Origin of the sequence: Acidovorax sp. 93, assembly GCF_003633835.1 — a bacterium.
GTDB lineage: Bacteria > Pseudomonadota > Gammaproteobacteria > Burkholderiales > Burkholderiaceae_C > Acidovorax > Acidovorax facilis.
In genome coordinates this window covers 4,822,501-4,934,541 of the sequence record NZ_RBIT01000001.1, presented here as the reverse complement: position 1 = coordinate 4,934,541, position 112,041 = coordinate 4,822,501, and the positions used below count along the sequence as shown (strand labels likewise).

At 65.6% G+C, this 112,041-nt stretch carries 107 protein-coding genes and 2 rRNA genes (2 of these 109 cut by a window edge); 48 read left to right on the top strand and 61 right to left on the bottom strand.

The window, feature by feature from the left end:
* The 11 genes from rpsN to C8C93_RS22465 form a co-directional block, all read right to left on the bottom strand.
* Positions 1–259 carry the 5' portion of a 30S ribosomal protein S14 gene (gene rpsN, locus C8C93_RS22515; RefSeq protein WP_007861712.1) on the bottom strand. Its footprint begins 47 nt before the window's first position, so only the first 259 of its 306 coding nucleotides appear in the window; the start codon lies at positions 257–259; its stop codon lies beyond the left edge, outside the window.
* 8 nt (positions 260–267) lie between these two features.
* Positions 268–807 carry a 50S ribosomal protein L5 gene (gene rplE, locus C8C93_RS22510; protein ID WP_055395671.1) on the bottom strand — a complete coding sequence of 180 codons (540 nt, stop codon included), beginning with the start codon at positions 805–807 and terminating at the stop codon, positions 268–270.
* A 9-nt stretch (positions 808–816) separates the two neighbouring features.
* Positions 817–1,137 carry a 50S ribosomal protein L24 gene (rplX, locus tag C8C93_RS22505; protein ID WP_055395669.1) on the bottom strand — a complete coding sequence of 107 codons (321 nt, stop codon included), beginning with the start codon at positions 1,135–1,137 and terminating at the stop codon, positions 817–819.
* Between the two features lie 9 nt (positions 1,138–1,146).
* Positions 1,147–1,515 carry a 50S ribosomal protein L14 gene (gene rplN / locus C8C93_RS22500; RefSeq protein ID WP_007861702.1) on the bottom strand — a complete coding sequence of 123 codons (369 nt, stop codon included), beginning with the start codon at positions 1,513–1,515 and terminating at the stop codon, positions 1,147–1,149.
* Positions 1,516–1,710: 195 nt separating this feature from the next.
* Entirely contained in the window at positions 1,711–3,303 is a 1,593-nt protein-coding gene (locus tag C8C93_RS22495; protein WP_121508938.1) for a glycerol-3-phosphate dehydrogenase/oxidase, read from the bottom strand.
* A 191-nt stretch (positions 3,304–3,494) separates the two neighbouring features.
* The gene (locus C8C93_RS22490; protein ID WP_121508363.1) at positions 3,495–5,228 is read right to left on the bottom strand and encodes an ABC transporter substrate-binding protein; all 1,734 of its coding nucleotides are present in this window, start codon (positions 5,226–5,228) and stop codon (positions 3,495–3,497) included.
* A gap of 135 nt (positions 5,229–5,363) precedes the next feature.
* Positions 5,364–5,672, bottom strand: coding sequence for a DUF2160 domain-containing protein (locus C8C93_RS22485; protein ID WP_055395664.1), 309 nt, complete (start codon positions 5,670–5,672; stop codon positions 5,364–5,366).
* Positions 5,673–5,684: 12 nt separating this feature from the next.
* A complete protein-coding gene (locus C8C93_RS22480) occupies positions 5,685–6,497 on the bottom strand; it encodes a carbohydrate ABC transporter permease (RefSeq protein WP_055395662.1) in 813 nt (270 codons plus the stop codon).
* Complete coding sequence (locus C8C93_RS22475; protein WP_100408926.1) at positions 6,490–7,386, bottom strand: carbohydrate ABC transporter permease; 897 nt, start codon at positions 7,384–7,386, stop codon at positions 6,490–6,492. The genes C8C93_RS22480 and C8C93_RS22475 overlap by 8 nt, the downstream gene beginning before the upstream one ends.
* Positions 7,383–8,459 carry an ABC transporter ATP-binding protein gene (locus C8C93_RS22470; RefSeq protein WP_055395747.1) on the bottom strand — a complete coding sequence of 359 codons (1,077 nt, stop codon included), beginning with the start codon at positions 8,457–8,459 and terminating at the stop codon, positions 7,383–7,385. Before C8C93_RS22470 ends, C8C93_RS22475 begins: the two co-directional genes overlap by 4 nt.
* 1 nt (position 8,460) lies before the next feature.
* Positions 8,461–9,552 (bottom strand): ABC transporter ATP-binding protein, encoded by a 1,092-nt coding sequence (locus tag C8C93_RS22465; RefSeq protein ID WP_121508362.1) that lies wholly within the window; start codon positions 9,550–9,552, stop codon positions 8,461–8,463.
* A gap of 190 nt (positions 9,553–9,742) precedes the next feature.
* Here C8C93_RS22465 and C8C93_RS22460 point away from each other — a divergent pair, with 190 nt between their 5' ends.
* The 4 genes from C8C93_RS22460 to C8C93_RS22445 all read left to right on the top strand — a co-directional run bounded on the left by C8C93_RS22460 (position 9,743) and on the right by C8C93_RS22445 (position 13,876).
* Positions 9,743–10,507 (top strand): DeoR/GlpR family DNA-binding transcription regulator, encoded by a 765-nt coding sequence (locus tag C8C93_RS22460; RefSeq protein WP_121422908.1) that lies wholly within the window; start codon positions 9,743–9,745, stop codon positions 10,505–10,507.
* Between the two features lie 160 nt (positions 10,508–10,667).
* A complete protein-coding gene (gene glpK, locus C8C93_RS22455) occupies positions 10,668–12,161 on the top strand; it encodes a glycerol kinase GlpK (RefSeq protein ID WP_121508361.1) in 1,494 nt (497 codons plus the stop codon).
* Positions 12,162–12,352: 191 nt separating this feature from the next.
* Positions 12,353–13,198, top strand: a complete 846-nt coding sequence (proC, locus tag C8C93_RS22450; RefSeq protein ID WP_121508360.1) for a pyrroline-5-carboxylate reductase — start codon at positions 12,353–12,355, stop codon at positions 13,196–13,198.
* A gap of 30 nt (positions 13,199–13,228) precedes the next feature.
* Complete coding sequence (locus C8C93_RS22445) at positions 13,229–13,876, top strand: helix-turn-helix domain-containing protein (protein WP_147433796.1); 648 nt, start codon at positions 13,229–13,231, stop codon at positions 13,874–13,876.
* On the opposite strand, the gene C8C93_RS22440 is transcribed toward C8C93_RS22445, so the two are convergent.
* Entirely contained in the window at positions 13,851–14,219 is a 369-nt protein-coding gene (locus C8C93_RS22440) for a DUF1801 domain-containing protein (RefSeq protein WP_121508358.1), read from the bottom strand. The genes C8C93_RS22445 and C8C93_RS22440 overlap by 26 nt on opposite strands.
* A gap of 140 nt (positions 14,220–14,359) precedes the next feature.
* The gene (gene ubiA / locus C8C93_RS22435) at positions 14,360–15,256 is read right to left on the bottom strand and encodes a 4-hydroxybenzoate octaprenyltransferase (RefSeq protein WP_121508357.1); all 897 of its coding nucleotides are present in this window, start codon (positions 15,254–15,256) and stop codon (positions 14,360–14,362) included.
* A gap of 195 nt (positions 15,257–15,451) precedes the next feature.
* On the opposite strand from ubiA, the gene C8C93_RS22430 reads away from it, so the two are divergent.
* Genes C8C93_RS22430 through C8C93_RS22415 form a run of 4 tightly spaced genes read left to right on the top strand, consistent with a single transcriptional unit; the run spans position 15,452 to position 21,537 of the window.
* Positions 15,452–18,895 (top strand): response regulator, encoded by a 3,444-nt coding sequence (locus C8C93_RS22430; RefSeq protein ID WP_121508356.1) that lies wholly within the window; start codon positions 15,452–15,454, stop codon positions 18,893–18,895.
* Positions 18,896–18,903: 8 nt separating this feature from the next.
* Complete coding sequence (locus C8C93_RS22425; protein WP_121508937.1) at positions 18,904–19,740, top strand: protein-glutamate O-methyltransferase CheR; 837 nt, start codon at positions 18,904–18,906, stop codon at positions 19,738–19,740.
* Positions 19,737–20,360 (top strand): chemotaxis protein CheB, encoded by a 624-nt coding sequence (locus tag C8C93_RS22420; protein ID WP_121508355.1) that lies wholly within the window; start codon positions 19,737–19,739, stop codon positions 20,358–20,360. Before C8C93_RS22425 ends, C8C93_RS22420 begins: the two co-directional genes overlap by 4 nt.
* 52 nt (positions 20,361–20,412) lie before the next feature.
* The gene (locus C8C93_RS22415) at positions 20,413–21,537 is read left to right on the top strand and encodes a hybrid sensor histidine kinase/response regulator (protein WP_121508354.1); all 1,125 of its coding nucleotides are present in this window, start codon (positions 20,413–20,415) and stop codon (positions 21,535–21,537) included.
* Between the two features lie 97 nt (positions 21,538–21,634).
* Here C8C93_RS22415 and C8C93_RS22410 read toward each other — a convergent pair whose 3' ends face one another.
* From C8C93_RS22410 to recG, 4 genes are all read right to left on the bottom strand, one after another.
* The gene (locus tag C8C93_RS22410; protein ID WP_121508353.1) at positions 21,635–22,003 is read right to left on the bottom strand and encodes a response regulator; all 369 of its coding nucleotides are present in this window, start codon (positions 22,001–22,003) and stop codon (positions 21,635–21,637) included.
* Positions 22,004–22,173: 170 nt separating this feature from the next.
* The gene (locus C8C93_RS22405; RefSeq protein ID WP_055395640.1) at positions 22,174–22,674 is read right to left on the bottom strand and encodes a Dps family protein; all 501 of its coding nucleotides are present in this window, start codon (positions 22,672–22,674) and stop codon (positions 22,174–22,176) included.
* 179 nt (positions 22,675–22,853) lie between these two features.
* Positions 22,854–23,819, bottom strand: a complete 966-nt coding sequence (locus C8C93_RS22400) for a LysR substrate-binding domain-containing protein (protein ID WP_121421399.1) — start codon at positions 23,817–23,819, stop codon at positions 22,854–22,856.
* Between the two features lie 21 nt (positions 23,820–23,840).
* Positions 23,841–25,997, bottom strand: coding sequence for an ATP-dependent DNA helicase RecG (gene recG, locus C8C93_RS22395; protein WP_121508352.1), 2,157 nt, complete (start codon positions 25,995–25,997; stop codon positions 23,841–23,843).
* Positions 25,998–26,100: 103 nt separating this feature from the next.
* Here recG and C8C93_RS22390 point away from each other — a divergent pair, with 103 nt between their 5' ends.
* The 4 genes from C8C93_RS22390 to C8C93_RS22375 all read left to right on the top strand — a co-directional run bounded on the left by C8C93_RS22390 (position 26,101) and on the right by C8C93_RS22375 (position 30,480).
* Positions 26,101–27,381 carry an HD-GYP domain-containing protein gene (locus tag C8C93_RS22390; RefSeq protein ID WP_121508351.1) on the top strand — a complete coding sequence of 427 codons (1,281 nt, stop codon included), beginning with the start codon at positions 26,101–26,103 and terminating at the stop codon, positions 27,379–27,381.
* Between the two features lie 4 nt (positions 27,382–27,385).
* Positions 27,386–28,342, top strand: a complete 957-nt coding sequence (locus C8C93_RS22385) for a 1-phosphofructokinase family hexose kinase (RefSeq protein ID WP_121508350.1) — start codon at positions 27,386–27,388, stop codon at positions 28,340–28,342.
* Between the two features lie 90 nt (positions 28,343–28,432).
* Positions 28,433–29,578, top strand: coding sequence for a tRNA preQ1(34) S-adenosylmethionine ribosyltransferase-isomerase QueA (gene queA, locus C8C93_RS22380; RefSeq protein WP_121508349.1), 1,146 nt, complete (start codon positions 28,433–28,435; stop codon positions 29,576–29,578).
* Positions 29,575–30,480, top strand: coding sequence for a DMT family transporter (locus C8C93_RS22375; protein WP_121508348.1), 906 nt, complete (start codon positions 29,575–29,577; stop codon positions 30,478–30,480). Before queA ends, C8C93_RS22375 begins: the two co-directional genes overlap by 4 nt.
* A gap of 27 nt (positions 30,481–30,507) precedes the next feature.
* On the opposite strand, the gene C8C93_RS25490 is transcribed toward C8C93_RS22375, so the two are convergent.
* From C8C93_RS25490 to C8C93_RS22360, 3 genes are all read right to left on the bottom strand, one after another.
* Entirely contained in the window at positions 30,508–31,122 is a 615-nt protein-coding gene (locus tag C8C93_RS25490) for a hypothetical protein (RefSeq protein ID WP_233559539.1), read from the bottom strand.
* Between the two features lie 85 nt (positions 31,123–31,207).
* The gene (locus tag C8C93_RS22365; RefSeq protein WP_121421406.1) at positions 31,208–31,477 is read right to left on the bottom strand and encodes a helix-turn-helix transcriptional regulator; all 270 of its coding nucleotides are present in this window, start codon (positions 31,475–31,477) and stop codon (positions 31,208–31,210) included.
* A gap of 24 nt (positions 31,478–31,501) precedes the next feature.
* The gene (locus C8C93_RS22360; protein WP_121508346.1) at positions 31,502–32,101 is read right to left on the bottom strand and encodes a DUF2975 domain-containing protein; all 600 of its coding nucleotides are present in this window, start codon (positions 32,099–32,101) and stop codon (positions 31,502–31,504) included.
* 59 nt (positions 32,102–32,160) lie between these two features.
* Between C8C93_RS22360 and C8C93_RS22355 the strand changes: the two genes are divergently transcribed.
* On the top strand, positions 32,161–32,799 hold the full coding sequence (locus tag C8C93_RS22355; protein WP_121508345.1) for a hypothetical protein: 639 nt from the start codon (positions 32,161–32,163) through the stop codon (positions 32,797–32,799).
* A gap of 29 nt (positions 32,800–32,828) precedes the next feature.
* Here the strand turns inward: C8C93_RS22355 and C8C93_RS22350 are convergent, their stop codons facing one another.
* Together C8C93_RS22350 and C8C93_RS22345 are read right to left on the bottom strand one after the other, a co-directional pair.
* Positions 32,829–34,430 carry a gamma-glutamyltransferase family protein gene (locus C8C93_RS22350; RefSeq protein WP_056065309.1) on the bottom strand — a complete coding sequence of 534 codons (1,602 nt, stop codon included), beginning with the start codon at positions 34,428–34,430 and terminating at the stop codon, positions 32,829–32,831.
* Positions 34,431–34,573: 143 nt separating this feature from the next.
* The gene (locus C8C93_RS22345) at positions 34,574–35,557 is read right to left on the bottom strand and encodes a tripartite tricarboxylate transporter substrate binding protein (RefSeq protein WP_056065307.1); all 984 of its coding nucleotides are present in this window, start codon (positions 35,555–35,557) and stop codon (positions 34,574–34,576) included.
* Positions 35,558–35,709: 152 nt separating this feature from the next.
* Between C8C93_RS22345 and C8C93_RS22340 the strand changes: the two genes are divergently transcribed.
* Positions 35,710–36,621, top strand: coding sequence for a LysR substrate-binding domain-containing protein (locus C8C93_RS22340; protein ID WP_056065304.1), 912 nt, complete (start codon positions 35,710–35,712; stop codon positions 36,619–36,621).
* Between the two features lie 131 nt (positions 36,622–36,752).
* Here the strand turns inward: C8C93_RS22340 and C8C93_RS22335 are convergent, their stop codons facing one another.
* The 9 genes from C8C93_RS22335 to trpE form a co-directional block, all read right to left on the bottom strand.
* Complete coding sequence (locus C8C93_RS22335; protein WP_056065302.1) at positions 36,753–37,469, bottom strand: uracil-DNA glycosylase; 717 nt, start codon at positions 37,467–37,469, stop codon at positions 36,753–36,755.
* Positions 37,470–37,539: 70 nt separating this feature from the next.
* Positions 37,540–38,343 (bottom strand): indole-3-glycerol phosphate synthase TrpC, encoded by an 804-nt coding sequence (gene trpC / locus C8C93_RS22330; protein WP_056065300.1) that lies wholly within the window; start codon positions 38,341–38,343, stop codon positions 37,540–37,542.
* Complete coding sequence (locus tag C8C93_RS25280; RefSeq protein ID WP_174240343.1) at positions 38,333–38,497, bottom strand: hypothetical protein; 165 nt, start codon at positions 38,495–38,497, stop codon at positions 38,333–38,335. The genes trpC and C8C93_RS25280 overlap by 11 nt, the downstream gene beginning before the upstream one ends.
* 7 nt (positions 38,498–38,504) lie before the next feature.
* On the bottom strand, positions 38,505–39,542 hold the full coding sequence (trpD, locus tag C8C93_RS22325; protein WP_121508344.1) for an anthranilate phosphoribosyltransferase: 1,038 nt from the start codon (positions 39,540–39,542) through the stop codon (positions 38,505–38,507).
* A gap of 23 nt (positions 39,543–39,565) precedes the next feature.
* A complete protein-coding gene (locus C8C93_RS22320; RefSeq protein ID WP_121508343.1) occupies positions 39,566–40,231 on the bottom strand; it encodes a LysE family translocator in 666 nt (221 codons plus the stop codon).
* An 8-nt stretch (positions 40,232–40,239) separates the two neighbouring features.
* The gene (locus tag C8C93_RS22315) at positions 40,240–40,746 is read right to left on the bottom strand and encodes a DinB family protein (protein ID WP_121508342.1); all 507 of its coding nucleotides are present in this window, start codon (positions 40,744–40,746) and stop codon (positions 40,240–40,242) included.
* Positions 40,743–41,327, bottom strand: coding sequence for an aminodeoxychorismate/anthranilate synthase component II (locus tag C8C93_RS22310; protein ID WP_121421413.1), 585 nt, complete (start codon positions 41,325–41,327; stop codon positions 40,743–40,745). Before C8C93_RS22310 ends, C8C93_RS22315 begins: the two co-directional genes overlap by 4 nt.
* Positions 41,324–41,659 (bottom strand): chorismate mutase, encoded by a 336-nt coding sequence (locus C8C93_RS22305; RefSeq protein ID WP_121508341.1) that lies wholly within the window; start codon positions 41,657–41,659, stop codon positions 41,324–41,326. Before C8C93_RS22305 ends, C8C93_RS22310 begins: the two co-directional genes overlap by 4 nt.
* Positions 41,656–43,155: an anthranilate synthase component I gene (gene trpE / locus C8C93_RS22300; protein ID WP_121508340.1), complete on the bottom strand. Its 1,500-nt coding sequence runs from the start codon at positions 43,153–43,155 to the stop codon at positions 41,656–41,658. The genes C8C93_RS22305 and trpE overlap by 4 nt, the downstream gene beginning before the upstream one ends.
* A gap of 361 nt (positions 43,156–43,516) precedes the next feature.
* Here trpE and C8C93_RS22295 point away from each other — a divergent pair, with 361 nt between their 5' ends.
* Complete coding sequence (locus C8C93_RS22295; protein ID WP_055395601.1) at positions 43,517–44,104, top strand: chalcone isomerase family protein; 588 nt, start codon at positions 43,517–43,519, stop codon at positions 44,102–44,104.
* Positions 44,105–44,366: 262 nt separating this feature from the next.
* Positions 44,367–46,016 (top strand): methyl-accepting chemotaxis protein, encoded by a 1,650-nt coding sequence (locus C8C93_RS22290; RefSeq protein WP_121508339.1) that lies wholly within the window; start codon positions 44,367–44,369, stop codon positions 46,014–46,016.
* A 7-nt stretch (positions 46,017–46,023) separates the two neighbouring features.
* Here C8C93_RS22290 and gph read toward each other — a convergent pair whose 3' ends face one another.
* From gph to C8C93_RS22275, 3 genes are all read right to left on the bottom strand, one after another.
* Positions 46,024–46,713, bottom strand: a complete 690-nt coding sequence (gene gph / locus C8C93_RS22285) for a phosphoglycolate phosphatase (RefSeq protein WP_233559538.1) — start codon at positions 46,711–46,713, stop codon at positions 46,024–46,026.
* Between the two features lie 101 nt (positions 46,714–46,814).
* The gene (locus C8C93_RS22280) at positions 46,815–48,350 is read right to left on the bottom strand and encodes a hypothetical protein (protein ID WP_233559537.1); all 1,536 of its coding nucleotides are present in this window, start codon (positions 48,348–48,350) and stop codon (positions 46,815–46,817) included.
* A 2-nt stretch (positions 48,351–48,352) separates the two neighbouring features.
* Positions 48,353–49,591 (bottom strand): SPFH domain-containing protein, encoded by a 1,239-nt coding sequence (locus C8C93_RS22275; protein WP_370110888.1) that lies wholly within the window; start codon positions 49,589–49,591, stop codon positions 48,353–48,355.
* Positions 49,592–49,939: 348 nt separating this feature from the next.
* On the opposite strand from C8C93_RS22275, the gene C8C93_RS22270 reads away from it, so the two are divergent.
* The 3 genes from C8C93_RS22270 (at position 49,940) to C8C93_RS22260 (ending at position 53,285) form a co-directional block, all read left to right on the top strand.
* On the top strand, positions 49,940–50,638 hold the full coding sequence (locus C8C93_RS22270) for a response regulator transcription factor (protein WP_121508336.1): 699 nt from the start codon (positions 49,940–49,942) through the stop codon (positions 50,636–50,638).
* A gap of 29 nt (positions 50,639–50,667) precedes the next feature.
* On the top strand, positions 50,668–52,764 hold the full coding sequence (locus C8C93_RS22265; protein ID WP_121508935.1) for a HAMP domain-containing sensor histidine kinase: 2,097 nt from the start codon (positions 50,668–50,670) through the stop codon (positions 52,762–52,764).
* A 128-nt stretch (positions 52,765–52,892) separates the two neighbouring features.
* The gene (locus C8C93_RS22260) at positions 52,893–53,285 is read left to right on the top strand and encodes a hypothetical protein (protein ID WP_121508335.1); all 393 of its coding nucleotides are present in this window, start codon (positions 52,893–52,895) and stop codon (positions 53,283–53,285) included.
* A 68-nt stretch (positions 53,286–53,353) separates the two neighbouring features.
* On the opposite strand, the gene rpe is transcribed toward C8C93_RS22260, so the two are convergent.
* Positions 53,354–54,034 carry a ribulose-phosphate 3-epimerase gene (rpe, locus tag C8C93_RS22255; protein WP_121508334.1) on the bottom strand — a complete coding sequence of 227 codons (681 nt, stop codon included), beginning with the start codon at positions 54,032–54,034 and terminating at the stop codon, positions 53,354–53,356.
* Between the two features lie 88 nt (positions 54,035–54,122).
* On the opposite strand from rpe, the gene apaG reads away from it, so the two are divergent.
* The 4 genes from apaG to C8C93_RS22235 all read left to right on the top strand — a co-directional run bounded on the left by apaG (position 54,123) and on the right by C8C93_RS22235 (position 59,163).
* Positions 54,123–54,530: a Co2+/Mg2+ efflux protein ApaG gene (gene apaG / locus C8C93_RS22250; protein ID WP_121421421.1), complete on the top strand. Its 408-nt coding sequence runs from the start codon at positions 54,123–54,125 to the stop codon at positions 54,528–54,530.
* An 82-nt stretch (positions 54,531–54,612) separates the two neighbouring features.
* The gene (locus C8C93_RS22245; protein WP_121508333.1) at positions 54,613–56,628 is read left to right on the top strand and encodes a site-specific recombinase; all 2,016 of its coding nucleotides are present in this window, start codon (positions 54,613–54,615) and stop codon (positions 56,626–56,628) included.
* A gap of 161 nt (positions 56,629–56,789) precedes the next feature.
* Positions 56,790–58,049 carry a cation:proton antiporter gene (locus C8C93_RS22240; protein WP_121508332.1) on the top strand — a complete coding sequence of 420 codons (1,260 nt, stop codon included), beginning with the start codon at positions 56,790–56,792 and terminating at the stop codon, positions 58,047–58,049.
* Positions 58,039–59,163, top strand: coding sequence for a YbdK family carboxylate-amine ligase (locus tag C8C93_RS22235; RefSeq protein ID WP_055395579.1), 1,125 nt, complete (start codon positions 58,039–58,041; stop codon positions 59,161–59,163). The genes C8C93_RS22240 and C8C93_RS22235 overlap by 11 nt, the downstream gene beginning before the upstream one ends.
* 21 nt (positions 59,164–59,184) lie before the next feature.
* Here the strand turns inward: C8C93_RS22235 and C8C93_RS22230 are convergent, their stop codons facing one another.
* Both C8C93_RS22230 and C8C93_RS22225 read right to left on the bottom strand, forming a co-directional pair.
* Positions 59,185–59,583, bottom strand: coding sequence for a tautomerase family protein (locus C8C93_RS22230; protein ID WP_121508331.1), 399 nt, complete (start codon positions 59,581–59,583; stop codon positions 59,185–59,187).
* A complete protein-coding gene (locus C8C93_RS22225) occupies positions 59,565–59,789 on the bottom strand; it encodes a hypothetical protein (RefSeq protein WP_147433269.1) in 225 nt (74 codons plus the stop codon). The genes C8C93_RS22230 and C8C93_RS22225 overlap by 19 nt, the downstream gene beginning before the upstream one ends.
* 163 nt (positions 59,790–59,952) lie before the next feature.
* Between C8C93_RS22225 and C8C93_RS22220 the strand changes: the two genes are divergently transcribed.
* The 6 genes from C8C93_RS22220 to C8C93_RS25175 all read left to right on the top strand — a co-directional run bounded on the left by C8C93_RS22220 (position 59,953) and on the right by C8C93_RS25175 (position 63,708).
* Positions 59,953–60,861 carry a LysR family transcriptional regulator gene (locus tag C8C93_RS22220; RefSeq protein WP_121508330.1) on the top strand — a complete coding sequence of 303 codons (909 nt, stop codon included), beginning with the start codon at positions 59,953–59,955 and terminating at the stop codon, positions 60,859–60,861.
* A 45-nt stretch (positions 60,862–60,906) separates the two neighbouring features.
* Positions 60,907–61,890, top strand: a complete 984-nt coding sequence (gene thiL / locus C8C93_RS22215; protein ID WP_121508329.1) for a thiamine-phosphate kinase — start codon at positions 60,907–60,909, stop codon at positions 61,888–61,890.
* A 126-nt stretch (positions 61,891–62,016) separates the two neighbouring features.
* A complete protein-coding gene (locus C8C93_RS22210) occupies positions 62,017–62,220 on the top strand; it encodes a DUF2892 domain-containing protein (RefSeq protein ID WP_010466405.1) in 204 nt (67 codons plus the stop codon).
* Between the two features lie 174 nt (positions 62,221–62,394).
* Positions 62,395–62,931 carry an RNA polymerase sigma factor gene (locus C8C93_RS22205; RefSeq protein WP_121508328.1) on the top strand — a complete coding sequence of 179 codons (537 nt, stop codon included), beginning with the start codon at positions 62,395–62,397 and terminating at the stop codon, positions 62,929–62,931.
* Between the two features lie 99 nt (positions 62,932–63,030).
* Positions 63,031–63,384, top strand: coding sequence for a hypothetical protein (locus C8C93_RS22200; RefSeq protein ID WP_121508327.1), 354 nt, complete (start codon positions 63,031–63,033; stop codon positions 63,382–63,384).
* A 147-nt stretch (positions 63,385–63,531) separates the two neighbouring features.
* Positions 63,532–63,708, top strand: coding sequence for a hypothetical protein (locus C8C93_RS25175; RefSeq protein ID WP_158603288.1), 177 nt, complete (start codon positions 63,532–63,534; stop codon positions 63,706–63,708).
* Between the two features lie 135 nt (positions 63,709–63,843).
* Here C8C93_RS25175 and C8C93_RS22195 read toward each other — a convergent pair whose 3' ends face one another.
* The 3 genes from C8C93_RS22195 to C8C93_RS22185 all read right to left on the bottom strand — a co-directional run bounded on the left by C8C93_RS22195 (position 63,844) and on the right by C8C93_RS22185 (position 67,567).
* Entirely contained in the window at positions 63,844–65,184 is a 1,341-nt protein-coding gene (locus C8C93_RS22195; RefSeq protein ID WP_233559536.1) for a ferric reductase-like transmembrane domain-containing protein, read from the bottom strand.
* 128 nt (positions 65,185–65,312) lie between these two features.
* The gene (locus C8C93_RS22190; RefSeq protein WP_121508326.1) at positions 65,313–66,494 is read right to left on the bottom strand and encodes a twin-arginine translocation pathway signal protein; all 1,182 of its coding nucleotides are present in this window, start codon (positions 66,492–66,494) and stop codon (positions 65,313–65,315) included.
* 32 nt (positions 66,495–66,526) lie between these two features.
* Positions 66,527–67,567, bottom strand: a complete 1,041-nt coding sequence (locus C8C93_RS22185) for an NAD-dependent epimerase/dehydratase family protein (RefSeq protein WP_055395563.1) — start codon at positions 67,565–67,567, stop codon at positions 66,527–66,529.
* A gap of 142 nt (positions 67,568–67,709) precedes the next feature.
* Between C8C93_RS22185 and C8C93_RS22180 the strand changes: the two genes are divergently transcribed.
* From C8C93_RS22180 to C8C93_RS22145, 8 genes are all read left to right on the top strand, one after another.
* Entirely contained in the window at positions 67,710–68,594 is an 885-nt protein-coding gene (locus tag C8C93_RS22180) for a LysR family transcriptional regulator (protein WP_121508325.1), read from the top strand.
* A gap of 131 nt (positions 68,595–68,725) precedes the next feature.
* A complete protein-coding gene (locus C8C93_RS22175) occupies positions 68,726–70,339 on the top strand; it encodes a DUF4139 domain-containing protein (protein WP_121508324.1) in 1,614 nt (537 codons plus the stop codon).
* 89 nt (positions 70,340–70,428) lie between these two features.
* Positions 70,429–70,905, top strand: coding sequence for a universal stress protein (locus C8C93_RS22170; RefSeq protein WP_121508323.1), 477 nt, complete (start codon positions 70,429–70,431; stop codon positions 70,903–70,905).
* Positions 70,906–70,923: 18 nt separating this feature from the next.
* Positions 70,924–71,451 (top strand): phosphatidylglycerophosphatase A, encoded by a 528-nt coding sequence (locus C8C93_RS22165; RefSeq protein WP_121508322.1) that lies wholly within the window; start codon positions 70,924–70,926, stop codon positions 71,449–71,451.
* The gene (locus C8C93_RS22160; RefSeq protein WP_121508321.1) at positions 71,448–71,975 is read left to right on the top strand and encodes a CinA family protein; all 528 of its coding nucleotides are present in this window, start codon (positions 71,448–71,450) and stop codon (positions 71,973–71,975) included. Before C8C93_RS22165 ends, C8C93_RS22160 begins: the two co-directional genes overlap by 4 nt.
* An 80-nt stretch (positions 71,976–72,055) precedes the next feature.
* A complete protein-coding gene (locus C8C93_RS22155; RefSeq protein WP_121508320.1) occupies positions 72,056–72,958 on the top strand; it encodes an alpha/beta fold hydrolase in 903 nt (300 codons plus the stop codon).
* A gap of 220 nt (positions 72,959–73,178) precedes the next feature.
* On the top strand, positions 73,179–75,068 hold the full coding sequence (locus C8C93_RS22150; protein WP_121508319.1) for a cyclic nucleotide-binding and patatin-like phospholipase domain-containing protein: 1,890 nt from the start codon (positions 73,179–73,181) through the stop codon (positions 75,066–75,068).
* An 85-nt stretch (positions 75,069–75,153) separates the two neighbouring features.
* Positions 75,154–75,642 carry a nuclear transport factor 2 family protein gene (locus C8C93_RS22145; RefSeq protein WP_121508318.1) on the top strand — a complete coding sequence of 163 codons (489 nt, stop codon included), beginning with the start codon at positions 75,154–75,156 and terminating at the stop codon, positions 75,640–75,642.
* A gap of 1,185 nt (positions 75,643–76,827) precedes the next feature.
* Here C8C93_RS22145 and C8C93_RS22140 read toward each other — a convergent pair.
* From C8C93_RS22140 to C8C93_RS22125, 4 genes are all read right to left on the bottom strand, one after another.
* Positions 76,828–77,097: a hypothetical protein gene (locus C8C93_RS22140; protein ID WP_099730604.1), complete on the bottom strand. Its 270-nt coding sequence runs from the start codon at positions 77,095–77,097 to the stop codon at positions 76,828–76,830.
* Between the two features lie 343 nt (positions 77,098–77,440).
* Positions 77,441–77,524 (bottom strand): SEC-C metal-binding domain-containing protein, encoded by an 84-nt coding sequence (locus C8C93_RS25690; protein ID WP_121508317.1) that lies wholly within the window; start codon positions 77,522–77,524, stop codon positions 77,441–77,443.
* A 110-nt stretch (positions 77,525–77,634) separates the two neighbouring features.
* Positions 77,635–79,188, bottom strand: coding sequence for a SulP family inorganic anion transporter (locus tag C8C93_RS22130; RefSeq protein ID WP_121508316.1), 1,554 nt, complete (start codon positions 79,186–79,188; stop codon positions 77,635–77,637).
* A 130-nt stretch (positions 79,189–79,318) separates the two neighbouring features.
* Complete coding sequence (locus tag C8C93_RS22125) at positions 79,319–80,176, bottom strand: YecA family protein (RefSeq protein ID WP_121508315.1); 858 nt, start codon at positions 80,174–80,176, stop codon at positions 79,319–79,321.
* A 215-nt stretch (positions 80,177–80,391) separates the two neighbouring features.
* On the opposite strand from C8C93_RS22125, the gene C8C93_RS22120 reads away from it, so the two are divergent.
* The 4 genes from C8C93_RS22120 (at position 80,392) to C8C93_RS22105 (ending at position 85,448) form a co-directional block, all read left to right on the top strand.
* Positions 80,392–82,134 (top strand): FMN-binding glutamate synthase family protein, encoded by a 1,743-nt coding sequence (locus C8C93_RS22120; protein ID WP_121508314.1) that lies wholly within the window; start codon positions 80,392–80,394, stop codon positions 82,132–82,134.
* Positions 82,135–82,142: 8 nt separating this feature from the next.
* Positions 82,143–82,964, top strand: a complete 822-nt coding sequence (locus C8C93_RS22115) for a hypothetical protein (protein ID WP_199727062.1) — start codon at positions 82,143–82,145, stop codon at positions 82,962–82,964.
* 102 nt (positions 82,965–83,066) lie between these two features.
* The gene (locus C8C93_RS22110) at positions 83,067–84,929 is read left to right on the top strand and encodes an ABC transporter ATP-binding protein/permease (RefSeq protein WP_121508312.1); all 1,863 of its coding nucleotides are present in this window, start codon (positions 83,067–83,069) and stop codon (positions 84,927–84,929) included.
* Positions 84,930–85,019: 90 nt separating this feature from the next.
* On the top strand, positions 85,020–85,448 hold the full coding sequence (locus C8C93_RS22105; protein ID WP_121508311.1) for an N-acetyltransferase: 429 nt from the start codon (positions 85,020–85,022) through the stop codon (positions 85,446–85,448).
* Positions 85,449–85,514: 66 nt separating this feature from the next.
* On the opposite strand, the gene C8C93_RS22100 is transcribed toward C8C93_RS22105, so the two are convergent.
* The 10 genes from C8C93_RS22100 to argS form a co-directional block, all read right to left on the bottom strand.
* The gene (locus C8C93_RS22100; protein WP_147433794.1) at positions 85,515–85,745 is read right to left on the bottom strand and encodes a hypothetical protein; all 231 of its coding nucleotides are present in this window, start codon (positions 85,743–85,745) and stop codon (positions 85,515–85,517) included.
* Positions 85,746–86,052: 307 nt separating this feature from the next.
* The gene (locus tag C8C93_RS22095) at positions 86,053–86,538 is read right to left on the bottom strand and encodes a putative toxin-antitoxin system toxin component, PIN family (RefSeq protein ID WP_121508309.1); all 486 of its coding nucleotides are present in this window, start codon (positions 86,536–86,538) and stop codon (positions 86,053–86,055) included.
* Positions 86,528–87,820 carry a class I SAM-dependent RNA methyltransferase gene (locus tag C8C93_RS22090; RefSeq protein ID WP_055402486.1) on the bottom strand — a complete coding sequence of 431 codons (1,293 nt, stop codon included), beginning with the start codon at positions 87,818–87,820 and terminating at the stop codon, positions 86,528–86,530. The genes C8C93_RS22095 and C8C93_RS22090 overlap by 11 nt, the downstream gene beginning before the upstream one ends.
* Complete coding sequence (locus C8C93_RS22085; RefSeq protein WP_121508308.1) at positions 87,817–88,299, bottom strand: thioesterase family protein; 483 nt, start codon at positions 88,297–88,299, stop codon at positions 87,817–87,819. Before C8C93_RS22085 ends, C8C93_RS22090 begins: the two co-directional genes overlap by 4 nt.
* Before the next feature lie 67 nt (positions 88,300–88,366).
* On the bottom strand, positions 88,367–89,956 hold the full coding sequence (locus C8C93_RS22080) for an RNA polymerase factor sigma-54 (RefSeq protein WP_121508307.1): 1,590 nt from the start codon (positions 89,954–89,956) through the stop codon (positions 88,367–88,369).
* Positions 89,956–90,753, bottom strand: a complete 798-nt coding sequence (gene lptB, locus C8C93_RS22075) for an LPS export ABC transporter ATP-binding protein (protein WP_055402495.1) — start codon at positions 90,751–90,753, stop codon at positions 89,956–89,958. Before lptB ends, C8C93_RS22080 begins: the two co-directional genes overlap by 1 nt.
* A gap of 11 nt (positions 90,754–90,764) precedes the next feature.
* Entirely contained in the window at positions 90,765–91,418 is a 654-nt protein-coding gene (lptA, locus tag C8C93_RS22070) for a lipopolysaccharide transport periplasmic protein LptA (protein ID WP_055402492.1), read from the bottom strand.
* A gap of 108 nt (positions 91,419–91,526) precedes the next feature.
* Positions 91,527–92,183, bottom strand: a complete 657-nt coding sequence (locus C8C93_RS22065) for a thiol:disulfide interchange protein DsbA/DsbL (RefSeq protein ID WP_121508306.1) — start codon at positions 92,181–92,183, stop codon at positions 91,527–91,529.
* Between the two features lie 80 nt (positions 92,184–92,263).
* Complete coding sequence (locus C8C93_RS22060; RefSeq protein ID WP_055397987.1) at positions 92,264–92,908, bottom strand: SPOR domain-containing protein; 645 nt, start codon at positions 92,906–92,908, stop codon at positions 92,264–92,266.
* A 9-nt stretch (positions 92,909–92,917) separates the two neighbouring features.
* Positions 92,918–94,627 carry an arginine--tRNA ligase gene (gene argS, locus C8C93_RS22055; protein ID WP_121508305.1) on the bottom strand — a complete coding sequence of 570 codons (1,710 nt, stop codon included), beginning with the start codon at positions 94,625–94,627 and terminating at the stop codon, positions 92,918–92,920.
* Between the two features lie 204 nt (positions 94,628–94,831).
* Between argS and C8C93_RS22050 the strand changes: the two genes are divergently transcribed.
* Positions 94,832–95,200, top strand: coding sequence for a PsiF family protein (locus C8C93_RS22050; protein WP_055397983.1), 369 nt, complete (start codon positions 94,832–94,834; stop codon positions 95,198–95,200).
* Positions 95,201–95,278: 78 nt separating this feature from the next.
* Here C8C93_RS22050 and C8C93_RS22045 read toward each other — a convergent pair whose 3' ends face one another.
* Together C8C93_RS22045 and C8C93_RS22040 are read right to left on the bottom strand one after the other, a co-directional pair.
* Positions 95,279–95,725, bottom strand: coding sequence for a DUF2214 family protein (locus C8C93_RS22045; protein WP_055397981.1), 447 nt, complete (start codon positions 95,723–95,725; stop codon positions 95,279–95,281).
* 204 nt (positions 95,726–95,929) lie between these two features.
* The gene (locus C8C93_RS22040) at positions 95,930–97,297 is read right to left on the bottom strand and encodes a dicarboxylate/amino acid:cation symporter (protein WP_121421454.1); all 1,368 of its coding nucleotides are present in this window, start codon (positions 97,295–97,297) and stop codon (positions 95,930–95,932) included.
* 230 nt (positions 97,298–97,527) lie between these two features.
* Here C8C93_RS22040 and C8C93_RS22035 point away from each other — a divergent pair, with 230 nt between their 5' ends.
* Positions 97,528–100,188: a PAS-domain containing protein gene (locus C8C93_RS22035; protein ID WP_121508304.1), complete on the top strand. Its 2,661-nt coding sequence runs from the start codon at positions 97,528–97,530 to the stop codon at positions 100,186–100,188.
* 128 nt (positions 100,189–100,316) lie between these two features.
* Here the strand turns inward: C8C93_RS22035 and C8C93_RS22030 are convergent, their stop codons facing one another.
* The 3 genes from C8C93_RS22030 to C8C93_RS22020 form a co-directional block, all read right to left on the bottom strand.
* Positions 100,317–100,964 (bottom strand): response regulator transcription factor, encoded by a 648-nt coding sequence (locus C8C93_RS22030; RefSeq protein WP_121508303.1) that lies wholly within the window; start codon positions 100,962–100,964, stop codon positions 100,317–100,319.
* A 165-nt stretch (positions 100,965–101,129) separates the two neighbouring features.
* Positions 101,130–102,053, bottom strand: coding sequence for a LysR family transcriptional regulator (locus C8C93_RS22025; RefSeq protein WP_094290427.1), 924 nt, complete (start codon positions 102,051–102,053; stop codon positions 101,130–101,132).
* A 143-nt stretch (positions 102,054–102,196) separates the two neighbouring features.
* Positions 102,197–104,122: an acyl CoA:acetate/3-ketoacid CoA transferase gene (locus C8C93_RS22020; protein WP_121508302.1), complete on the bottom strand. Its 1,926-nt coding sequence runs from the start codon at positions 104,120–104,122 to the stop codon at positions 102,197–102,199.
* Between the two features lie 283 nt (positions 104,123–104,405).
* Here C8C93_RS22020 and C8C93_RS22015 point away from each other — a divergent pair, with 283 nt between their 5' ends.
* The 5 genes from C8C93_RS22015 to C8C93_RS21995 all read left to right on the top strand — a co-directional run bounded on the left by C8C93_RS22015 (position 104,406) and on the right by C8C93_RS21995 (position 109,825).
* Entirely contained in the window at positions 104,406–106,616 is a 2,211-nt protein-coding gene (locus tag C8C93_RS22015; protein WP_121508301.1) for a malate synthase G, read from the top strand.
* A gap of 317 nt (positions 106,617–106,933) precedes the next feature.
* Positions 106,934–107,197 carry a cysteine-rich CWC family protein gene (locus tag C8C93_RS22010; protein ID WP_121508300.1) on the top strand — a complete coding sequence of 88 codons (264 nt, stop codon included), beginning with the start codon at positions 106,934–106,936 and terminating at the stop codon, positions 107,195–107,197.
* A gap of 70 nt (positions 107,198–107,267) precedes the next feature.
* A complete protein-coding gene (locus C8C93_RS22005) occupies positions 107,268–107,456 on the top strand; it encodes a 4-oxalocrotonate tautomerase (RefSeq protein WP_121508299.1) in 189 nt (62 codons plus the stop codon).
* Between the two features lie 57 nt (positions 107,457–107,513).
* Positions 107,514–108,968 (top strand): DHA2 family efflux MFS transporter permease subunit, encoded by a 1,455-nt coding sequence (locus C8C93_RS22000; RefSeq protein WP_121508298.1) that lies wholly within the window; start codon positions 107,514–107,516, stop codon positions 108,966–108,968.
* An 89-nt stretch (positions 108,969–109,057) separates the two neighbouring features.
* Positions 109,058–109,825, top strand: a complete 768-nt coding sequence (locus C8C93_RS21995; RefSeq protein ID WP_055397964.1) for a class II glutamine amidotransferase — start codon at positions 109,058–109,060, stop codon at positions 109,823–109,825.
* A 185-nt stretch (positions 109,826–110,010) separates the two neighbouring features.
* Here the strand turns inward: C8C93_RS21995 and rrf are convergent.
* Positions 110,011–110,123: ribosomal RNA gene (rrf, locus tag C8C93_RS21990) — 5S ribosomal RNA — on the bottom strand.
* Positions 110,124–110,277: 154 nt separating this feature from the next.
* Positions 110,278–112,041: ribosomal RNA gene (locus tag C8C93_RS21985) — 23S ribosomal RNA — on the bottom strand; it runs 1,115 nt beyond the window's last position.

Below are 112,041 nucleotides of genomic sequence, written 5' to 3'. Positions count from 1 at the left end.
GTTCGCGGATCTTGGCGCGAGCCAGACCGAATTGACGGAAGGTGCCACGTGGACGACCAGTGATTTCGCAACGGTTGCGCTGACGCGTCGGGTTGGCGTTGCGAGGGAGCTTTTGCAGGCCCAGGCGGGCTGCATCGCGCTCTTCGTCGCTGCGCTTGGCATCGCCAGCGATTGCCTTCAGTTCCGCATATTTGGTTGCGTACTTGGCTGCCAGTTTTTCGCGCTTCAGTTCGCGCTGGATCAAAGCTACTTTAGCCATGCTTCGCCTCAGTTCTTGAACGGGAAACGGAAACCAGCGAGAAGCGCCTTGGCTTCTTCGTCGGACTTGGCCGTCGTGGTGATACTGATGTTGAGACCGCGCAAGGCATCGACCTTGTCGTACTCAATTTCAGGGAAGATGATCTGTTCTTTGACGCCGATGTTGTAGTTGCCACGACCATCGAACGCGCGACCAGAGATACCACGAAAGTCACGAACGCGAGGCAGAGCCACGGTCACGAAACGGTCCAGGAACTCATACATCTGCACGCCACGCAGCGTGACCATGCAACCAATGGCCTGGCCTTCGCGGATCTTGAAACCAGCGATAGCCTTCTTGGCCTTGGTCACCACAGGCTTTTGACCAGCAATCTTGGTCAGGTCAGCCACAGCGTTGTCCATCACCTTCTTGTCCGAGACTGCCTCGCTCACGCCCATGTTCAGCGTGATCTTGGTCAGACGGGGAACCTGCATCGGCGAGGTGTAGCCGAACTGTTTGGCCAGTTCGGGAGCGATCTTGTCGCGGTAAATTTCTTGGAGTCGTGCCATGTTTACCCCTTAGGCCGCCTTGATTTCAGCACCGCTGGACTTGAACACGCGAATGCGCGAACCGTCAGCCTGCACCTTGATGCCCACGCGATCAGCCTTGCCCGTAGCGGCATTGAAGATGGCCACGTTGGACTGATGAATTGGCATGGACTTTTCAACGATGCCGCCCGTCGTACCCTTCATGGGGTTTGGCTTGGCGTGCTTCTTGACTAGGTTGATGCCATCGATGACCACGTAGGAGTCATCCTTGCGCAGCGACACCGTGCCGCGCTTGCCCTTGTCACGGCCGGTCAGCACGATGACTTCGTCGCCCTTGCGAATCTTGTTCATGGCGCGTCCTTAGAGAACTTCAGGAGCCAGAGACACGATCTTCATGAACTTCTCGGTACGCAGTTCACGCGTCACGGGTCCAAAGATACGGGTGCCGATAGGCTCCAACTTTGCATTCAGCAACACTGCGGCGTTGCCATCGAATTTGACGAGCGAACCATCGCCGCGACGAATACCCTTCGCCGTGCGAACCACCACTGCACTGTAAACCTCGCCTTTTTTGACGCGGCCACGTGGAGCGGCTTCTTTGATGCTCACCTTGATGATGTCGCCAACGCTTGCATAGCGACGCTTCGAGCCACCCAGCACCTTGATGCAAAGGACGGACTTGGCGCCGGTATTGTCGGCAACCTCTAACCGAGATTCTGTCTGGATCATTTCAATATTCCCAACTTGCACCAGAAGACAACAGCCCCAGAGAACTTCTCAAGGGCTGCAAATCAGCCAGTCAGTCTTGGGCCCGTCGTCCGCACCGCAAACCATTTGCAGCACTTCCCGCTGGGCAGAAACTTCACGTAGGAAACGCGAAGCCCTCGATTATTGCAAAAGACTTTTACGAAGTCAAGCGCCCCATCAGGCCGGAACCTGCAAATACTGTTGCGCCAGCTCCAAAAAGGCATCCAGGTGGGGGTCGGCACCCAGCTCCGCACGCAGGATGTCAGCGACCGCTGGGGCTAGCTCGATGGCCTTGCGGGCATCGAGGAACAATAACCGGGAGCGACGGGCCAACACATCCTCTACCGTGCAGGCGTATTCGTAGCGGGCGGCAAAGCGCACCATGGCTTCTGTCAGCCCCCCACCAAGATCGGTCTGCGCACCGGCAATGTCCCGGACAACCGCCGCCTCGCTCCCGTAGGAGTGCAGTCCCTGGGCATCACTGATGCGATGTTGAACAGCCCCTTCAGGGGTTCCCACCAAAGGCAAATGATTGGTCACACCCGACGGTTTTTCCGGCAGCAGGCCCGTGGTGAAGCATTTTTGCAACACATCTTCAGCCATAGCGCGGTAGGTGGTCCATTTGCCTCCCGTCACGGTGATCAGGCCACTGCGACTGGCGAGCACGGTGTGCTCGCGGCTGATTTTCTTGGTGTTGTCACCATCGTCATCCTGCGGCTTCACCAGCGGGCGCAGGCCCACCCAGATACTCCGGATGTCTTCCACCTTGGGCGCACGGATGAGGTAGCGCGCCGATTCGTCCAGGATGAACCGGACCTCTTCCCGGAAAGGCTGCGGCTCACGCACGATGTCCTGGCGCGGACTGTCGGTGGTCCCGAGAATGAGCTTTCCCAGCCACGGCACGGCAAAAAGGACCCGGCCATCGGCCGTCTTGGGAACCATCAACGCATGGTCGGACGGAAGAAACTCCCGATCCACCACGATATGCACCCCCTGGCTGGGCGCCACAATGGGCTTGACGGGGCGGCCTATGGCCTCTCCGTCCATCTGGCGCAGGGCATCCACCCATACGCCGGTGGCATTCACAACCGTACGCGCGCGCACGGTGAACTGCTGGCCACTGTCTGCGTCTTCACACACAAAGCCTGCAACCTTGCCAGCTTCGTGAATCAACGACCGCGCAGGGCAGTAGTTGACCACCAGGGCGCCCAGGCTGGCGGCCGTGCGCGCCAAGGCCAAAGCCAGACGGGCGTCATCAAACTGTCCGTCCCAGTACTTGACGCCACCCTTGAGGCCTTCGGGGCGGGCCGTGGGCAGGCACTCCAATGTGCGTGCGCGCCCCATGAATTCGGTGGCGCCCAAGCCCGCCTTCCCTGCTAAAGCGTCGTACATCTTGAGGCCGATACCGTAAAACGGCGTCTCCCAATAGTGGTATGACGGCATCACAAACGGCAGGGGTTGCGCCAAGTGGGGCGCGTTGTGAAGCAAGGTCGTGCGCTCATGCAACGCCTCGCGCACCAGTGCGATGTTGCCTTGCGCCAGGTAACGAACACCGCCGTGTACCAATTTGGTCGCCCGGGACGAGGTTCCCTTGGCGAAGTCATGCGAGTCCACCAAGACCACGCTGAACCCTCGGGCCGCCGCATCCAGCGCCACCCCCAGGCCTGTAGCCCCACCGCCAATCACCGCCAGGTCATAGTGGTGGGGCTGGGCCAAACGCGCCAAAAGGTCGGCACGCCGTGTGGGGAGGGGAGCAGAGGCAGTAGTCATGGGGTGATTGTCCATGGGCGAAGCAAAAAATAAGGGTTTACCCTTGAATTTTTGTCACTTCGGGGGGAGATCCGGCCCCAGGCCTCCAAAGGCACTGGGGACGGTCTTTAATGAAAAGGCAGCCAGAGACCTTGTGAGCCACGGCTGCCTGAAGCATCGTCACAGTAAGCAGGACGGCGGGTTAAACAGGCTTACCGCGCCTTGCCATCCTTCCAGGCCTGCAACAAGGTGCCGTACGCAATCGTCTGGCCCTTTGGCTTCTCATTGGCCAACTTGGCCCACGGCGCTTGCTTGTCGCTCAGCCACTTGGCGGTGTCGCTCTTGGGGTTGAGCTTGGGAGCGCAATGGGCCATCCCAGCGCGTTCCAGACGGGCCATCACCTGGTCCATTTCGTCGGCCAGCGTGTCCATGGCGCCTTGGGGCGTCTTTTCACCCGTCACGGCCTGGGCTACGTTCTTCCACCAGAGCTGGGCCAGCTTGGGGTAGTCAGGCACATTGGTGCCAGTGGGCGACCACGCCACACGGGCAGGGCTGCGGTAGAACTCCACCAGACCACCCAGCTTGGGCGCCATGTCGGTCATGGCCTTGGACTGGATGTCGGATTCGCGGATCGGGGTCAGGCCGACCATGGTCTTCTTCAGCGACGTGGTCTTGGCCGTCACGAACTGTGCGTAGAGCCAGGCGGCAGCCGTCTTGTTGGCATCGTGGTCCTTGAAGAAGGTCCAGCTGCCCACGTCCTGGTAGCCGTTTTGCATGCCTTGCTTCCAGTAGGGGCCGTTGGGGCCAGGGGCCATGCGCCATTTGGGCGTGCCGTCGGCATTCACCACGGGCAGGCCGGGCTTGGTCATGTCGGCCGTGAAGGCGGTGTACCAGAAGATCTGCTGCGCGATCTGGCCCTGGGCGGGCACGGGGCCGGCCTCGCCAAAGGTCATGCCCGTGGCTTCCTTAGGCGCGTATTTCTTCATCCAGTCCACGTACTTGGTGAGGGCGTAGACGGCTGCGGGCGAGTTGGTCGCACCGCCACGGGCCACGCTGGCGCCCACGGGCGTGCACTTGTCGTCGGCCACGCGGATGCCCCATTCGTCGATCGGCAGGCCATTGGGCGCACCGATGTCGGCCGTACCCGCCATGGACAGCCAGGCATCGGTGAAGCGCCAGCCCAGGGATGGGTCCTTCTTGCCGTAATCCATGTGGCCGTAGATGGGCTTGCCGTCGATGTTCTTCACGTCGTTGGTGAAGAACTCAGCGATGTCTTCGTAGGCGCTCCAGTTGAGCGGCACGCCCAGGTCGTAGCCGTACTTGGCCTTGAACTTGTCCTTGATGTCCTTGCGGTCGAACAAATCGGCACGGAACCAGTACAGGTTGGCAAACTGCTGGTCAGGCAGCTGGTACATCTTTCCATCGGGGCCGGTCGTGAACTTGGTACCGATGTAGTCCTTGAGGTCGATGCCGGGGTTGGTCCATTCCTTGCCCGCAGCGCCCATGTAGTCGGTCAGGTTCAGGATCTTGCCGTAGCGGTAGTGCGTGCCGATCAGGTCCGAGTCCGAGATCCAGCCGTCATAGATGGACTTGCCCGACTGCATGGAGGTCTGCAGCTTCTCGACCACGTCGCCTTCCTGGATCAGGTCGTGCTTGACCTTGATGCCGGTGATTTCCTCGAACGCCTTGGCCAGCGTCTTGGATTCGTATTCGTGCGTGGTGATGGTTTCGGACACCACCGAAATTTCCTTCACGCCCTTGGCCTGGAGTTTTTTGGCTGCGTCGATGAACCACTTCATCTCGGCCATCTGCTGGTCTTTATTCAGCGTGGATGGCTGGAATTCGCTGTCGATCCACTTCTTGGCCTCGGCCTCGCCGGCCCAGGCAGCCTGCCCCATCGCCAGAGCCGCGGCGGCGAAAGCGATCGCCTTGAACTGCATCTTCATTGCTGTCTCCTCTCAGATTGAGACCCCCATTGGTAGACCGGCACCAACCCGGGGGGGAACCAGGCCAGGCCTTCGACACTACAAAAACAATAGCTACAAATGCTTACCCATCAAGCGCAAACGGCCATTTTTTCCTTAACCCTTGCGCATGATCAGCGCCAGCAGCGCCATCGACACCACAAAGCTGATCCAGATCGACGGGTCGCCCTGCAGGCTGAACCACTGGGCCAGCTTGCCGCTGATGCCCACAAAGATCAGGTTCACGTAGGCGGCCGACAGCAGCCCGATAAAAAGCCGGTCGCCGCGCGTGGTCTCCAGGGGCAGGAAACCCTTGCGCATGGTCGTGGGCGACTTGAGCTCCCACACCGTCATGCCCACCAGCATCAGCACGATGCACGTAAAGAACACCGCCACCGGCAGCGTCCAGGCCATCCAGTCAAACATGTCGCTGCCTCCTCAAACCCGGCCCATCGCGAAACCCTTCGCGATGTAGTGCCGCACAAACCAGATCACGATGGCACCCGGCACGATGGTCAGCACACCCGCCGCCGCCAGCGTCGCCCAGTCCATGCCCGAGGCACTCACGGTGCGTGTCATGGTGGCCACGATGGGCTTGGCGTTCACGCTGGTCAGCGTGCGGGCCAGCAGCAGCTCCACCCAGCTGAACATGAAGCAGAAGAACGCCGCCACGCCCACACCAGCCTTGATCAGCGGCAGGAAGATGGTCATGAAAAAGCGCGGGAAGCTGTAGCCATCGATGTAGGCCGTCTCGTCGATCTCGCGCGGGATGCCACTCATGAAGCCTTCCAGAATCCACACCGCCAGCGGCACGTTGAACAACAGGTGGGCCAGCGCCACGGCAATGTGCGTGTCCATCAGCCCCACGGTGGTGTAGAGCTGGAAGAACGGCAGCAAGAACACGGCCGGGGGTGTCATGCGGTTGGTCAGCAGCCAGAAGAACACATGCTTGTCGCCCATGAATTGGTAGCGGCTGAAAGCATAGGCTGCGGGCAGCGCCACGGTGAGCGAGATCACCGTGTTGATCGCCACATAGATCAGGCTGTTGATGTAGCCCGAGTACCAGGACGCATCGGTGAAGATGGTCTTGTAGTTGGCCCAGGTGAAGTTCTGCGGGAAGAACGAGAAGCTCGACAGGATCTCCTCATTCGTCTTGAAGCTCATGTTGACCATCCAGTAGATGGGCAACAGCGCGAACAGCAGGTACGCAATCAGGAACAGCGTGCGCTTCTGGAAACGTTTTTCATTCATGGCCGGCTCCTTCGTCGCTGACGGTGCCCACGCGCTGCATCCAGTTGTAGAGGATGAAACACAGCAGCAGGATGATGAAGAAATAGATCAGCGAGAAGGCGGCCGCAGGGCCCAGGTCGAACTGGCCGACCGCCTTGGTCGTGAGGTACTGGCTCAGGAAGGTGGTGGCATTGCCCGGCCCGCCCCCCGTGAGCACGAAGGGCTCGGTGTAGATCATGAAACTGTCCATGAAGCGCAGCAGCACCGCAATCATCAGCACGCCGCGCATCTTGGGCAGCTGGATGTAGCGGAACACCGCGAACTTGCTCGCACCGTCGATGCGGGCTGCCTGGTAGTACGCGTCGGGGATGGAACGCAACCCGGCAAAGGCCAGCAGCGCGACCAGCGGCGTCCAGTGCCACACATCCATCAGCAGCACCGTGAGCCACGCCTGCGTGGCGTTGCCGGTGTAGCTGTATTCAATGCCCATCTCCTGCAACATCCGGCCCATCAGGCCAATATCGGCACGGCCATAGATCTGCCAGATGGTGCCCACCACGTTCCAGGGGATCAACAGCGACAGCGCCACCACCACCAGCACGGCGGACGACTTCCAGCCCTGCGCGGGCATGGACAGCGCCAGCAGGATGCCCAGCGGAATCTCCACCGCCAACACAGCCAGCGAGAAGGTGATCTGCCGCCACAAGGCCGCGTGCAGCTCCTCATCGCGCATCACAGCGGCAAACCATTCGGTGCCCACAAACACGCGGCGCTCGGGCGAGATGATGTCCTGCACCGAGTAATTCACCACTGTCATCAGCGGCAGGATGGCCGAGAAGGCCACGCAGATGATGACCGGCAGGATCAGGAACCAGGCCTTCTGGTTCACGGGCTTGGTCGTCGTGCTCATGCCAAAAGCTCCTCATTCTGGTAGTAGCAGGTGTGCTCACCCAGCACCTGCAGCCACACCGTGTCGCCCGCCGAGGGCAGTCGCGTCTCGGGGCTGAAGCGGGCCTTGAGCGTGTGCTCGCCCACCTTCGCGGTCAACATCAGGTAGGTGCCGATGTCCTGCACTTGCGCCACCGTGCAGGCAATGGCGCCGGGTTGCTCTGCCGATGCCAGCGCCAAATATTCGGGCCGAATACCCACCTGCACCGGGCCCGTTGGCAAAGTACGTCCCACAGGGGCGTGCAGGCGGTGGCCGACGATGCTGAGCTGGCCTGCGTCCACCTGCGCGGGCAAAAAGTTCATGCCTGGGGAGCCAATGAAATGCCCCACAAACACATGCTGGGGCCGCTCGAACAGCGCATCGGCCGAGCCCACCTGCACGGCGCGGCCACGCGTCATGACCACCACCTGGTCCGCAAAGGTCAATGCCTCGACCTGGTCGTGCGTCACGTAGATCAGTGTGAGCTTGAGCTCGTGGTGGATCTGCTTGAGCTTGCGCCGCAGTTGCCACTTGAGGTGCGGGTCGATCACCGTGAGCGGCTCGTCGAACAGCACCGCCGCCACATCGGCGCGCACCAGGCCACGGCCCAGTGAAATCTTCTGTTTCTGGTCTGCCGACAGCCCTGCGGCCCGCAGGTTCAGCTGATGGCTCATCTCCAGCATCTCGGCAATCACGCCCACGCGCTGCTTGATCTGCGCCTCGGGCACCTTGCGGTTCTTCAGCGGAAACGCCAGATTCTCGGCCACCGTCATGGTGTCGTAGATCACCGGGAACTGGAACACCTGTGCAATGTTGCGCTCCTGCGGGCTGGCACGGGTCACGTCGCGGCCATCAAACAGCACCTTGCCGTGCGAAGGCACGAGCAGACCCGACATGATGTTGAGCATGGTGGTCTTGCCGCAGCCCGAAGGACCCAGCAGCGCATAGGCACCGCCATCCTCGAACTCCATCTTGAGGGGCAGCAGCGCGTAGTCGCTGTCCTGCTGCGGGTTCGGCTTGTACGAATGTGCCAAGTCCAGACTGATGCGGGCCATCTCAACGCCCTCCTTGTACAGCGTTCGGGCGCACGGGCGCCCATGCCAGTCGGCCGTCGGCACCAAACACATAGGCCTGAGCCGGGTCCAGGTGCAGCGTGATGGGCGTGCCCAGTTCAAAGTAATGCACCCCGGTCAACTGCGCCACCAAATCGCCCCAGGGCGTGGCCGCGTGCACAAAGGTGTCCGAGCCCGAAATTTCGGCCAGCTCGACCACTCCGCCCACGCTGATGTCGCCCGGGCGAGCCACCACGCGCAGCGCACTGGCGCGCACACCCACCGTGAGCCCTGCCGCCGTGGCCACACCTTGGGACAGGGGCACGGCCAGTTCTGCGCCGCCCTCCAAGCGCACACCCCCTGGGACCGCCGATGCGGCAATGAGATTCATGGGCGGGTCGCTGAAGGCACGCGCCACACGCAGCGAGTTGGGCGCATGGAACACCTCGGCCGTGGGGCCGTACTGCAGCAACTGACCTTCGTCGAGCACAGCGGTGTAGCCGCCGAGCAGCAGGGCCTCGCCCGGCTCGGTGGTGGCATACACCACGGTGGACTGGCCTGCAGCAAACAGCTGGGTCAGTTCTTCGCGCAACTCTTCACGCAGCTTGTAGTCCAGGTTCACCAGCGGTTCGTCCAGCAGCATCAGCGGCGCACCCTTGGCCAAGGCGCGGGCCAGCGCCACGCGCTGCTGCTGCCCACCCGACAGCTCGGCAGGGTAGCGGTCGAGGAACATGTCGATGTGCAGGCGGCTCGCAATTTCGCGCACGCGGGCGTCGATGTTCTTTTCGCCGCGCAGCTTCAGGGGCGACGCAATGTTGGCCGCCACCTTCATGGAGGGATAGTTGATGAACTGCTGGTACACCATGGCCACGTTGCGGTCGCGCACGGGCATGCCGGTCACGTCCACGCCATCCACCATCACGCGCCCGGCCGTGGGCGTATCGAGCCCCGCCATGATGCGCATCAGGCTGGTCTTGCCCGCCTGCGTGGCGCCCAGCAGCACCGTGACGGCGCCGCTGTGCAGCGCCAGGCTCATGTCGTGGAGCCAAGTCTGCGGCCCTACCTTCTTGCTGATGCTGTCCAGTGCCAGCTGCATCACGCAACCTTTCTAATGGCCCCTGGGGGCTGTGTGGATCTGGCTTTCTGCTGCGCACGCAGCAAAGTGCCTCGTTTTCGATTGCGTTCATTTTTGTTCTTTTTTGATCGTATCGAATCAAGGTTTACCCTTAATGAGTTCCTTTTTGTTCGATTTAAAGTATCTCCACCCCATAAGCCGATTGATTCGCGTGAATACGAACCCCCGACAACTGCTGCTTCTCGAAGAAGTCCGCGCGCGCAAATCCGCCACGGTGGAACAACTGGCAGACACCCTGGGCGTGACCCTGCAGACCGTGCGACGTGACGTGCAGCGCCTGGCCGAGTCCGGCCTGCTCACGCGCTTTCATGGTGGCGTGCGCGTGCCCAGCTCCACGGTGGAAAACCTGGCCCACACCCAGCGCGAGACACTGCACGCCGAAGGCAAGGCCCGCATCGCGCGCGCCGTGGCCGAACAAGTGCCCAACGACTGCTCGCTGATCCTGAACATCGGCACCACTACCGAGGCCATCGCCAAAGCCCTGCTGCACCACCGCGGCCTGCGCGTGATCACCAACAACCTGAACGTGGCCGCCATCCTGAGCGGCAACCCCGAGTGCGAGGTCATCGTGGCCGGCGGCGTGGTGCGCGCCCGCGACCGGGGCATCGTCGGCGAAGCGGCGGTGGACTTCATCCGCCAGTTCAAGGTGGACATTGCGCTCATCGGCATCTCGGGCATCGAGCCCGATGGCTCCCTGCGCGACTTCGACTACCGCGAAGTGAAGGTGGCGCAAACCATCATCGAACACGCACGCGAGGTCTGGCTGGCGGCCGACTTCAGCAAGTTCAACCGCCCAGCCATGGTGCAACTGGCCACACTGGCGCAAATCGACCGCCTGTTCACCGACGCGCCGCCGCCTGAGCCCTTCCCGGCCCTGCTGCAAGATGCTGAAGTCATCTGCACGGTAGCTGCATGACAGAAGGCCCTCCCGAGTCGCCTGCGGCGCCTTCCCCCGGTGGGGGACGATGCCCTCGCTGCGGGGAGGCCCTTGCTCGGCGTCCGCTGATCGGGGCCGCGCGCTGATCGACCGCCGTGGACACTACGTGGATTCATACATTTCGGAGCCCCTCGTCACCATGACCTACCTGCTCGCCCTCGACCAAGGTACCTCCAGCTCCCGCAGCATCGTTTTCGACGAAGGCGGCCACATCGTGGCGCAAGCCCAGCTGGAGCTGCCGCAAATCTACCCCCAGCCCGGCTGGGTGGAGCACGACCCGCTGGAGATCTGGCGCACCCAGCTCGCCACCGCACGCGATGCTCTGGCCAAGGCGGGCATTGCCGCGAGCGCCGTGCGCGCCGTGGGCATCACCAACCAGCGCGAAACCACGGTGCTATGGAACCGCCAAACCGGCCAGCCCGTGCACCACGCCATCGTGTGGCAAGACCGGCGTGCCGAGCCCGCCTGCGCCCAGTTGCGCGAGCAAGGCCATGCCGCCACCATCCAGGCCAAGACGGGCCTGCTGGTGGATGCCTACTTCTCCGGCACCAAGCTGCAGTGGCTGCTGGACCATGTGCCCGGCGCCCGTGAAGCCGCAGAGCGCGGTGAGCTGGCCTTTGGCACGGTGGACAGCTGGCTGATGTGGAAGCTGACCCACGGCAAGGTGCATGTGACGGATGTAAGCAACGCCTCGCGCACCATGCTGTTCAATGTGCACACCAACCAGTGGGACGACGAGCTGCTGGCGCTGCTGCGCATTCCCAAGGCGCTGATGCCCGAGGTGCTGCCGTCCAGCGCCCACTTTGGCGACATCGCGGCCGACCTGCTGGGCCACAGCATCCGCATCGGCGGCGTGGCGGGCGACCAGCAAAGCGCGCTGTTCGGCCAGGCCTGCTTCACCGCCGGCATGGCCAAGAACACCTACGGCACGGGCTGCTTCATGCTCATGCACACAGGCGGCACGTTCCAGACATCGCAAAACGGCTTGCTCACCACCAGTGCCGCACAGGCCACGGTGCAGCCGGAGTTCGCCATGGAAGGCAGCGTTTTTGTGGGTGGCGCCGTGGTGCAGTGGCTGCGCGACGGACTGCGGGCCATCTCCACTAGCAACGAAGTCGAATCGCTGGCGCAGAGCGTGCCGGATTCGGGCGGCGTGATGATGGTGCCCGCCTTCACCGGCCTGGGCGCTCCGTACTGGAAACCCGACTCGCGCGGCACCATCACTGGCCTCACACGCGGCACCACGCTGGGCCACATCGCCCGCGCGGCGCTGGAAAGCATCGCCTACCAGAGCGCCGCCCTGCTGCTGGCCATGAGCCGCGACGCCGTGGCTGCCGGCGGCGCGCCCGTGAGCGAACTGCGCGTGGACGGCGGCGCCTGCATCAACGACCTGCTGATGCAGTTCCAGGCCGACCTGCTGGGCATTCCGGTGGTACGGCCTGCCGTCATCGAGACCACGGCGCTCGGGGCCGCGTACCTGGCCGGGCTGTCGAGCGGCGTGTACCGCAGCACGGATGAACTCTCGCAGCTCTGGCGCGCCGACCGGCGCTTTGTGCCCACGCTCAGCAGCGCCCGCGCGCAGGAGCTGATGGCGAACTGGGAACACGCCGTTCGCCAAACAGTAGCTGAGTAGCTCCCCCTGAGGCGCTGCGCGCCTTCCCCCTCTCTGCTTCGCTTTGCTCGCGGAGGGAGACGCTCCCAGCGCGGCGGGGCGGCCCTTGCGCGGGAGCACCGGCTTTGGCCACGCCGGTTGCACGAGTCTTCGAGCAACTCATAGGTCTAGCGGCGCTACCATCGGCTCTCCCTTTCCAGCCTGCCCGCAAAATGACCTCCCCCGCTCCAGCCACAGCAAACTCATCCCTTCCCACCATCGCCTTCATCGGCGGCGGCAACATGGCCAGCGCCATCATCGGCGGGCTGATCCGCCAGGGCCACCCGGCCAGCCAGATCGATGTGGTCGAACCCTGGGCCGATGCGCGCGCTGCGCTGCAAAAGAACTACGGGATCGAAGCCCAGCCTGAAGCGGGCCCTGCCCTGCAGCGCGCCCGCATCGTGGTGTGGGCCGTCAAGCCCCAGACCTTCCAAGATGCCGCTGCGCAGGCAAAAGCCCACACGCAACAGGCCTTGCACCTGAGCGTGGCCGCCGGCATCCGTTCGGACAGCATCGCCCAGTGGCTGGGCACCGAGCGCGTGGTGCGCACCATGCCCAACACCCCCGCGCTGGTGGGCAAGGGCATGAGCGCGCTGTATGCCCGCCCCGCCGTGGACACCGCCGAGCGTGCGCAGGTCGAGGCCATCATGGCGTCTACGGGCGAGTTCCTGTGGGTCGATACGGAAAAGCAACTCGACGCCGTGACCGCCCTGTCGGGCTCTGGCCCCGCCTACGTTTTCTACTTCCTGGAAGCCATGACACGCGCGGGCACCGACATGGGCCTGACCGAGCAGCAGGCGCACCAGTTGGCCGTGGGCACATTTGTCGGCGCATCAGAACTGGCGCGCCGTTCCGACGAAGCGCCCGCCGTACTGCGCCAGCGGGTCACGTCCAAGGGCGGCACGACCTATGCTGCCTTGCAATCCATGGAATCGGCCGGCGTCGCTGCTGCCTTTGAACGCGCCATGGAGGCCGCACGCCAGCGCGCCGATGAACTGGGGAATGAATTCGGGGGGTAGTGCACTGAGTCAGTGCAATCGGTGCTCTCCATGCCCCAGCTCCTGCAGCCCTTTGAAGCCTGGCACCACACATCGGCCTCGGCCGACAGCACGGTGGTGGTTCCTGATGGGTGCCGTGACCTGATCCTGCATGCCCTCCCCCACCAGCCGCCCACCTGGTTTGTGACCGACCTGGCAGACACCACCTACACCGTGCCGGGCATGGTGGGCGAGCGCTACTGGGGATTTCGCATGCAGCCGGGCGCGCAGGTGGATGCCAAGCGCCTGCTGGCCTTGTTGCACAAGCGCTCCATGAACGACGCCCACGATGCCCTGCCCCTGCTGCACGACTGCATGGTGCTGGATGCGCGGGTTGCCGATGCGCTACAAAGCCTGGCGCGCCACAGCCAGGTGGCCCAGGCAGCGCGGCAACTGGGCGTGTCGGAGCGCACCCTGCAGCGGCTGGTGCAGGTCGCCACCGGGCGCCCCCCGGCTTATTGGAAGTGCCTGGCCCGCGTGCGCCGTGCTGCGCAGGCGCTGCCGGAGGCACCCTCGCTCGCGGAGTGCGCAGCGGACCATGGCTACACCGACCAGGCCCACATGACCCGCGAATTTGGGCGCTGGTTGGGCCGCACGCCCGCAGCAGTGGTGGCTTCGCCCCAGTGGCAGGCGGCTATTGGCGCTTCGGGCTATTGCTGAGGGAGCACGCCAATCCCAGGTAGTGGGCCACCTGCTTGGCAGCCAGGTCTTCTGGCGTGTGCAGTTTGATGTGCCTGCGCTGTTTGCCAGCGCCCTCCAGCACCTTGAATTCGTCCGCCAGCTGGGCGCCATCACCGAACTCCAGCGACACATGCTGGGTGTACGCAAACAGGCCGCAAAAAGACGCTGGTGCCGAAAAGAGGATGCCGCCATATTTGACCTCCTCGCGCACATCCGGCCCCAGGGCAAGAACAAGGGCGCGGGCGCCCTGCAGCACGCTGTATTGATCTGGATGACGCTGCCGGATGTCCTGCAGCAGTTTATGGATGCGGTCTTCAGCCATGGATGAAGGGGAGCGAAAATGGGTTTGAATGAAAGCTGCAGGCGGGCTCGCGGCTTCCAATCAATGTAGCGAATGGCGTGGAAACCGGCTTGTAAAAACCCGCCACAACCATCACAGACAATCCCGGCCGCGCGCCGTAGTCAGCCCGTCAGCCCCAGCCACCGCAGCAGATAGCTGCCCGCAATGCCGGCAAACACCGTGGCGCCCAGCCAGTGGTTGACGCGGAACGCCTTGAAACACCCTTCGCGCGAGCGGGTCCGGATCAGCGTAAAGTGCCACAGCACCTGCGCCAGCGCAACGGCAATTGCTATATAAAATATAGCATTCAGTGCATATGGATAAAGCGCTAGGGCCCAAATAGACAAAAAAAGCAGATAGAACGCCACGATGGCCGGCACATCCCAGCGCCCCAGCGTGATGGCCGAGGTCTTGATGCCGATCTTGAGGTCGTCATCCCGATCCACCATGGCGTATTCGGTGTCGTAGGCCAGCACCCAGAACAGGTTGCCCAGCCACATCCACCAGGCCACGGCGGGCACGCTGCCCTGCACGGCGGCAAAGGCGATGACGATGCCGAAATTGAACGCAATGCCCAGCACCGCCTGGGGCATGGAAATGATGCGTTTAGTGAACGGGTAGGCAATGGCCACCAGCACGGCGGGCACCGACCAGGCGATGGCGGCCTGGTTGGTGGTGAGCACCAGGCCAAACGACACCAGCGCCAGCACCGCGCCCAGGCTCAGCGCCTCTTTCACCGACACCGCACCGGTCGTGACGGGCCGCTGCGCCGTGCGTTTGACGTGTTTGTCAAAGTCGCGGTCGGCCACGTCGTTCACGCAGCAGCCTGCGCTGCGCATGAGGAAGGTGCCCAGCACAAACACCACCAGCAGGTGCCAGCCCGGAAAGCCGTCGGCTGCAATCCACAGCGCGCTCAGCGTCGGCCACAGGCACACCAGCCAGCCGGCGGGGCGGTCCCAGCGGATCAGGTCGAGATAGAGCGAAAAACGGCTGCGGGGGGAAACAGGGGACGACGACATGATGGGACCATTACAAGAACAGGCTCAGCAGCAAGACGCTGCGGCGGGTGGCGGGCCACGGGCGCACAGAATGTAGCAGCAGCGCCGCGACCGGGACACGCATCACGAGGCCAGGTAACCGCCCCAGCGCGCGCAAAAAACCCGTTAAAGTCTCCGCTCGTTCCCCCAACGTACCGCCCTCTGGGGCACCAACGCATGCCCCATACATCGACCTCCCAGGCCGCCACGCGTTTTGCTGTCCCCCGCGGAATGCTGGTGGGATTTGTGATTGCTGCCCTCGCCACGGTGCTGATCGCGCTGGTGAACTTCCGCACCGCCCAGGTGCGCTCGCACGCTGTGGAAGCCATGGACGAGACCACGGTGACCATGCGCCACCTCAACCTGTTCGTGTCTTCGCTGAAAGACGCCGAGACCGGGCAACGCGGCTATCTGCTGACGGGGGACGACACCTATCTGCAGCCCTACAACCTGTCCCTGGGCGCCATGGAGCGCAACATGGCGCGCCTCAAGGAGCTGACGGACGACAGCGCCGTGCAGCGCCGCCTGGTGCTGCAGATCGACGACCTGCGCCACGAAAAACTGCGCGAGCTGGGCGAGACCATTGAACTGCGCCGCTCGAAGGGCCAGGAAGCCGCCGTGGCCGTGACCCGCAGTGATGCCGGCCGGGTGCTGATGGACCGCATCCGCGACCTGGCGTCGGACCTGTCCACACTGCTGAACCAGCAGCTGGAAAACGAACGCAAGCAATGGGTGGAGGCGGCGGCCATGTCCACCTACTACTCCTGGGGCGGATCGTTCGTGCTGCTGGTGCTCATCTGCCTGTCGGCCGCCGCCAATGCGCGGGAGTACCGCCTCAAGGCCCAGCAGTCGTGGGTGGCGGCCGGCCTCAACGGGCTGAGCCAGCGCATCCAGGGCGACCACCGGCTGGAGGACCTGGGCCAGCTCACGCTCGAATACCTGGCGCAATACCTGCGCGCGGCCGTGGGGGCGGGCTATGTAGCCGACTGCAACGGCGCGCTCACCCTGTTTGGCGGCTACGCCCTGCCGCGCGAGCGGCTGGAGCAGCGCCTGCTGCCCGGCGAGGGCCTGGTCGGCCAAGTGGCGCGCTCGCGCCAGATGCTTCATGTGCGCGATGTGCCAGCCGGGCACCTGATGGTGTCGTCCAGCACGGGCCAGTCCGCACCGACCGAACTGCTGCTGGCGCCTGCCATCGAGAACGGCGAAGTCTTTGCCGTGATCGAGCTGGGCTTTCATCGCCCGCTGACCGAGCCTGAGCGCACCCTGATGGAACGCGCCTCGGGCATTCTGGCGGTGGCGATCCGCGCTGGGATTGACCGCAACCGCCTGGAAGCCTTGCTGGAAGAAACCCAGCGCCAGTCCGAAGAGCTGCAGACCCAGCAGGAAGAGCTGCGTGTGAGCAACGAGGAGCTGGAGCAGCAAAGCCGCATCCTGCAAGAGTCGCAGGCCCAGATGGAGGTGCAGCAGACCGAGCTGGAGCAGACCAACGCCCACCTGGAGGCGCAGACCCAGCAGCTGGAATACCAACGCGAACAACTGCTGCGCGCCCAAAGCGCCATGACGGACAAGGCCCGCGAACTGGAGCTGGCCAGCCAGTACAAGAGCGAGTTCCTGGCCAACATGAGCCACGAGCTGCGCACACCGCTCAACTCCACCCTGATCCTCGCCAAACTGCTGTCCGACAACAAGCCAGGCAACCTGAGCGCCGAGCAGGTGAAGTACGCGCAGACCATCTACGCGGCGGGCAACGACCTGCTGGCACTCATCAACGACATCCTCGACCTGTCCAAGATCGAAGCCGGCCAGGCCACCGTGTCGGTGGAAACGGTGACGCTGTCCAAGGCCCTGCAAACACTCATCGACCCGCTGCGCCCGCTGGCGCAAGAAAAGGGCCTGACACTCACGGCCACCGTCGCGCCCGACGCACCCGCCACGCTGGACACCGACCTGCAGCGCCTGGGGCAGGTGCTCAAGAACTTGCTGTCCAACGCGCTCAAGTTCACCGAGAAAGGCTCGGTGGCGCTGCATGTGTCGCGCAACCCGGACGACACGCTGTCGTTTGCCGTCAAGGACACCGGCATCGGCATTCCGGCGCACCAGCAGGAGCTGATTTTCGAAGCCTTCCGCCAGGCCGATGGCAGCACCCACCGCAAGTACGGCGGCACAGGCCTGGGCCTGTCGATCTCGCGCGATCTGGCGCAGCTGCTGGGTGGGTCCATCCACGTGCACAGCACGCCGGGCGAGGGCAGCGTGTTCACCCTGGTCCTGCCCCAGAAGCTGCTGCCTTCGTCGCCTGAAGCTGCGCCGGCAACGCCGCTGGCGGCGCCTGCGCCAGCCCACACGGCGGCACCGGTCGTCGCACCGGTTCCTTCGGCCCCCGCGTTGCCACCCGCAGCGGCCCCTACCGCACCCGTAGCCCCGCGCCGCGCGAGCGCGCGCAGCATTCTGGTGATTGAGGACGACGTGCGCTTTGCGCAGATCCTGAGCGACCTGGCCGGTGAGATGGACTTTGACTGCCACCTGGCCCACAACGCGGCGGATGGCCTGGCCTACGCCGTACACAGCCAGCCTAGCGCCATCGTGCTGGACGTGAACCTCCCCGACTTCTCGGGCCTGGGCGTGCTCGACCAGCTCAAGCGCAACCCGGCCACGCGCCACATCCCGGTGCATGTGGTCTCGGTGGCCGACTACTCGCAAGAGGCCTTGGGCCGGGGCGCCGTGGGCTACGCCCTCAAGCCCGTCAAGCGCGACGAACTGGTGCATGCCCTGCAGCGGCTGGAAGCCAAGTTCACCCAGAACCTGCGGCGCGTGCTGGTGGTGGAAGACGACGAACGCCAGCGCGAGAGCGTGCGCCACCTGCTGACCAACGACGACGTGGAGATCGTGGGCGCGGGCACGGCAGCCGAGGCGCTGGCGCACCTGCGCGGCTCCACCTTCGACTGCATGGTGATGGACCTGAACCTGCCCGACCTGAGCGGCTACGAATTGCTGCAGCAGATGACGGAGCAGGATGGCGTCTCCTTCCCGCCCGTCATCGTGTACACAGGCCGCGCCCTGTCGCGCGACGAGGAGCAGCAGCTGCGCCGGTTCTCCAAATCCATCATCATCAAGGACGCCCGCTCCCCCGAGCGGCTGCTCGACGAGGTCACGCTGTTCCTGCACCAGGTGGAGTCGGAGCTGTCGGCAGAGCACCGCCAGATGCTGCAGGTGGCCCGCAACCGCGAGACTGCCCTGGAAGGCCGCAACGTGCTGGTGGTGGAAGACGATGTACGCAACGTGTTTGCACTCTCCAGCATCCTGGAGCCCACCGGCATCCGCGTGGAGATCGCGCGCAACGGCCTGGAGGCCCTGCAGGCGCTGGAACTCGCCGGCAGCGGCGGCCACCCTGCGATTGACCTGGTGCTGATGGACATCATGATGCCGGAGATGGACGGCTACACCGCTATGCGCGAGATCCGCAACCGCCCCGAGTGGCGCCGCCTGCCCATCATCGCGTTGACCGCCAAGGCCATGAAGGACGATCAGGAAAAATGCCTGGCCGCCGGGGCCAATGACTACATCGCCAAACCGCTGGACGTGGAGAAGCTGCTGTCCCTGGTGCGGGTGTGGATGCCCAAGTAGGCCCCGCCATGCCCCATCGCAAGGCCCGCACCGCAGACATCGAGCAGCGCCTGCTTATCGATGCCATCTACCACCGCTACCACTACGACTTCAGGGGCTACGCGCAGGCGTCGCTCAAGCGGCGGCTGGCGTCGGCGCTGGTGCAGTTCGACTGCAAGACGCTGTCGCAGCTGCAGGACCGCGTGCTGCACGAACCCGCCGTGTTCCCTGCGCTGCTCGAATACCTCACCGTGCAGGTGAGCGACATGTTCCGCGACCCCAGCTACTTTCAGGCGCTGCGCCAGGAGGTGGTGCCGCTGCTGCGCACCTACCCGTCGCTCAAGGTCTGGGTGGCCGGGTGCAGCGCGGGAGAAGAGGTGTATTCGCTGGCCATCCTGCTGCAGGAAGAAGGCCTGCTGGACCGCACGCTGATCTACGCCACGGACATCAACCCGCACGCGTTGCGCGCGGCAGAGTCTGGAGTGTTCGACGTGTCGCGGGTGGCGGCTTTTACCGAGAACCATGCGCGCTCCGGCGCCCGCAGCTCGTTGTCGGACTACTACGCTGCCGGCTATGGCCGCGTGGTGTTCGACAAGGGCTTGCGCGAGCACATGGTGTTCTCTGACCACAGCCTGGCCACCGACAGCGTGTTTGCCGAGGTCCATCTGGTGTCCTGCCGCAATGTGCTCATTTACTTCGAGCGCGACCTGCAGAACCGTGCACTCGGGCTGTTCCGCGAGTCGCTGTGCCACCGGGGCTTCCTGGGCCTGGGCTCCAAGGAGTCATTGCGGTTTTCTGGGCACACCGATGCCTTCGAGGACTTCGTGCTGGAGGACCGCATCTACCGAAAAAAGGCCGGACTATGACCAGCCCCGCCCTGGCGCCAAGGCCATCGCCACCGGGGGGCTACCACGCCGTCGTGGTGGGTGGCTCTTCGGGCGGTATTGATGCCCTCTTGCAGCTGCTGCCCGCGCTGCCCGCCACACTGCAGGCTGCGGTTCTGGTCGTGCTGCACCTGCCCCGGGACCGGCGCAGCCTGCTGGTGGACATCTTCCAGCCCCGCTGCGCCCTGGCGCTGCGCGAGGCGCAGGACAAGGACGCCATCACGCCAGGCTCGGTCAGCTTCGCGCCACCCGACTATCACCTGCTGGTCGATGCCGGGCCCAGGGGTCCGCATGTGGGGCTGTCGCTGGACGCCCCTCTGCTTTTTTCCCGCCCCTCCATCGACGTGCTGTTCGAATCGGCGGCAGACCACTACGGCCCCCGGCTGGTGGGCGTCCTGCTGTCGGGCGCCAACGAAGACGGCGTGCACGGCCTGCAGGCCATTCAGGCGGCGGGCGGCCTCACCATCGTGCAAGACCCCGCCAGCGCCAGCATGCCCACCATGCCGCAGGCGGCCATCGCGGCCTTGGCGGTTGACCACATCCTGCCCCCTGAAGGCATTGCAAGGCTGCTGGCAGACCTGCACCAGCGCCAGCAGCTTTGATACGGGCGCATGCGTCCCTCTTTGAGAACCCCACCCACCCTCCCCACCGCCCATGCCCCAGACCGACCGCACCAAATGCCTGCTCGTTGACGATGTCGAGGAAAACCTCATCGCCCTGGAGGCGCTGCTGCAACGCGACGGGCTGGACATCCTCAAGGCCCAGTCGGGCCCCGAGGCCCTGGAACTGCTGCTGGCGCATGACGACGTGGCCCTGGCCTTGCTGGACGTGCAAATGCCCGAGATGAACGGCTTCGAGCTGGCGGAATTGATCCGGGGCAGCGAGCGCACCCGGCACATTCCGCTCATCTTCATGACGGCGGGCTCACGCGAGCAGAACTGGCAGTTCCGGGGGTACGAAAGCGGGGCGGTGGACTTTCTCTACAAGCCCATCGACCCGCACATGCTCACCAACAAGGCGAGCGTGTTCTTTGAACTGCACCGGCGCAAGCAGGCGCTGGCGCACGAGCTGCGCGCACGCACCGAGGCCTTGCGCATCAACGAAATGTTCATGGCCGTGCTGAGCCACGACCTGCGCACACCGCTGCAGTCCATCGTCGCGGCGGCCACCGTGCTCAAGCGCCAGCCGCCCCCCGACAAGGCGGTGCTGATGGCCGACCGGGTGCTGGGCGCCAGCCAGCGCATGGGCCACATGATCGAAGACCTGCTGGACGTGACCCGCATTCGCCAGGCGGGCGGGCTGGCGCTGCAGCTGGGCTCCACCCACATGCACGCGCTAGTGCAGCGCACGCTGGATGAGGTGGCCACCAGCCACCCGGAACGCTATATCGGGTCCACCCTGCAAGGCGACCTGGCCGGCACCTGGGATGCCGAACGCCTATGTCAGGTGATCACCAACCTGGTTGGCAACGCCCTGCACCATGGCAGAGTCGACCACCCTGTGCAGATTGCAGTGGACGGTACCAGCCCTGAGGAGGTGAGCATCACGGTGTCCAACGGCGGCACCATTCCCCCTGCGCTGCTGCCGCATTTGTTCGACCCGTTCCGGGGTGGAGAGCGTGAGCCCGGCCGCCACCAAGGGCTGGGGCTGGGGCTCTTCATTGCGCACCAGATCGTGCGGGCCCACCATGGAACCATCGAGGCCCAGTCACGGGACGATGTCACGACCTTTCGGGTGAGGCTGCCGCGCCACTCGCCAGTACGTAGCCCCCGCAATTGACTGCGCGCAGCCCAGCACAACAGCGCAGGTCGCCACGACCAGGCGGGTGGCGTGATGAAGTAAAGGATGAACAGCGAGCGATCGGCGCTAGCAAGCCTCAGCCGGCGGCTGAAGCCAGCGCTGCCTGGATGGACTCGAGCAGCTGCTCCAACTCTTCCAGCTCAAAAGGTTTGAGCAATACGCGAACGTTGGGCCCCCAACTGCGCGGGTGGCTACCCAGCTCGTAGCCGGAGCACAGCACCACCCACCGCTGCGGATCATCCGCCAGCAGCTGGCGGGCCAGTTCCGTGCCCGAAAGGCCGGGCAGGCTGACATCGGTCACCACCACATCAAAGACGTCCCCAGCATCCAGAGCCAGCGCCTCCTCGGCAGTGGCGCAGGGAGTGACCGTCCGGCCTTCACCTTCCATAAGCATGCCGATGGTCTCGCGCAGCTCCGGGTTGTCTTCAACGTACAGGATTCGCATACATCAGAGAGGATTGATACGCCATGCCGCCCTGCGAAGAAGGGAGCATGACCAAAACCCGCATCATGCGCAGGCGATGGAACGGCGCCATGTAGGACAAGGCGCTCTTCTTCGCTGTGCTGCACTGTTCTGCGCCCCTCGGGTAATGCGCGTAGAAGCTGCGAACCCTTTTACTCTTCGAGCAGCGAGCGCAGCATCCACGCCGTCTGCTCGTGCACCGTGAGGCGCTGCGTCAGCAGGTCGGCCGTGGGCTCGTCGCTGGCCTTGTCGGCCAGGGGGAACAGGCTGCGCGCGGTGCGGGCCACGGCCTCATGGCCTTCGACCAGCACGCGCACCATCTCCAGTGCCTTGGGCGGCTTGGCGGGCGCATCGGGCACCGTGGCCAGCTTGCCGAATTCGGCATAGGAGCCCGGCGCCACATGGCCCAGCGAGCGGATGCGCTCGGCAATCGGGTCCACGGCATTCCACAGCTCGGTGTACTGCGCCATGAACATGGTGTGCAGCGTGTTGAACATGGGGCCCGTCACGTTCCAGTGGAAGTTGTGGGTGGTGAGGTACAGCGTGTAGGTGTCGGCCAGCAGGCGCGACAGGCCCTGGGCGATGGCAGCGCGGTCCTTGTCGCTGATGCCGATGTTGATGGTGGGGGCGGTGGTCTTGGAGGCCTTGGCCATGTCATTGCTCCTGAAGTGAAGATGGATTCGACAGCAGATGCCCGCCGACCCGTCGGACCTGGAGGCATCGCACCAAAAACACTGTAGCGCAAGGCCATGACCAGCGAGCCTGACCTGCGTCAGAGCCACACCACGGCAGCAGGACATCGCCCGCCAGCGCGGCACAGGCCAGGCCTGCCTTACGACAGCCGCTTGACCCCCGGCAGCTCGCAGGCATACACCGCGTTGCGCAATGACGCAATCGCTTCATACCGGGTAAAGCTGCGCCGCCATGCCAGCACCACGCGGCGCATGGGTGGCGGGCCGCCGTCCTCTTCGCGGATGGGCAGGTAGCGGATATAGCTTTCGTCGCTCTTACGGCGGCGTGACACGGTGAGCAGCGCATCGCGCGGCACCGAAAGGCGCGGCACCAGCGTCACGCCCATGCCTGCGGCCACCATGTGCTTGATGGTTTCGAGCGAAGAGCCTTCAAACGACTTGCGGATGCCCTCGGCATTGCTCGCAAAGCGCGCAAATTCGGGGCAGACCTCCAGCACATGGTCGCGAAAACAATGGCCCGCACCCAGCAGCAGCATGGTCTCGCTCTTGAGTTCGGCCGCCGTCACAGACTTCTTCGCCGCCAGCGGGTGCGTGCTGGGCACGGCCGCCATGAAGGGCTCGTCATACAGCGGCGCCATGGCCAGGCCCGTGTCGGGGAAAGGTTCGGCCAGGATGGCGCAGTCGATCTCGCCGGTACGCAGCATCTCCAGAAGCTTGACGGTGAAGTTCTCCTGCAGCATCAGCGGCATCTGAGGTGTGCGCGTGATGGACTGGCGCACCAGCTCGGGCAGCAGATAGGGCCCGATGGTGTAGATGACCCCCAGGGTGAGCGGCCCCGCCAGCGGGTCCTTGCCGCGCTTGGCAATCTCCTTGATGGCCGCCGCCTGCTCCAGCACGCTCTGAGCCTGGCGCACGATCTCTTCGCCCAGCGGCGTCACCGAAACCTCGCCCGCGCTGCGCTCGAAGAGCTTCACATCCAGCTCTTCTTCCAGCTTCTTGATGGCCACCGACAGTGTGGGCTGCGACACGTAGCAGGCATCGGCCGCATGACCGAAGTGCTTCTCCCGCGCTACGGCAACGATGTACTTGAGTTCGGTGAGGGTCATGGTGTGTTCCAGCAGGCCGTGTCATGCCTTGAGATAGTCGGATTTTCCACCCAACCAGCGCGCGACGTGCTTTGCGACCAATTCCGGATACCGGTCCAGCATCTGCGGCGCCAGTTCGCGCGCCCATTCGAGCAGGTGGGTGTCGGTCGCCAGGTCGGCAAAGCGCAGCAGCGCATCCCCCGACTGGCGCGCGCCCAGAAACTCGCCGGGGCCGCGAATCTCCAGATCGCGCCGGGCGATCTCGAAGCCGTCGTTGGTTTCGGCCATGGCGCGCAGACGCTCCTTGGCGGTTTCGCCCACGCGGCCGCTGTCGTTGGTGGCATACAGCAGCACGCAGGCCGAGGCCGCCGCACCCCGCCCCACCCGGCCGCGCAGCTGGTGCAGCTGGCTCAGGCCAAAACGTTCGGCATGTTCGATGACCATGAGGGACGCGTTGGGCACGTCCACGCCCACTTCGATCACCGTAGTGCTGACCAGCACGCCCATCTGGCCACTGGTGAAGAGCGCCATCACGGCCTTCTTCTCGGCCGTGGGCATGCGCGAGTGCAGCAGACCGACCATGCAGCCAGGCAAGGCCTCGCTCAGATCGGCGTGGGTGGCGGTGGCGTTGGAGAGGTCCAGCGCCTCGCTTTCTTCGATCAGCGGGCACACCCAGTACACCTGCCGCCCGGCCTCCACCTGCGCGCCGATGCGCTCAATCACTTCGTCCTTGCGGCTGTCGGCAATGAGTTTGGTAACGATGGGCGTGCGGCCTGGCGGTAGCTCGTCGATGACGGACACGTCCAGGTCGGCGTAGTAGCTCATGGCCAGCGTGCGCGGGATGGGCGTGGCGCTCATCATCAGCATGTGGGGCTCCATGCCATGGGCTGCGAGTTTCTGCCGCAATGCAAGCCGCTGCGCCACGCCAAAACGGTGCTGCTCGTCGATGATGGCCAGCGCCAGGTTTTTGAACTGCACCTGCTCCTGGATCACGGCGTGGGTGCCCACCACCAGCGCGGCCTCGCCGCTGGCCACCAGCGCGAGCATGGCGGTGCGATCCTTCTTTTTCTGCCCGCCCACCAGCCAGGCGACCCTGCGGCCGCGCTCGGCCAGCAGGGGTTCGAGCCAGCCGATCATCTTGGCGAAATGCTGCTCGGCCAGGATTTCGGTGGGCGCCATCAGCGCGCACTGCCAGCCCGCATCCATCGCCAGACAGGCGGCCAGGGCCGAGACCACGGTTTTGCCCGAGCCCACATCACCCTGCAGCAGCCGGTGCATGGGCACCTGGCGGGCCAGGTCGGCGGCAATTTCTTCGCCCACGCGGCGCTGGGCGGCCGTGAGGCTGAAGGGCAGCACGGCCAGCAACTGCTCATGCAGCGGCAAGGCACCGTCGGCGGCTTTTTGGGCGCGCAACACGGGCGCACGCAGCATGTCGCGTGCGCGGCGCGACTGCTGCTGCGATAGCTGCTGGGCCAGCAACTCCTCGGCCTTGAGGCGCTGCCACGCGGGGTGGCTGTGGTCCTCCAGCGTGGACAGCGCCACATCGGGCGTGGGGTGGTGCAAAAAAGTGAGCGCCTCGCGCAGGCTGAATAAGCGCTGGAGGCCATTTTGGCCATAAACCCGAGTCACCGGCGGCTCGGCACCGGGTGGCAGGGTGTCTGACAAGTCCACCCGCGTCAGCGCGCCCACCACCGCACGGCGCAGGTAGGGCTGGGGCAAACCGGCGGTGGTGGGGTAGACGGGCGTCAACGCCGCAGGCAGCTCGCCGCCCGCCACGCGGAACGCCGGGTGCATCATCTGCCGCCCCCAGAAGCCGCCCTTGATCTCACCCCGGATGCGCAGGCGCGCACCCACGGCCAGGGTTTTCTGGTGCGAGGGGTAGAAGCTGAAGAAGCGCAGCTCGCACGAGCCGGTGTCGTCCTCCACCTGCACCAGCAGCTGGCGGCGCGGGCGTAGCTGAATCTCGCTCGCAGTCACCGTGGCTTCGATCTGCACCATCTGCCCGTCGCGCGCATTGGCCAGCGGGGTGATGCGGGTTTCATCCTCGTAGCGCAGGGGCAGGTGCAGGGCGAGGTCGATGTCACGCTGGAGCCCCAGCTTTTGCAGCGCCTTTTGCGCTACCGACGCGCCGCCTTTGGCGGCAGCAGGGGCTGCCGAAGCCTTGGCGCTAAGGGAAACTCTGGGGGCTGCGGCGGGCATGTAGCGGGTTCTGCGAACGACAAGGGTGGGGCAAAAAGGCTACCATGGTTACCGTTGATTACGCCTAAAGACGGGCGTTTATTCAGAGTCCAGGTCCCCTACCATGCTCAAGCGCATTCACATTCAGCATCTCACCCTGGGCATGTATCTGCACGAGTTCTGTGGCTCGTGGATGGACCACCCCTTCTGGCGGGCCAAATTCCTGCTTAAGGACCCCAAGGACCTGGCCCAGATACAAGCCACCGCCATCCAGGAAATCTGGATTGACACCGACAAGGGGCTGGACGTGGCGGCGGGCACCGCGTCGGTCTCGCGCGAGGAGGCCGACGCGCAGATTGACACCGACTTCAGCCGCCTGGAGGAACTGCCACCCATCAAGGTGAAGTTGCCGTCCCCACCCCCACCGCCCAAGCGGGACCGCAAACCTGCAGACATGAGCAGCGAACTGAAGATGGCCGCCGCCATCTGCGTGAAATCCAAAGAGGCCGTGGTCTCGATGTTCAACGAGGCCCGAATGGGCCGCGCGGTGGACTCAGCGGGAGCCCAAAGCCTCGTGGAAGAAATTTCGGACTCCGTCACCCGCAACCCCGGGGCGCTCATCAGCCTGGCGCGCCTGAAAACCGCCGACGACTACACCTACATGCACTCGGTGGCGGTGTGCGCGCTCATGGTGGCGCTGGCCAAGCAGCTCAAGCTCAAGGACGACCAGCAGCGGCTGGCGGGCATGGCAGGCCTGCTGCACGATCTGGGCAAGGCGGCCATCCCGCTGGCCGTGCTCAACAAGCCCGGCAAGCTCACTGACCAGGAATTCACCGTGGTGCGCAGCCACCCGGTGGAGGGCTACCACATGCTCAAGGAGGGCGGCAACGTGCCCGACGCCGTGCTGGACGCCTGTCTGCACCACCATGAAAAAGTCGATGGCTCCGGCTACCCCGACAAGCTGCAGGGCGAAGGCATCAGCGTGATCGCGCGCATGACGGCCATTTGCGACGTGTACGACGCCATCACCTCCGACCGGCCCTACAAGCGTGGATGGGACCCCGCCGAGTCACTGCGCCGCATGGCCGAGTGGACCAAGGACCATTTCGACGCCCGCATCTTCCAGGCCTTTGTCAAAAGTATCGGCATCTACCCTGTGGGCTCGCTCGTGCGCCTGACCTCGGGCCGCATCGGCGTGGTCACCGAGCAATCGGCCGCCGCACTCACCGCCCCCATGGTCAAGGTGTTCTTCTCGACCAAGTCCGACCTGCGCATCCCCCCCGAAATGGTGGACCTGTCTGCCCCGGGCTGCACCGAGAAGATCGTGGCGCGCGAAGACCCCGACAAGTGGCGCTTTCCGGACCTGAACGAGCTATGGTCAGGCTTTGCCGAAAAGGTCTGGTAGCCCGATGCCCGCACTGATCACCCTCACGCTGAACCCCGCCCTCGACCTGGCCACCACCACCGACCACGTTGCACCCACCCACAAGCTGCGCTGCGGCCCGGTGCAGCGCTTTGCGGGTGGCGGCGGCATCAACGTGGCGCGGGTGCTGCACCGCCTGGGCGCAGATGTGTGCGCCTGGGCGCTGGCGGGCGGTGCGGCGGGCACACAGGTGCGGCAGTTGCTGGCCGCAGAGGGCGTGCCCACGCTGCTGCAACCAATTTCGGGCGATACGCGCGAGAACTTCTCGGTGGTCGAGACCACCACAAGCCAGGAGTTTCGGTTTGTGCTGCCCGGCCCCACGCTGCAGGCAGCCGAATGGCAGGCCTGCCTGGATGCGCTGGCCGCCTTGCCCACGCCGCCCCGCTGGCTCATTGCCAGCGGCAGCCTGCCACCCGGCACGCCAGACGACTTCTATGCCCGGCTGGCCCCGGCTCTGTCTGGCCGGGGCGTGCGGGTGGTCGTCGATACCTCGGGCCCGCCGCTGGCCGCTGCGCTGCAGGCGGGCGTGGCCCTGGTCAAGCCCAGCCTGCGGGAGCTGCGCGAGCTGGTGCAGCTGCCGCTGGAGCAGGCCGCCGACTGGTGCGCCGCCGCCCAATCGCTGGTGCACAGCGGCGCGACCGAGACCGTGGCCCTGTCGCTGGGCGAACAGGGCGCCGTGCTGGCGACCCGCGCGGGTGTGTGGCAGGCCCCGGCGCTGAACGTGCCCGCCACCACCGGCACCACGGGCGCGGGCGACTGCTTTCTGGCGGCGCTGGTCTGGGCACTGGACCGGGGCGACGCCCCTGCCGAAGCACTGCGCTGGGGCGTGGCGGCAGGGGCTGCGGCCTTGCTGCACCCGGGCACCACCCTGGCCCAGGTGAGCGACGTGCAGCGGCTGGTGCACAGCGTGCCTGCGCCCGTGGCCGTCACCACACAGCCATAGCCCGGCCCCGGCGAGCGGCACAGGCGCGTGGGACAATCGCGCCCTTCGCAATTTTTACCTTGGCACGGGCCTGTTCGGCCCTCAAGCACGATGACTGATTTTTCCCCCGGCGCAGCCAGCGCGCCCCACGCTTCCCGCGTGTTCACCCTCAGCGACTTCGACTTCTCGCTGCCCCCCGAACTCATTGCCCAGCACCCCGCGCCCGAACGCAGCGCATCGCGCCTGCTCGACGGCCGCGCCATGCAGCCGGTGGACCGCATCTTTCGCGAGCTGCCCGGCCTGCTACGCGCGGGCGACCTGCTCGTCTTCAACGACACGCGCGTGGTCAAGGCGCGCATCTTTGGCGAGAAGGCCAGCGGCGGCAAGCTGGAGCTGCTGATCGAACGCGTGCTGCCCGCCGAGGCTGGCAACCCGGGTAACGAAGTCGTGGCCCACATGAAGGTCAGCAAGAAGCCCCTGCCCGGCAGCGTGGTGCACATGGCCGGTGGCCGCAAGGCGGGCGGCTTTGATGCGCAGCTGCTGGGCCGCTGGCCCACCGAGGACGGCCCGCTGTTCCGCTTTGCGCTGCACGGCCCCGCAGGCGAGTCACCCTGGGAGCTGATGGACCGCCACGGCCACCTGCCGCTGCCGCCCTACATCGAGCGCCAGCAAAACACCGACCACGACCCGGACGAGGCCGAGGACAGCCAGCGCTACCAGACCGTGTTTGCGCGCAACCCCGGCGCCGTGGCCGCGCCCACGGCCGCGCTGCACTTTGACGAAGGCGTGCTGGCCGACATGGCCGCACGCGGCATCGAGCGCGCCAGCGTCACGTTGCACGTGGGCGCAGGCACCTTCCAACCTTGCAAGACCGAGAACCTGGCCGAGCACCAGATGCACAGCGAGTGGTACGAGATTCCCCTGGCCACGCTGGCCGCGCTGGAGCGCTGCCGCCAGCGCGGCGGCCGCGTGGTGGCCGTGGGCACCACCACCGTGCGCACACTCGAATCCTGGGCGAAGACGGGCCAGGCCTCTGGCGACACCAACATCTTCATCACACCGGGCTTTGCATTCCAGGTGGTGGATGTGCTGGTCACCAACTTCCACCTGCCCAAGAGCACGCTGATGATGCTGGTGAGCGCGTTTGCGGGCTACGCCCACATCATGGGCCTGTACCGGCACGCCATTGCGCAGCAGTACCGCTTCTTCAGCTATGGCGACGCGATGCTGCTGGAGCGTGCACGCAGCACGCCGTGAGTTCCTCAGGCCCTGCGACGTCGACCAGCCCCGCAGCCCGCCGGCGTGCGGCGCTGGCGGGCATCGCGCTTGCCGTCACGGCCTGCGCGTTCTTTGCGCTGCTGGACACCGCGAGCAAGCTGGTCAGCGTGGGCGTACCCATCGTCATGGCGCTGTGGATGCGCTATGTGTTCCAGTCGCTGCTGACCACGGCCTTCGTGCTGCAACGGGCGGGGCGCCCTGCCCTGCGCACCACACAGCCCCGCTTCCAGGCCTTGCGCGGTGCGCTGTTCGCCATGACCAGCCTGTTCGGCTTCATCAGCCTCACGGCCCTGCCACTGGCGGAGTTCACGGCCATCGTGGCCACGGTGCCGCTGTGTGTGACGGTGGTGGCGGCCCTGTGGCTGCACCAGCCCGTGAGCGCGGTGCGCTGGCTGCTGGTGGTCACCGGCCTGGCGGGTACGCTGGCCATCATCCGGCCCGGTGGCGAGGCCTTCACCTGGGCGCTGCTGTGGCCGCTGTGCATGCTGGCTGCGGGCACGGGCTACCAGGTGTTGAGCAGCAAGATGGCAGGCCAGGAGAGCCCCGCCACCACGCAGCTCTACACCAGCTGGATCGCCACCGCGCTGGTGTCGCTGGGCGTGCCGTTCTTCTGGCAGCCGGTGAGCGACCCGTGGCTATGGGCGGGCATGTTCACCATGGGCCTGTCGAGCGCGGTGGGCCACATGCTGCTGCTCCATGCCTATGCGCGCACCACGCCGGTGACGATCGCGCCGTTCCTGTATTCGCAGATCGGGTTTGCCATGCTGGCGGGCTGGCTGGTGTACCGCCATGTGCCCGATAGCTGGTCGATGGCCGGGATCGCCGCCATCGTGCTCAGTGGCGCGGCCAGCACCTGGCTGACCGTGCGGGAAACGCGCTGACGGCACTGCCCAGCGCCGCCCCAGCATTCAGCGGCAGGTGCTGGTTGGCGCAACGCGGGGCGCAGCCCCCATGGACGGAGGCTGGTTGGCCGAAGGCAACTCCACACAGTAGGTGCCCCAGGGGCCCGCAGCCTGAACCATGCGCTGGCCCTCTGCGCCGCGCAGGTCGCGCTCGGCAATGCCAGATCCCAAGGCACCCGCTGGAGCGACTTCCCAGCGCTGATGCGGCGGCTGTGGTTGCTGCGCCCCTTGCTGGCGCTGCCAGGCCCGCTCGCGCTGGAGCGCCCGTGCCACATCGTCCATGCTGGGAGCAGCCCGTGGGGCATCACCCGGCCCGGATGCCGGCGCCCGCGGCGCGGGCGCAACTGGCAGTGCGGCGGTCAAGCCCTCCACGCTGCCATCAGGCGCAGCAGGCTCCACAGCGATCGGCCGCCCGCTGCGGGTAACGGCCTGCTTTGGGCCCTGCCCGCTGGCAACGGGTGTAGTGCTCCGGGCTGGGGCGGCAGGCTGGGGCATGGCAGCTGGCAACGGCTCGCTGGGTGTCGTGGACGCGGGCAGCGGCGCCAGCGTCACCCATACCATGGCAGGTGCATCGCTGCGCTCGGGCGAAGTTCGCAGAGCACCATCGCTCCTGCTCAGCATCGCCAGAACCAATCCATGCAGCAACAGCGCCCCACCTACTGCCCAGGCCAGTCGCGGGCCGGAGCCGCGCGTGCCTTGCACTGCCCTAGTCGCCCTGGGCCAAGCCACCAGCCTCGCCACGCGAAAGCGCCTCGCTATCCTTCGTGTCCGCATCGGGCACCCAGGCCAGCAGGTCTGCCGGCTGGCACTGCAGATAACTGCAAATGGCGGACAGGGTCTCGAAACGCACGCCCTTGACCTTTCCGCTCTTGAGCAGGGACAGGTTGGCCTCGGTGATGCCCACATGGGCCGCCAGATCGCGCGACTTGACCTTGCGGCGCGCGAGCATTTCATCCAGGGTCACGACAATCGCCATGGGAATTCCTTCGCTGGCGAGTTGCTAAACAAACGCATCCGCTTCGGCTTGCAGGCGGTGGCCCTCGGCCAGCACGTGCCCCAGGAGCAACATCATCAGTCCCACGACCAATACGCTCATTTCAAACGGTCCCACGCCCAGCGCCACCAGGCCGTTCTGCTGGCCGGAAGCCAGCCAGGACAGCAGCGCCGTCACCCCCGCCTGGTAGACGAGTGAAGTCACGAACATCGCCAAAAAGCCCCAGCCCACGCCACGGAACCCGTGCACCACCACTGGCCCGAACACGGCCCCGGCCAGAAAGGACCGGCAGATGCGATGCACGCACAGCACCGCATACAGCATGGCTGCAGCGGGAATGCACTCCAGCGCCACGCCCACCCAGCGCCAATGGGTCTCCATGGAGGGCGGCGGTGTGAGGCCGACCAACAAGGCCTGCGAGGGCACCACCGAAAGCGGCATCCAGCCACCCCAACCCGTTTCATGCCCGATGGCCGCCCAGCGCGCCATCGACAACACCAGCGATACCAGGGCACACGCCCAGCTGGCCGCGAGAAGGCCCCAGGCCAGGCGGCGAAACGAGGGGCTGTGAACAGAAGATACCGATGGGGGTAGATGTTGCGTCATGGTCGGTAAATTTTTCTGTAAAACAATAATAATATACCGTAAAACAGAAATTTACTACCATGCTTTTTTTCCTAACGCCCCTGCGCCCTTTGGCTTTTCTCCGTGCTTTCTCGTGTTTTTTGGCCCTGGTGCTGCTGTCGGCCTGTGGCAGTGTGCCGGTGTCATCACTGTGGAAGCTGCGGCAGCTCCAGCTGGAGACGCTGGCCCCCGCCGCGCTGCGCGCCGCCGTGGTACACAGCCCGGGCCTGCAGCTTCAAGGCAACGCACTGGAGCTCACGGTGAGCGTTTCGCGCACGCTGCGCAAGCCCGGGGGAGCCATCGCCACCGAGCGCCTGGAAGAAAAATTGCCCCTTCAGGAGCTGCGCAGCACGGCCGATCGCAGCGTGCTCGCGGAATATGAAACGTCCCGGACCCATGTGCAGGTCTGGCGGATCGACCCAGCCGCCCTGCCGCGCCTGCAGGCTCTGCGAGAGCGGGCCATGGGCTGGAAAGGCACGGACGATGGTTCCCGTCAGTTGGGCCTGGGGCTGGAACTGTCGGGCTGTCAACAAGGCGGCTCCGGCAGCCGCGTCGTGACCACCCTCTTGCGATTCACCGACACAGGGGAATACATCCCGCTGGTGCGCAACCTCGACCTTGCGGAGACGATGCCAGCGCACGAGCTCGCCAAGCGGTTTCCGGCCTGCACAACGCGCTGAGCCGCCTCAGTGCGCTGCGCGCAAGGCCGTCAGAACGCTACCGCGTGCCCGTCCTTGCGCGGGTCGGAGCCTGCGATGTAGCTGTTGCCGTTCTTCAGCACCAGCTGGGCGCCGCCAAAGGCGAACACGCCGTTGCCCTCTTCCACCGTCACTTCGTGCCCGCGCGCGCGCAGCGCGGCGACCACGGCAGGGTCAAAGCCTGGCTCCACGGCCACACCCTTGCCGCCCGTCACGCGCCAGCGGGGCGCATCAGCCGCCGCCTGCGGGTTCTGGCCGTAGCGCAGCACGCGCAGTGCCATCTGGGTGTGGCCCTGGCTCTGCATCGGCCCGCCCATCACGCCAAACGCCATTTGGGGCGTGCCGTCGGCATGCGTGGCAAAGGCCGGGATGATGGTGTGCGAGGGGCGCTTGCGCGGCGCCACCTGGTTGGCGTGGCCCGGGATCAGGTTGAAGCCGTGGCCGCGGTTCTGCAGGCTGATGCCCGTGCCCGGCACCACTACGCCCGAGCCAAAGCCCATGTAGTTGGACTGGATGAACGAGACCATCATGCCGGACGCGTCGGCCGCCGCCAAGTACACCGTGCCGCCGGGGCGCGGAGCGCCGTAGCCAGGGTCGCCAGCGCGCGTGGTGTCGATCAGTGTGGCGCGGCCGCGCAGGTAGTCGGGGTTCAGCAGCGCATCGGGCTTGACGTGCATGGCGTCGATGTCGGCGTTGTACTGGTGCAGGTCGGCAAAAGCGAGCTTCATGGCCTCGATGCTGGCGTGCACGGTCTCCACATCGTCCACCGGGTGAGCGCCGATGCCATGCGCGTCGAGCATGCCCAGCGCCATCAGTGCGGCAATGCCTTGGCCATTGGGCGGGATTTCATGAACCACGGAATCACCAAAGCGCTGCTGAATGGTGCCAACCCAGTCGGCCTGGTGCGCGGCCAGGTCGGCCAGCGCCATGGCGCCGCCATTCGCCTGCGCATGGGCCACGATGCGCTCGGCGATCACGCCCCGGTAAAAGGCTTCGCCTTCGGTTTCGGCGATCAGCTCCAGCGTGCGGGCATGGGCTTCGCTGCGGAAGATTTCACCCGCCAGCGGCACCCTGCCGTTCGGCATGAAGCACTCGGCAAACCCGGGCTGCGTGCCCAGCTTGGCCGCGCCCAGCGCCCAGAGGCGGGCGATGGTGGGCGACACCGGAAACCCGTTGCGCGCGTAGTCGATGGCGGGCTGCGCCAGCTGCGCAAACGGCAGCTTGCCCAGACGCTTGGAGAGCGCCACCCAGGCCGACACGGCGCCTGGCACGGTGACGGCGTTCCAGCCGGTTTCAGGGATGCCCCCCAGCTTCTCGAAGTACTCCGGCGTCCACGCAGCAGGCGAGCGGCCCGAAGCATTCAAACCGTGCAACTCCTTGCCATCCCACACGATGGCAAACCCGTCGCTGCCCAGGCCGCAGCCCGTGGGCTCCACCACCGTGAGGGCCATGGCGGCGGCAATGGCGGCATCCACCGCGTTGCCGCCCGCCAGCAGCATGCGCAGGCCCGCCTGCGCCGCCAGCGGCTGCGAGGTGGAGACCACATTGCGGCCCATCACCGCGCTGCGGTGGGAGCTGTAGGGAAGTGACCAGTCGAGGGATTGGGTATTCATAGCGTTCTGACTCCATACCTTGCGAGGCGGCTCGCAGGCGAAAACTGGCGCGGCCTCAAGCGAGGGACGCCCAGGAAGGGCCGCCCCGCACAGAGAGCGTCGCCCCCCTTCAAGGGGGAAGGCGCCGAAGGCGACTCAGGGGGTTACTCCACCGTGATCTTGTGTTGGCGAATCACCGTCGCCCAGCGGTTGCTGTCCGCCTGCACCATGGCACCAAACTGCGCGGGTGTGCGCGGCGCGGCGGGCTCCACGCCCAGCTTGGCCAGGCTCTCGGCCACCTCGGGCGCCTGCACGGCCTTGGCAAAAGCCTTGTGCACGCGGTCCACCAAGGCGGGGGGAGCCCCGGCGGGCAGGTACACGCCAAACCAGGTCACCGACGAATAGCCGGGCAGGCCAGATTCGGCCAGCGTGGGCAGCTCGGGCGCCAGGGTGCTGCGCTTTTCGCTGGTCACGGCCAGTGCGCGCAGGCGGCCGGCCTTGGCGTGCGGCATGCCGGTGGGCAGGGAATCGAACAGCACATGCGTCTGCCCAGCAATCAGGTCAGGGATGGCCAGGGCCGTGCCCTTGTAGGGGATGTGCGTCATCTCCGCACCCGCCTGGGCGCTGAAGGCGGCCGTGTTCAGGTGCACGATGGTGCCGTTGCCGCTGGTGGCGTAGTTGAGCTTGCCGGGGTGGGCCTTGGCGTAGGCAATCAGTTCGCCCACGGTCTTGACCGGCAGGCTGTTGGTGACCAGCAGCACGCTGGGTGCGTCGGCCACATGGGCCACCGGCGTGAAGTCCTTGCGCGGGTCATAAGCCAGCTTGGGCATGAGGTGGGGCGAGATCGCGTGGGTGCTGCTCGTGGTCAGCAGCAGGGTGTAGCCATCGGGTGCGGCCTTGGCCGCCTCGGCCGTGCCCAGGGTGCCGCCCGCGCCGGGCTTGTTGTCCACCACCAGCTGCTGCCCCAGGTCGGCCGCGACGCGCTGGGTGACCACGCGGGCCACCAGGTCGGTCGCGCCGCTGGCTGGGAAGGGCACGATCACCCGCACGGGGCGATCCGGCCAATTGGCTTGTGCCTGCGCGGCAGATGCCAGCACCAGCAGGCCGGCCAGGCCCCAGACACCACGGCCCCAGGAAAGTAGACGCATACAGAGCACTCCCGCAAAGAAATCGGACACAACAGAGGATGGGACCATCTTAGGAAGCCGCGCCTTGCTTTACTACCAGCATTTCAGCAAGCTGCTTTGCTGCCACGGCAAACCGGCGCATACTGCCAGCCTCACTCCCGGTTCGGTCACCCATGCGCCCCCACCTGCTGCAAGACACCACCCTGCGCTACTTTCTGGCCGTGGCGCAGAGTGGATCGCTCACCGAAGCATCGGCCCGGCTGCATGTGGCCGCCTCGGCGCTGAGCCGCCAGATCGCGGGGCTGGAGGCCCAGCTGGGCACGCCCCTCTTTGAGCGCCACCCGCGCGGCATGGTGCTGACAGCGGCAGGCGAGATCCTGGCCGTGCACGCCCGCCGCACGGTGCTGGACGCCGAGCGCGCACTGGGCGAGATCGGCGCGCTGCAGGGCCTGCGCGCGGGGCAGGTGCGCCTGGCCACCTCCGACGCATTTGCCAACGAGCTGGTGCCGCGCCTGTGCGTGGAGTTCCAGCGCACCTATGCCGGGGTGCAGTTCAGCGTGATCGCCCTGCCCACGGCCCAGGTGCCCGACGCCGTGCGCAGCGGCACGGCCGACATCGGCCTGTGCTTCAGCCGCGCGCCGCACAAGGACATCGACGTGGCCTACCGCCAGAGCGCCCCGGTGCTGGCCCTGCTGCCGCCTGGCCACACGCTGGCCAGCGCGGGCAGTGTGACCCTGGCGCAGATGGCCGAATACCCCTTGGCGCTACCCCCGCCCGAGACCACGGTGCGCCAGATGATCGACATCGTCTGCAGCCGCCAGGGCTTGCAGCTCGACGCCGTGCTCATCAGCAACCACGCCAAGACGGTGGTCAACTTTGTACAGCTGGGCGGCGGCCTGTCCGTGGCCAGCGAGATTGCCGTGCGCCACCTGGTGGCCGAAGGCGCCATCGTGGCCCTGCCCATCAGCGACCCTGGCATGGACCTGCGCGACATCGAGATCCAGACCCTGGCCGGGCGCAGCCTGCCAGTGGCGGCGCAGGCGTTTCTGGAGCTGCTCAAGGAACGGCTACCGCAGCAGTGGTAGCCCTTGGCGTCGGTTATCCGGCGTGCTGGTCATCACCCGGCAGCCCCAGGCGAATCGCCCCCCCCCCCGGCACTGTGGCATCCACCGGCACCCCGCCGCGCGTGACGCGAAGGCGGTGCTGCAAACCCTGCTCAGTAACCGTGCAGCGCGCGAAAATCCCGCGCCTTGCCAAAGTGCCCGTTGCCAATAAAAGGGACAGGCGGGCGCAGTGCCGACAGGGGCGAGGGGTGGTTGGACGTGAGCACCAGGTGCCCGCGGTCTGCGGGAATCCACGCGCGCTTGGACTGGGCGTGCGAGCCCCAGAGCATGAACACCACCGGGCGCGGGCCTTCAGCCACATGGCGGATGACGGTGTCGGTCAGTTCCTCCCAGCCCTTGCCTGCATGGCTGGCGGCCTGGCCCTCTTCCACCGTGAGGCAGGTGTTGAGCAGCAGCACACCGTTCTTCGCCCACTTGACCAGGCTGCCGCCGGGGTTCGGGAACGGGGGGAAGGCCACCCCCAGGTCGCGCTGCATTTCCTTGAAGATATTCTGCAGCGAGGGCGGCAGGCGCACGCCCGGCGCCACCGAAAACGCCAACCCCTCGGCCTGGCCCCGGCCGTGGTACGGGTCCTGCCCCAGGATGACCACGCGCACGTCCTCAGGCGGCGTCAGCTCCAGCGCCCGCAGCGGCTGGGGCGGAAAGATCGCCGCACCCGCCTGCAGCCGCGCCTGCAAGAACGCGAGCAACGCCTGCCCGCGTGCGCCAGCAAAAAAGGCGTCCGCCAACGGCTGCCAGCCGGGCGCCACGGGCCAGTCGGCGGGGTTGGCGCTTTGGAGTTGGGCCGGGGTCTGGGGAGTTGAATTCATGGTCAAAATAGGCTGTAGCGCTTTACCATCAAGCGCAAGCAGCTATCAAATCAGGAGTTTTCACCCTCTCTCACCCAAAGAGCTTGGCCAGGGCCAGGCCCGGATCGTCCGCCCGCATGAAGGCTTCACCCACCAAGAAGGCGTGCACACCAGCGTCGCGCATGGCCTTCACATCGGCTGGCTTCAAGATGCCCGACTCGGTGACGAGAAGCCGGTCTGCAGGCACGTCCTTGAGCATGGAGAGCGTGGTGTCCAGCGTGACCTCGAATGTGCGCAAGTTGCGGTTGTTGATGCCGACCAGCGGAGTCTTGAGCTTTAGAGCCCGCTCCAGTTCGGGCCGGTCATGCACCTCCACCAGCACCGCCATGTCCAGGCTGCGGGCAATGGCCTCGAAGTCGGCCATCTGGGCGTCGTCCAGGCTGGCCGCAATCAGCAGGATGGCGTCGGCGCCCATGGCGCGCGATTCGTAGATCTGGTACGCATCCACCATGAAATCCTTGCGCAGCACAGGAAGCAACGTGCTGGCGCGGGCTTGTTTCAGGTAGTCGGGCTGGCCCTGAAAGAACTGCCGGTCGGTCAGTACCGACAGGCAGGCCGCGCTCACCTTGCCATCGCCTTCCATGTAGCTCTGGGCAATGTCAGCGGGCTCGAAGTCGGCGCGCAGCACCCCCTTGCTGGGGCTGGCCTTCTTGATCTCGGCAATCACCGCCGCCTGGCCCTTGGCGATCTTGGCGCGCAGCGCGCCTTCAAAGTCGCGGGTGAGCACACGGCTCTCGGCGTCGGCGCGCATGGCTTCAAAGGACAGGCGCTTTTTGGCTGCCGCTACTTCTTCGTGCTTGACGGCGACGATTTTGTTGAGGATGTCACTGCTCATGGTGCGCGGCCTTTGGGTTGTCGGTTTCGGTGTCGTCGGGCTCAGGGGAGCCCTGTTTCAGAATTTTGGTGAACACGCGGTGCATCACGAACCCGGCCACGATGAAAAGGGCAGAGATGCCCAGTGCAATCCAGGTGCCAGGGTCGCGCCACATGGCCGTGTCAGGCCGCCGTGGCCAGCGCGTGCGTGCGCGTGACCACCTGCTCCAGCTTGGCCAGCGCGGCGCCCGACGCAATCACGGCCCGGGCCTTGGCCAAGCCTGCGGGCACCGAATCGACCACATTGGCGGCATACAGTGCCACGCCTGCGTTCAGACACACGATGTCTTGCGCGGCGCCAGGCTCACCCTTGAGCACGCCGATCAGCATCTCCCGCGACTGCTCGGGCGTCTCAACCTTGAGCGCGCGATTGCTCGCCATCGGCAGGCCAAAGTCCTCAGGGTGGATTTCGTACTCGGTGATCTGGCCGTTTTTCAACTCACCCACCAAAGTGGCAGCGCCCAAGCTGACTTCGTCCATGCCATCACGGCCGTACACCACCAGCGCGTGCTCGGCGCCCAGGCGCTGCAGCGCGCGTACTTGGATGCCGACGAGGTCGGGGTGGAACACGCCCATCAGGATGTTGGGCGCACCTGCCGGGTTGGTCAGCGGGCCCAGGATGTTGAAGATGGTGCGCACGCCTAGTTCCTTGCGCACCGGGGCCACGTTCTTCATGGCGGGGTGGTGGTTGGGCGCAAACATGAAGCCGATGCCGACTTCAGCGATGCACTGGGCGATCTGCTCGGGTTTGAGGTTGATGTGGATGCCCAGGGCCTCCATCACATCGGCGCTGCCGCTTTTGCTGGATACGCCGCGCCCGCCATGTTTGCTGACCTTGGCACCCGCTGCGGCGGCCACGAACATCGAGCAGGTGGAGATGTTGAAGGTGTTGGCGCCGTCGCCGCCCGTGCCCACGATGTCCACCATATGGGTCGCGTCCGTGACGTGCACCTTGGTACTGAACTCGCGCATCACCTGCGCAGCGGCGGTGATCTCGCCGATGGTTTCCTTCTTCACGCGCAAGCCGGTGATGATGGCTGCGGTCATGACGGGCGACAGCTCGCCATTCATGATGAGGCGCATCAGATGCAGCATTTCGTCATGGAAGATTTCGCGGTGCTCGATGGTGCGCTGTAGCGCTTCCTGGGGGGTGATGGGCATGACGGTGTCTCCTGGGGTGGCGGTCAAGCCGCCGGTTGATCTGTAAAGGCCAGCTTGAGTCCGAAGCCGATGAACATGGCGCCCGCCACGCGGTCCAGCCAGTGCATGCCGCGCTGGATGGCTGTGGCGCGTCGCGCCATCCATGATGCCGCCAGCGCCCACCCCACGTTGATGGGAATGGCGTTCACGTTGAACAGCACGCCCAGCAGCACGAAGGCCAGCGCCTTGTTGTCGGTGCCCGGCGCGATGAACTGCGGCACAAAGGCCAGGAAGAAGATGGCGACCTTGGGGTTGAGCACATTGGTCCAGAAGCCGCCGAGGAACACCTTGCGAAGCGGCATGTGCGGCGCAGGGGCCGCCTGCGCAGCCGCCAGCGCTGCGCTGTTGCCACCATCAGCACCGGGCTTGGACAGCAGCATGCGCACGCCCATCCACATCAGGTAAGCCGCGCCGATCCACTTGAGCACCGTGAACGCCGTGGCCGAGGTGGCCAGCAGCGCGCCCACGCCCACCGCCGCCGCGAAGATGTGCACAAAACAACCGGCCGTGATACCCAGCCCCGCCACGATGCCCGCGCGGGTACCGGAACGCAGCGCGTTGGTCACGATGTAGAGCACATCGGGCCCGGGCGTGAGATTGAGCAGCCAGCCGGCCGCAATGAACATGAGCAGTTGATGAAGTTCGGGCATGGGGGTGTCTACCAGCGTCGGTCAGGTTCCAGGCGGTGCAGGAAGGTCGTCAGCGAATCGCGCGGAGGCTGCACCGCATGCGCGGCCAGGATGCGCCCCGCCGCCCCCCGGTGGTACGTGCCATGCACGACGAGGTGGTTCAGGATCTCGCTGCGCGACATGCGCCCCGTTTCGCCGTCGGTGAAGCGGAACGCCACCGGTTCGGCCAGCTGCGCATCATCCAGCCCGCCCACGTACTGCACATACCAGTCGTCCGACGCGCGCACAGCATCGCTCAGGGTGGCCAGCTCCGGCGTCTCCTCGGTGTTGGTGGCCCGGTAGGTGGTCTGGGGCAGACCCTGCAGGTGGCTGGCAAAGATGCGGTCCACCACGTAAGTGTGGTTCAGGATGCGCACAAACAGCCGGTAGTCGTCGGCAGGCAATGCGCCCTGCGATGCCGCGCCCAGTGCCAGCAGTTCCTGGTTGGCCCACCGCTTGTACTGAAAGAGCTGGGCCAGGCCCTGAGAGGCCGTCATGCGCGCTGCTCCAGAAAGTTCTTGAGCATGGCGTGGCCGTGTTCGGTGAGGATGCTTTCGGGATGGAACTGCACGCCTTCGATCGGCAGCGTCTTGTGGCGCACGCCCATGATTTCGCCGTCGTCGGTCCAGGCGGTCACTTCGAGCACATCCGGGCAGGTGGCACGCTCGATGGCCAGCGAGTGGTAACGGTTGACGGTGAATTGCTCCGGCAGGCCCGCAAACACGCCCTTTTGCGTGGTGGTGATCACGCTGGTCTTGCCATGCATGAGCTCCTGCGCACGGATGATGGTGCCGCCAAAGGCTGCACCAATGGCTTGATGACCCAGGCACACGCCCAGGATGGGCAGCTTGCCGGCAAAGTGCTGGATTGCTGCCACCGAGATACCGGCCTCTGCAGGTGAGCAAGGCCCGGGCGAGATGACCAGGCGGTCAAGCTGGCCCGCGTTCAGGCGCGCCTCGATCTCGGCCACGGTGATCTCGTCGTTGCGGAACACCTCGACCTCGGCGCCCAGTTCACCAAAGTACTGGACGATGTTGTAGGTAAAGCTGTCGTAGTTATCGACCATCAAGAGTTTCATGCGGCGCTCCCGGCAGTGGCGGGCTCGCGCAGACGGGCGAACTCGCGGTGTTCATAGGCAATGCAGGCTTCCATGAGGCTGCGGTAGATGGCTTCGATCACGTCGGCGTCGCCGCCTTCGGCCTGGGCACGTTCGCGCACACGGTCCACGATGGCCTGGATGCGCGCTTCGTCGCGCACCTGTTCCACGCCTTGCTTGATGCGGGCGGCCTGGGTCATGTAGCCCACGCGCTCCACCAGCAGAGGCACCAGCACGTCGTCCAGCGCGTTCACTTCGCGGCGCACGTCCTGCATGGTGGTGCAGGGTTTGACTCGGGTGATAGCGAGGGTCATTCCAGGCCCTCCTCGACGAGTTCGGCGGCGCGCAGCAGCGCGCGGGCCTTGTGCTCGGTTTCTTTCCATTCCAGCTCGGGCACCGAATCGGCCACCACACCGGCAGCCGCCTGCACGTAGAGCGTGCCGTTCTTGACGATGCCGGTGCGGATGGCAATGGCCACATCCATGTCGCCCGCATAGCTCAGGTAGCCGCAGGCGCCGCCATACAGGCCGCGTTTGGTGGGTTCCAGCTGGTCGATGAGTTCCATGGCGTGCACCTTGGGCGCGCCGGTGAGCGTGCCTGCGGGGAAGGTGGCCTTGAGCACGTCCATGCTGGTCATGCCCTCGTGCAGAATGCCTTCCACGTTGCTCACGATGTGCATCACGTGGCTGTAGCGCTCCACCGCAAAGGCTTCGGTCACCTTCACGGTGCCGGTCTTGGCGATGCGGCCGATGTCGTTGCGCGCCAGGTCGATCAGCATCACGTGTTCGGCACGCTCCTTGGGGTCGTTGATGAGCTCGACCTCGGTGGCCTTGTCCTTCTCGGGCGTGGCGCCACGCGGGCGGGTGCCCGCCAGGGGGCGGATGGTGACCTTGGTGCCCTCGTCGGTCTTCTCCTGGCGCACCAGGATCTCGGGGCTGGCACCCACCACATGGAAGTCGCCAAAGTCGTAGAAGTACATGTACGGCGACGGGTTCAGCGAACGCAGCGCGCGGTACAGGCTCAGGGGGCTTTCGGTGTAGCGCTTGTGGATGCGCTGGCCCACCTGCACCTGCATGAAGTCGCCCGCAGCAATCAGCTCCTTGGCGCGGTGCACTGCGGCCAGGTAGTCGGCCTTGGCAAAGTCGCGCTGGGCGGGGTGGCTTTCGGTGGCCTTCACAACCGGGGCGCTCACCGAATACTTGAGCTGCTCTTTCAGCTCGCGCAGGCGCTTCTTGGCGCGGGTGTAGGCCTCAGGCTGGGCCGGGTCGGCGTAGACGATGAGGTAGAGCTTGCCCGAAAGGTTGTCGATGACCGCCAGTTCTTCGCACTGCAGCAACAGGATGTCGGGGCAGCCCAGGGTGTCGGGCGGGCAGGTGGTCTCCAGCTTCTTTTCGATGTAGCGCACCGCGTCGTAACCAAAGTAGCCGGCCAAGCCGCCACAAAAGCGCGGCAGGCCGGGGCGCAGCGCCACCTTGAACCGCTTTTGGTATGCCTCAATGAAGTCGAGCGGATTGCCCTGGGCGGTTTCGACCACCTGGCCGTCCGTCACGACCTCGGTTTTGGCCTGCGCCCCAAAGCCACTGGCCCGCAACAGCGTGCGCGCGGGCAAGCCAATGAAGCTGTAACGCCCGAAGCGCTCGCCGCCGACCACGGATTCGAGCAAGAAGCTGTGCTTGCCGCCGTCCTTGGTGTGCGCCAGCTTCAGGTAGAGCGAGAGGGGGGTTTCCAGGTCCGCAAAGGCCTCGACCATGAGCGGAATGCGGTTGTAGCCTTCGCTGGCCAGGCTTTTGAATTCAAGTTCTGTGATCACGGGGAGGGCTCCCAGCTGTCGCAGCGCGTGTCCCTGTCAATGAAAAAGGGGCGCTGCGGTCCATTCAATCGGCCTCACCGCATCGGGGTGGAGGCCACGGGTGCACGCTGGGGCTGCTGCCCAGGTGCCATCAGGCGTTCAAAGCGACAGGCTGACGCCAGGGCCAGGCTCCCCGGTCGCTGCAACCTGTGATGAACACGTGGTGAATGAACATGGGCCAAAGTGTAGCAAAGCTTTTTTCAGGGCCTGAGTTGACGACTCTCAAGGCGAGATCGCACAACCACTCGAAAACCCTGTTGCGGCCCGGCAGGAGCACTGCAACAATTTGAAACGAACGACCGTTCTTTTTTAGGAGTTGCGCATGAAGTTTCTCCAGCGATGTGCCGCAGCAGCCGTGGCCTGCCTGTTGGCGGCCGGTGCTATTGCCCAGCCCATCACCGTGGCCGACGTCAAGTATGAAGAGACGAGCAGCCTGAGTGGCAGCAGCCTTCAGCTCAATGGCGCAGGGGTTCGCTACAAGGCCGTGTTCAAGGTGTACACCGCAGGCCTGTACCTTGAAAAGAAGGCCTCGACTCCCGCTGAAATCATGGCCCTGAAGGGCCCCAAGCGCATGAGCATCACCATGCTGCGCGAGATCGACTCCACCGAGCTGGGCAAGCTGTTCTCGCGCGGCATGGAGGACAACATGGACCGCGCAGCGTTCTCCAAGCTCATCCCGGGCGTGCTGCGCATGAGCCAGATCTTCTCGGACCACAAGAAGCTGCAGGCGGGCGACCAGTTCATGATCGACTGGATACCAGGTACCGGCACGGTGATCACGGTCAAGGGCAAGCCCCAGGGCGAACCTTTCAAGGAGCCGGAGTTCTTCAACGCGCTGCTGGGCATCTGGCTGGGCAATGTGCCCGCCGACTGGAAGCTCAAGGACGCCCTTCTGGGCAAGCCTGCGTAACCCCCTGGGACAAACCCCGAGGCACTTCCGCCCGGGGCTGTCCCGCGCCCGACAGACGCGCTCCCTACTCGGGAGTAGCCTTTGGACCAACGAGCACACCCGCCCCTCACCGACGAAACAACGGCCTCTTGCTGCGCGCACCCCGCAGTCACTGATGCCACGGCCTGAACCGAGATTTTCGCGCTACCCGCGCCCCGCAACGAGCCGTCTGTAACGCCCCCAATTTTCTGCCCCCAGATACCTTTTTGCGCCAGACCCCACCATGAAACTCAGCAACCTTTCCGTCGGCCTGCGCCTGGGCGCGTCGTTCGGTGCCATCCTGCTCATCACCGCGTTGATTGCCGCCACCGGCATGTGGCGCATCGCGAGCCTGCAAGGCGCCAGCGAACGCGTGGCCACCCAGGAGATCGAGCAGCAGACCCTGGTGGAGAACTGGGCGTCAGACATCCGCCTGAACTGGGTGCGCACCGAGGCCTTCCTCAAGGCCATTGACCGCGACTACATGGAAAAGCTCACGGCCGACACGCAGGCCACAGCCAAAGGCATCGAGGGCAAGGTCCAGCGCATCGAAGGCCTGGTACAGGGAGACAAGAACCGTGCGCAACTGGCCACCATTGCCGCCGCCAGCAAGGCCTACAACGACAAACTCGCCGAGATCCGCGAACTGCACCGTGGCGGCGAGCCCAATGTGCCCACGCTGGTGGACAAGGACTTGCGCCCTCTGGCAGACAAGTACCTCCAATCCCTCGACGACCTGCGCACTGCCATGGCCGCGCAGCTGGCCGACAGCCAGGGCGACACCAGCACGCTGGCCAAGGCCAGCCAGGTGTTGCTGGGCGTGGGCACACTGATAGCCGTGGCACTAGGGGCGCTATTGGCCTTCACCGTCACACGCTCCATCGTGCAACCTGTGCAGCGGGGCAAGCAGGCGGCAGAGAGCATTGCCGATGGCGACCTGACCCACCCCATCGAAGCCAGCGGCAATGACGAAACCGGCCAACTGCTGCAGGCGCTGGCCACCATGCAATCGCGCCTGGCCACCATCGTCGGCAATGTGCGCCACAACGCAGAAGGCGTGGCCACCGCCAGCGTCGAAATTGCATCCGGCAACAACGACCTCTCGGCACGCACGGAACAGCAAGCCTCAGCCTTGCAGCAGACCGCCGCATCCATGGAAGAACTTGGCTCCACGGTGCGCCAGAACGCCGACAACGCGCGCACGGCCAATCAGCTCGCCATGAGCGCATCCACCGTGGCCCAACAGGGAGGCGATGTGGTGGCCGAAGTGGTCGAGACCATGAAGGGCATCAACGACAGCAGCCGCAAGATCGCCGACATCATCAGCGTCATCGACGGCATCGCCTTCCAGACCAACATCCTGGCCCTGAATGCTGCCGTGGAGGCCGCGCGCGCGGGCGAACAGGGGCGCGGCTTTGCCGTGGTGGCCGGGGAAGTGCGCAGCCTCGCTGGACGCAGCGCTGAAGCCGCCAAGGAGATCAAGGGCCTGATCGGCACCAGCGTGGAGCGCGTGGAGCGCGGCACAGCCCTGGTGGACAAGGCCGGCGCCACCATGAGCGAAGTGGTTGCATCGATCCGCCGCGTGACGGAGATCATGGGCGAGATCAGCGCAGCCAGCAGCGAACAGAGTCAGGGTGTCTCGCAGGTGGGCGAAGCCATCACGCAGATGGACCAGGCCACGCAGCAGAACGCGGCCCTGGTAGAGCAAAGCGCAGCAGCGGCCGACAGCCTCAAGACACAGGCGGGGCAGCTGGTGGATGCGGTGGCGGTCTTCCGCCTCTCAGCCAACGCCACCCGTCACGGCGATGCAACGCCCGCCCCCTTGCGCGGCAGCAGCATCAGCGCATCGCGGCTCGACTACCGCGCCGTGGCGCCACGCCAGTTACCCGCCTGAGAGCGGCTCAGGTCAGCTGCGCCAGCGAATCCACAAAACCGTCGGCATCCACGGCCCGAACGGGCGCGCCGTGGTTGTAGCCGTAGGTGACCAGCACCACGGGGCACCCGGCAGCGCGGGCAGCCTGCGCGTCGTTGCTGGAATCGCCCAGCATCAGCGTGCGCGCGGGGGCAGTGCCCAGCGCTTCGCAGGTCTTGAGGAGGGGCAGAGGATCGGGCTTCTTGCGCTCGAAGGCGTCACCGCCAAACACTTTCTCGAAATACCCGTCGAGGCCCTTGGACTTCAGAAGCGGCAGCGCAAAGTCCGTGGGTTTGTTGGTCAGGCAGGCCAGGCGCAGCCCCCGGGCATGCAGCGCCTTCAGACCGTCCTCCACACCCCGGTAAACCCCTGCAAACTGGCCATTGATCGCCAGGTAGTGGCGCTGGTAGCTGGCCCAGGCTGCGGGATAGTATGCTTCGCTTTTTATAGCATCTTGCGCAATCCCATCAAGCGCTAGCACGTGTTTTAGCACTGATCGCAGCAAATGCTCCGAGCCTTTGCCCACCATGTGTTCGATGTGCAGGGCCTCGATGCTCGGCAGGGCCAGCTCACGGAGCATGCGATTGATCGCCTCGTTGAAATCCCCCATGGTGTCCACCATGGTGCCGTCCAGGTCCACGATGACGGCATCTACACGGGACAGCAGAGAAGACAACATGGGGTCGGCGGCGTGGGACATAAGGCAGAAAGACGGAAGAGGAAAAAGTTGCCCAAGTTTAAGGAGCCGATGAAGCCTTCTTCTTCCCGCCCACCCTGCACTCAGCGCAAGCTCAGCGTCTGCCGCTTCCACGCAGGGTCTTGCCAGCGCTGGAACAAAGGCAGCGCTGCCACATCGCCCGTGACCCGCTCAGTGGTCAGGCCGTCCAACCGCACCACCTCAAAGCTCTTGCGGTAGCGCCCCTGGCCCCGCGCCTCGCGTGCCACAAGCATCTGCTGTCCGCCGGGCACCCATCCGGCCCATTCGGCAACACCGGTTTCTGGCGTGGTGGCCGCTGGCGGCAGCACATCGGCGAGCCAGCCGCCTTCGGTCTTGCGCAGCACCCACAGCTCGCGCCAGCCTTCCAGGGGTTGCACGGCCAGGGCCACCGCCGTGCCTTCGCGGTTGGTGCTGGCCGACGCAGACCAGACCACGCCATAGGTGCAGCGGCGCAGCAGCGGGGCCTGGGCCGTGTGCTGGGCATCCACCAGCAGCACACAGGTTTCACCGGGAGCGCCGGGCTCGGTCACCAGGGTCGGGCGGGCTGCTTTGGACGGGGCCGCTGGCGCGGTAGTGGGCACCAGTGCCCAGCGCACCGCACTCACCCGCATGGCCGCATCGTTGTAGGCGCTTTGATCCTCGTCGGGCAGGTCGGCCTTGCTCACGCCGGCGAACTCGGTCAGCGCGCGCGCAGCAGCGGCAGCCACCGCTGGATCTGCAACATTCTTGCGCGCCTGCTCGAAAGCCGTGGCGCCCCACACGCTGGCGCGGCGCATCTGCACGCGGTTGCGCAGGTAGGGCGGCAAGCCGGCAACGTCCACACGCTCCAGCACATCGACCTGCCAGGCGTGCACCTTGGCGCGTTCGTGAGCTGGCAGGTCGGGGTTGATGCACTCTGGCCGCGTCAGCGCCAGGGCGGCGCGGGCGCGCTGGGCGGCATCGGCCACCGGCATGGCCAGCACGCGGCGAAAGGCTTCGCCTTCATAGCAAACCTGCATGCGGCCCTCCACCTCATAGGTGGCAAAACGCACGCCGTAGGCATTGGCCACATCCAGGTGCGCGGACAGCGTGGCCCCCGAAGCCTTGCCCGGCACGGCCACCGAGGCGCGACGTGCAAGCCGGTCGGCGAACGTGCCCAGCGCATCAAAAGCCTGCGCGCCCTCGACACCCGCCAGCAGCTGGCCGGGAGCCACCTGCAGGTACGCGGCGGTGAGGCCAATCCCCAGCGCCTCAGCACCCGGCGTGTCTTGCATGAAACGCAGCACAGCCAGCAACGCGGGGCCTTCGGCCTCGGTCAGTGCCATGCGGCGCACATCGCTGGCGCGGATGAAGCCGCCGCGCTCACGCTTGTGGTCCCACACCTGCAGGTAATCCAGGCGCTCGCCGCGCACCTCCAGCACCTCGCCCTGCCACAGGCTGGCCTGCTGCTGGGCGCCATCGCGCGGCGCGGCACGCAGGCTGGCCTGGTCCTGCACCACGATGGCACTGCCCAAGGCATTGGCCAGGGCATTGGCCGAAGCAGGAGGCACGGCGGCAGAGGCCACCGTGACTGCAGCGCTGGCGACCGCCGCGACGAAGGTCAAGGTCGTGAGATTCATGTTCATTGCTCCACAGCCTGGACGGTGGAGGCGTCGTCGGCCACGCCTGCAGCCTGCACAGCACCGGCTTGCGCATTGCGGCTACCGCCCAGCAGCGCCGCGCCGATGAAATCACCGTTGGTCGGAGGCGGCGCGATGATGACCTGGATCTTGTCGGAGAGCTTGTCAGCCAGCGTCTTCTGGATGAGCAGCGGATGCTTGGTGACCAGCGCTCCTTCGCGCGCCATCTGCTCGGCGTTCACCTTGCCGATGCGGTCCATGCGGTAGGCCTCGGCCTCAGCCAGCTTCTGGCGGGCATCCGCCTCGCCGTTGGCTTCGATGCGGCGGGCCTGGGCGCCGCCCTCAGCGGCCTTGATGCGCGATACCTTTTCGGCCTCGGCCTCCAGCTGGCGCTGCTCGATCTGGCGCTGCTTGAAGGGCAGCACATGTTTCATCGCCTCTTCCTGGGCGCGGGCGGCGATCACCTGCTCGCGGGCCGCAGCTTCAGCAGCCACCTCGCGGCGCACCTTGTCGGCATTGGCGTCGAGTTCGGTCTCCTTCACACGCTTGTCTTTCAGCTCCAGCGTGTAGCGCATCTTCTCGGAAGCCAGTTCCTCGGCCAGCAGGCTGTCCATGCCGCGGCGGTACTCGGCGGGCAGGTCCACCTTGCCGATCTGCACGTGGCGCAGCAGCACGCCATCGGCGGCCAGGCGCGTGCGCAGTTCAGTCTCGATGATTTGTGCGATCTCGGCACGCTTGGACGAGAAAATTTCACGCACGGTGTAGCGGGCAAACACCTTGTAGACCAACCCCTGCACGGCAGGTGCCACGATGTCGGCGTCCACATCATCGGGCAGGCGGCCAGCCTTGACGGTTTCGGAGGCAGGATCGAGTGCGTAGCGCACGCTCAGGTCAAGCCCGAACGACAGTCCTTCCACCGATTGCAAGGGTGCGCTGCCATTGGCCTGGCGCATGGCTTCAGGGCGGTAGCTCTGGTCCCGCAGAGAGAAGATGCGCACGCTGTGCAGGCCCGGAACCACCCACATGCTGCCATCACGCCACTGGCTCACCGAACCGGTGAACTGGTTCATGCGGACCGCCAGCTCCCCCTGGCCCAGCTGCTGCACCGGCGGGTGGCGAAGCACAAGGCCCCCTGCACCGACCACCACGGCACCGGCCACCATCCAGCGCACCGTGCTGGCCGTGGGCAGCAGGTACGCCCAGTGGATGCGCCCTGCGTCCACGTCTGCGGATGCTGGCATGGCAGCTTCCGTCTGCGAAGGTGCCGCGTCTTGCGGCCATTCGCCGCTGGCGTCCAGCGGGCGGGGGGCGGCATTGCGGCCACGCAGGGCTTGTACGATGCGGTTCCAGGCGGTTTTCATGGGGTTTCTCTCTCTCGGTAGGGTGAAGTTGTTGTCTGCTTCTGAGCCGTCCGATCGGGCTGCTCATTGGGGACTGATTCTTCGGATTCACCCCGGAAGCAACAACGCAGCGCGCACCCCAAAGCCCTCACACCCACCGCACAAACCCTCCGGACCCGGAAGAAACCTTCACACCGGGCAAGCAAGGCGCCCCGGATAATCGACGCACCCTTACTCCGCGCCCCGCCCATGACCCGCATTGCCGTGATCGAAGACGACCTGCCCACCAGCAACCAGCTGGCGGGCTGGATTGCCAGTGCGAAGAGCGGCATCGTGATTGACCAGTGGTTCACGCGCGACGACGCCGAAGCCGCCCTGGCGCGCGAGCACTACGACGCCGTGGTCCTTGACATCGAACTGGGCCGTGAGCGCCATGCGGGCGTGGCGCTCATCAACGCCATCAACAAGCGCCGCCAGGGCACACCGGTGCTGGTGGTGTCGGCCATGCCTGCGGCCATCTACCGCAGCATCATGAAGGCGCTGGACGCGTGGGACTACCTGCAAAAGACCACGTTCGAGGAGGCCGACTTCATCGAGACCTTTCTCGACATCCTGCGCACCACGCAGGCACAGACTCCGACCCGCACAGCACCCGCCCCGGTGGGCGATGCGCTGGTGCTGGACCCGCTGTGGCAGCGCTCCCCCACCTGGCGCGGCGAGCGCATCAACCTGCCGCTGACGGCCCAGCGCATCCTGGCCACGCTGCACCAGCGCAGTGGCGAGGTGGTGTCGTACGACGAACTTTTTGAGGTGGTGAAAAGCGGGCGCAACCGCGACAACGTGCGCAAGCACGTCAGCACCATCCGCGAGGCCCTGCGCGAGGTGGACCCCAGCTTTGAAGGCATTGAGAACGTGCCCATGCGCGGCTTTCGCTGGACTGGCAAGTGAAGCGTCTGCTCCGCCACCCCGCGCTGGAGATGCCCCGCCTGGGCCTGCCCGCCTTCCGGTTGCGGATTCTGGTGCGCAGCGTGTTTGTGCTGCTGGCGCTGGCCACCGTCGCGCTGAGCGTGGTGCTGCTCAAGGAAGAAAAGGAGCGTGGCTGGCAGAGCTACCAGCACGGCTTCGCGCGCAGCCAGTCCGAGGTCATGGCCCGTCTGCGCCACCCCTCTGGGCAGCTGGCCTTGCTCAATGCGGGCAACCGTGGCGCCGCCCCCGCGCCGCTGGCGCCCCTGCTGCTGCCCTATGCGGCGCTAGATTTCGACGACCAAAACAAGGCCCAACAGGCCGTGGAAATGGCGGGCTGCGCGGTGCAGTACCCCGACGGTTCGTCGGTCTGCGCGGCCATCGGCAACAACCCCTATGCCGGGGGCTTCATTTACCTGGTGGGCAGCTTCTACGCGGGCGAGCTGGTGCCCCGCGAACGTGGCGCACTGGATGTGCAGGCCGTGCACCGCGCCCGCATCACGCTGGACATGCGCGGCGCTACCTACCGCTGGGTGGCGCCTTTTGAAGCACTGCCACCCCAGGGCACGATCAGCACCCGGGGCCGCCTGACAGGATTCGTGGACAGCGGAGAAGAGTCCCTGGATGCCCGGGCGCGGCCAGTGCGGGATTTTCGCGGCTGGCTCTGGCAGAACGGCCAGTGCCGGGATCTGGCGGGCGCCGTGCCCGATTGCCTGCGCCGCACCTTCTACTCCATCCGCCTGCCGGTGGAGCTGTTCCGCGAAGCGCTGTTTGACAAGCAGCGCCTGGTCTGGCCGCCACAGGATCTTGGCAACATGCGCGTGCGGGTGGAAATGCTGGCGCCTGGCACGGGCGCGGCGCTGTTCGACAGCAATGCCCCCGGTGCCCAGGCTGCGGCTTCGCTGGCGGAGGTGGCGCGCACCCTGCTGCCCGGCGAACAGGTGCAGATCCGCAAGCTGGGCACGAGCGACAGCGAAGCGATCACGCTCAAGGGTTCCGAAGTGCAGGCAGACCCTTCGGCGCCCTGGCTGCTGCGCCTTATCAGCTGGCTGCCGCTGGAGTGGCAAGCCGCTGGCGATCATCAGGCGCAGCCGGTACCGGCCGGCCTCGACATTCTGGACACCCCGGCGGGCAACTATGCCGTCACCTTTACCGGCAACCTGCGCGGCGTGGAGCAGGGCCTTGCCGCCGTGGCCACCCGCATGTCGTGGTACCTGGGCGCCATGCTCGCGGCTATCGCGCTGGCCTGGCTGGTGGTGGAGGTGGGCCTCATCCGCCGAGTGACCGCCCTCACCCGCCGCGCGGCAGCAGTTTCGTACAACGTGCAGGACGGGCACATCGGCCCCCGCCTGGGCGACCTGGACGTGTCGGACCTGCGCGGATCGGACGAGCTGGGTATTCTGGCTGGCGGCCTGGCCGACCTGCTCCAGCGTGTGAAGGACGATATCCAGCGCGAACAGTTGCGCGCCCAGCAGGAGCGCGACATGTGGCATGCCGTGGGGCACGAGATCATGTCCCCTTTGCAATCGCTCATGGTGCTGCACGGCAGCGCCGACGACCCGGGCCACCGCTACATCCAGCGCATGCAGCAGGCCGTGCATGTGCTGTATGGCACGGCCTCCCCTGCGGAGGCGTTGCAGGCGGCCGACGTGCCGCAGGGTCGACTGGACCTGAATGCCTTCCTGCACCACGTGGCCAACAACGCGCACTTTGCAGGCATCGACAACGTGGTCTATGAAGGAGGGGCGGGCCCGGTCATCGTTCGGGCGGACGAATTTGCATTGGAAGACGTGGTGACCCACATCCTGCGCAATGCCGACCGCTACCGCCCGCCGGGCACGGCCATCACGCTGACGCTGGCGGCCTCCGAGTCGACTGCCAGCGCCACGCTGCGCAACCAGGGCGCCACCATTGCCGAGGATCTGCTGGGGCGCATCTTTGAGCTGGGGGTGTCCGACCCCAGCCTTCCCATGCCCGACGGCGAGAGCGGGCACCGGGGCCAGGGCCTGTTCGTGGCCAAGACCTACATGGCCAAGATGGGCGGCACGATCAACGCGCGCAATACGGCCGATGGCGTGGCCTTCGTCCTGACTTTTCAGCGCCTGGGCTGACCATGCCCGAAACACGCGCCCCGCGCACGGCAGGGGGCGGCACTGTCCGACAGGGACGCGCAGCAGGAGGGCCTACCCTGCAGGCATACGTTCAGACCACCGTCTGCGATTGCCCCAGGAGCCCTTTCATGAAACGCATTCCCTTTGCCACCCCCCTCTTCACCGCCGCCTTGTTGCTGGCATGCGCGGGTGTATCCGCACAAACGCCGCCTCAGGACGCGCGGGCACGCTATGAGCAGGAGCGGGAAAAGTGCATGACCAACAACACCCAGGACAGTCTGGCCACCTGTCTGCGCGAGGCCAACAACGCGCTGGATGCTTCGCGCAAGGGCGATCTGAGCAACCCTGGAGCCGCCGCAAACGACAACGCCACACAGCGTTGTGCTGCGTTCCAGACGGCTGCCGACCAGGCTGATTGCATGCGCCGTGTGCAAAGCAGCCCGGCGAGTGGCTCGGTGTCCGGCGGCGGCGTGTTGCGTGAATCGACCACCACGACGATCACCGTCCCTGCGCAACAATAACCAAGCTCCAGGAAGGCGTGGTCTGTGAAAACGGCCACCGCGCAAAGTCTGCGCAGCGGCTCAGGAGATCACGCCAGTTCTGCGCGCATCGCGTCGATGACGCCTTGGTAGTCGGGCTTGCCAAAGATGGCGCTGCCCGCCACAAAGGTGTCAGCACCCGCATCGGCCACGCGGCGGATGTTGTCGGTCTTGATGCCGCCATCCACTTCCAGGCGGATGTCCTTGCCCGAGGCGTCGATGCGCTTGCGCACAGCTTCGATCTTGCGCAGGGCCGAGTCGATGAAGCTCTGGCCGCCAAAGCCGGGGTTCACGCTCATGATGAGGATGAGGTCGATGTCGTCGATTACCCAGTCGAGAACGTCCAGCGGCTCCGCCGGATTGAACACCAGGCCGGGCTTGACGCCCTTGGAACGGATGGCCTGGATGCTGCGGTGCACATGGCCCGAGGCGTCGGGGTGAAAGCTGATGTAGTCCGCCCCCGCGTCGGCAAACGCGGCGGCCAGGGCGTCCACCGGCTGGATCATCAGGTGCACATCGATCGGTACGGCCACACCGGCGGCGGTCTTGGCATGGGGCTTGAGCGCCTGGCACACCATGGGGCCGAAGGTGAGGTTGGGCACGTAATGGTTGTCCATCACGTCGAAGTGGATCCAGTCTGCGCCAGCGGCAATGACATTGCGCACCTCTTCACCCAGGCGGGCGAAGTCGGCGGAGAGGATGGAGGGGGCGATTCGGAATGTGCGGCTCATCCTCCGATTGTCGCAAAGCGCAGAAGCCCTGGGGTTTTACCCCACGGGCATGCACTTTTTACGAATCTCCACGGTTACCATTCGCCCCATGCCAAAGTACCAGTTTGACGTGGAAGTGCTGCCCGAATACCTGCCCGAGCAGTCTGCGCCGGACACGGGGGTGTTCAGCTTCGCTTACACCATCACCATCACCAATTCCGGGGAAACGCCTGCGCAGCTGATTTCGCGCCACTGGATCATCAGTGACTCCCGGGGCCACACCGAAGAGGTCAAGGGCCTGGGCGTGGTGGGCCACCAGCCGCTGCTCAAGCCGGGCGAATCGTTCCAGTACACCAGCGGTTGCCGGCTTCGCACCTCCAGCGGGACCATGCACGGCACCTTTCACTGCGTGGCCGAAGATGGCGAGCCCTTCAACAGCCCGGTGCCGTTGTTCGTGCTGGAGGCGATCAGCCACGGCCCTTCGGGCGAACCTTTGAGCGGCCGGGTGCTGCATTGAAGCGCTATTGCCCCCACGCTCCCCACTTCGTGTGGTCGCTGCCCCCCAAGGGGGCCGCTTTTCATCTTGGGGCGGCCCGGCGATGAAAAACACCCCCCATTCCGACCTGGCCAGCATTCTGGCGGCTCTCGACCCGGCCGCTGACCTGGCCCATCGCCATCTGTGGCTCATCCACCTGCTGGACTGGGTGCGCGGCAAGCGCGATTCGGTGCCTGCCGCTGTGGGCCGGGTGCAGCTTTTCATCGATGCGGTCGCGGCACGGCCCGATCTCCAGCAGCGGCTGCAAGCCTGGTGGGCCACCTTGGTGGGCCAGGTCGATATCACCACCTTGCTGGCCGATTTTGGCTTTGCGCCCCGCACTGCGCTGGTCAGCGAGATGGCGGAACGCCTGCGCACCAAGCTGCTGCCGGGCAGCCCAGAGACCATCGACGCGTCCGAGCTTTTCATGCTGGCGCTGCCCAGCGCTTTTGACGCCCAGTGGCTCGCGGCGCTCGACGAAGCCCAGCTGAACCGGCTGGTGGAGTTGCTGGCTTCCCCGGGTGGCAACAACAGCCCCGGTGGCGCCACGCGCTGGCACCGCGCCCTGCTCGACGCCATCACCTACTGCGCGGGGCAGATTCTCTCGACCGGCTTTGCCCCCGAACTCCGGTTGCGCATGAGCGAATCCGCGCGCGAGGCGCAGCCTTTTCATGCACTGATCCGCGATGTGGAGAGCCTGCGCGTGGAGGTGCTGCATGCGCTGCGCACGCCTGACCGGCTCAACGAGTCGGCCCAGCGCCTGCGCGAGCGCCTGGAGGCCTGCCGCGCGGCGGCAGCCACCGTGTACACGCATTTCGAAGACAACGGCATTTCAGTGGGCCTGGTCTTTCGCCTGCGGCAGCTGCGCGAGCGCATCCTGCGCGTGCGCGAATTGCTCGACTGCCTGCTGTCGGCCCAACCAGCCGTCACGGCGGCGCAGCTCATGGCTCACCTGGTGATGGTGGGACAGGAGCGGCGCAGCCTGCGCGCGTTGCTGGCGTCCAACTCCTCGCTGCTGGCGGCCAAGGTGGCCGAGCGCAGCGCCGAGACGGGCGAGCACTACATCACCCGCACGGGCACCGAATACCGCGCCATGCTGCGCAAGGCGGCGGGCGGCGGCGCCCTGATGGCGTTCACCACACTGACCAAGTTCGGCCTCCATGCGCTGGCGCTGTCGGCGTTCTGGGGCGGGTTCATGGCGGGGGTCAACTACGCCGTGAGCTTTGTGCTGATCCAGCTGTTGCACTTCACGGTGGCCACCAAACAACCGGCCATGACGGCGCCGGCCATGGCAGCCAAGCTCAAAGAGCTGGGCCCGGGCGGCGCGATCGAGGCGTTTGTGGATGAGATCACGCACCTGGTGCGCTCCCAGGTGGCAGCCGTGCTGGGCAATGTGCTGGTGGTCTTCCCCGCCGTGCTGGCGCTGGCCACGATGATTGCCCTGGCCACGGGCGGCCCCGCCATCAGCGTGAAGGAGGCAGAGCATGTGCTCGCATCCTTGCACCTGCTCGGGCCTTCGCTGTTTTTTGCGGCCTTTACCGGGGTGCTGCTGTTTGCATCCAGCATCATTGCGGGCTGGACGGAGAACTGGTTTGTGCTCCACCGCATGGACTCAGCTTTGCACTACAACCCGCGCATCACCGGGCTGCTGGGCGCCGAGCGCGCCGCGCGCTGGGCCCGCTTCCTGCGCGAAAACCTCTCGGGCCTTGCGGCCAATGTCTCACTGGGTTTCATGCTCGGCCTGGTGCCCGCGTTTGCCGCGTTTTTTGGGCTGGGGCTCGATGTGCGCCACGTCACGCTGTCCACCGGCCAGGTGGCTGCCGCCAGCGCCGCACTGGGCCCGCAGGTGCTGCATTTGCCCGCATTCTGGTGGGCCGTGGCCTCGCTGCCCTTTCTGGGTGCGCTGAATGTGTCAGTAAGTTTTTATCTGGCCTTCAGCCTGGCGCTGCGCGCGCAAAACGTGAGCGGTGTAGACCGCTCGCGCATCTACGCCGCAATTCGCGCCCGCCTGCGCAGCGCGCCCCTGAGCTTTTTTGTGCCAGCGCGGCAAGCCAGCGTTGGTGTATCGTCGCAGGCCTGACGGCGGGCAACCGCCGCATCTGTCCTACATGGCCGGAATGTTTCCGCCTGTAAATTCGGGGCACCAACGCCCAAGCGCACCCCCTCCCATCTGCGGAGGGCCTGTGCGCGGGCCCTTTCACACCAACGGGCACCGCCCGTCTGACGCAGAGGTTCCATGACATGAACGAAATCCTGACCTTCTGGGCGCAGTGGCTGCGCCCCTCGGCCGGGTTGCCCACGGTGCAATGGTCGCTGCTGCTGGCCGTGGCCGCCATGGCGGGCTATCTCACGCAGCGCCACACCGGCCTGCCCAAGGTGCTCGGCTATTCGCTGGTAGGCACCGCCGCCGGGCTGGCGGGCTTCAGCGGTGCCGTGTGGCCGCTGCAGGGCATTGGCCTGTTCCTGCTGGAGCTGGGCATTGCCCTGGTGCTCTTTGAATGTGGTGGCCGCATTCCGCTGCGCTGGTTCCGCCACAACCCGATGGTGCTGGTGCAGAGCATTGCCGAATCGGTGCTGACCTATTTCGCCGTGTACTGGGTGCTGGTGTGGCTGAACCTGCCCACGCAGGTGGCCGGGCCGCTGGCCCTGGTGGCGCTCGCGGCTTCACCCGCCGTGCTCACGCGCGTGGTGGCCGACACCCGCGCCGCCGGGCCCGTGACGGAACGCGCCATCGTGCTCACCACGCTGTCCACGCTGTACGCGCTCACCCTCGGCAGCGCCAAGGCGGAGCTGCTCAACCGACAGAGCGTGACCGTGCTCGAAACGATCTCGCCCGTGGTGGTGGTGCTGGGGGTTTCGATCATCGTGGCGGCGGTGCTGGCGCTGGTGCTGCGCATGGCGCTGCGGGTGATGAGCCCCACGAGCGAAAACACTTCCATGCTCTTCCTGGCCCTGGTAGCCGCAGGCACGGCCGTGGCCGCACATATGGGCGGCTCTGCGCCGCTGGCGGCGCTGCTCGGCGGCATGCTGCTCAAGCAACTCAACCCGCGCCCCTGGGCCTGGCCCCGCCAGCTGGGCAATGCGTCGTCACTGCTCACCATGCTGATGTTTGTGCTGGTCTCTACGGTGGCGGCGCAGGCCGACTGGAGCGCCCCGGTGGCCGGCGTGGTGCTGGCCCTGATTGCCGTGCGCCTAGTGGCCAAGGCCACCGGCGTGGCACTGGGCAACGTGGGCAGCGGTGCGAGCTGGAAGCAGGCGCTGTGGGTGGGCTGCGCGATGACACCGATGTCGTCCATCGCACTCTTGATCGCCTCGCAGTTCGTGCTGGCCTCGCCTTCCACCGGCCATGTGATTGCCGGTGTGGCGCTGCCGGCCATCTTGCTGATGGAGGTGCTGGGCGCCGTGATCGCCACCGTGGCCATTTACCGTGCGGGCGAAAGCTCCAAACCCTGGGCGCCATTGACCCGCAGCAACAACGGAGAAAACAGCCGTGAGTCTTGAAGCCTTCAACCATTCCGAACCGCTGACGCTGGGTGTTGAGCTGGAGCTGCAGCTCGTCAACACCAACGACTATGACCTGGCCCCCTATGCCGAGGACATGCTGCGCCTCATGAAGAAAACCCCGCTGCCCGGCAGCGTGGTGCCCGAGATGACGAATAGCATGATCGAGATCTCCACCGGCATCTGCCACTCGGCCAGCGAAGTGCTGGGCCAGCTCACGCCCATCCGCGATGCGCTGGTCAAAAGCGCTGACAAGCTCAACATCGCCGTGGTGGGCGGCGGCACGCACCCCTTCCAGCAGTGGCACGAGCGGCGCATCTACGACAAGCCGCGTTTTCGTGAGCTGTCCGAGCTGTATGGCTACCTGTCCAAGCAGTTCACCATCTTCGGCCAGCACGTGCACATCGGCTGCCCCGACGCGAACGCCGCGCTGCTCATGCTGCACCGCATGTCGCGCTACATCCCTCACTTCATCGCACTGTCGGCATCGAGCCCCTATGTGCAGGGCCAGGATACGGCCTTCGACTCGGCACGCCTGAACTCGGTGTTTGCGTTTCCGCTGTCAGGCCGCGCCCCCATGGCCCTGACCTGGGATGACTTCACGGTTTACTTCGACAAGATGACGCGCACCGGCGTGGTCAAGAGCATGAAGGACTTCTACTGGGACATTCGCCCCAAGCCCGAGTTCGGCACCATCGAGATCCGCGTGTTCGACACGCCGCTGACCATTGAGCGCGCTGCCGCACTCGCGGGCTACGTGCAGTCTCTGGGCGCGTGGTTTCTGGCCGACCAGCCCTTCATGCCCGCCGAAGACGACTACCTTGTGTACACCTACAACCGCTTCCAGGCCTGCCGTTTTGGCATGGATGCGGTGTATGTAGACCCGGCTACAGGCGACCACATGCCGCTGCGCGAGCACATCCTTAAGACCATGGACAAGATCGCCGGACACGCCGCCGTGCAAGGCGCATCAAGCGCCATGCACATGCTGCGCACTGAGGCGGAGGCGGGTCAGAACGACGCGCGCTGGCTGCGCGAGCGCCAACGCGAAGAGCAATTGCTGGCCGAGGTCAGCCGCCAGGCAGCGCAGCGCTTTCGCGGCGCACCAGCCTGAGCGCGCCTCGCACCCGCACCTTCACGCCGCCAGCGCCAGCTTGCGCGCCTGCTGCGTGCGCCCGCCATAGCCCCAGTCGCTGGCGGGCAGCTCCCGCACCACCACGTAGCTGGCCGTGGCCAGCGCGCCGTCACCGGCCAGCTGGCGCTGCAGTTCAGCAAATGCGGCCTGGATGAAGGCGGCCTTCTCTTCCCGTGTGTTCGTACCCTCTGTGATGCTGATCTCCAGCAGTGCCGTGGGCTGCTCGATGGGCGCACCGCCGATGTGCCAACGCGCGGCGGGCAGGTCGTCGATGACCACCGCCGTCACCTCGCGGCGCTTGCCCAGCAGGTCCACGGTCAAGTCGGTCAGCGCGCTGGCCAGCTGCCGGTAGCGCTCGGGGTTTTGTAGCGGGGCGAGTTTCAGAACAAGGGTTGGCATGGTGTTTTCAGCTCCGGGGTGGAAGGATTCATGGGCGCAGCTTCAGTGCGCGCGAGGTGGAAAGCCCGGCGGACCATGCGCAGGAACCCACGCGCCACCCAGGTGTGGGCTTCGCGAATCGCGTCCTGCCGCAGCTGCAGCGCGTGGCGCTTGGCCTCGTCGCGCAGTCGCTGGTAGTCATCGGGGTGCAGGTGCTGTGGGTACATGCTCATTTCCTTTCAGGGTGAAGCCACTGTAGGCAGCACCGGGCACGGCGGAAACCGCCTGCGCTGCAAGGCCGTTTTGCACAGATTGCAAGGGGCCTGTGCGCGCATCGAGCGCGACGATTCGTGCAGAGGCTCCCCAGCCCCCCGCCGTTACCATTGCCCGATGCGCGATATCCGCTTTGAAGACATGCACCTGTTCGTGCGCGTGACCGATCTGGGCTCGCTCTCGGCGGTAGCGCGCGAGCGCGATGCGCCGGTGAGCCAGGTCTCGCGCACGCTGGCGCGCATCGAGAAAGCCTGCGGCGCACGGCTGCTGCACCGCACGACCCACGGCCTCACTCCCACACCCGAGGGGCTGACCTTTCTGGACTACTGCCGCCGCATCACCGGCACGCTCGACGAGCTGGAGGGCGAGTTCGCCCAGCAAAGTGGCCAGCCCAGCGGCTGGGTGCGCGTGGCGTCCAGCTCGGTGGTGGCCGAACACCTGCTGATCCCCAGCTTCGACAGCCTGCAGCACAAGCACCCGCAACTGCGTGTGGAACTGGTAGTGGACGACCGCATGGCCGACATGGCGCGCGATGGCATCGACATCGCCATCCGCACCGGCCCGCCGCTGACCGACACCGTGGTGGCGCGCCCGCTGGGCACGCTGGCACGCGCGCTGTACGCCACACCCGGCTACCTGCAGACACACGGCGTGCCCCAGCGCCCCGACGATCTGCGCCAGCACCGGCTCATCACCAACAGCGCGGTGGCGTTTCTGAACCACTGGCCTTTCCAGATCAATGGCGAACCGCGGGTGCTGGTGGCCGAGGGCCACTGGCGCTCGGGCAGCACGGCCATCACCGCGCGTTTGGCGCTCCAAGGCCTGGGCATTGCGCGCCTGGCCACGGTGGTGGCTGAGCCCCTGGTGCGCCAGGGCCTGCTGGCGCCGGTGCTGGCCGACTGCGTGGACCTGCAGCCCAGCCCCATCCATGCCATCACCCTCACCCGCAGGCACCGTCTGCCCAAGATCCAGGCCTGCATCGACCACTGGGCGCAGTGGTTTTCCGCCGCAGAGCCGAGCGCCTGAGCGGGTTCGCGCCGTTTTCTTCCTCCGATTCTTTAGGACCGCACCGTGGGTGAATTCGACCTGATTGCACGTTACTTCACGCGCCCCGCGCGCCCGGACGGTGCCGTTGCGCTGGGAGTGGGCGACGACTGCGCGCTGCTCGCGCCCACACCCGGCATGCAGCTGGCCATCTCCAGCGACATGCTGGTAGAGGGCCGCCACTTCTTCGCAGACGTGGACCCGGACGCCCTGGGCCACAAGGCGCTGGCCGTGAACCTGTCGGACCTGGCGGCGTGCGGCGCGCGCCCGCTGGCGTTTACCCTGGCCTTGTCACTACCCCGGGTGGATGAGGCCTGGCTGGAAGGCTTCTCGCGCGGGATGTGGGCGCTGGCCGATGCCCACGGCTGCGAGCTGGTGGGGGGCGACACCACGCAGGGCCCACTCAACATCTGCATCACCGTGTTTGGCGAGGTGCCCCCCGGCCAGGCCCTGCTGCGCAGCGGTGCGCGGCCCGGCGACGACATCTACGTGAGCGGCAACTTGGGCGACGCCCGCCTGGCGCTGGAGGCACTGCTGGGCCACATCCCCCTGCCCGCCGACGTGCTGGCCCGCGCGCGCCAGCGGCTGGAGCGCCCCACCCCGCGTGTGGCCCTGGGCCTGGCCCTGCGCGGCGTGGCCAGCAGCGCCATGGATGTGAGCGACGGGCTGCTGGGCGACCTGTCGCACATCCTCAAGGCCTCCGGCGTAGGGGCCCGGATCGACACGCACATCACTTCAAAATTGATAGCTTCTAGCGCTTATCCATCAAGCGCTAGCAGCCTATTTGATGCTGAATTTATCCACCAATGCACGCTGGCAGGCGGCGATGACTACGAGTTGGCCTTCACCGCCCCGCCCGCACAGCGTGACGCGGTGGCCGCCGCGTCGCAGGCAAGCAGCACGCCCGTCGCCCGCATCGGCACGGTGCTGGTCACACCTGGACTGCAACTGGTGGATGCACAGGGCCAACCGGTAGACAAGCGCTACGCCTCGTTTGACCATTTCCGGTAACGGGCAGCCGTGACTGGCCGCGACTTTTTTTCGCAAACCATGAATCCTTTTGCGATACCCGCGGCTCTTGGTGGTGGAGGCGCCCTGTGTTGGCACCTCCTTCAACCGACCAAGGAGCCCATTCCCATGCTGTACCGCAAAAACATCACCCGTCCCGAAAGCCTGCTGCGCGTTGTGGGGGGCGTCGCCCTCATCGCTGCGGGCCTCTGGTGGCTGGCCGCATCGCCCCTGGGCCTGGCACTGGCCGCCTCGGGCGTTGGCAGCATCCTGAGCGGCGCATTTGGCTACTGCCCCGCCTGCGCCATGGTGGGCCGCAAGCCTGTCGAATGACATGAAACAACACCCCCTGAGTCGCTTCGCGCCTTCACCCCCTGCTCTCATGCTGTGCGTGGGCAGGGGGACGCAGCCAGCGCGGCGGGGCGGCCCTTGCGCGGCTGCCCGCGCAGGGGTCGCACCGGCTTCACAGGCTGCGGGTGGCGCAATGCACTGTGGAGGACTAAAACCATGACCGCACCCACACTCGCCCAGCTGCTTCCCGCCGCGCGCAGCGGCGACGCCGTGGCGATGGAGCAGCTGCTGCGCCTCACCCGCCCCGACATCCGCCGCTATGCGCTGCGCCATTGCGCAGCCACCACGGCCACCGACGACGTGGTGCAGGAAGCGCTCATCATCGTGTACCGCCGAGTGGGCGCGCTGCGCGAGGTGGCGGCGTTTGGTGGCTGGGTGGTGCGCATCGTGCAGCGCCTGTGCATGCGGCCGATGCTGGCGTGGCTCAAGGCCGAGCCGCTGGCGCAAGTCGAAGACAACCTCGCCTGGTCGCACCGCCCCGACCACGAGCTGCGCCACGACCTGGCCCTGGCCATCGACTCACTGCCGCCCCTGTACCGCGAGGCCCTCCTGCTGCGCGACTTCGAGGAGCTGACCATCGAGGAGATGGCGCAGCGGCTTGGGGTGACGCGCGAGGCCGCCAAAAGCCGACTGCACCGGGCAAGGGCCCTGGTGCGCGAGTACCTGGTGCCATCGGCGCCTGCGGCTCGCTGAGCCCCGCTGTGCACGCAATCTAACGGGCTGCGCAATAGTTCACGCAGCACGCTGCAGGCTTGTGCGTGGCCCGTGCAACAAGGTGCAACATCGCGCTCCATGGCTTATACCTACCTGTTCTTTCAGCCTGCACGGTTGCCGCTGTCCACCGACGAGCTCTCACCCGACACGGTGCTGATGCTGCGCGACATCCATCACATCAAAACATCGCTCGCGCAGATGGTGCCGGGCCTGGAGTGGGCCCTGCCCACCTGGGGCCACGCCACGGTGCTCGGGCATGGCGTGGAATTTCATCTGCCCGACAACGCGTCCGAAGGCCCGCTCGCCATGCACTGTTCGCTGCGCACCGACTACACCGCCTGGGTGCAGGCGCTGTGCGACGCGCTGGGCTGGCTGGCGTTCGATGAACGGCCCATGTGCCTGCAGCCCCACGGCCCATCGTTTCCCGCCTGAGAGTCCGCCCTGCGGGGCAGGTGCCGAAGACCCCGGCTACTTCGCAATGATGGTCAGCAAATCTTCACGCGTGGACTGCGCGCCCGCATCGGCAAAGGCCATGCGGTTCTGGGCCGAAAGCTTGCCCCACGGGGCGATGCAAACCAGATGGAGGCCTACCGCAGCACGCATGTGGGCGATGTGCATGACACCTCGCCCTACCCTGCCGACAACCCACCGGACATCGAGCCCTGTGTGAAGAGAGACAAGTCCCAGTTCATCTTCACCGCGGACTGGATACGGCGCATGGGCAGGCTGATCGCGTTCGTAGCGCTGGGGGCATGAGCACCTCACGGCCAACATTACGGGCACCATTTGCTACATTTTCAATAGCTATTTGCGCTTACCTGTAAAGCGCTGAGTGGCAATTTGGCTCATTTTCTCCTGCCCCACCCGGAGCGCCGGGGAGAAAACCCCGCCTCAACGCATCTGGAACAGCTCCTGGTGAAAGCGTGCAGGCGAGCGCCCCAGCTGCTGCATGCCCAGGCGCACCGCCTCGGCAAAACCCTGCGGCCCACAGAACCACACACTCGCCGCCGGGCTGGTGCCCGCCAGCAGCGCTGTGGGTGTCACGGGCCCAGCGTCGTCGCTGTAGTGGATCTCCAGCGTCACGCTGGGCAAGCGCGCGCACAGCGCGGCCATGCGCTCGGCAAACACCGCCTCGCCCGCATGGCGCACGCAGTAGTGCAGGTGCACCCGGGGCGCCAGCGCGGGCGTGGACTGCATCGACTCCAGCCAGGCCATGAACGGCGTGGCGCCAATGCCTGCGGCCACCCACACCTGCTCGGTGGCGCTGTCGCTGCGAAAGTCAAAGCAGCCATACGGCCCCTCGATGCTCACCGTCTGGCCCGGCTGCACCTGCAGGGGCAGCTGCCCCGTGTGGTCGCCCAGCGCCTTGATGGCAAACCGCAGCACGCCGTTGCCCTGGTCAGCATTGAGCAGGGTGAAGGGGTGTGCCCCTTCGGCACGGCCAAAGGTGACAAACGCAAACTGACCGGCCGCATGCTTCCAGCGACTGGCGGGGCTGACCTGGCAGGTCACTTCCAGCACCCCAGCCCCTTGGGGCGACACGCTCACCACACGGGCCGCATGGCGGCGGCTGCGTCCGATGGCCCCGGCCAGCGAGCGCACTGCGCACAGCACCCCCACCAGCGTGCACAGGCCCACCAGCACACCCGCAGGCTGCTGCCACCAAGCGGGCGGCGTGAGCACCACAGCATGGAAGGCCAGCACCAGGTACACCACGGCCAGCAGCTTGTGCAGGTAGCGCCACACGTGGTACGGAAACCGCTGCCACAGCGTGATGACCAACATGGCCGCGAGGAACCACACAGCCCATTCCCCCATCTCCTCGGCCAGGTGGCGGAAGGTGTTGAGCCACCAATCCGCGCGCGGCGCGCGCACTGGGCGGCCTACCCAGTCAGCCAGCAGGCTGCGCGACAGCTGCAGCCCGTAGTGCAGCAACGCCAGCACAATCGCGCCGATGCCCGCCCACTTGTGCAGGCGGTAGCTCTTGTCCAGGCCACCCAGCGGTTTTTCCAGCCACGCGGGCCGCACGGCCAGCACCATGATCAGCGACATCAGCGCCCAGGCTGCCACCCCGGTGAGCAGGATCAGCTGGTTACGCCACCACCAGACATCGCCCCACGCGGGCGGTGCAGGCTGGGGCACGATCAAAGCCAACATCCACACGCCGATGGCCACCGCCAGAGTGCCCCCCAAAACCTTCTTCCACATCACCAGCCCCACTAATTGTTGCAATGCAGCAACTGTAGAAACCCGCGATGAACGCCACCTGAACAGTGTGTGAAGCAGCGGCAAAGCGCGCCAGCTTGTGGCCGGAGGTTGATCTGCATCAGCCCTTTGCGCAGGTGCTGCCCTCCTCGGAATCAAGCCTGCACAAAACGCGCAAGCGGCCTGCGCGGCGTGGCAGGCACCTCGCCCTGCGGGTAGCCAATGCGGCAGAACATCTGCACGGTGGGCTCCTGGGGTGTGCGCGGCGCGGGCCGCCCCAGCACCAGCTGGTGCACGCGCTCGAAGTGCGGGGCCATCTCGGCAAATTCCTGCACCGCCTGGCTCATGGGGTGCATGCCCACACCCAGCGCCGTGGCCTGCAACTGCTGGCGCACATACAGGCGCCCGGTATGAATCTGGTCGCTGCGCGTGTTGGGGCCGGCAATCCACACAAAACCCATGGCCGTGCGGCTGTGGCCTTCAAAGCGGCCCATGGCATTTTTGTATGCCGCGCTGCCTTCGGCGGGTGGTGCGGAGCGGTCGAACAGGCCAAGGGCCGACACCGCGCGCACAAAGGGCGAGTTGATCGAGATGCCATCGCGGTGCTGCAGGATCTCGGCCGGGCCCACGCGGGTGAGCTGGATGCTTTCCATCATGGTGCGCGGCGTGAGCAGCTCTACCCGGGCGGACTCCCAGCACAGCGTGCGCAGCGCGGGCAACTGGTCTGCACTGACGGTACCGCCAACGCTGAGCGGGGCTTGAGCCGGGGCGCTGCCCAGCAACCGGGCCAGCAACTCGGGCGCCACGGGGCGGGTGGTGTCGAAATCGGTCTTGGGCGTGCGGCGCAGCAGCACCTGGGCAAACAGCGGGTCGGGCTGGCCGCCCGGCTTGAGGGTGATGCGCGCCACGGGACGGTCGTCCCAGTCCTTCAGGGCCGCAGGCATCTCGCCCTGCGGCCACAGCAGCACCTCGCTGGCCACGCCTTGCTGGGCCAGCGCCATCACCAGCAGCTCCAGAAAGGCGCCATGGCCGATGAGTATCTGGCGCCCCCCCGGGTCGGTCTGTGGCAACACCCGTGCAGGGTCGGTGCGCAGGGTGATGACACCGCTCTCGCGCAAGTCCACCAGCCAGGGCTGCAGGTTGTGCGAATTGGGCGCGGTGATGGCGTAGGCCACCGCCCGGCGGCGCACATCGGTCTCGCCCACAGGGCCCTGCCAGGCCTCGACCGCCTCGGCGGGATAGTTCGAGCTCACGGCGCCGCAGGCGACCAGCGTGCCGGTGGTGGCGGCGGCGATGGTGCCACCCCCTGCCAAACGAATGAAGTTGCGACGGTTCATGAGAAGACTCCGGTGGTTCAAAGGTTGTGCCGTCAGGCCAGCGCAGCGCGGGTCGAACGCAAGGCTACGAGCCCCAAATCTGCCAGCGCCTGGCGCACGGCCTGATCGAAGGGGGTGTGGGGCTCGTCGCCGATGAGCGCACGCAGGCGGGTGTTGTCCAGACGGTGGGGCGTGCGCCACAGATAGCGCATGTCCGCCAGCGCAGCGAACGTGGGGGCCACCAGCCCCATCACGCGCAGCAGCGGCCACGGCAACCGCCCCACCCGCAGCGCGCCCGCATCGGGCAGCCAGCCCTGCTCTGCAGCAATGGCCGTGAAGCTGTGCAGCCACTGCTGCGCCGTGACGTGATGGCCAGCGAAATGCAGGCACTCGAAGGGGGCCAGCCGGTCCCGCTCTTGCGCCACGCGCACGAAGGTGCGGGCGAGGTCGGGCAGATAGGCCCAGGGCGTGGCTACGTCCAGCGGGCCGGGCCAGGTGATGCGGCCCCGGGGCAGGTCCTTGGCAATGGCCTGGTCCAGCCAGCTGCCGGTGCCACTGCCAAAGAAGTCCCCGGCGCGCAGCACCACGGCGCGCATGTCGCCCCCTTGCGTGGCAGCCTGCAGGCGCAGCTCCAGTTGCACCCGCATGCGGCCCTTGAAGCCCGTGGCGGCCTGGGGTGTGTCTTCGTGCAGCACGGGCGGCATGCCTTCGCCAAAGTTGTAGACGTTGCCCGGCAGCATCAGCGTGGCGCGCAGCTGGCGGGTGACGGCAATGGCAGCTTCCATCAACGCGGGCGCCTCTTCGCGCCAGGCCTTGTGCGTGTAGGCGGGGTTGAGCGCATGCACCACCACCTGCGCGCCTTGCGCCTGGGCCGCCAGTGCGGCGGTGTCCTCCACCGCCACGGGCATCCACCATACACCGGCGATAGCGGGCAGCGCAGGCCCGCGCGCACCGGGCCGCACCTGGGCCAGCACTTGCCAGCCGGCCTGGGCAAAGGCCCGGGCCGCCGCCAGTCCCAGCCGGCCCCGGGCGCCCAGGATCAACACAGTGGAAGGGTTGTCCGTGCAGGGCGGAAAACGGGGGTGGGTGGTCATGTCAGGGCTCCATTCACAAGGGATGTATCGATTGTGGAAACGCAGAGCCCGTTACACAATTGGCTAAGCATCCATAACAGCAATGCAAATTTGAATACCTCCAACCACCCTGCTGTTACCCCGTTGCAGGCACGCTATCGCCATGAACCAAACCTTTGACTGGAGCCTGGTGCAGTCCTTTCTGGCCGCGCTGGACCAGGGCAGCCTGCTGGGCGCAGCCCGGGTGCTCAACGCCAGCCAGCCCACCATTGGTCGCCACATTGCCGAACTCGAATCGCAGCTGGGCGTGGTGCTGTTTGAGCGCACCGGGCGCGGCCTACTGCCCACGGCCACGGCGTTGCGGCTGGCCGAATCGGCCCGCGCCATGGAGATGGGCGCCCACCAGCTGGCACGCAGCGTGTCGGGCGCTGAGGAAGGCGTGAGCGGCACCGTGCGCATCACCGCCAGCCAGCCCGTGGCCTGCGTGCTGCTGCCGCCCGTGCTAGCGCGCATGCGCCAGGCGCTGCCCGAGGTGCAGGTCGAGCTGGTGGCCAGCAACCAAGTCACCAACCTGCTGCGCCGCGAGGCTGACATTGCGCTGCGCATGGTGCGCCCCGACCAGGCCAGCCTGGTGGCCAAACGCATCGGCGCGGTCACGCTGGGCGCCTATGCCCACCGCGACTACCTGCGCCGCAAAGGCACACCCCGGCAGCCGCCCGACCTGCTGCAGCACGAGCTGGTGGGCAACGACCGGCACGAGGACATCCTGCAAGGCTTTGCCGCCATGGGCTACCCGGTGGAGCGCCAGCACTTCGCGTTTCGCACCGACGACCTCATGGCGTATTGGGAAGCCGTGCGCGCAGGATTGGGCATCGGCTTTGTGGGCAACTACATGGCCCGCACCGACCCAAACGTGGTGGCGGTGCTGCCCCAGCTTGCGTTGCCCGAGCTGCCCATCTGGCTCACGGTGCACCGCGAGATCCGCACCAGCCGCAGGATTCGGGCGGTGTATGACTTTTTGGCGGCAGAAGTGCCAAGGGTGCTTTAAGCGCCTGTTTCAAACCACGGCGGCTGCTAGCATCCCATTCCCTTCGTCCACCGCGCCCCAGGAGCCCCGTGATCCACCCGCCCATTGTCTTGCGCTTTCCACACCCGCTGCGGCTCTTGTGCCTTGTCAGCATGGCCCTGCTCTGCAGCGCGGCCGCGCCTGCGCTGGCCCAGGACACCTCCCGAATCGCCCGCGTCACCGTCTACCCCGGCAGCGCCACGGTGGAGCGTGTGGCCAAGGTGCCCGCTGGCGCGCGCAGCCTCACGCTGGCCTGCCTGCCCGCGTCGCTGGATGTGCAAAGCCTCCAGATCAACGCCGACCCTGCCGTGCGTATGGGCGAGTTCAACGTGCTCACCGAGGACCGCGATGTGGCGGCGGGCTGCGCGAGCCCGCTGGACGGCCGCATCCGCGAGCTGGAAGACCAGATCGCAGGAGTGAAGGCCGAAGCCTCCGCCCTGCAACTGGTGGATGGTTACCTGCGCAGCGTGGCACAAACCGGCAATGGCCAGGAGGCGGCATCGCCCGCTACAAGCGCCCCCCGTGTCGCCACCCCTACGCCCGCACAGATCACCGCTACCGCCGATGTACTGCGCAAGTCTGGCCAAGACAGCTTTGCACGCGCGCACCAACTGCAACGCAAGCAGGAGGCGCTGGAGCTGGCCCTCAAGCCCCTGGTGGCCGAGCGCGACCGCGTGGCCAGCCAGCGTGCGCGGGTGGTTTCCGTCACCATCAACCTGGCCGCCGAGCGCGAGGCCGAGCTGCGCCTGTCTTACCAGGTACGCGGCCCTGGCTGGCAACCCACCTACCGTGCCACGCTGGATGCCACCAAATCCACCGTGCTGATCGAGCGCCAGGCGCTGGTGGCGCAAAACAGTGGCGAAGACTGGAGCAACGTTCAAGTGACCCTGTCCACCGGCCAACCAGGCCGCGCCACGCAGGGCCGCTTGCCGCGCGAATGGACGCTGGATGTAGCCCCTCCGCCGCGTCCCATACCTGCCGCCGCCCCCGCCGTGGCGATGGCCATGGCGGCAGCGCCTTCGCCCGTGGCACGCTCGCGCAACGCGGTCGAGGAGGCCATGCCCACCTTCGACGTCAGCACCCTCGACAAGGGTTTTGCCACCGAGTTCGCCGTGCCGCAGCGCATCACCGTGCCATCAAGCGGCCAGCGCGTGACGCTGGCGCTGGGCAACCACACCGCACCCGCCACGCTCATCACCCGCGCAGCCCCCGCCGTGGAAGAAGCCGCCTACCTGGTGGCCCACATGGCCCAGCCGCCCGGCGTGTGGCCCGCAGGGCCAGCAGGCCTGTACCGCGACGGCGCGTTTGTGGGCAACGGGCGCATCGACTTCGGCACGCCCAGCGCGGGCGCCCCGGCGGGCAGCACCAGCCTGTCGTTTGGCCGCGATGAACTCATCACCGTGCGCGCCGAGCCCGCGCAGGACCTGACGGGCAGCACCGGCTTTACCGGCTCGCGCACCGAGCGCAAGACCCGCCGCGCCTACAGCGTGGAGAACCGCCACAAGACCGGCATCACGCTGCAGGTGCTGCATGCCGCGCCGGTATCGCGCAACGAGAAGATCGAGGTTGAATCGCGCTACCAGCCCCAGCCCACCGACACGGCCTGGAACCGCACGCCCGGCACCGTGGCCTGGCAGCAGCCGCTGGCCGCAGGCGCCACGGCGCAGTTCAGCGCCGAGCACACCATCCGCTACCCCAAGGATGTGGAGCTGCAAGAACGCCAGTGAACCGGCAACTGCAGCCCGCACCCACCCACAACAGTCGTTCACAATCGACAGCAGCGCCCCACGAAAAAGCCCGAGGAGCCAGCCCCACCATGAGTTACCAACACATCCTCGTTGCCGTTGACGGCAGCCCCACCTCGGACCACGCCGTGGCCCAGGCCACCAGCCTCGCGCAATCCACGGGCGGCCGCATCCGGCTGCTGAATGTGATGGACCCGGTGGCCCACATCAGCGGCTTTGAGCAGCCCGAGGTCTACAGCCAGGAGGTACTACCCCGCCTGCGCAAGGCCGGCGAAGCCCTGCTGCACCAGACCCAGGAGCGCGTGGCGCAACGCGGTGTACCCGTAGACACTGTGCTGATTGAAAACCTGGACGCCCGCGTGGCGCAGCTGGTGGTGGAGCATGCCCAGGCCTGGGGGGCCGACCTGATCGTGCTGGGCACGCACGGGCGCCGTGGCCTGGCCCGCGTGCTGATGGGCAGCGATGCCGAGCAGATTGCACGCACCGCGCCCGTGCCCGTGTTGCTGGTGCGCCTGCCCGCAGGGGCAGACGTGGCCGCCAGCGACTGACAGCCCCTCCCTCGTGCCATGACCGTTTCCGAGCCCCCGCAGCCCCTGCCCTCCCGCCGCCCTACCGTGGCGTTCATGTTTTCCCACCCGGCCCACTTCATCGCACTGGGTTTTGGTGCTGGGCTGTCGCGCGTGGCGCCGGGCACCGTGGGCACGCTGTGGGCGTGGCTGAGCTACCTGGCACTGCAGCAATGGCTGCCGCCCCAACACATGGGCCTGCTGATTGCCGCCAGCACCGTAGTGGGCTGGTGGGCCTGCACCACCACCGCGCGCAACATGGCCGTGGCCGACCCCGGCAGCATCGTGTGGGACGAGGTGGTGGCCTTCTGGCTGGTGCTGTGGCTGGCCATGCCCATGGGCTGGTGGGGGCAGCTGGTGGCTTTTGGGCTGTTCCGATTCTTTGACGCGGCCAAACCCGGGCCGGTGGGTTGGGCCGACAGCCTGTTCAAGGGCTTTGGCTGGCGCGGCGGCTGGGGTATCTTGTGGGACGACTTTGTGGCAGCCTTCTGTACCCTGCTGGTCATTGCAGTGTGGAGGTTCGCATGACAACCGCATCGCTATCAAATCAAGAGCTGCTAGCGCTTGATACATCAGCGCTAGAGGCCAATTTGACCCAAATTTCTCTGGAATTGCTCAAACACAGCCACCTGCTGGCCACGGCCGAAAGCTGCTCGGGCGGCATGATCGCGGCGGCCTGCACCGACCTGGCGGGCTCCAGCCAGTGGTTCGAGCGCGGCTTTGTCACCTACTCCAACGCCGCCAAGGTCGAGATGCTGGGCGTGCCCGCCGCACTCATTGAGCAGGAAGGCGCCGTGAGTGAGGCCGTGGCCCGCGCCATGGCCGATGGGGCGCTGGCCCATTCCCAGGCACATGTGAGCCTGGCCGTAACCGGCGTGGCCGGCCCTACAGGCGGCAGCGAGGCCAAGCCCGTGGGCACTGTGTGGTTTGCCTGGTGCGTGAATGGCGAAACCCACAGCGAGATGCAGCACTTTGCGGGCGACCGCGCCGCCATCCGTGCGGCCACGGTGCGCTACGCACTGCAGCGGTTGCTGGGGTTTCTGCTGGGCTGACCCCTGGGTGGGCGCCTGAAGGGGCGCACACGCCAATTCAGCCTGTCGCTCCAACGCAATCAACCATCGCCGCATCCCGCATGACCTCTCCTACCTGGTTTGAAGGCTTCACCACCCAGCGCATCACCACCGCTGGCGCCGAGATTTTTGTCCGCACCGGTGGCACTGTGGATGCACCGCCCCTGCTCCTGCTGCACGGCTTTCCGCAAACGCATGCGCTGTGGCACCGCGTGGCGCAGCAGCTGGCGCGCGACTACTTTCTGGTGCTGCCCGACCTGCGCGGCTATGGCGATTCATCGCACGCGCCCGGCCTGCCCGACCACAGCAACTACAGCAAACGCGCCATGGCGCAGGACATGGCCGAGGTGATGACCGCGCTGGGTCACGACGCGTTCTTTCTGTGCGGCCACGACCGGGGGGGCCGCGTGGCGCACCGCCTGGCGCTGGACCACGCCGCGCGCGTGAAGAAGCTGTGCGTGATCGACATCGCCCCTACGCTCGACATGTACGCGCGTACCGACATGGAGTTTGCGCGCGCCTACTACCACTGGTTCCACCTCATCCAGCCCGCGCCGCTGCCCGAGACCATGATTGGCGGCAACCCGCTCGCCTACCTGCACGCCAAGCTGGGCGGCTGGGGCAGCGCGGGCCTGGCCCACATCGAGCCCCAGGCGCTGGCCGACTGCGAGCGCTGCTTTTGCACGCCCGAGGCCATCCACACCGCGTGCGAGGACTACCGCGCCAGCGCAGGCATCGACCTGGAGCACGACCGCGAAAGCCGCGCGCGCGGCGAGAAGATCGCGTGCGACACGCTGGTGATCTGGGGCGAACACGGCGTAGTTCACCGCCTGTTCGACCCGCTGGCCCTGTGGCAGGCGCAATGCGCGGGCGTGGTGACGGGCCAGGCCGTGCCGGCGGGGCACTTCATCCCCGAGCAATTGCCCGAGGCCACGGCCCGCGCGCTGAGCGCCTTCATGCGCTGACGACCCGCTCCGCATCGGCACGGAAGGGCAATCGCAAGGGCCCGCCGTGCATTTGTTCACGCGCTGCCCGGCCACCATGCCTTGCACAGTGCGCACAGATGCCCTTGCGTTCCTAGAATCCGCCGCTTCGCACGCTGCGGAACCCATCGCAAACACGACGTGTTGGCGAGCCCCCCCCGCTTTCCGCAGCGCCCCACCGAGCCTTGCCGACTGCGTGACCATGCCTCCTTTTACCGCCACCCAGAACCAACTGCTCACCGAGCACCTGCGCAGCTTTCTGCCAGGCATCGAACCCGAGGCGCTGGAGCTGCTGCGCGCCCAGCTGGAGTGGGTGGAGGTGCCCGGCGGCAGCACGCTGATGGCGCAGGGCGAGCCCGGCGAGTCGATGTACCTCACCGTGAGCGGCCGCCTGCGTGCCTATGTGCGCAGCGATGACGGTAGCAGCGGCCCGCAGCGCCGTGTGGCCGACATGGGCCGGGGCCAGGTGATTGGCGAGATCAGCCTGTTCACCGACGCACCGCGCGCCGCCACCGTGGTCGCCGTGCGCGACTCGGTGCTGGTGCGGCTGACCAAGGACGTGTTCAAGACCCTGCTGGCCAGCAGCGCCCAGGTGTCGATTGCCCTCACGCGCCAGATCATCCAGCGCCTGCAAACGGGCACCGCCGCCCACACGGCCGCACAAGAGCGGCCCGTGGCCATGGGCCTGCTGCCCGTGAGCAGCGGCGTGGACCTGCAGGGCTTTGGCCAGAGCCTGGCGCGCCAGCTGGGCACCATCGGCCGCGTGCGTGTGGTCGACTCCGCCACCGTGGATGCAGAGCTGCACGAGCCCGGCATTGCCCAGCGCGAAGGCGCCGATGCCACGGCCAACCGGCGCATCGCCATGCTGCTCGACGAGATCGAGGCCCGCAACGACTTCGTGCTGCTTCTGGCAGACCCCGAGCCCACGCCCTGGACACGGCGCGTGAGCCGCCACTGCGACGAGTTGCTGCTGCTGGCCGACGCTCAGGCCGAGCCCGCCATACACCCCATCGAAGAAAACTGCCTGCTGCGCCGCGCGCCCCTGGCCGAGGCCGCCGAGATCCTGGTGCTGCTGCACCCGGAAGGCACCCAGTGCCCGCGTGGCACCCAGCAATGGCTGGACCGCCGCCCCGTGGCCGACCATGTGCATGTGCGCCCCACCCTCGACCGCGACATGGCGCGCCTGGCCCGCATCCAGAGCCGCACCGCCGTGGGCCTGGTGCTGGCGGGCGGCGGTGCGCGCGGCTTTGCGCACCTGGGCATCTACCGCGCGCTGCAGGAGGAAGGCGTGGAGATCGACTGCGTGGGTGGCACCAGCATCGGATCGGTCATGGCCGCGTATGTGGCATCCGACCGGCCGCTGGCGACGGTGATGGCCAACGCCCGCGAGGCGTTTCGCACCAACCCCACGGGCGACTGGAGCCTGCTGCCGCTGATGTCGCTCATCAAGGGCCGCCGACTGCGCCACATCCTGCAGGAGGCCGTGGGGAGCCTGGTGGGCTTCCCGGCCCAGGTGGAAGACCTGTGGAAGAACTACTACTGCGTGGCCACCAACTACTCGCGCGCCAGCGAACAGGTGGTGCGCCGTGGCAGCCTGGTGAAATCGCTGCTGGCCAGCATCTCCATCCCCGGTGCATTGCCGCCCGTGGTGCACGAGGGCGACCTGCTGTGCGACGGTGGCACGTTCAACAACTTTCCGGTGGACGTGATGCGCAGCAGCATGCGCGGCGTGGGCACGGTGATCGGCGTGGACCTGAACTTCCGCAAGCCGCGCCGCATCGAGCTGGACGACATCCCCACCAGCTGGGCTCTACTGCGCGACAAGCTGCGCCCGCGCGCCCAGCGCCGCTACAAGCTGCCCTCGCTGGCCAGCTACCTCATGCAGGTCACCATCCTCTACAGCATGTCGCGCCAGCGCCAGTCGCAGCAGCTCACCGACCTGTACTTCAACCCCCCCATGGACCGCGTCGGCATGCTGCAGTGGAACCGCTTCGAGCAGATCGTGCAGCAGGGGTATGCACATGGCATCCAGGTGCTGGACGGACTGGATGACATCAAGCGCCGGCGCATCGGCGGGCTGCGCACCCGTTGAGAACGCACCACACGGCCCGGTCGCCCAAGCGGCATGCAACAGGCAGGCACCGGTGTAGCATGGGCGCCCTTGAGGAGGAGACCCCATGCACCCCAACGCCCAGACCCTGCAGCGCTTCTACACCGCGTTTGCGCAGCTTGACCACGCCACCATGGCCGCCTGCTATGCGCCCAACGCCACGTTCGACGACGAGGCCTTTTCCCTGAAGGGCCGCGACCAGATCGGCGGCATGTGGCGCATGCTATGCACCGCCACCAAAAAGCCCGGCGCGGCCGAGCACTGGAAGCTCGCGTTCAGCGGTATCGAAGCCGACGCGGCCGGCGGCAAGGCGCACTGGGAGGCGCACTACCTCTTCAGCGCCACGGGGCGCAAGGTGCACAACATCATCGACGGCACCTTCACCTTCACGCCCGACGGGCTGATCGCCACTCACCGCGACCGCTTCAACTTCTGGCGCTGGGCACGGCAGGCGCTGGGGGCGCCAGGGCTGCTGCTGGGCTGGTCGCCATCGCTCAAGCGCAAGGTGCGGAGTACGGCGGCGGGGAATTTGAAGAAGTTTTTGGCGCAGGGGTGAGGGGTGGTGTTGCGGTGACGCAGATCGCTCAATGCATTGGGAACTGCGGCTCTCGGCAAAGAGCAGTCTCTAGCAAATGTGCCCATGGTTCACTTGGCGGGAAGTCTGGTAGAACTGGTGCCTTGCGGCTTGTAATCGTAAGTCGCCCCCACGTCTAGTCATTGCAATGAAGCTCACAAAAATCAAAGGGCTCCAACGCTGCTGCAAGGCGGCGCTAGTGGTTGCAACGGTGTGCTTTCTGTCGCTTGGGGTTCAACCTCTTCTATTCCCCAACTCGTTGAGCAACGTGGCACTGGTAGGTGCCTTGCGAGCTTCTTCACGGCACTTTTCTTACTCGGTGCCATTGCTTCTGTTAAATGTCCCTCCTGCACAAAGCCTTTTATTGGCTCCACGGTCGAAGATGGTGTCCCGACTGCGTCGCTATTCACTAGAGAATGCAAGTATTGTGGTTTTCCGACTCAGTGCCTGCCATCTTCGGAGAAGTGATTGAGGCTTAGCAACGCGGCCAAAACGGAGGGGTTTCAGCGACCGGTTCGACCGCAGCCGAGCTCTGCCCTCGAAAGTCTGTGCGGAGGCAGTTGGTACAACCGTACCAGCGCTTGGCAACACGCCCGCTATCGGCCAGAAGCGGTCGGTCACCCCTAATGAAAGCAGACGTTCAATGGTTGACTTAACTCGCCTGGGCAAGCGATACGAAGCCACGCTCGCACAGGTCCGGGTTGACTCAAATCTCAGGTATTACCGCCCGGAGGTTGCGGAAGATAAGCATCAACTGGAAATTCGGTTTCCTCGCCATCCTCCTTCGCAAGGAGTAGTCTGCCCCCTTTGCTCTTGAAGTCACGCAATAGGCTGAACGCAAGCCGTGTGGCAAGGCAAAGCGCCTGTAGTGAGTCGTTTCCCGCGATGTCCGCCAACCTGCCGTAAAGGGGGGACACTGCGACAGGACAGCGCCATACTTCCGGATCAGTAGTCTCTCTGTACGGGGTACCTATGGTCACTGATATGGCGACGTGCTCACCTGCTTCGGTGACTCCTTTGATAGTTGTTGCAGCAATCTCGCTCATAGATACCTAACTCAATGTATTCCGCAAAGCCTGCGGGGAAAACTCGGTGGAAGTAGTCGAAAGCGGGCTCTCAACATTGCAATTGAGCGGGCGAAGCTGCTCGACTGTTGCAATGACACGTTTAGCCATCAGCGCGTGCCGTAGCTCGGACCCTTGCCACACTTTTCCAAGTGTCCTCATCGGGTTCAAGCTCCGGAAAAGCGGCCACCGCGGGATTGATTACCTCTATGGTTATTTCTGCCATGGCGCGTGCGAAATTGAGCTTCAGCCTTTCTTGATCCAGTGCCGGTAACCCTACGATCGCATCGATTAACGCAGCGTTCAACGCAGCCATGGCGTCAATACCCCCGTCCCGAACAATGCGCGCGCAATCGATGTTGGGTAGTGTCATGTTTCCTCGCTGGATGGTTGCCTAACGTCGGCCTTGCCCCGCCCCTCTGCTGCTGCAATTCACGGGGTTGCTTGATCATGTCCGTGACTGATCGAATACGTTACACACATTAAACCGCGCACCGAGTGGGACGTCTACATTGCCAGTAGATCAACAGATGACCGCTTGCACGGTCTCTGTCTAAGGACAGCTCTGGGCCCAAAGCACCCTATCACCGTGCTCGGTCAGCGACAGGCAACTACCCACCTTGAACCCCGCCCTCGCATCTGCAACATGGAGCAGTAGAAAAATCAAGCAAAATTGACATCTAGCGCTTATCCAATAATCGCCCGCAGCTATCAAATCAGTAGCCTCCCTCCCCAAACCCCGTAGCACCCTTGTACTTCTTGCCACTGCCACAATGGCACGGAGCATTGCGGCTGGACATGTGGCGATGCTGTGCACGGCGACAAAAAGGCCGACAGCCAAGCGCTGGGCCTGCCGGGTGTGCTGCGGGGCTGGTCGCCTTCGCTAAAACGCCAGCGGCATCCTCCCCGCTCAACCGCCCACCCCTCCTTTCGCACTGGCCGGAGCGACATCGCTTCCCATCCGATCAATCAGCACCGCGCTGGCCTCATTGAGCCCCAGCACCTGCACCGTGCAGCCATGGTGGCGCAAGCGCTCCACCACCTTGTCGAGCGCTGCGACGGCGGTGATGTCCCAGAAGTGGGCGTGCGTCACGTCGATGACCACCGCGCGGCCCTCGGCGCCCAGCACGTCGAACGCCTCGATGAACGCATCGGCCGAGACAAAAAACACCTGGCCGGACACGCGCCAAGTGCGCTGGCCCAAGGCCGTGGCACCAGCGCCATCTGCGTGATCGGCGCCATCCGCATCGTCGTGCACGCGCACCTCCAGCATGTGCGAGACCTTGAACGCAAAGAACACCCCGCTGAGCACCACGCCCACGGCCACGCCAGCCGCCAGGTTGTGGGTGGCGATGGTGACGGCCACGGTGGCCAGCATGGCGGCGCTGGACAGGCGCGGGTGGCGCACCAGGGCGCCGAGCGACTTCCAGTCGAACGTTTCGGCCGACACCATGACCATGATGGCCACCAGCGCAATCACCGGCACCTTGGATACCCAGTCTTTCAGCACCACCATGAGGATCAGCAAAAACACCCCGGCAAACAACGTGGACAGGCGCCCGCGCCCGCCGTACTTCACGTTGCCCACGGCCTGGCCGATCATTCCGCAGCCCGCAATGCCGCCGAACAGGCTGGCCGCGATGTTGGCCACGCCCAGCCCCGCGCATTCGCGGTTCTTGTCGCTGGGGGTGTCGGTCAGCTCATCGACCACGGCGGCGGTGAGCACTGATTCAAGCAGGCCCACCATGGCGATCGCCAGCGCGGGCAGCAGGATGATGCGCAGGGTGTCGAGCGACGCGGGCACCTGCGGCAGCGCAAACACAGGCAACGCATCGGGCAGTTTGCCCAGGTCACCCACCGTGGGCAGGTGCAGCCCCAGCGCCGATGCCAGCACCGTGAGCACCACCACGCAGATCAGCGGTGACGGAATGGCGGTGAGCGCAGGCCATGCCAGCCGCTGGCCCAGCCACGGCAGGCCGTAGATGAGCGCCAGCCCCAACGCCAGCGCCCCCCAGGTGGCAGTGCTGGCGCCGTGCAGGTGCGGCAGTTGCGCGGCAAAGATCAGGATGGCCAGTGCATTGACGAAGCCCGTGCGCACCGAGCTGGACACGAAGCGCATCAACACGCCCAGCTTCATCAGCCCAAACGCCACCTGCACCGCGCCTGCCAGCAGCCCCGCCGCCAGCAGGTAGCCCAGCCCGTGCGACTGCACCAGCGGCGCAGCCACCAGCGCCACCGAGCCTGCCGCCGCCGACACCATCGCAGGCCGCCCGCCGGTGAAGGCGATGACCAGGCTGATGACAAACGAGGCGAAGAGCCCCACTGAAGGGTCCACGCCCGCCACGAAGGAGAAGGCGATGACTTCGGGGATGAGCGCAAACGTGGCCACAGCCCCGGCCAGCAGCTCGCGCGGAATGCTGGGCGCCCATTCGGCGCGCAGACGGTTCAGGGTGGAAGGGTTCATGCGGTGTGCCCTGCAAAAAACAAAGCGCGCCCGAAGGCGCGCTGCGAGGAATTTCAGATCAAAACAGGCTCTAGCGCTTATCCATCAAGCGCCAATAGCTATCCAATCAATAGCAAATTGCCCAACAAAATCAAGCTCCGTGGCACTTCTTGTACTTCTTGCCGCTGCCGCAGTGGCACGGGTCATTGCGCCCCGGCTCGGGCGCCTTGCGCACCGTCTCCACGCGCGGGCCCATGCTCTTCCACAGCTGGCGCAGGTCGTACACGGCCCAGATGGCTTCGCCGAAGCCCTCGACGCGCGCCTGGCTGGTGCTGGGTGGGCCGTCTTCGTCGTACATGCAGACTTCGGGCTTGCCGGTGTCGTCTTCGGTCAGGGCAACGATGCGGTCCAGCGCGTCATCCAGCCACTTGGCGGCTTCCTTGTCGCGCGGGGCGGCCCAGTCCTCGGGCCAGTTTTCCACCGCAAACATGAAGCCCAGGGCCCACACCTGGCCGAAGGACGGGATCTCCTGGTCGTCGCCCATTTCGGCGCGCTGCTCGTCGGTCAGGCTGGCCACGGCGCCGCGCATGTCCATGGCTTCGGGCTGGAAGGTGCGGTCGTCGTCCAGCGTCTTCACGTCGGTGTCGAGCTGGGTCGCGATTTCGGCCCAGCGGCGGTTCCACAGCTCTAAAAAGCGCGCCTGCTGGGCGGCGTCAGCAAAGGCTGGCAACTGCGGCAGCGGGTCGCCTTCGGCAATATCCAGCTCGGCGCCGTCGCCCAGCAGCATGGGCAGGTACTCGGCCGGGGCGATGGGGCGGCGGCTGCAGATCAGCGCGGTCATGAAACCGTCGCAGAACTCCCACTGCGGGATTTCCTCGCCGCGCGAGCGCAGGTCGTCGAGGATGTTGTCGATCTCTTCCAGCTCTTCAGGGCCCAGTGCGGCGGCCGGGGCGCCCGCGGGGTCATCAAGATCGTCGGTGGAGGGCGTGGGCGATGTGGGTTCGGTCATGGGGGGCTCCGGTCGTCAAGCGAGAAAGCGGGGGCGGTAAAACATTGTTTTACTTTTATGATGCGCAGGCCTGTGCCGTGGCGCTGGTGTAGCGGCGGAGGTACGGCGACCCGGGGTGGTGCCGGGCCTCAAAAGCGCCTTGCGCAACATGGCAACCCGATAAAAAGGCGGTCAGTGTAGCCCCCTCTCGCACCGCCACCAGAACCAGGACCCCCATGCTCCACCAACTGAACTCCCTGTACCCGGTGCGCTACACGGCCTTTGCGCTGTGCGTTTTCGGGCTGCTGCTGTCGCTGTTTGCGCTGGTGGCTTTTCACGTGGGGTTGCCCGTGGTGCTGGTGTTTGCTGCCCTGGTAGCAGTGGGCGTGTACGACCTGCAGCAGTCGCGCCACGCCATTTTGCGCAACTACCCGGTCATCGGCCACATCCGCTTCATGCTCGAATACGTGCGGCCCGGGGTGCGCCAGTATTTCATCGAGAGCGACAGCGAGGCCGCGCCGTTCTCGCGCGCGCAGCGCTCGCTGGTGTACCAGCGCGCCAAGGGCGACCCGGACAACCGGCCGTTTGGCACGCACCTGGACGTGGGCGCGCAGGGTTATGAATGGGTGAACCACTCGCTCGCACCCACACAGCTGCCGTCGCACGACTTTCGGGTGTGGATCGGCGGCAGCCCCGATGCGCCGTCGCCATCGGTATCGCCCTGCACCCAGCCCTACCATGCGAGCGTGTTCAACATCTCGGCCATGAGCTTTGGTGCGCTGTCGGCCAATGCGATCCTTGCTTTGAACCAGGGTGCAAAAAAAGGCGGCTTCGCGCACGACACGGGCGAGGGCAGTATCAGCCAGCACCACCGCGTGCACGGCGGCGACCTGATTTGGGAAATCGGCTCGGGCTACTTTGGCTGCCGCAACCCCGATGGCACGTTCAGCGAAGAGCGTTTTGCGGCCAGCGCCACCGACCCGCAGGTCAAGATGATCGAGCTGAAGCTCAGCCAGGGCGCCAAGCCCGGCCATGGCGGCGTGCTGCCCGGCGCGAAGGTGACTGCCGAGATCGCCGCTGCGCGCGGTGTGAAAGAGGGCGAAGCCTGCATCTCGCCCGCCAGCCACAGTGCGTTTCGCACGCCGGTCGAGATGATGCATTTCATCGCCAAGCTGCGTACGCTGTCGGGCGGCAAGCCCACGGGCTTCAAGTTCTGCCTGGGCCACCCGTGGGAGTGGTTTGCCATCGTCAAGGCCATGCTGGTCACGGGCATCACGCCCGATTTCATCGTGGTCGATGGCGCCGAGGGCGGCACGGGCGCGGCGCCCGTCGAATTCACCGACCACGTGGGCGCCCCGCTGCAAGAAGGCCTGCTGCTGGTGCACAACACGCTGGTGGGGGTGAACCTGCGCGACCGCGTGCGCATTGGCTGCGCGGGCAAGGTGATCAGCGCCTTCGACATCGCTCGCATGATGGCGCTGGGCGCCGACTGGTGCAACGCGGGGCGCGGCTTCATGATGGCGCTGGGCTGCATCCAGGCGCAAAACTGCCACACCGGCCACTGCCCCACGGGCGTGACCACCCAAGACCCGCTGCGCCAGCAGGCCCTGGTGGTGCCCGACAAGGCCACGCGCGTGGCGCAGTTTCACCGCAGCACGCTGCACGCGCTGCAGGAACTGGTGCAGGCCGCCGGGCTGCGCCACCCCAAGGACATCACGGCCCACCACATCGTGCGCCGCATCAGCGACACCGAGGTGCGCCTGCTGTCCAACCTGATCACGCGCATGCAACCGGGCGCGCTGCTCGGCCCGCTCGACGCGCAGCACAACGTGTTCCGCCTGTACTGGCCCTTGGCCAGCGCGCACAGCTTTCAGGCCAGCGAGCCTGCACTGGAACCCTCCATCCCCCACCATGTCGAGCTGGTGCACGCAGCAGCCGTCGGCACCGCTGCTGCGGTGGCAGGGGATGCCGCCGTATGAACTTGACGATGGACGCATCCGCCCCCACCCACACCACCGCCCCGGACTACGCCGCCTTTTTGCAGCAGCAACTGGCCACCCAGCCCCACAACGTGATGGCCCATGTGCTGGGCCACGAACAGATCTGGATCAAGCGCGCCGGCGCGCCCCACGGCACGGGCCGCTACCGCGCCATGGCCGTGCTGGCCGCCCTGCTGCGGCTGGACGCCCTGCGCCCCGTGCCCAACCCCGGCGGCCCTGCGGCCATTGCCACCGAAGTGCAGCGCCTGCGTGACCTGGCCGCGCGCGGCATCCGCGTGCCCGTGGTGCTGGCCGCCTTGCCCCATGGTTTTGCCATGCGCCACCTGGGCCACACGGGGGAAGAGATTCATTCGCTGGGCAACGAGATCGACCATGCCGTGCAGGCGGGTGACACGGCCACCGTTCTGGCGCTGTGGCAGCAGGGGCTGGACACGCTGGCCCTGGTGCACCGCCAAGGCACGTGCCTGAGCCAGGCCTTTGCTCGCAACATGGTGCGCTGCCCCGATGGCGAAGTGGCCTGCATCGACTTTGAGGACGACCCCGCCGCCGTGTTGCCCCTGGCGGTGTGCCATGTGCGCGATGCGCTGTGTTACGCGCACTCCACCGCGATCTACCTGCACACCAGCGGCACGCTGACCGAGGGGCGCGAGCGCTGGGCGGCGTGGGTGGCGCAGGAGAGCGCGGAGATGCAGACGGTGCTGGCGACCAGTGTCCGGCGGATGGGGTGGATGGGGCTTCTGCCGGCAAGCCGCAGGCTGGGGCGGGATTTGCAGCGGGTGCGGGCGGCGTACGAGTTGCTAAGCAGATGAAACGCGGCCGTTCTAGTCAAGCTGTGGTTGTCCGCTGACAGCGGCAAGCGCGCTGATCGCCTATCGTTCAGGTGGAGCTTCCTCCAGCCCTCCCTTCTTTCCATGCCACTGCCCGCAGCTGCCAGCCCAGCCGCTCCTGAGCCCACGCCCTTGCCCACCACCTCCGACAAGCCCCGCCGCAGCCGACCGCCCACCCTGTCGCGGGCTGCCTGGAAGCAGTTCATGGGCGTGGCCCGGCCCTACTGGGCAGGCGACAAGAAGCGCACCGCCTGGGGCCTGATGGCACTGCTGATCGCCCTGATGGTGTGCGAGACCCAGCTGGCCGTCATGCTGATCGACAAGACGGGGGAGATGACATCGGCCCTGGCGGCCAAGCAGGCCGACCGCTTCTGGATCGCGGTGCGCACCAGCCTTGTTGTACTGGCATTCGCGGTGCCGGTATACGCCTTTTATTACTACATGCGCGATGCGTTTTCCAACCACTGGCGGCGCTGGCTCACCCACCGATTCCTGGATGGCTATCTGAGCGAACGCAAGTACTACGAGATCGGCGCGGGCGGCGACATCGACAACCCCGACCAGCGCATCAGCGAAGACATCAACACCTTCACCAGCCGGTCCACGCACTTCCTGCTGATTTTCATCGGCTCGCTGATGCAGCTGGTGGCGTTCAGCGCGGTGTTGTGGTCCATCTCCAAGACGCTGGTGGCTTTTTTGGCGGTGTATGCCCTGCTGGGTACCTTCGGGGCGCTGTACCTTTTTGGCGCGCCGCTGATACGGCTGAACTTCTGGCAGATCCGCCGCGAGGCAGACTTCCGGTTCGGGCTGATGCGGCTGCGCGAGAACGCCGAATCCATCGCCTTCTACCGGGGCGAACCCCAGGAGCGCGTGCAGATCGACCACCGGTTCGAGGCTGCTTTTACCAACTTCGCCCGGCTCATCAAAAAGCAGCTCTCGCTCAACCTGTACCAGCGCTCTTTCAGCCAGCTCACCTTGATCCTGCCCAGCATCCTCCTGGCCAATGCGGTGCTGTCGGGCGAGCTGGAGGTGGGCCGGGCCATCCAGGCGGCAGGCGCTTTTGCCGCCGTGCTGGGCGCCATCTCGCTGATCGTGGACAACTTCGAGAGCCTGAGCCGGTTTGTGGCGGGCATCGACCGGCTCCATACCCTGTCGCAGGTCGTGCTCAAAACCCCTGCCGCGCCCACCCCCTGGGCCGAGCCCGCCCCAGCAGGCCAACCTGCGGACGATGCGACGCCCGCGATCAACGCCCACGACCCCTCCGAGCCCCCACCGCAAATCACCACCCGCATCGGCGACACGCTGGCCATCGAAGGGCTCTCGCTTTACACCCCCCACTTCGGCCGCCTGCTCGTGGCCGACCTCTCGCTGCAGTTGCAGCCCGGCGACGCGCTGCTCATCACCGGCCCGAGCGGCTGCGGCAAGAGTTCGCTCTTGCGTGCCATTGCCGGCCTGTGGCACACGGGCAGCGGTACCGTGCAGCACCCGCCCCTGGAAGACATGTTCTTCCTGCCCCAGCGCCCCTACATGCAGATTGATACGCTGCGCAGCCAGATCATCTACCCGAGCAAGCAGACGGCGCTGAGCGACGAACGCCTGCTGGAGCTGCTGCAGGAGGTGCACCTCGAATCACTGTCCGAGCGTGTGGGTGGGCTCAACGCGTCCTACGACTGGGAGAAACTGCTGTCCGTGGGCGAGCAACAGCGCCTGGCCTTTGCCCGCGTGCTGGCGCGCCAGCCCAGCATCGTCATCCTGGATGAAGCCACCAGCGCGCTGGACAGCGCCAACGAAACCGCCCTCTACGAACGCCTGCGCGCCAGCGGCACCACCCTCATCAGCATCGCCCACCGCCCCGCCGTGCTCAAACACCACACGCACGTGCTGGAGTTCAAGGGCGAAGGGGCTTGGGCGCTGTACGCGGCAGCGGACTTCAGATTTGATAGCTGAGCGCGGCGGCTCAAGCGACGGCGGGGCAGCTTCGCCCGATGAGAGCAGGTCGGGTTACGCTTCGCCAACCCGACCTACATGACTTCCGCAATGACCGACTTTGAGATCTACACACCCACAGCAGACGAAGTTCACTCCGGCGTCTTAGGCCGTCGGATGCGGCAATTCAACTACGGGTTCGTCGGTGAGTACGGCCAGTCCCAGCCGGTGTGGGTGAGCGCGCGCGACACCCAGGGCGAATTGGTGGGCGGGCTGCGCGGATTCGTGTTTTTGGAATGGCTGAACGTGGAACTGCTGTTTGTGGACGAAGCCGCCCGGCACCATGGAGTGGGCCGCAACCTGCTGGCCACGGCAGAACAGAAAGCCCGCAACCTGGGCGCGCACAGCGTGACGCTGAACACCTTTGAGTGGCAGGCGCGCGAGTTCTATCTTAAACAGGGCTATGAGGAGTTTGGGCACATCGACAACTACATCCAGGGATTTCAGCTGGTGTATTTGAAGAAGGTTTTGATGTCCTGATGTCCAGGGCTTGGATTGCCAACGTGGCAGGTCCGACTGCGCCAACCCATCCCACCAAACTTACGATCAACTTCCCAGCAGCATTTCGTACCTTGGCGTGTCTGACAACGGATCTGCAGACAGCACCAGCCCCTCAAAAAAATGGTGATCCTGGTCAGCCAGCAGGTGCGCGGCCTCCTGGTGCAAAAGGAACAGCACCTCTGCATAGGTTGGGTTGTGGTCCCTGCGAATCTGAACCGTAGCGCTCAATTCGGTCCAAACGCCACCGTTATCCCGAACCCAGTACGCATAGGTCACGTCCAACGTCCTGCCCGGAAACTGCCTCTGGAGCTCCTGCTCATCCAGGCTGTGTCCAATGCTCCTGCTGTACTCACGCAGGGCTGAGAGCAAAGTCTCCACATCCTGGCAAGACGGCTCAGAAAAAGACCAGGGGAGCTCACGAAGGATTGACGACGGAAGACTTTGAGCCAAAGACGGCCTCGCAAAAAATGAGACAGCGCCAGCGGTATGCCAGAGGAAGTGCCGCCTTGAACTCATGGGCGGTGATACGCGATCATCGGAGGGTAACAGTCCCCACGATCTTGTCGAAGACTTGGCAGGCCTATCAAACCGCAAGTGCTGCTACCCCCGCCTCCAGCACCAGCGCAGTCGCCACATCCGCCCCGAAATTCATCAAGCGCTTGCGCATACAGATCACCGCCTTGTCCTTGCTCAGCAGAATCGCCCGGTGTGCCGCCGCCAGGTCGATGAACTTCTGGTCGTCCGCGTCCTTGCAGACATAGGGCACCTTGGGCGCGATCTCCACCAGCCGCGCCTGCGCATCAAATGCAGCGAGTACCTGCGCTGCATCCACGCGGTAGTAGTCCATGCGCCCAACGATGTGCGGATAGGCCAGCACGCGCTCCAGTTCGTCGCGCATGACCTGGGTGGCTATCCAGGCCAGACGCCCTTGGGCCAGCAGTGCGCGCAGGGGGGCGGTGCGCGGGTCGCTGAAGATCAGCAGGTCGAGCGCGACGTTGGTGTCCACCACGACGGGGCGAGCGGGCTCGCCCGCCCGGGCCTCGGCGGGCAGGCGCAGTTCAACCTGCATTGCGCGGGTCGTTGTCAGGGGCGGGTTTTGCAGCACGGTCGCGCACCGCGCCCTTGATCATGTCAAAGCGGAAGAGGCGGCATTCGATGGGGCCGTTCCACATCGGCACGCGGCGCGATTCTTTCAGGCGCATCTTGCCGGGCAGCTTGAGGTCGGGTGTGAGCATCCAGGCCTGCCAACCAGCGTAGTTCTTCTTCCAGTGTGAGGCCAGCTGGCTGAAGAATTCGCCGCCATCCTCGGTCTGCGCCTCTTCGCGGCCCACGGCCATGCCCTGGGCACGGTCGGCAGCGCGCTCGCTGGCGTTGCGGCCTGCGCTACCTGCGGCAGCAATGCGCTCGCCGTAGGGCGGGTTCAGCAGCATCACGCCAGGCTGGTCGCACGGTGGCATGCGCTGCAGGGCGTCGCCGCCGCGCAGCTGCACGGCATCGGCCACGCCTGCGCGCTCAGCATTGCGCTGCGCAAAATCGACCATGCGGAAAGCCACATCACTGCCAAACAGGGGCACAGCGCTTGTCTGTATTGCGCTTTCAGCTTCGTTTTTAATAGCATCCCAGACATGGGCCTGGAACGGCAGCAGCTTCTCGAACGCAAAGCGCCGCAGCATGCCCGCCGGGATGCGGCAGGCGATCTGCGCGGCTTCGATCACGATGGTGCCGCTGCCGCAGCAGGGGTCGTACAGCGGCTGGGGGTTGTCGCCGTGCGGGTCCCAGCCGCTGGCAGCAATCATGGCGGCGGCCAGGGTTTCTTTCAGTGGCGCATCGCCCTTGTCCTCGCGCCAGCCGCGTTTGAACAGCGGCTCGCCCGAGGTGTCGATGTAGATCGTGGCCTCGTCGGTGGTCAGGTGCAGGTGGATGCGCACATCGGGCCACTGGGTGTTCACGTCGGGCCGCACACCGCTTTTGGCGCGGAAGCGGTCGGCCACCGCGTCCTTGACCTTGAGACCTGCGAAGTTGAGGCTCTGCAACGGGCTGTGCTGGGCCGTCACCTCGACCTTGAAGGTCTGGCGCGTGGTGAACCAGATTTCCCAGGCCACGTCGCTGGCCATGGCATAGAGATCGTTCTCGGAGCGGTACGGGCGGTGCGCCAACTGCACCAGTACGCGCTGGGCCAGTCGGCTGTGCAGGTTGAGCAGCAGCGCCTCGCGCCACGAGGCGCGCAGCAGCACGCCGCCGCGGCCGACCAGCAGGTCTTGCCCCGTGAGGCCGGTGATGCCATGCACCTCATCGGCCAGAAAGCCCTCCACACCAGCGGCGCAGGGGAGAAAAAGTTGGAGTTGGTTCATGTCGATGGGGAGGATACGCGCTCAGACAATGCGTGGGAATCCTGCGTTCCCGCGCGGGCCAGCAGCAATTGGCGGATGGATTCGGGGATCGGCGCCACCTTGCGGTCGGCCTTGCCGATGAAGACGATGCCGATCTTGCCGCGCGCCACCTCGCGGCCTGAGGTCTTCTCGGTCATGCAAAAGACCAGGTCAAACCCATAGCGGTTGAAGTCCGCCGGGGCCATCTCCACGCGCATGGTCTCGCCATGGAAACCTTCGGACTTGTACTGCGCCACGATGTCGCCGACCACGATGGACAGCCCGCCCACGTCGGCCTCGGGGTAGCCCAGCGACTGGAAGAAGCGCACCCGCGCTTCAGAGACCAGGCTCAGCAGTTGCGCGTTGTCCAGGTGCCCGCCCTGGTTCACGTGGCTGATGTAGATCTGCAGCTCGGTGGCAAAGCCGAAGTGCGGGGGGAGGTCGAAGACGATGCGGGCCATGGTGGGGTGGCGGATAGAAAAACGAAAAATTCAAACAGGGCGAGCCATGCGCCCCCAACCGGGGTACCTACAGCGCCTTGCGCAGGTTGGCCGGCGCGATCTTGAGCGCCTCGCGGTACTTGGCCACGGTGCGGCGTGCGCACTCGATGCCCTGCTCCTTGAGCATCTCGGCGATCTGGCTGTCGGACAGCGGCTTGGCGGGGCTTTCTGCGGCCACAAACTGCTTGATGAGGGCGCGCACGGCGGTGCTGGACGCGTTGCCGCCGGTCTCGGTACCCAGGCCCGAGCCAAAGAAGTACTTCAGCTCATACGTGCCAATTGGCGTGGCCATGTATTTGGCGGTGGTCACGCGGCTGATGGTGGATTCGTGCAGGCCCAGTTCGTCGGCGATGTCGCGCAGCACCAGCGGGCGCATGGCCAACTCGCCGTGGGTGAAGAAGCTTTTTTGCCGCTCCACGATGGCGCGCGAGACGCGCAGGATGGTGTCAAAGCGCTGCTGGATGTTCTTGATGAACCAGCGCGCCTCCTGCAGGCGCTGCTGCATGCCCTGGTGGCCCTCGCCGCCCTTGTGGCCGCGCAGGGCGCCAGCATAGATGTCGTGCACGCGCAAGCGCGGCATCACATCGGGGTTGAGGCTGACGATGAAGTTGTGCTGGCCGTCGCGGCCGTTAGCGCGCCCGGCTTTGCGCACGATGACGTCGGGAATGATGATGTTGCGCTCCACGTCGGCAAAGCGACGGCCGGGGCGAGGCTCCAGGCGAGCGATCAGCGCCATGGCGGCGCGGGTGCGCTCTTCGCCGTCGCCACACAGCTGCGTCAGGCGGCGGATGTCGCGGCGGGCCAGCATCTCCAGCGGCTGCTGACAAATGCGCAGCGCGGTCTGCACCGTGTCGGGGTCAGCATCGCTGTCCTCGTCGGCAGCCAGCGCCGTGAGCTGCAGCGTCAGGCATTCGGCCAGGTTGCGCGCACCCACGCCGGTGGGCTCCAGGCTTTGCAGCAGGCGCTGGGCCACGGTGAAGCGGTGCACCAGCTCTTCAATCTGCTCCAGGTCGTCCGGCCCGGCCAGGCTGATGGCCAGCTCTTCCAGCGGCTCTTCGAGGTAGCCGTCGTCGTTGAGCGATTCAATGAGAAAACGCAGCGCTGCGCGGTCAATCTCTGACAAGCGCAGCGCCAGTGCCTGACGGTGCAAAAAGGCGGTCAGCGATTCATGCGAACGGGCCAGCTCGGTGGCGTCGGCCTCGTCGCCTTCGGAGTCGTTGCGGTTGCGGGCGGGCGCATCCCCGCCCCACTCCGCGTCGTTGGGCGCCATTTCTACCGTGCCGTCACCGCTCCAGTCAGGCTCGTCAGCGCCAGCACTCGGTGTTTCAGCATCATTTTGGCCTTCAGCGCTTGTGCTGCTTGCGCTATTAGCTCCTGAAAATATAGCATCATCGGCGCTGTACTCATCGGGCTGCGCGGGCGTGTCGGCGGCTTCGAGCCCAAACTCCTCGCGCGGAGCTTCGTCGGCATTGCGTTCGAGGAACGGGTTTTCGTCGAGCATCTGCTCGACTTCCTGCGAGAGTTCGAGCGTGGACAACTGCAGCAGCCGGATGGACTGCTGAAGCTGGGGGGTCAATGCAAGATGCTGCGAGACGCGCAGCGAGAGTCCAGGCTTCATCACATCCTGAAGTGTTCGCCAAGGTAAACACGTCGTACCTCGGCGTTGTCCACGATCTCGGACGGCGTGCCCTGCGCGAGCACGCGGCCATCGCTGATGATGAAGGCGTGGTCGCAGATGCCCAGGGTTTCGCGCACATTGTGGTCGGTGATGAGCACGCCGATGCCCCGCGCCTTCAGGAAGCCGATGATGCGCTGGATCTCGATCACGGCAATGGGGTCGATGCCGGCAAAGGGCTCGTCCAGCAGGATGAAACGCGGTTGAGTGGCCAGGGCCCGGGCAATCTCGACGCGGCGGCGCTCGCCACCGGACAGGGCCATGGCGGGCGAGGCGCGCAGGTGGTCCACGCGCAGCTCCTGCAGCAGGGCCGTCAGGCGCTCCTCGATGGCGTCGCGCGAGAGCGGCTGGCCGTCATCACCACGCTGCAGTTCCAGCACGGCGCGCACGTTCTCTTCGACCGTGAGTTTGCGAAAGATCGAGGCTTCCTGAGGCAGGTACGACAGGCCCAGGCGCGAGCGCCGGTGGATGGGCATGTGGGCCACCGATTGGCCGTCGATGCGGATGTCTCCCTCGTCGCTGCGCACCAGGCCCACGATCATGTAGAACGAGGTGGTCTTGCCCGCGCCGTTGGGGCCGAGCAGCCCCACGACCTCACCTTTTTGTACGACCAGCGAAACGTCCTTGACGACCTTGCGGCTGCCATAAGATTTGGCCAGGTGCTGCACCTCCAGGCGGCTGCCCGCCTGGGAATCAGGCCCCAGGCGGCTACCCGCCTGAGTGTCAGGACCGGTACTCACAGCGGGCCCACTCACTTGGCGCCGCCGCCAAGGCTGTTGCTGGGGCGCAGCGCCGGGGCTGAGGCCGGGGACGCCGCCTCGGGGGCCGCCGCAGCGGGCGGTGGATCTTTGGGGGCCAGCACGGCGCGCACGCGGCTGCCCGGTGCGGGGGCATCGCCCGCAGCGTTGGTGGCGGTGCGCTTGCCGTCCACGGAGAACACGTCGGTCAGGTTGTTGTAGACAATCACGGCGCCGGTGATCTCGTCGCTGAGCACAGCGCCCCGGTAGCGGCGCAGCTCGGCACGGGTGATGAAGCGCACGTTGTCGGCCTTGCCGTCGTACTCGATGACTTCGCTCTCGCCTTCGATGAACTCGTCGGGTGCTCCCGGCAGGGTGTCGCGCTTTTGCCGGAAGAAGGCGCGCTTGCCGGGCTCTGCCGTGACCACGCCGTACTGGTAGCCATCGGCATCCTGGCGCACATCCAGCCGCGCGCCACGCAGCACGATGGAGCCCTTGGTCATGACCACGCGGCCAGAGAACACGCTGGTTTGCTTGAGTTCATCGTGGCGCAAAGCGTCCGCCTCGATGTTCATGGGCTTGGCGCGGTCGGCCTTTTCGGCATGGGCCACACCGAAGGTGCAGGCCAGGGCCGCGAGCAGGAGGATCGGAAGGAGGCGATGGTTCATAGGGCACGAATCTTGCAATCATTGTAGCCACCCCGTCGCGTTCCTCCATGAAAAAAGCCCGCATGTGCGGGCTTTTGCCAATGGGAACCGGCGGCCGGGCGAAAACCGTCAGCCTTTGCGGGCCACTGCCGCCAGATGTTCCACCACCTGCAGCACGTTTTGCATGCTGCCCGCCATGGTGCCATCGGTGTAGAACTTGCCCGCCACACCCATCGAGGGCACGCCCTCCACACCGTAGGCGTCCTGCAGTTGCGAAGCACGGCGAACCTGGTTGGACACGCTGAACGAGGTGTAGATTTCCTTGAACTTGGCGGCGTCCACACCCTGTTGGGCCACCCAGGCAAAAATTTCGTCGTCCTTGGCCAGCTTCTGCTTTTCCACATGGATGGCGCGGAACACCTTGGCGTGCAGGGCTTCGAGCTTGCCCATGCCTTCCAGGGCGTAGTACAACTTCTGCTGGGGCACAAAGCTCGCGTTGAAGGCCACGGGCATACGACGGACGGAGAGGTCCTTGGGGGCGGCCTTGACCCAGGCGTCGAGCGCGGGTTCAAAGGCGTTGCAGTGGGGGCAGCTGTACCAGAAGAACTCGATCACATCGACCTTGCCCGCAGGCGCGTCGGGCACTACCGGCTTGTCCAGCCGCCGGAAGTCCTTGCCCTCCTTGAACTGGCGGGCCTGAGCCAGCGCGGGGGTGGCCACTGGCAACGTCAGGGCGGAAGCGGCAACCGCCGAGGCGGCGGACAAAGAAAACTCACGGCGTTTCATGACAAAGACTCTCCTGTTACAGGTCTGGGGGATGTGAGCCATGCCCCCGCAAAAAGTTCAGCCACCCGAAGTCTGGCGCGTCAGCGCTGCACGCGCACCAACGCCGACTCCAGCCCGGCACCATCGAGCTTCTCCTTGAGCTGCTCGGCGTCGTCGCGTTTGGTGAACGGGCCCACACGCACCCGGAACACCGCCCGGCCATTTTGCTCACGCTCGCTCACGCGGGCCTCCCAGCCCAACATGGCCAGCTTGGCGCGCTGCGCATCGGCGTCCGCCTGGGTGCGGAAAGCCCCGGCCTGGACAAAGTAGTCGAACGGGTCCAGATTGCCCTTGGCAGCAGCCTTTGCCACGGCCAGATCACCCAGCGGGTCGGCGCCCGGCTTGGTTTCAGCCTTGGCCTCGGGCTTGCTGGCAGCGGGCTTGGGTGCGGGCGCCGATGCCACAGCCCGCGCATCCGGCGCGGCCGGGGTGGGCGCCGAGGCAGCCACAGCGGGCGGGGCTGCCGGGCGAGCCGGGTTCTTGCCATACAAAGGCGAATTGGGATCCCAGTTCTTGTTCTTCTGGGTCTCGGCGGCGTCCATGTCCACGCCCCGGCCATTGCCCTTGTTGAGGAAGGGCACCGGCACCTTGGTCACGTACACCGCCACAGCCAAGGCAGCGCCCAGGCCCACGATGACCCCAACGATAAAGCCGACGATGGTCCCGCCCGTCTGTTGTTTCTTCATAGTGACTGCTTACATTCTGGCTGGAGCCGACACGCCCAGCACGGCCAAGCCATTGTGCAATACCTGCGCGGTGGCGGCGACCAGCGCCAAGCGAGCCTTCTTCACGGCCTCGTCGTCCACCAGGATGCGCTCGGCGTCGTAGTAGCTGTGGTAGCTGGCGGCAAGGTCGCGCAGGTAGAAGGTCACATCGTGCGGGGCTTCGCCGTCGGCCGCAGCCGTGAGCATTTCGGGGTACTTGGCCAGCTGCAGCATCAGCGCCTGGGCCTGTGGGCCTTCGAGAGCCGACAGATCAACGTCGTGCAGCGAAGCCACGTCGCCACCGCCAGCCTCTTGCCAAGCGCGCAGCACCGACTGGATGCGGGCATGCGCGTACTGCACGTAGTACACGGGGTTGTCGTTGTTCTGGGCCACGGCCAGGTCCACGTCGAAGGTGTACTCGGTATCGGGCTTGCGGGAGAGCAAGAAGAAACGCACGGCGTCCTTGCTGGTCCATTCGATCAGGTCGCGCAGCGTGACATAGCTGCCTGCGCGCTTGCTGATCTTGACCTCTTCACCGCCCTTGACCACACGCACCATCGTGTGCAGCACATAGTCGGGGTAGCCCTGCGGAATGCCCACGTCGGCCGCTTGCAAGCCCGCGCGCACGCGGGCAATGGTGCCGTGGTGATCCGTGCCCTGGATGTTGACGACCTTCGTGAAGCCACGCTCCCACTTGGCGATGTGGTACGCCACATCGGGCACGAAGTAGGTGAAGGAGCCGTCCTGCTTGCGCATGACGCGGTCCTTGTCGTCGCCGTAGTCCGTGCTTTTCAGCCACAGCGCCCCATCTTGCTCGTAGGTCTTGCCATTGGCGACGAGCTTGTTCACCGTGGCCTCGACGCGGCCGCTGGTGTACAGGCTGGACTCCAGGTAGTACTCGTCAAAGTGCAGGTTGAACGCCTGTAGGTCCTTGTCCTGCTCGTTGCGCAGGTAGGCCACGGCGAACTGGCGGATGTTGTCGTAGTCCTCTACGTCGCCGTTGGCCGTGAACTCGCGGTCGTCGGCCTTCACCGTAGCCTTGGCCTTGAAGGCCTCGGCAATGTCGGCGATGTAATCGCCGTTGTAGAAGTTCTTGGCCAGCGGGTTGTCGCTGTCGGTGGGCCAGCAGTCGTCGCCGGGCTTGAAGCCCTTGGCGCGCAGCTGCGTGCTCTTGGTCAGCGTATCGATCTGCACGCCCGCGTCGTTGTAATAGAACTCGCGGTGCACCTTCCAGCCCTGGGTGCTGAACAGGTTGCAGATCGCATCGCCTAGAGCAGCTTGGCGGCCGTGGCCCACGTGCAGGGGGCCGGTGGGGTTGGCCGAGACAAACTCGACCAGCACGCGCTGGCCGTTGTCGGGTTGATAGCCGAAACGCTCGCCAGCGGCCAGCACCTCGCGCACGACTTCCTGCTTGGCGGCTGGCTTCAAGCGGATGTTCAGAAAGCCCGGTCCGGCGATTTCAATGGCATCCACCCAGCGGGTGAAGGCGGGCGTGGCCTCCAGTGCGGCCTTGAGCTGTTCACCCAAGGCGCGGGGATTGAGCTTGAGCGGCTTGGCCAGTTGCATGGCGGCGGTGCAGGCGAAGTCGCCATGGGCCGCCACCTTGGGGGATTCAAACGCCGCCTTGGCGCCAGCGCCAGGGGACAGGACTTCCAGCTCGGCTGCAAGCGCAGCGAGCAATTCATTTTTGGCTGTGAGCATCGGCGGATTTTACGGGGCCGGGCCGGGGCGCTCACCGAGCATGCCGCCAGCACCGCCAAAGCAGCCCTGCGCAGCCAGTACGCAACAGATCGTAAAGAATCATGGCCTGGCCTGCGGCGTGTCAGCCCCGTCTCCAGGGCATACGTTGTAATCGGGCAATCCGACGCAGGTTGCGTCAGATGCCACATCTCTACTGGAGCCCCTATGAACAAGCTTCTCTCCCTGACAGCCCTGAGCCTGGTCCTTTCGTTCGGCGCAGCCCACGCTGCCGACGCCCCGGCCGCCGGAGCCAAGGCCGCCGCCCCGGCCACGGCAGCAACCCCCGCCACGCCGGCAGCGCCTGCGGCATCGGCCGCCGCGCCCACCAAGCAGCAGACCCGCATGGCCACCTGCAATGCGGAAGCGGCGGACAAGAAGGGCGACGAGCGCAAGGCTTTCATGAAGACCTGCCTGAGCAACAAGCCAGAAACCCAGCAAAACAAGATGAAGGCCTGCAACGCCGACGAAAAAGCCAAGACGCTCAAGGGCGACGAGCGCAAGGCCTTCATGAGCGAATGCCTGAAGAACAAATAAGCCCTGCCAAAACAAAGAAAGCCGCTGCCCGTGAGGGTCAGCGGCTTTTTTCTGGGCGGAACGTCTTTCTTGCGACGCCTACCAGCCCCGCGCCCAGAACACCGCGATCACCGCCACCACGGGCAACACGTGGGACTGGATCATCACGAGGCGGCGTACCTTGGCCACCTCCTGCGCCGCTGGCAGTGCCCCCGTGCTGCGCAGGGCATGGCGCCAGCGGCGAAACACCAGCGAAGGCCAGAAGGACAGGAGAATCATGACCAGAATGATGGTGATTTTGATGTGAAACAGCGGCTGCGAGAGATACCACGAAGCCCCCTTGATGCCCCAGAGAACACGCGCCACGCCGCTGGCGATCATCAGCGCCCCCGCCACACCGTAGATCACATCCAGCCGCGCCAGACGCTCGACCACAGCGGCGTTCATCCACTCCATGCGGCACAGCGCCGCCTGGCTCGATAAAAAGACCACAAAGGTCAGGATGGCCACCAGGTGCAGGGCGGCGAGGACGGCTTCGAGGGTCATGGGGGTTTCCTTTGCAAAACCCAGGACCTCAGTGCGCGCTGCTTTTCTGAAACCCGGGTGGCCGCCATTTTGCTTGAGGAATTTCGCGACCGCCGCGCAACGCGGCATGCCGGTATGTGTGCCACCGCATTGCGTCCCCCCCAAAAAAAGCGGCGCAGACCCGAGAGCCTGCGCCGCTTTGACCGAACACCGGAGCGGACGCGATCAGGCCACCGTGCGGGCCATCGCGCCTGCGGGCACATCCGCAGGCACCACCGGAGCCATGGCAGTGGCCGGGGCGGGCAGGGGATGACCGTTCAGCGCGGCATCCAGGCGCTCATGGTCCAGCGCGTTTTCCCAACGGGATACCACCACGGTGGCCACGGCGTTACCAATAAAGTTGGTCAGCGAGCGGCATTCGCTCATGAAGCGGTCCACACCCAGAATCAGCGCCATGCCGGCCACCGGCACTTCAGGCACCACGGCCAGGGTGGCGGCCAGGGTGATGAAGCCTGCACCGGTCACGCCTGCTGCGCCTTTGGAGCTGAGCATCGCCACCAGCAGCAACGCCACCTGGTGACCCAGCGTCAGTTCGGTGTTCGTGGCCTGGGCGATGAACAGCGCGGCCAGCGTCATGTAGATGTTGGTGCCGTCCAGGTTGAAGGAATAGCCCGTGGGCACCACCAGCCCCACCACCGACTTGCTGCAACCGGCCTTTTCCATCTTTTCCATCAGCGAGGGCAAGGCGGATTCAGACGACGAGGTACCCAGCACCAGCATCAACTCGGCCTTCAGGTAGCGGCACAGCTTGAACACCGAAAAGCCGCACAGCCGGGCCACAAAGCCCAGGATGACCACCACGAACAGCAGCGAGGTGATGTAGAACGAGCCCACCAGCCAGGCCAGATTGACCAGCGAACCCAGGCCAAACTTGCCGATGGTGAACGCCATGGCGCCGAACGCACCGATGGGCGCGGCCTTCATCACAATGCCCACCACCTTGAACACAGGCGTGGTCAGCGCTTCCAGAAAGTGCTGCACCGGACGGCCCGCCTCACCCACCAGTGCCAGGCCCACGCCAAACAGCACGGCCACGAGCAGCACCTGCAGGATGTTGTCGCCCACAAAAGGGCTGACCAGCGTCTTGGGGATGATGTCCATCGCAAACCCGGTCAGGCTCATCTCATGCGACTTGGCCACGTAGCTCTTCACGGCCGTCTGGTCCAGATCGGCGACGTTGATGTTCATGCCCGCGCCGGGCTGCACCACGTTGGCCACCACCAGACCCACCACCAGGGCCAGCGTGGAGAAGAACAAAAAGTACGCCATGGCCTTGCCAAACACGCGGCCCACGCTGCTCAGCTGCGACATGCCCGCAATGCCGGTCACGATGGTCAGGAAGATCACCGGCGCGATGATCATCTTGACCAGCTTGATGAAGGCATCACCCAGCGGCTTGAGCGCCTCGCCATAGGCGGGTTCAAAATGCCCGAGCAAGACACCCAGGACGATGGCGAGCACCACCTGGAAATACAGCTGCCGGTAAAAAGGCAGCCGCACGGGGTGGGCTGTGGGGGCGGAAATGGCGTGCATGGAGGTCTCCTGAAATCACGAAAGACTGCACCACCGGGGTGCGTCGAGGGTGCCGTTTGTACCGCCGCACGCTGTTTGAGCCGATAACCTATTGGTATTAGTCAGGGGCACCGCCATAGGGCGCCGCTTGCCCCAATATAGGGAAAACACCTAGCACCTGGCCGGGATGCGGCACACTCGCTCCCCGCAACATCCCAGCCTACGGACCGCGCCAGGAACAAATTTTCCCCATGACGATGACGCCCCGCCTCCGAAAATTCTGGAACCTGCTGATCCTGCTTGGGGGCATGGTGGGCAGCATGTTCATCGCCGGCCAATGGGCCTGGCAGCGTTCACTGCAGGAAGAAAACCGCAGCGTGCAGGGCCAACTGGCGCTCTACGGCCAGGCCCTGGCCCAGCGCATCGACCGCTACCGCACCCTGCCCGAAGTGCTGGCGCTGGATGCACAGCTGCGCAACGCGCTGACCCACCCACTGAGTGCGGCCGATGGGGAGCAGCTCAACCGCAAGCTGGAGCAGGCCAACGGTGCCAGCCAATCCTCCACCCTTACCCTGCTCAACCGCGACGGCCTGGCCGTGGCCGCCAGCAACTGGCGCACGGCCACCAGCAATGTGGGGGTGGACTACAGCTTTCGCCCCTACGTGCAGCAGGCGCTGGCCCAGGGGCGCGGCAGCTTCTATGGCATTGGCGTGACCACGGGTGAGCCGGGCTACTTTCTGTCTCAGGCCATCCACGACGACCATGGCCAGACGCTGGGGCTGGTGGCCATCAAGATCGCGCTGCAGGAGCTGGAACGCGAGTGGCTGCAGACCACCGACATCGTGCTGGCGTCGGACGCGCATGGCGTGGTTTTTTTGGCCAGCCAGGATGCGTGGCGCTACCGCCTGCTGGAGCCACTGGACGATGAGGAACGCCGCGAGCTGAACGCCACCCGGCAGTACGCCGACCAGCCGCTGCGCCCGCTGGAAGTCCGCGTGGTGGAAGCCCTGGACACTGGCGGTCGGCTGGTCAGCGTGCAGGCCCCTGCCCTGCCCGGCCGCGTGCTGTGGCGGACCCAGCCCCTGCCCGGCACCCCGTGGCAGCTGCACCTGCTGCACGAGACACACAGCAGCTTCGCGGACAGCCGGTGGGCCGCTGCGGCAGGCGCGGGCGGCTGGCTGGCGCTGGGCCTGCTCGTGCTGTTTGTGCGCCAGCGCCAGCGCCTGTCCAGCCTGCGCCAGCGCAGCCGCCAGGAACTGGAGACCGTGCTGCAACAGCACGCGCAGGAGCTGCGCACCGCGCAGGACGGCATCGTGCAGGCGGCGCAGCAAGCCGACATGGGCCTCTCCCGCAGCCTGGAACACCTGCCCCAGGGCGTGGTCATCATCGATGCCGACCTGAAGCTGGTGGCGTGGAACTCGCGCTATGTGCAGCTGTTCCGCTACCCCGCCGACCTGATGCAGGTGGGCCGCCCCATCGAAGACCTGATGCGCCACAACGCACGCCGGGGCCTGCTGGGCCCCGGCCCGGTGGAAGAAGCCATCGCACGCCGCCTGGCCCACCTGCGCAGCGGCACACCCCACCTGCACGAAAGCGCCAAGGACGACGGAACGGTGCTGGAGATCCGGGGCAACCCGCTGCCCGAAGGCGGTTTTGTGACCAGCTACGCCGACATCACCAGCTACAAGAACGCAGCACGCGAGCTGCGATCGCTGGCCGATGCGCTGGAGCAGCGCGTGGCCGACCGCACCCGCGACCTGGACGCCGCGCGGCGCGAAGCCGAGCAGGCCAACCGCTCCAAGACCCGCTTTGTGGCCGCCGCCGTGCACGACCTGCTGCAGCCCCTGAACGCCGCGCGCATGTTCACCTCGCTGCTGCGCAGCCATCTGCCGAGCGACGCCGAACGGCACGCAGTGGACAGCATCGACGGCGCGCTGGCCGCGCAGGACGCCATCCTGAACAGCCTGCTCGACATCTCGCGAATGGAATCGGGCCAGTTCGATGTACACATCCATGACGTGGCCCTGGGCCCGCTGCTGCAGGTGCTGGCCCACAACTTCGGCGTGCTGGCCGAAAGCCAGGGCCTGAAGCTCAGCTGCGTGCCCACGCGCGCCGTGGTGCGCACCGACGAAAACCTGCTGCGCCGCATCCTGCAGAACTTCGTCTCCAACGCCATCCGCTACAGCCGGCATGGGCGCATCGTGGTGGGCTGCCGCAGGGTGGGCAATGACCACCTGCGCATCGAGGTGCATGACCAGGGCCCCGGCATCCCCGAGGCGCTGCAGCGTGAAATTTTCGAAGAATTCCGCCGCCTGGACGAAGGCCGTGCCGACGACCGGGGCGCAGGCCTGGGCCTGGCCATCGTCGAACGCCTGGGCCGCCTTCTAGGGCACGAGATCGGCCTGCGCTCGCAACTGGGGCGCGGCAGCGTGTTCTGGGTGTGTGTGCCGCTGGGCAACCCGGCGGCTGTGCAGCAGGCTGCCGCCGCCCCTGCCACCACACAGCAACCCACCGACGATGCCCCCCTGCAAGGCAGCAGCGCCTGGGTGATTGAGGACGACGGCCCTACCTGCGCCGCCACGCAGGCCCTGCTGCAGCGCTGGGGGTGCACGGTGCCACTGGCCGCTGGCGCACCCGAAGCGCTGGCCGCAGCCCAACCCGGCCAGGCGCCCCAGCTGGTGCTGCTGGACGTGCACCTGGGCAGCCACCACCATGGCCCCGATGTCTACACGGAGCTGTGCCAGCGCTGGGGCCAGGCCCCCGCCGTGATCCTGGTTACCGCCGAACGTGACGCCACCCTACGCCGCCAGGCCGCCGAACGCGGCTGGGGCTTTCTGGCCAAGCCGGTGCGGGCCCCCGCGCTGCGGGCGCTGGTGAGCCAGACATTGCTGAGACAGGGAGCATCCCCCTGAGCCGCTGCGCGGCGTCTCGCGCATCGTGCTACGCCCGGTTTGAGAGGCTTCGCTCGTCGCTACACTTTTAGTAGCTACCAGCGCTTGATGAATGGGCGACAGCGGCCGTTTTGATGCAGATCTCAACCTCAGGAAGACACGCCGTCTTCCGTCTCCAGGCTCTTGACCAGCACCGCCGCCTGCGTGCGGCTGTAGCACGCGAGCTTTTTCAGGATGGCGGTGACATGCACCTTCACCGTGTTCTCGGCCAGGCCCAGCGCGGCCGCGATCTGCTTGTTGAGCAGGCCATCGGCCAGGCACAGCAGCACGCGGAACTGCTGGGGCGTGAGCTGCGCGAGCCGCGCGGCCAGCTCGGCGTCGGCCTCGGAGCGTTCGGCCGCCATGGGCGGGAACCAGCTGCCGCCGTCCAGCACGGCCTGGATGGCGTCGCCCATGGCGTCGGCGGGCGCGGACTTGGGGATGAAGCCCGCCGCGCCAAACTGCTGGGCGCGGCGGATGACGCGGGGGTGGTCGTTGGACGAGATGATGACCACGGGCAGCTCGGGGTATTCGCCGCGCACATGCAGCAGGGCCGAGAAGCCGCGCGTGCCGGGCATGCTCAGGTCCAGCAGCACCAGCTCGACCTCGGGGTGGTCCTGCAGCGCCTGGCCCAGGGTGGCGGCGCTGGCCGCCTCCAGGGTGCGGAACTGCGGCAGCCGCTCGCGCAGCACGTGCAGCACGGCCGCACGGAACAGCGGGTGGTCGTCAGCGACGAGGAGCGTGGGCGCGGTGGACATGGATTGCGCAGTCTGCCACGGGGAGCCGTCACCCCGCACCACAGGCCGCCCGACAGCCAGCCACCGAGTGGGGCGCGGCCCGGCGAGCGCCACCGTGGAGCCGGCTTTGCCGGGCCACCGGAGGCGTCCCCCTCAGGGGGATGGCGCGAAGCGCCTCAGGGGGAGTCATTCGCCTTTCCAGAACGCGGGCTGTGCGTACTGGTGCTTGAGGTGCTCGATCCACAGCCGCACGCGCAGCGGCAGGTGTTTGCGCTGGGGGAAGACCACGTAGATGCCGTTGGGCGGTGCGGCAAAGTCCTCCAGCACCGCGACCAGTCGGCCTGCGGCGATCTCGGCCTCGACCTCCCAGGTGCTGCGCCAGGCAATGCCCCAGCCGCCCAGGCACCAGTCGTGCAGCACCTGGCCGTCGGAGCAGTCGAGCGGCCCGCCGGGCTTGAGGTGCATGACCTCGGTGGAGCCATCCGCATGCGGCACTCTGAACGCCCAGCCGCGCGTCTGCGATGCGTCGCTGGAGAGCGTGAGGCAGTCGTGCTGGACCAGCTCGGCCGGGGCGCGCGGGGTGCCGCGCCGCGCCAGGTATTCGGGCGTGGCCACGCACAGGCGGCGGTTGTCGGCAATGCGCACGCTCACCAGCGACGAGTCGGGCAAATCGCCCACGCGCACGGCGCAGTCAAAGCCTTCGCCCGCCAAGTCCACCACGCGGTCGCTAAGGTTGAGGGAGATGGTCACGTCGGGGTGCGCGGAGCGAAAGCGCGGCACCAGCGGCGCCACATGTCGGCGGCCAAAACCGGCGGGCGCGGTGATGCGCAAATGGCCCGTGGCCTTGACGCCGCCTTCGGACACGCTGGCCTCGGCATTGGCCACGTCGGCCAGCAGGCGCTGGCAATCTTCCAGAAACGCGCTGCCCTCGTGCGTGAGGCTGATGCGGCGTGTGGTACGCACCAACAGCTTCACGCCCAGGTGTTCTTCAAGCGCGTCGAGCCGCCGCCCCATGATGGCGGGCGCCACGCCCTCGGCCTTGGCGGCTGCGGTGAGGCTGCCGCGTGTGGCCACCGATACAAAGGATTCGAAGGCCTTGAGTTTGTCCATGGGCGGTGATTATGGAGACATCCCAGCGGGTGCCTGCACCCGGCCGCTGTAGCGCGGCGGCGCCCGGTGGCTGAAAAAATGGAAGCAAAAACAGGCCCTTGCGCGCGACCAGATTGCCTTTATAGCTATTATTAATATAGCAATCAGGTCAATCGGGACTTGAGGAACCCCACGGTGCCGTAGCGCTTGACCTCGGTGTAGAGGTCGCGCGTGAGGCCCTGCACCATGGCGGTGTAGGCATCGGCCAGATCGGGCGCGATGGTGAAGTGGTCGTAGTTCACGATCACCGCCACGCGTTCGCCCCGCGTGGCGAGCGGGGCCAGCAGGTGGCGCACCTCCTGCTCGATGGCGGCGATGGTGCTGGCGGTGGTGATCTGCAGGCCCGAGAAATCGATGTGCAGCAGCTGGCGTGCGGCGTCCAGCTCGAAGCGCTGCACCAGCGGGCGGTTGAGCAGTTGCTCGCGCAAGCCCAGCGGGCCGGGCTCGAACAGGCGCATATCCATGGTCTGCAAACCAGGGCTGATGCGCGGCGTGAAGGACATGTGGGCGAGCACGTCGCGGTGCAGGTCGATGCCGGGGGCCAGCTCGATCAGCTCCAGCGCGCCGCTGCCGTCCTCCTCGCCGGAGGGCACGAGGCGGAATACGCAGCGCTCGGTGACGTACAGCACGCGCTGGCCGCGCCGCAGGGCCTCGGCGCCGCTGAAGGTGCGGTGCTCGACCTCGCGCACCAGCTTGCGCGCGCCGCCCTCGTGCAGGATGTGCAGGTGACCGTCCACCGCCTCGACCTGCAGATCGCCCGCCGTGAAGGTGCCGACAAACACCACGATCTTGGCGTTCTGGCTGATGTTGATGAAGCCGCCCGCCCCCGCCAGGCGCGGCCCGAACTTGCTCACGTTGAGGTTGCCGTGCTGGTCGGCCTGCGCCAGGCCCAGGATCGCGATGTCCAGGCCACCACCGTCGTAGAAATCGAACTGGTTGGGCTGGTCGATGATGGCCTGCGGGTTCACGGCGGCGCCAAAGTTCAGCCCGCCGGCGGGGATGCCGCCGATCACGCCTGGCTCGGCCGTGAGGGTGACCAGGTCGATGATGCGCTCTTCGGCAGCGACGTTGGCCACGCCCTCGGGCATACCGATACCCAGGTTGACCACCTGGTGCGGGCGCAGCTCCAGCGCCGCGCGGCGGGCGATGATCTTGCGCTCGGTCAGCGGCATCGCGTCCAGCGTGTCCATGGGCACGCGCAGCTCGCCAGCGAACGCGGCGCTGTAGGGCTCGGCAAAGGTCTGGTGGTGGTGCGCGGGTTCGGTGGCCAGCACCACGGCATCCACCAGCACGCCGGGCACCTTCACCTGCCGGGGGTTGAGCGTGCCGCGCTCGGCGATGCGCTCGACCTGCGCAATGACCACGCCGCCCGAGTTGCGCGCAGCCATGGCGATGGCCAGCGCTTCGAGCGTGAGCGCCTCGCGCTCCATGGTGAGGTTGCCGTCCGCATCGGCCGTGGTCGCGCGGATGATGCCCACATGGATCGGGAAGGCCTTGTAGAACAGGTAGTCCTGCCCGTCGATGGGCAGGATGCGCACCAGGTCTTCGGTGGTGCGCGCATTGAGCTTGCCGCCGCCGTGGCGCGGGTCCACAAAGGTGTCCAGGCCCACGCGCGTGAGCGTGCCGGGCTTGCCTGCAGCGATGTCGCGAAACAAATGCGTGATCACGCCCTGGGGCAGGTTCCAGGCCTCGATCTGGTTGTCCACCGCCAGCTTCTGGATGCGCGGCACCAGGCTCCAGTGCCCACCGATCACGCGCTTGAGCAGCCCCGCGTGGCCCAGGTGGTTGAGGCCGCGCTGCTTGCCATCGCCCTGCCCTGCAGCGTAGACCAGCGTGAGGTCGCGCGGGGTTTGTGTGGACTCCCAGCGCTGGGCCAGTGCCACGGCGATGCTCTCGGCAAAGCCGATGCCCACAAAACCGCCGGTGGCCACGGTGTCGCCGTCGTGGATGAGCTGCACCGCATCGGCGGCGCTGACGATCTTGTTCTTGTAGGCAGCGTTCAGCGCGCCAGCGGCCAGGGGTGCCTGCATGGATTTGTCTCCCGGTGGGGTTATTTTTATGAGCCAGATCACGGCCTCGCAATAGGTTGCGGGGGCGCCCCGGCTCTTCGCGCAGCGTAGTGCTTAACCGGCCGGTGCGCCATTCCGTGCAACTACGGACTGTCACCAGTTTTGCGTAAAAGTCACTGGTTTCGAGCTTTTCACCGTATTTATGTGGAGAAACATTTGCAATACAGTCTGTCCATGGCCTTCTCGCCAAGGTCCGACATTTCTTTGATCCACGTTTCAACAACTCAACTCTTTAGGCACCCTCATGACCGACCGCACCGCAATCCACGGCCTGCAAGTGGCCACCTCCCTGTACCGCTTTGTCGAAGACAAGGTGCTGCCCGGCACGGGTGTCGATGCCGCCGCCTTCTGGAAGGGCTTTGACGCCATCGTGTCGGACCTGGCCCCGCGCAACATCGCCCTGCTGGCCGAGCGCGACCGCCTGCAGACCGAGCTGGACACCTGGCACAAGGCCAACCCCGGCCCCATCAAGGACATGGTGGCCTACCGCAGCTTCCTCGAAAAGATCGGCTATTTGGTGTCCCAGCCCGCCGACGTGAAGGCGACCACCGCCAACGTGGACGACGAGCTGGCCACGCAGGCCGGCCCGCAGCTGGTGGTGCCCATCCTGAACGCCCGCTATGCCCTGAACGCCGCCAATGCGCGCTGGGGCAGCCTGTATGACGCGCTGTATGGCACGGACGCCATCAGCGAAGAAGGTGGCGCCGAAAAGGGCAAGGGCTATAACCCCGTTCGCGGCGCCAAGGTGATTGCCTTTGCGCGCCAGGTGCTGGACGACACGGCGCCGCTGGCTGCTGGCTCGCACAAGGATTCGACCGGCTACAAGGTGGAAGGCGGCCAGCTGGTCGTGTCACTGGCCAATGGCAGCACCACGGGCCTCAAGGACGCATCGCAGTTCAAGGGCTACCAGGGGAGCGCAGCAGCGCCTTCATCGGTGCTGCTGCAGCACAACGGCCTGCACCTGGATATCCAGATCGACCGGTCTACCCCCATCGGCCAGAGCGACGCTGCGGGCGTGAGCGACCTGGTGCTGGAAGCCGCGCTCTCCACCATCCTGGACCTGGAAGACTCCGTGGCCGCCGTGGACGCCGAGGACAAGGTGCTGGGCTACAGCAACTGGCTGGGCATCATCCAGGCGACGCTGACCGAGCAGGTCGCCAAGGGCGGCAAGACCTTCACGCGCGGACTGAACCCTGACCGTGTTTACACGGCCCCCCAAGGCGGAGAAGTGCGCCTGCATGGCCGCTCGCTCATGTTCCTGCGCAATGTGGGCCACCTGATGACCAACCCGGCCATCCTGTGGACCGACGCGCAGGGCACGCAGCGCGAGATCCCCGAAGGCATCATGGATGCAGTGGTCACAACGGCTATCGCATTGCACGACCTGCAAGGCCATGGCGCCAACGGAATCCGCAACTCCCGCAAGGGCAGCGTCTATATCGTCAAGCCCAAGATGCACGGCCCCGCCGAAGTAGGCTTTGCCGCTGAACTCTTCGGCCGTGTCGAGAAGCTGCTGGGCCTGCCCGACAGCACCGTCAAGCTGGGCATCATGGACGAAGAGCGTCGCACGTCCGTCAACCTCAAGGCCTGCATCGCTGCCGCATCGAGCCGCGTGGCGTTCATCAACACCGGCTTCCTCGACCGCACCGGTGACGAAATGCACACCGCCATGCACGCCGGCCCCATGGTGCGCAAGGGCGACATGAAGACCAGCGCCTGGATCCAGTCGTATGAGAAGAACAACGTGCTGGTGGGCCTGAGCTGTGGCCTTCGCGGCAAAGCGCAGATCGGCAAGGGCATGTGGGCCATGCCCGACCTGATGGCCGAGATGCTTAAGCAGAAGATCGCCCACCCCAAGGCCGGTGCCAACACCGCCTGGGTGCCCAGCCCCACGGGCGCCACGCTGCACGCGCTGCATTACCACCAGGTGAAGGTGAGCGACATTCAGATCGAGCTGGAAAAGACCGACGTGAACGCAGAGCGCGACAACCTGCTTACCGGCCTGCTTACGGTGCCCGTGAGCGCCAACCCGAGCTGGTCCGACGCTGAAAAGCAGCAAGAGCTGGACAACAACGCGCAAGGCATCCTGGGCTATGTGGTTCGCTGGGTGGATCAGGGCGTGGGCTGCTCCAAGGTGCCCGACATCCACAACGTGGGTCTGATGGAAGACCGCGCCACGCTGCGCATCAGCAGCCAGCACATGGCCAACTGGCTGCTGCACGGCGTGGTGACGCATGCCCAGGTGAAGGAGACCTTCGAGCGCATGGCCGCCGTGGTCGATGGCCAAAACGCGGGCGACCCGCTGTACCAGCCGATGGCGGGCCACTTTGACACCAGCTACGCCTACCGTGCAGCGCTGGACCTGGTGCTCAAGGGCGAAGAGCAGCCGAGCGGCTACACCGAGCCGCTGCTGCACGCCTGGCGCCTGAGGCTGAAGGCGGCGCAGGCCGCCTGAGCAGCAGGCGGTGGCGCGCGCGTGGGCATCGCGCGCGCTTCAATGGGGCGGTTGCTCCGTTTTTGATAGCTGCTTGCGCCTGATAGTAAAGCGCTAGCAGCTATTTTTTTTTGTTTAAAGTCTTCTTTCAACCCATCTCCACCTCGCTGCGCACAAACCAAAGTTGGTTTACGAACGTGCGACAGGTCGAGGGAATCGGCCCATGGCAGAGGGTTCAACCAGCTTCGCTCCGCAGCGGGGTATGTGCTTGCGCCGTACACTGCACCTCGGCACGCCCACCCCCGTGGCGGGCCACCCGAGTGCAAGCCGAATCCGCCATGACTTCCCCTTCGCCCAGCGCTAGTAGCGCTACCGATGCGCCCACCGCATCCGTCTGCCCCCTGTGCGGGCAGCCAAACCTCTGCGCGATTGCCGCCGGACAGCCAGCCGAGAGTTGCTGGTGCATGGCCCCCGGGTCCGTTGCCTCCGAGGCGCTGGTCGCGCTGCGGCCCGAACAACGGGGCAAGACCTGTATCTGCCCGGCCTGCGGATCACGCGGGACGCCGCCCTCTCCGTCGTCGTCGCCGCTTGCACCGTCGTAGCAGCCCGCGTCGATATGATTTCGCCTTTGTTTTTTGTTTGTGCAACCACCCCTACTGCAAGGAAGCTGAAATGCCCACGTACCACATCGAAATGATGGAAGGCCGCACGGTCGAACAAAAGAAGAAGCTGGTGGAGGAAATCACCCGCGTTTCCGTTGAAATCCTGGGTGGCTCGCCCGAGTCGGTGGACATTCTCATAACCGATATCAAGCGCGAAAACTGGGCCACGGGCGGCAAGCTCTGGTCTGAGCGCACCTGAGCGGCTCTTAGCGTTTTCGCCCTCGCACCGTTTCAGAAATTTGACGCTCACGACGCCATGACCCAGGCAGGCTCGCTGGCCGTTTTGCGGGAGCGCTACGGAGAGCGCTACCGCTGGTTGGTGCTGCTGTCGGTCATGGTGGGAACGATGGCGTCGATCATGTCGTCCACCATCGTGAACGTGGCCATCCCCGACATGAGCCACTACTTCACGCTGGGCCAGGAACGCGCGCAGTGGGTCACCTCGGGCTTCATGGTGGCCACCACAGTCTCGATGCTCACCACGCCCTGGCTGCTGTCGCGCTACGGGTACCGCGCCACCTACGTGGGTGCCATGTTGCTGCTGCTGGCGGGTGGCATTGGCGGCGGACTCGCCCAGGATTTCGGCCTGGTGCTGGTCGCCCGGGTGGCGGAGGGCCTGGCGGCAGGCGTTGTTCAACCGATCCCGGCCGTCATCATTCTTTACGCCTTCAAACCCCATGAGCAGGGCCGCGCCAGCGGCATCTTCGGCATGGGCGTTGTACTGGCACCCGCCATCGGGCCCAGCATCGGCGGCTTGCTGGTGGACTGGTTTGGCTGGCGCTCGATTTTTTTCATGGTGGTGCCGCTTTGCCTGGCGTCCATCTGGTTGGCTTACAAGTTTGTGCCCGTCACCGCCCCCGGCGGCGTAGAGGCCAACCGCCAAGGTGAGGCGCTGGACTGGCGCGGGCTCCTGCTGGGCACTGTGGGTACGCTGTGCTTGCTCAATGGCCTGGTGTCGCTGCATGGCGGCTCCGTGGCCGAGGCACTCGGCCTGCTGTCGGGAGCGGTGGTGGCTGTCGCGTGTTTCATTGCTTGGCAGCGCAAGTTGCTGCGCACGGGCCGCAAGCCGCTGATGGATCTGCGCCTGTTTCAGTACCGCCAGTTCGCCATGGGCAGCGTGGTGGCATTCATCTACGGTACGGCCTTGTTCGGGTCCACCTATCTGCTGCCAGTGTTCATGCAGTTGGGGCTGGACTTGTCGGCATCACATGTGGGTACGCTCATGCTGCCAGCAGGATTTGTCCTTGCCAGCACCATCGCGGTGGTGGGCCGACTTGCCGACCACCAGCCCACCCATTTTCTGGTCAGCATCGGACTGGGCTTGCTGGCGCTTTCGTTTGGACTCATGGTGTTTGTGGGCTTGGGCTCTTCATTGTGGATGCTGGTGGCGTTTGCAATTTTGGGCCGCATTGGTCTCGGCTTCATCCTGCCCTCGTTGAACCTCGGGGCCATGCGGCCTCTGGACAAATCACTTATCTCGCAGGGCTCCAGCACCATCGGCTTCTTGCGCATGCTGGGCGGGGCAGCCGGCGTCAGCCTGTGTGGCATCGTCCTGGAGTGGCGATTGAGCGCCCATGGCGCCTCGCTGGTCGCGGTCGCCAGCGGCCCGGCCCGTATCACTGCGTTCGGCGAAACCTTTTTGATGCTGACCTTGTTGTGCCTGCTGGCCTTGGTAGCCGCCTGGCAACTGCGGGAAGCCAAGCCCCGTTGAACGGACCACCTATCGCCATCGCCTTCGCTGGACCGCATCGGGCATGATCTGGCTGCACCGCCAAGACTTCAGAGAAACGGAATCTCCCCATGTGCCAACTGCTCGGCATGAATTGCAATGTTCCCACCGACGTGACCTTCAGCTTCACGGGATTTGCGCAACGGGGAGGAAAAACGGATCACCACAGCGATGGATGGGGCATCGCCTTTTTTGAAGACAAAGGCCTACGACATTTTGTAGATCATCAGGCAGCGGTGGAGTCTCCGGTGGCAGAGCTGATCCGCCGATACCCGATCAAAAGCAAAAACGTCATCGCCCACATTCGCAAGGCGACCCAGGGCGTTGTCAGCCTTCAAAACTGCCACCCCTTCGTGCGTGAACTCTGGGGACGCTATTGGGTTTTTGCCCACAACGGCGATTTGAAGGATTTCCGCCCCCGCCTCCACTCGCATTTCCGCCCGGTGGGCGACACCGACAGCGAACATGCTTTTTGCTGGATCATGCAGGAGTTGGCAAAGTCCCATGCCAGCGTGCCGTCCGTCCCGGAACTGACTTTGACGCTGAAAGAGCTGGCCGCACGGATCAGCCCCCACGGCACCTTCAATTTCTTGCTCTCGAATGGTCAGGCGCTATGGTCCCATGCGACTACCAGCTTGTACTACCTAGAGCGCCGGTATCCGTTTGGACAGGCGCAACTGAGTGATGAAGACGTCAGCCTCGACTTTTCCCGGGAAACCAATGAAAAAGACGAAGTGGCCGTGATTGTGACGAGCCCGCTGACGACCAATGAAACCTGGACAGCGTTTGGTAAAAGCGAATTGCTGGTGTTTTGCGAAGGCAGAAGACTGGACGTCTAAGCACTAGCGCTGTGCGCGCGATGCGATCCAAGGGGCTTGTCTCGGGCGGGAGCCTTTGGCCGTGTAGCTTCAGTGTCCAGAGAGTCGGCATGCAACGCTCTCGAAGCCATCCTCCATTGCATTAGCGTCACGCCCAAAGCAAAAAACCCCAGTCAAATATGACTGGGGTTTTCTGGGCTGTAAGAGCCTGACGATGACCTACTTTCACACGGGAACCCGCACTATCATCGGCGCAAAGTCGTTTCACTGTCCTGTTCGGGATGGGAAGGAGTGGTACCAACTTGCTATGGTCATCAGGCATAACTTGGTGCTGAGCTGTTCAAGGAACAGCTCAGCGAATTCATAGAGTTTGGAATCAGATTTTTGTGTCTTTTGACTGCGTCAACTTGGCATAACAATCTTTGAGCTTTTCACACATTCCTTACGGTTTGCATATTGGCTATCAAAGTTATAGGGTCAAGCCGCACGAGCAATTAGTATCAGTTAGCTTAACGCATTACTGCGCTTCCACACCTGACCTATCAACGTCCTGGTCTTGAACGACTCTTTAGGGGGCTCAAGGCCCCGGCAGATCTCATCTTGAAACGAGTTTCCCGCTTAGATGCTTTCAGCGGTTATCTCTTCCACACTTAGCTACTCGGCAATGCCACTGGCGTGACAACCGATACACCAGAGGTGTGTCCACTCCGGTCCTCTCGTACTAGGAGCAGGCTTCCTCAAATCTGCAGCGCCCACGGAAGATAGGGACCAAACTGTCTCACGACGTTTTAAACCCAGCTCACGTACCTCTTTAAATGGCGAACAGCCATACCCTTGGGACCGGCTACAGCCCCAGGATGAGATGAGCCGACATCGAGGTGCCAAACACCGCCGTCGATATGAACTCTTGGGCGGTATCAGCCTGTTATCCCCAGAGTACCTTTTATCCGTTGAGCGATGGCCCTTCCATACAGAACCACCGGATCACTATGTCCTGCTTTCGCATCTGCTCGACTTGTCAGTCTCGCAGTTAAGCACGCTTATGCCATTGCACTATCGTCACGATGTCCGACCGTAACTAGCGTACCTTCGAACTCCTCCGTTACGCTTTGGGAGGAGACCGCCCCAGTCAAACTGCCTACCATGCACTGTCCCCGATCCAGATAATGGACCTAGGTTAGAACCTCAAACACACCAGGGTGGTATTTCAACGTTGGCTCCATGACATCTAGCGACATCACTTCAAAGCCTCCCACCTATCCTACACAGATCTGTTCAAAGTCCAATACAAAGCTACAGTAAAGGTTCATGGGGTCTTTCCGTCTTTCCGCGGGGAGATTGCATCATCACAAACATTTCAACTTCGCTGAGTCTCAGGAGGAGACAGTGTGGCCATCGTTACGCCATTCGTGCAGGTCGGAACTTACCCGACAAGGAATTTCGCTACCTTAGGACCGTTATAGTTACGGCCGCCGTTTACTGGGACTTCAATCAAGAGCTTGCACCCCATCATTTAATCTTCCAGCACCGGGCAGGCGTCACACCCTATACGTCCACTTTCGTGTTTGCAGAGTGCTGTGTTTTTATTAAACAGTCGCAGCCACCGATTTTTTGCAACCCCGTTGGGCTCGCCTTGTACAGGTTCACCTACTTGGGGCATACCTTCTCCCGAAGTTACGGTATCAATTTGCCGAGTTCCTTCTCCTGAGTTCTCTCAAGCGCCTTAGAATACTCATCTCGCGCACCAGTGTCGGTTTGCGGTACGGTCGTCAATAGCTGAAGCTTAGTGGCTTTTCCTGGAAGCAGGGTATCACTCACTTCGTCTGCAAGCAGACTCGTTATCACCCCTCATCTAAGCCCGGCGGATTTGCCTACCAGGCACGACTACAGGCTTGAACCAACATATCCAACAGTTGGCTGAGCTAACCTTCTCCGTCCCCACATCGCACTATTGATCGGTACAGGAATATTGACCTGTTTCCCATCAGCTACGCATCTCTGCCTCGCCTTAGGGGCCGACTCACTCTACGCCGATGAACGTTGCGTAGAAAACCTTGCGCTTACGGCGAGGGGGCTTTTCACCCCCTTTAACGCTACTCATGTCAGCATTCGCACTTCTGATACCTCCAGCATCCGTTACCAGACACCTTCACAGGCCTACAGAACGCTCTCCTACCACGTGCAATAAATTGCACATCCGCAGCTTCGGTAACTGGCTTAGCCCCGTTACATCTTCC

Excerpts from the sequence above, each read along its gene's own strand:
- rplE (WP_055395671.1), bottom strand. The coding sequence starts at position 807 with ATGGCACGACTCCAAGAAATTTACCGCGACAAGATCGCTCCCGAACTG.
- rplX (WP_055395669.1), bottom strand. The coding sequence starts at position 1,137 with ATGAACAAGATTCGCAAGGGCGACGAAGTCATCGTGCTGACCGGCCGT.
- rplN (WP_007861702.1), bottom strand. The coding sequence starts at position 1,515 with ATGATCCAGACAGAATCTCGGTTAGAGGTTGCCGACAATACCGGCGCC.
- C8C93_RS22495 (WP_121508938.1), bottom strand. The coding sequence starts at position 3,303 with ATGACTACTGCCTCTGCTCCCCTCCCCACACGGCGTGCCGACCTTTTG.
- C8C93_RS22490 (WP_121508363.1), bottom strand. The coding sequence starts at position 5,228 with ATGAAGATGCAGTTCAAGGCGATCGCTTTCGCCGCCGCGGCTCTGGCG.
- C8C93_RS22485 (WP_055395664.1), bottom strand. The coding sequence starts at position 5,672 with ATGTTTGACTGGATGGCCTGGACGCTGCCGGTGGCGGTGTTCTTTACG.
- C8C93_RS22480 (WP_055395662.1), bottom strand. The coding sequence starts at position 6,497 with ATGAATGAAAAACGTTTCCAGAAGCGCACGCTGTTCCTGATTGCGTAC.
- C8C93_RS22475 (WP_100408926.1), bottom strand. The coding sequence starts at position 7,386 with ATGAGCACGACGACCAAGCCCGTGAACCAGAAGGCCTGGTTCCTGATC.
- C8C93_RS22470 (WP_055395747.1), bottom strand. The coding sequence starts at position 8,459 with ATGGCCCGCATCAGTCTGGACTTGGCACATTCGTACAAGCCGAACCCG.
- C8C93_RS22465 (WP_121508362.1), bottom strand. The coding sequence starts at position 9,552 with ATGCAGCTGGCACTGGACAGCATCAGCAAGAAGGTAGGGCCGCAGACT.
- glpK (WP_121508361.1), top strand. The coding sequence starts at position 10,668 with ATGACCTACCTGCTCGCCCTCGACCAAGGTACCTCCAGCTCCCGCAGC.
- proC (WP_121508360.1), top strand. The coding sequence starts at position 12,353 with ATGACCTCCCCCGCTCCAGCCACAGCAAACTCATCCCTTCCCACCATC.
- C8C93_RS22445 (WP_147433796.1), top strand. The coding sequence starts at position 13,229 with ATGCCCCAGCTCCTGCAGCCCTTTGAAGCCTGGCACCACACATCGGCC.
- C8C93_RS22440 (WP_121508358.1), bottom strand. The coding sequence starts at position 14,219 with ATGGCTGAAGACCGCATCCATAAACTGCTGCAGGACATCCGGCAGCGT.
- ubiA (WP_121508357.1), bottom strand. The coding sequence starts at position 15,256 with ATGTCGTCGTCCCCTGTTTCCCCCCGCAGCCGTTTTTCGCTCTATCTC.
- C8C93_RS22430 (WP_121508356.1), top strand. The coding sequence starts at position 15,452 with ATGCCCCATACATCGACCTCCCAGGCCGCCACGCGTTTTGCTGTCCCC.
- C8C93_RS22425 (WP_121508937.1), top strand. The coding sequence starts at position 18,904 with ATGCCCCATCGCAAGGCCCGCACCGCAGACATCGAGCAGCGCCTGCTT.
- C8C93_RS22420 (WP_121508355.1), top strand. The coding sequence starts at position 19,737 with ATGACCAGCCCCGCCCTGGCGCCAAGGCCATCGCCACCGGGGGGCTAC.
- C8C93_RS22415 (WP_121508354.1), top strand. The coding sequence starts at position 20,413 with ATGCCCCAGACCGACCGCACCAAATGCCTGCTCGTTGACGATGTCGAG.
- C8C93_RS22410 (WP_121508353.1), bottom strand. The coding sequence starts at position 22,003 with ATGCGAATCCTGTACGTTGAAGACAACCCGGAGCTGCGCGAGACCATC.
- C8C93_RS22405 (WP_055395640.1), bottom strand. The coding sequence starts at position 22,674 with ATGGCCAAGGCCTCCAAGACCACCGCCCCCACCATCAACATCGGCATC.
- C8C93_RS22400 (WP_121421399.1), bottom strand. The coding sequence starts at position 23,819 with ATGACCCTCACCGAACTCAAGTACATCGTTGCCGTAGCGCGGGAGAAG.
- recG (WP_121508352.1), bottom strand. The coding sequence starts at position 25,997 with ATGCCCGCCGCAGCCCCCAGAGTTTCCCTTAGCGCCAAGGCTTCGGCA.
- C8C93_RS22390 (WP_121508351.1), top strand. The coding sequence starts at position 26,101 with ATGCTCAAGCGCATTCACATTCAGCATCTCACCCTGGGCATGTATCTG.
- C8C93_RS22385 (WP_121508350.1), top strand. The coding sequence starts at position 27,386 with ATGCCCGCACTGATCACCCTCACGCTGAACCCCGCCCTCGACCTGGCC.
- queA (WP_121508349.1), top strand. The coding sequence starts at position 28,433 with ATGACTGATTTTTCCCCCGGCGCAGCCAGCGCGCCCCACGCTTCCCGC.
- C8C93_RS25490 (WP_233559539.1), bottom strand. The coding sequence starts at position 31,122 with ATGCTGAGCAGGAGCGATGGTGCTCTGCGAACTTCGCCCGAGCGCAGC.
- C8C93_RS22365 (WP_121421406.1), bottom strand. The coding sequence starts at position 31,477 with ATGGCGATTGTCGTGACCCTGGATGAAATGCTCGCGCGCCGCAAGGTC.
- C8C93_RS22360 (WP_121508346.1), bottom strand. The coding sequence starts at position 32,101 with ATGACGCAACATCTACCCCCATCGGTATCTTCTGTTCACAGCCCCTCG.
- C8C93_RS22355 (WP_121508345.1), top strand. The coding sequence starts at position 32,161 with ATGCTTTTTTTCCTAACGCCCCTGCGCCCTTTGGCTTTTCTCCGTGCT.
- C8C93_RS22350 (WP_056065309.1), bottom strand. The coding sequence starts at position 34,430 with ATGAATACCCAATCCCTCGACTGGTCACTTCCCTACAGCTCCCACCGC.
- C8C93_RS22345 (WP_056065307.1), bottom strand. The coding sequence starts at position 35,557 with ATGCGTCTACTTTCCTGGGGCCGTGGTGTCTGGGGCCTGGCCGGCCTG.
- C8C93_RS22340 (WP_056065304.1), top strand. The coding sequence starts at position 35,710 with ATGCGCCCCCACCTGCTGCAAGACACCACCCTGCGCTACTTTCTGGCC.
- C8C93_RS22335 (WP_056065302.1), bottom strand. The coding sequence starts at position 37,469 with ATGAATTCAACTCCCCAGACCCCGGCCCAACTCCAAAGCGCCAACCCC.
- trpC (WP_056065300.1), bottom strand. The coding sequence starts at position 38,343 with ATGAGCAGTGACATCCTCAACAAAATCGTCGCCGTCAAGCACGAAGAA.
- C8C93_RS25280 (WP_174240343.1), bottom strand. The coding sequence starts at position 38,497 with ATGTGGCGCGACCCTGGCACCTGGATTGCACTGGGCATCTCTGCCCTT.
- trpD (WP_121508344.1), bottom strand. The coding sequence starts at position 39,542 with ATGCCCATCACCCCCCAGGAAGCGCTACAGCGCACCATCGAGCACCGC.
- C8C93_RS22320 (WP_121508343.1), bottom strand. The coding sequence starts at position 40,231 with ATGCCCGAACTTCATCAACTGCTCATGTTCATTGCGGCCGGCTGGCTG.
- C8C93_RS22315 (WP_121508342.1), bottom strand. The coding sequence starts at position 40,746 with ATGACGGCCTCTCAGGGCCTGGCCCAGCTCTTTCAGTACAAGCGGTGG.
- C8C93_RS22310 (WP_121421413.1), bottom strand. The coding sequence starts at position 41,327 with ATGAAACTCTTGATGGTCGATAACTACGACAGCTTTACCTACAACATC.
- C8C93_RS22305 (WP_121508341.1), bottom strand. The coding sequence starts at position 41,659 with ATGACCCTCGCTATCACCCGAGTCAAACCCTGCACCACCATGCAGGAC.
- C8C93_RS22295 (WP_055395601.1), top strand. The coding sequence starts at position 43,517 with ATGAAGTTTCTCCAGCGATGTGCCGCAGCAGCCGTGGCCTGCCTGTTG.
- C8C93_RS22290 (WP_121508339.1), top strand. The coding sequence starts at position 44,367 with ATGAAACTCAGCAACCTTTCCGTCGGCCTGCGCCTGGGCGCGTCGTTC.
- gph (WP_233559538.1), bottom strand. The coding sequence starts at position 46,713 with ATGTTGTCTTCTCTGCTGTCCCGTGTAGATGCCGTCATCGTGGACCTG.
- C8C93_RS22280 (WP_233559537.1), bottom strand. The coding sequence starts at position 48,350 with ATGAATCTCACGACCTTGACCTTCGTCGCGGCGGTCGCCAGCGCTGCA.
- C8C93_RS22275 (WP_370110888.1), bottom strand. The coding sequence starts at position 49,591 with ATGCCAGCATCCGCAGACGTGGACGCAGGGCGCATCCACTGGGCGTAC.
- C8C93_RS22270 (WP_121508336.1), top strand. The coding sequence starts at position 49,940 with ATGACCCGCATTGCCGTGATCGAAGACGACCTGCCCACCAGCAACCAG.
- C8C93_RS22265 (WP_121508935.1), top strand. The coding sequence starts at position 50,668 with ATGCCCCGCCTGGGCCTGCCCGCCTTCCGGTTGCGGATTCTGGTGCGC.
- C8C93_RS22260 (WP_121508335.1), top strand. The coding sequence starts at position 52,893 with ATGAAACGCATTCCCTTTGCCACCCCCCTCTTCACCGCCGCCTTGTTG.
- rpe (WP_121508334.1), bottom strand. The coding sequence starts at position 54,034 with ATGAGCCGCACATTCCGAATCGCCCCCTCCATCCTCTCCGCCGACTTC.
- apaG (WP_121421421.1), top strand. The coding sequence starts at position 54,123 with ATGCCAAAGTACCAGTTTGACGTGGAAGTGCTGCCCGAATACCTGCCC.
- C8C93_RS22245 (WP_121508333.1), top strand. The coding sequence starts at position 54,613 with ATGAAAAACACCCCCCATTCCGACCTGGCCAGCATTCTGGCGGCTCTC.
- C8C93_RS22240 (WP_121508332.1), top strand. The coding sequence starts at position 56,790 with ATGAACGAAATCCTGACCTTCTGGGCGCAGTGGCTGCGCCCCTCGGCC.
- C8C93_RS22230 (WP_121508331.1), bottom strand. The coding sequence starts at position 59,583 with ATGCCAACCCTTGTTCTGAAACTCGCCCCGCTACAAAACCCCGAGCGC.
- C8C93_RS22225 (WP_147433269.1), bottom strand. The coding sequence starts at position 59,789 with ATGTACCCACAGCACCTGCACCCCGATGACTACCAGCGACTGCGCGAC.
- C8C93_RS22220 (WP_121508330.1), top strand. The coding sequence starts at position 59,953 with ATGCGCGATATCCGCTTTGAAGACATGCACCTGTTCGTGCGCGTGACC.
- C8C93_RS22210 (WP_010466405.1), top strand. The coding sequence starts at position 62,017 with ATGCTGTACCGCAAAAACATCACCCGTCCCGAAAGCCTGCTGCGCGTT.
- C8C93_RS22205 (WP_121508328.1), top strand. The coding sequence starts at position 62,395 with ATGACCGCACCCACACTCGCCCAGCTGCTTCCCGCCGCGCGCAGCGGC.
- C8C93_RS22200 (WP_121508327.1), top strand. The coding sequence starts at position 63,031 with ATGGCTTATACCTACCTGTTCTTTCAGCCTGCACGGTTGCCGCTGTCC.
- C8C93_RS25175 (WP_158603288.1), top strand. The coding sequence starts at position 63,532 with ATGGAGGCCTACCGCAGCACGCATGTGGGCGATGTGCATGACACCTCG.
- C8C93_RS22190 (WP_121508326.1), bottom strand. The coding sequence starts at position 66,494 with ATGAACCGTCGCAACTTCATTCGTTTGGCAGGGGGTGGCACCATCGCC.
- C8C93_RS22185 (WP_055395563.1), bottom strand. The coding sequence starts at position 67,567 with ATGACCACCCACCCCCGTTTTCCGCCCTGCACGGACAACCCTTCCACT.
- C8C93_RS22180 (WP_121508325.1), top strand. The coding sequence starts at position 67,710 with ATGAACCAAACCTTTGACTGGAGCCTGGTGCAGTCCTTTCTGGCCGCG.
- C8C93_RS22175 (WP_121508324.1), top strand. The coding sequence starts at position 68,726 with ATGGCCCTGCTCTGCAGCGCGGCCGCGCCTGCGCTGGCCCAGGACACC.
- C8C93_RS22170 (WP_121508323.1), top strand. The coding sequence starts at position 70,429 with ATGAGTTACCAACACATCCTCGTTGCCGTTGACGGCAGCCCCACCTCG.
- C8C93_RS22165 (WP_121508322.1), top strand. The coding sequence starts at position 70,924 with ATGACCGTTTCCGAGCCCCCGCAGCCCCTGCCCTCCCGCCGCCCTACC.
- C8C93_RS22160 (WP_121508321.1), top strand. The coding sequence starts at position 71,448 with ATGACAACCGCATCGCTATCAAATCAAGAGCTGCTAGCGCTTGATACA.
- C8C93_RS22155 (WP_121508320.1), top strand. The coding sequence starts at position 72,056 with ATGACCTCTCCTACCTGGTTTGAAGGCTTCACCACCCAGCGCATCACC.
- C8C93_RS22150 (WP_121508319.1), top strand. The coding sequence starts at position 73,179 with ATGCCTCCTTTTACCGCCACCCAGAACCAACTGCTCACCGAGCACCTG.
- C8C93_RS22145 (WP_121508318.1), top strand. The coding sequence starts at position 75,154 with ATGCACCCCAACGCCCAGACCCTGCAGCGCTTCTACACCGCGTTTGCG.
- C8C93_RS22140 (WP_099730604.1), bottom strand. The coding sequence starts at position 77,097 with ATGACACTACCCAACATCGATTGCGCGCGCATTGTTCGGGACGGGGGT.
- C8C93_RS25690 (WP_121508317.1), bottom strand. The coding sequence starts at position 77,524 with ATGTCCAGCCGCAATGCTCCGTGCCATTGTGGCAGTGGCAAGAAGTAC.
- C8C93_RS22130 (WP_121508316.1), bottom strand. The coding sequence starts at position 79,188 with ATGAACCCTTCCACCCTGAACCGTCTGCGCGCCGAATGGGCGCCCAGC.
- C8C93_RS22125 (WP_121508315.1), bottom strand. The coding sequence starts at position 80,176 with ATGACCGAACCCACATCGCCCACGCCCTCCACCGACGATCTTGATGAC.
- C8C93_RS22120 (WP_121508314.1), top strand. The coding sequence starts at position 80,392 with ATGCTCCACCAACTGAACTCCCTGTACCCGGTGCGCTACACGGCCTTT.
- C8C93_RS22115 (WP_199727062.1), top strand. The coding sequence starts at position 82,143 with ATGGACGCATCCGCCCCCACCCACACCACCGCCCCGGACTACGCCGCC.
- C8C93_RS22110 (WP_121508312.1), top strand. The coding sequence starts at position 83,067 with ATGCCACTGCCCGCAGCTGCCAGCCCAGCCGCTCCTGAGCCCACGCCC.
- C8C93_RS22105 (WP_121508311.1), top strand. The coding sequence starts at position 85,020 with ATGACCGACTTTGAGATCTACACACCCACAGCAGACGAAGTTCACTCC.
- C8C93_RS22095 (WP_121508309.1), bottom strand. The coding sequence starts at position 86,538 with ATGCAGGTTGAACTGCGCCTGCCCGCCGAGGCCCGGGCGGGCGAGCCC.
- C8C93_RS22090 (WP_055402486.1), bottom strand. The coding sequence starts at position 87,820 with ATGAACCAACTCCAACTTTTTCTCCCCTGCGCCGCTGGTGTGGAGGGC.
- C8C93_RS22085 (WP_121508308.1), bottom strand. The coding sequence starts at position 88,299 with ATGGCCCGCATCGTCTTCGACCTCCCCCCGCACTTCGGCTTTGCCACC.
- C8C93_RS22080 (WP_121508307.1), bottom strand. The coding sequence starts at position 89,956 with ATGAAGCCTGGACTCTCGCTGCGCGTCTCGCAGCATCTTGCATTGACC.
- lptA (WP_055402492.1), bottom strand. The coding sequence starts at position 91,418 with ATGAACCATCGCCTCCTTCCGATCCTCCTGCTCGCGGCCCTGGCCTGC.
- C8C93_RS22065 (WP_121508306.1), bottom strand. The coding sequence starts at position 92,183 with ATGAAACGCCGTGAGTTTTCTTTGTCCGCCGCCTCGGCGGTTGCCGCT.
- C8C93_RS22060 (WP_055397987.1), bottom strand. The coding sequence starts at position 92,908 with ATGAAGAAACAACAGACGGGCGGGACCATCGTCGGCTTTATCGTTGGG.
- argS (WP_121508305.1), bottom strand. The coding sequence starts at position 94,627 with ATGCTCACAGCCAAAAATGAATTGCTCGCTGCGCTTGCAGCCGAGCTG.
- C8C93_RS22050 (WP_055397983.1), top strand. The coding sequence starts at position 94,832 with ATGAACAAGCTTCTCTCCCTGACAGCCCTGAGCCTGGTCCTTTCGTTC.
- C8C93_RS22045 (WP_055397981.1), bottom strand. The coding sequence starts at position 95,725 with ATGACCCTCGAAGCCGTCCTCGCCGCCCTGCACCTGGTGGCCATCCTG.
- C8C93_RS22040 (WP_121421454.1), bottom strand. The coding sequence starts at position 97,297 with ATGCACGCCATTTCCGCCCCCACAGCCCACCCCGTGCGGCTGCCTTTT.
- C8C93_RS22035 (WP_121508304.1), top strand. The coding sequence starts at position 97,528 with ATGACGATGACGCCCCGCCTCCGAAAATTCTGGAACCTGCTGATCCTG.
- C8C93_RS22030 (WP_121508303.1), bottom strand. The coding sequence starts at position 100,964 with ATGTCCACCGCGCCCACGCTCCTCGTCGCTGACGACCACCCGCTGTTC.
- C8C93_RS22025 (WP_094290427.1), bottom strand. The coding sequence starts at position 102,053 with ATGGACAAACTCAAGGCCTTCGAATCCTTTGTATCGGTGGCCACACGC.
- C8C93_RS22020 (WP_121508302.1), bottom strand. The coding sequence starts at position 104,122 with ATGCAGGCACCCCTGGCCGCTGGCGCGCTGAACGCTGCCTACAAGAAC.
- C8C93_RS22015 (WP_121508301.1), top strand. The coding sequence starts at position 104,406 with ATGACCGACCGCACCGCAATCCACGGCCTGCAAGTGGCCACCTCCCTG.
- C8C93_RS22010 (WP_121508300.1), top strand. The coding sequence starts at position 106,934 with ATGACTTCCCCTTCGCCCAGCGCTAGTAGCGCTACCGATGCGCCCACC.
- C8C93_RS22005 (WP_121508299.1), top strand. The coding sequence starts at position 107,268 with ATGCCCACGTACCACATCGAAATGATGGAAGGCCGCACGGTCGAACAA.
- C8C93_RS22000 (WP_121508298.1), top strand. The coding sequence starts at position 107,514 with ATGACCCAGGCAGGCTCGCTGGCCGTTTTGCGGGAGCGCTACGGAGAG.
- C8C93_RS21995 (WP_055397964.1), top strand. The coding sequence starts at position 109,058 with ATGTGCCAACTGCTCGGCATGAATTGCAATGTTCCCACCGACGTGACC.